The following is an 80,926-nucleotide window of genomic DNA, read 5'->3' on the forward strand; positions in this document are numbered from 1 at the left end:
CTCCCTCCCCCCCCCCCCCCCCCCCCCCCCCCCCCCCCCCCCCCCCCCCCCCCCCCCCCCCCCCCCCCCCCCCCCACCGCCGGACCGGGTCCCATGGCCGGAACTCCCTCGCGGCGCTCTACGATGCAAGACCGGAACGCCCAAGGAAGGACCTCCGCCATGGCCATCACTCCCGTGCGCGACCGCACCACGATCATGGTCCTGAACGGGCCGAACCTGAACCTCCTCGGGCGCCGTCAGCCCGAGATCTACGGCACGGACACCCTGGCCGACATCGAGAAGCTGGTCGCGGAGACCGCCGCGCCGCACGGTCTGTCCGCCGACTGCCGGCAGAGCAACCACGAGGGACAGCTGATCGACTGGGTGCAGGAGGCACGGGAGCGCCACGCGGCCGTCATCATCAACCCCGCCGGGTACTCGCACACCTCGGTCGCCCTGCGGGACGCCCTGGCCACCTGCGACGGGATGCCGATCGTCGAGGTGCACATCTCCAACATCCACCGGCGCGAGACCTTCCGGCACCACTCCTATGTCTCGGAGCTGGCCGACGGCGTGATCGCCGGATGCGGTATCCAGGGGTACGCCTTCGCGGTGGAGCGGGCGGCCGCGCTGCTCGCCACCGCCCGGGCCTCGTCCTGAGGAGCCGCCGGTCCGCCGGACCCTGATGCCCCGTCAGGCCCGATGACCGTCAGGCCCTGATGACCTGGACCCCGGCTTCGGCGTAGGGGGCGATCCGTGACTCGTCGGCGCCGGTGTCCGTGACCAGTACGTCGATCGCGTCGAGCGGGCAGATCCGGGCGAACGCCCGCCGGCCCAGTTTGGAGCTGTCCGCCACGACCGCCACCCGCGCCGCGCGGGCGGCCATCAGGTGGTTGATGCTGGCCTCCCCCTCGTGGTGGGCGGTGGCCCCCTGGACCGCGTCCAGGGCGTCCACGCCGAGGACCGCCAGATCGAGCGAGACCTCGGTGAGTACACCGGTGGCCAGCGGCCCCATGAGCTCGAACGACTGGGGACGGGCGACCCCGCCGGTGAGCACGATCTTGACCTGGGGGCGCACCGCGAGCTCACTGGCGATGTTCAGCGCGTTCGTCACGATCGTGACACCCGGGCCGCCGTCGGCCGCGGTCAGCTCACCGCGGGTGGCGATGGCACGGGCGGCTTCGGTGGTGGTGGTCCCCCCGTTGAGGCCGACGATCGAACCGGGTTCGACCAGCCGGGCGACGGCCGTGCCGATCCGCTGCTTCTCCGGTGCCCGCCGGGCGGTCTTGTAGCGCAGCGGAAGGTCGTAGGAGAGGTTGTGCGCGACCGCGCCGCCACGGGTGCGGGTGAGCATCTGCTGCTGGGCCAGCTCGTCCAGGTCCCGCCGGATGGTCGCGGCGGAGACCGACAGCTCGGCGGCCGCCTCGTCGACCTCGATCCTGCCGTCCCTGGCCAGCAGCTCCAGCAGGGCGTTCCAGCGCTCGGGCCGCTTCACGCCGTCTCCTTAAGCCCTGTCTCGTGTCCGTCGGCACGGACATCTCATCCGGAGTGTCCATACCGTCTGCGCGGAAATCCCGCGATCGTCGCAGCTCACCCTACCCCTCACCGCTCCACACTGGACTTCTCTGCAAGATCCTGCGCATTATCGGCTCATAAATTGCATCTCTGAGCACGCAGAGGAGCCCCATGAGCTACACCGAGGCCGAGATAGCCAGCCAGCCCGACTGCTGGCGGCGCGCGATCGCCCTGGCCCGGGATCCGGAGGGTCCGGTACGGGAGGCGCTGCCCCGGGCGGGTGAGCGGGTCGCCGTCGTCGGATGCGGCACCTCGTGGTTCATCGCCCAGTCGTACGCGGCACTGCGCGAAGCGTCCGGTCAGGGTGAGACGGACGCGTTCGCGGCGTCGGAGATGCCGGTGGGCCGCTCCTACGACCGGGTGGTCGCCCTGTCCCGGTCGGGCACCACGACCGAGGTGCTGGAGCTGCTGGGCGCGCTGCGCGGCACGGTGCCGACCACCGTGATCACCGCGGTGCCCGGCTCCCCGGCGGTCGCCGCCGCCGACGCCGCGGTCGTCCTGGACTTCGCGGACGAGGAGTCGGTGGTGCAGACGCGCTGGGCCACCAGCGAACTGGCCCTGCTCCGCGCCCATCTGGGCGACCCGCTGGACGCACTGGAGGCGGAGGGCAAGGCCGCGCTGGCCGAACCGCTGCCCGGGGAGCTGGTGACGGCCGGACAGTTCACCTTCCTGGGGCGGGGCTGGTCCTACGGGGTCGCGCTGGAGGCCGCGCTGAAGATGCGGGAGGCCGCCGGGGCGTGGACCGAGGCGTACCCGGTGAAGGAGTACCGCCATGGGCCGATCAGCGTCACCGGCCCGGGAAGCGTGGTGTGGTGGCTCGGTGAAGGGCCCTCGGGACTGGCGGACGAGGAGGTCACCGGCCCCGGTGGCCGGCTCGCCGGACACGGCCGCGATCCGCTGGCCGAACTGGTCGTGGTGCAGCGGCTCGCGGTGGCGATCGCGGCGGCGCGCGGACTGGACCCGGACCGCCCCCGCAATCTCACCCGGTCGGTGATCCTCCCGTGAGCGGGCGGGCGGACGGGGTACGGACGGGCGGGAAGCCCCGGAGCGACGGGCGAAGGGAGCCGGGCCATGCCGCTGGTGGCCACCGGTGAGATCGTCGGGCCGGCCGCGCGCGCCGGGCTCGGCGCGGGTGCGTTCAATGTGATCCAGCTCGAGCACGCCCAGGCCATCGTGGCCGGGGCGGAGGCGGCCGGTGCCCCGGTGATCCTCCAGATCAGCGAGAACGCGGTGCGCTACCACGGTGCCCTGGCCGCCATCGGCCGGGCGACCGTGGAGGTGGCCCGCGCGGCACGGGTGCCGGTCGCGGTCCACCTCGATCACGCCACCGGGCCCGACCTGGTGCGGGAGGCGGTCGAGCTCGGCTTCGGCTCGGTCATGTTCGACGCCTCGGCCCTGGACTACGACACCAATGTGACATCGACCGCCGCCGTGGTGGCCGGCTGCCATGCCCGCGGGGTGTGGGTCGAGGCCGAACTGGGCGAGGTGGGCGGCAAGGACGGGGTGCACGCACCCGGCGCCCGGACCGATCCGGCCCAGGCCGCCGCCTATGTGGCGGCCACCGGTGTGGACGCGCTCGCGGTCGCGGTCGGGACGTCGCACGCCATGGTGGTCAAGGAGGCGGTGGTCGATCTGGAACTGGTCGCGGCGCTGCGCGCGGCCGTGCCCGTTCCGCTGGTGCTGCACGGTTCCTCCGGGGTGCCCGAAGCGGATCTGACCCGGGTGGTGGAGGCGGGGCTGACGAAGGTCAACATCGCCACCCACCTGAATGTGGCCTACACCCGGGCCATTCGCGACCATCTCGCCGAGCACCCCGGGGCGGTGGATCCACGCCGCTATGTCGCCGCGGCGCGCGACGCGGTGGCACATGAGGTGGCGCGGCTGCTGAAGCTGGTGCGGGCCGCCGCCTGACGGTGGGCGGGGGCCGGGACCCGGGTCCCGGCCCCCATCCACGGTCACTCCATGCCGGTGCGTCCGGGGGTCCAGAAGGGCTTGGTGACCACCGAACGGCGGGGCCAGGTGAGGTCGTTCACCAGATGGCGCCGGACCGCCTGTACGGTGCGGGCCTCGCCCGCGACATAGGCCACCCCCGGCCGCGCGGGGAGGCCGAGGTTCCGGAGCGCCCCGATCAGGGTCCGGGAGGAGGCGGCCGGGCCGCCGTTCCGGTAGCGCCAGCACACCTCCCGGGACAACGGGAGCCGGTCGTCCGCGGTGTCCACCTCGACCAGGCCGTACACCGTCTCGGTGGGGTCCAGCGCGGCCATCATCGGCCCGAAGGCAGCCGTCGCGGTCTCCTCCCCCACGAACAGGTGGTACGGCGCCGGCCGGGTGACGAACCCGCCCTCGGGGCGGCCGAACAGCACCTGCTCACCGGGACGTACGGTACGGGCCCACCGGGCGCCCGGACCGTCGCCGCCGTGGTCGAGCATCCGCAGTTCCACGGCCCCGCCGTCGAGGTCCCACACCGAGTAGGTGCGGCGCGGGCCGCGCAGTCCGCCCAGATGGAGACGGATCTGCTGGCCGGGGACCCATGACAGCTCGCGGCAGGCGATCCTGACCCGCCGCATCCGCCCGGTGGCCACCCCCGCGTACTCGACGGTGCCCCGGACCAGGAAGCGTTCGAGCAGGTTCACCGCTTCTCCTCCCGGAACCAGAGGACCACCACGACGGCCAGGATCGCCACGACCGCGGCGACCACCCGGAATCCGACGGTCATGGCGTCCGTGAAGGCGGCGACGGCACGGGCGTGCTCGGCGGCGCCCAGTGACCGCGCCGCCGTCATCGCCTCGCCGGGCGAATCCGCGTGTCCGCCGAGGGAGTCGGGCAGCCGGTCGGTGAACCGGGCGGTCAGCACCGTGCCCATGACGGCCACGCCCAGCGCGCTGCCGACCTCCCGGGCCGCGCTGCCCAGACCGGAGCCGAGTCCGGCCCGGCTGTGCGGCAGCGCGCCGAGGATCGAGGCGGACAGCATCGGCATGGACAGCCCCATCCCGGTCGCCGTCACCAGGAACACCGCGGCGTACAGCGGATACGGGGTGTCGGCGTCGGCGAGGGAGAGCAGGGCGAGTCCGCCCGCGAGGGCGATGAGCCCCGCCGCGATGACCCGTCCCTCGCCGATCCGCTGGCCCAGCGGGATGCTGCGCCGTGAGACCACCAGCATGCCGATGGCCAGGGGGCCGATCGCGAGGCCGGTGAGGACGGGCGAGTAGCCCTTCACGTACTGGAGGAACTGCGCGTTGACGAAGAACAGCGCGAAGAGACCGAAGAAGGTGAGGGTCACCCCCAGCACACCCGCCCGCAGCCGGGGCACGGCGAACACCCTCGGGTCGATCAGCGGATGCGCGGCGCGCAGCGCGTACAGCACGAAACCGGTGAGGACGACCGCGGAAGCGGCGAAGGCACCGAGGACGGTGGCCGAGGTCCAGCCGCGTTCGGGTCCCTCGATGACGCCGAAGAGCAGGGCCACGAAGCCGAGGACGAGCAGGACGGTGCCCACGATGTCCGGGTCGGCGGGGTGGCGTTCACCGCGCGGTGCATAGCGGGCGGTGAGGACGAACAGCACCAGGGAGATCGGCGCCACGCACCAGAACAGCCCCTGCCAGGGCAGGTATTGCAGGATGAGGCCACCGCCGAGGTTGCCGACCATTCCGGCGGCGCCGGTGGCCGCGGTCCACACCGCGATGGTGTGCGGCCGCCGCTCGGGCGGGGCGGCCTGGAGGGCCAGCGAGAGGGTGGCGGGCATGATCAGCGCGGCCCCGGCGCCGGTGAGCGCACGGGCGGCGATGAGGACCGCGGGCCCGGGGGCCAGTGCGGAGGCCAGGGCGCCCACGGTGAACAGCGCGAGTCCGCTGAGCAGGGCGCCCTTGCGTCCGCAGCGGTCGCCGAGCGCCCCGGCCGGTATCAGCAGACAGGCGAAGACGATGACGTACGCGTCGACGATCCACAGCAGTTCGGTGGAACCGGGGTGCAGGGAGCCGTTGTTCAGCTGGGGGATGGCGAGGTTGATGGCGGCGACGAGCGCGATGGTCAGGATCACGCAGGACGACATCAGGGCCAGCACGCCGCCGGAGCGTGGCGCGGTGCGGCCCGGCGCCGGCGGCGCGGGACGTGCGGTGGTGACGGTCATGGAGAACCTCACGGAGCGCGGAAGACGTGGCCGCTCTCGGACGAGAGCGGGGATGGATACGGCGGCCGACCGTCGCTTGTAACGTAGGCGCCCCTGAGACATAACTTCAAATGCAACTTATGCAAGGAATAAGTGCACGTGACGCAATCAAAGCTGGACTTCAATCTGCTGGTCGCACTCGACGCCCTGCTGGAGGAGGAGAGTGTGAGCGGCGCGGCCCTGCGGCTCCATCTGTCGAGTCCGGCCATGAGCCGTACGCTCGCCCGGATCCGCACGGCGCTCGGCGATCCGGTGCTGGTGCGTTCGGGGCGGCGGATGGTGCCGACACCCCGGGCGCTGGCGCTCCGCGAGGAGGTGCGCGAGGTCGTGGAGCGGACGCGGGCGGTGTTCGCCCCCGCCGGGGAGCTCGAACTGGCCACGCTGGAGCGCACTTTCACGCTGCTGGCGGACGACGGGCTGCTGACGCTCATCGGGATGGGGCTGCTGGAGCGGGTCCGCCGGGAGGCGCCGGGCGTCAGTCTGCGGCTCGTCCCGGAGGGCCCCGGAGAGACCTCCGTGCTGCGGGAGGGCCGTGCCGATCTGGAGCTGGGGGTGTTTCACGATCCGCCGCCCGAGTCCCGGGTGGAGCGTCTGGTCACCGATGACAACGTGGGGGTGGTCCGCGGCGGCCATCCGCTGCTCTCCGGGCCCATCACCCCCGAGCGCTATGCCGCGGCCGACCATCTGTCGGCCTCCCGCCGGGGGCTGTTGCACGGCCCGATCGACGAGGCGCTCGGCGAACTGGGGCTGCGGCGGCGGGTGGTGGCCTCGGTGCCGACGTTCGCCTCGGCCCTGCTGGTGACAGCGGACAGCGATCTGGTGGCGCGGGCCGGGAGACTGCTGACCCGGCCGCATGTCGAGCGGCTGGGGCTGGCCACCTTCGAGATTCCGCTGGAGCTGCCGCGGCTGCCGATCGGACAGCGGTGGCATCCGCGGTACGACGCGGATCCCGCCCATATCTGGCTGCGCGGCTGCGTCCGGGAGATCGCGGGGGCGATCGGACCGGGGACCGGGGGCCGATGACTTTCCCGCCGCCCGAGGGTCCTTGCTGATGAGCACCACTGAACACCACAACAGGAGGTGGATGTTGGCCGGTCCCGAGAACACGCCGAAGCGCCGCGCGGGCGGCGGTGAGCCGCCGGAGGTGAGGCCGGTGCCGCGCCGGCGGCCCCCGGTCGTCCTGGTGCTGGACGCATCCGTGGGGCGGGCGGAGGTGCCGCGGCTGTGTGAGCGCCTCGGGGAGCTGGCGCACGGCGGCGGCCCCGGCCCGGTGACGGTGGACGTGGGCGCGGTGAGCCGCCCGGACCTGGCCGTGGTCGAGGCCCTGGCCCGGCTGCGGCTCACCGCCCGGCGGCTGGGCCGCGGGATGCGGCTGCGGAACGCCGGGGGTGAGCTGCGGGAGCTGCTCTCCTGGGCCGGTCTCGAGGAGACCCTGAGCGACGGGCCGAACGGACCCCACGGCGCGTCCGCGCCGGGCCCGGGGGACGGTCTACGGGTCGATCCGCTCGGGGAGGCCGAAGAGCGGGAACAGGGTCTGGGTGTCCAGGAAGGAGTTGAGCCCGGTGATCCGCCCGTCTGATATCTCCAGCACCTGGAGCGCCCACGGTTCATGCCCGCCGTCGGGGGCCGGACGGTACTGGCCGAACGCGGGTGTCCCGTTCGCCACCGTGGGGACCAGCCGCGAGCCCCGGCATCCGGCGCCGTGGCCCACCAGCCACTGGCGGATGTGCTCATGGCCGCGCAGCCACAGCTCGTAGGGCGGCATCGACAGGGTGGCGTCCTCGTGCAGCAGCGCGGTGAGGGAGTCCAGGTCGTACCGCTCGAAGGCGTCCACATAGCGGGCGAGCAGCGCGCGCTGCTCCTCGTCCAGGGGCTTCACCGGGTCACTGGCGGTGATCTCGGTCGCGGCGAGGGTGGCCCGTGCGCGCTGCAACGCGCTGTTGACCGAGGCCACGGTGGTGCCCAGCAGCTCGGCGACCTCACTGGCCTTCCAGGCCAGCACCTCGCGCAGGATCAGCACCGCGCGCTGCCGGGGCGCCAGATGCTGGAGGGCGGCGACGAACGCCAGGCGCACCGAGTCCCGCTGGGCCGCCACCTCGGCGGGGTCTCCCCCGTCGGCCAGCACCTGACCGTCCGGGACGGGGCCCACCCAGGTGGCCTCCGGCTGCGCTGCCAGCGTGGTCGGGTACGGGGTGGCGGCGGAGGTCAGGTCCATCGGGCGGGCACGGCGCTTGCTCCCGTTCAGCATGTCCAGACAGACATTGGTGGCGATGCGGTAGAGCCAGGAGCGCAGGGCGGAGCGGCCCTCGAAGCGGTCCAGACCCCGCCAGGCGCGGACCATCGTCTCCTGGACGGCGTCCTCCGCCTCGAAGGCCGAGCCCAGCATCCGGTAGCAGTAGCCGGTGAGCTGCACCCGGAACGGCTCGAGCTGGAGCTCGGCACCGGCCGCACTGTCCACCGCGGCGACATCACTCATGGAAGGCTCCCTGCCGCGCGGCGACGCACCGGACCGCCGCACCGTCGATCGTTCTCCGGTTCCAGTGAGTGCACCGTATAGGGCGGGTCTGACAATCCACCCCGACGTGCGGAAACACCGGACATCACGGGCGGGTCGCACGGTCGCGCACAGGGTCCTCGCACACCGTGGCGGCCCCTCAGGCCACCGGGCGGGCGGTCACTGCGGAGGAGTGCACCTGGTGACCACCGCTGGCGATCATCCGCACCTCGGCGCGGTCGCTGATCTCCGCCCGTACGATCCCGGTGTCATCCGCGTACACCGGATGCCCGCCCGGTCCGCTGGTCTCCGTGCGGTGCACCACGACCACGTCCTCACCCATGGTGTCCTGCGAGGTCAGGTCACCCAGATCGATGAAGACCAGTTCATATCTCTCCTGACGCCCCATGACGCCCTCCTCCCGCGCCAAGGTGGCCCCCTGGCTTACAAACCGGGACAATCCACCCTATCGGACGTATCCGCCCCCGCACGACCGCAGGGCGCCCACCTCGGCATTCACCCCCGACAGAAAGGTGATCATGAGCACCGACGCACGGGACGCACGGCTGGAGGGAACGGTCGTCGAGCGCGGCGACCCCGGGTACGAGCGCGTGTGGGCGCGCATGGTGTGGAACGGGGTCAAGCCCGCACGCTTCCCCGACATGATCGTGACGGCCGCCTCGGAACGGGATGTCCCCCGGGCCGTCCGGCTGGCCCGCTCCCGTTCGCTGGGCGTCAGTGTGCGGTCCGGCGGACACAGCTGGTGCGCCTCCCCGCTGCGCGAGGGAACCCTGCTGCTCGATCTGTCCCGGCTGCGCGGTATCACCGTCGATCCCGGCCGTCGCACCGCGGAGGTCCAGCCCGGGGTCACCGGGGGTGAACTCGCCGCGGAGCTGGACCGGTACGGACTGGTCTTCCCCTCCGGCCACTGTCCCTCCGTGGCCGTCGGCGGCTATCTGCTCAGCGGTGGGCTCGGCTGGAATCCAGGGGTGTTCGGGCCCGCCTGCGCCAGTGTGACGGGGATCGAGGCGGTGACGGCGGACGGGGAGGTGGTCCGCTGTGACGCCGGGGAGCACTCCGGGCTCTTCTGGGCGGCGCGCGGTGCCGGTCCCGGTTTCTTCGCCGTGGTGACCCGGTTCCGGCTGCGGCTGCGTCCGCTGCCGTCGGCGATCACGGCCACCGCGTACTCCTTCCCGCTGGCCGATGCCGAACCCGTGGCGCGCTGGATCGCCGGGGTGGCCGAGGGGCTGGACCCGGGCGTCGAGGCCGGGCTGACCCTGGCCACCGCCGGAACGGAGGTCTCGGGAGCCCGGCCGCGCCCCAAGGTGGTGTCGGTGACCGCCACCGCCTTCGCGGACTCACGGCAGGAAGCCCTGCGGTGGCTGGCCCCGCTGCGGGACTGCCCGTTCCCCGGACGCGCCCTGTCCCGGCGGGAGGAGGAGCCGACATCCCTGGCGTCGATGTACGCGGGCTGTGACACGGTGTGGCCCCGGGAGCACCGCTACGCGGTGGACACCCTGTGGTCCGACGAGGACCTGGGCACGCTGATGGCGCTGTGCGGCGAGGCGATGGCGATGGCCCCCTCCGAGAAGTCCCTCTTCCTGGTGCCGCTCGCCCCCGCCTCGCGGAACCCGGAACTCTGGCACGACATGGCGTTCTCCGTCCTGGGCCGCAACTACCTGGTGCCCTACGCCGTCTGGGAGGACCCCGACGAGGACGGCGCCCAACTGCGGTGGCTGCGGCGGACGATGGAGCTGCTGGAACCGCTGGGCACCGGCCACTACATCGCCGAGGCCGACCTCCCGGCCGGACTCTCGCGCGCCGAGCGGTCGTTCACACCGGACGACTGGCGGCGGCTGGAGGAGCTGCGGGCCCGCTACGACCCGGACGGGGTCTTCCCCGCGCCCCTCCCCCGCTGAGGGACGGCCGCCACCGGAAGCACGAGGGCGGTACGCCCCGGGACATCACTCCTCGTCGCCGTCGGCGGCGGGCTGCCGGAGCGCCAGTTCACTGACCAGTGGCGTCAGCGCCGACCCGAAGAGCGTGGCCGCCGCGATCGAACCCAGGGTGATGCCCCAGGCCAGCGGGCCCAGCGGGGTGCAGCCGAAGAAGTGGCTGACACCCGGGGTCTGGATGATGGCGGCGAGAACCGCGGCGGAGCCCAGACCCGCGATCAGCACATGCCGGTCCAGTCCGCCGGTGGCCAGGGTCTGCGCCAGCTGGGTGCCGACGAGCGCGGCCAGCGCCACCGTACGGGCCCGGCGGCCGCGTCCGGTGAGCCGGGCGCCGGTCCACGCCACCCCGGCACCGGCGGCGGTGATCAGCCCGCGCAGCAGCATCTCCTTGGTCAGCGCGGTGCCCAGGGAGCGGCTGGGCCCCTCCTTCAGCAGCCGTTCACCGGTGTGGCCGGTGGGTTCGCGGACCGCGATGGCCAGCGCCGGGGCGAGGTCGGTCAACAGGTTCACCAGCATGATCTGCCGGGCGCTGAGCGGGGTGCTGCCGGTGAGCGCGGAGGCCACCACGCTGAAGGTGACCTCGCCGAAGTTGCCGCCGATGAGGATGGCGAGCGCGGCCCGTACCGACGCCCACATGGCGCGGCCCTCCATCAGGGCCGACACGATGGTCTCCAGCCGGTCGTCGGTGACGACCAGGTCCGCGGCGGCGGTGGCGGCGGGGGTACCGCGCCGCCCCAGGGCGATGCCGACGTCCGCGAGCCGGATGGCGGGAGCGTCGTTGGCCCCGTCGCCGGTCATCGCCACCACCTTCCCCAGGCGCTGGTACGCCTGGACGATCCGGACCTTGTGGTGCGGGCTGCACCGGGCGATGACGTCCACCGTGGGCAGCAGCGCGTCGAGTTCGGTGTCGTCCATCTCGTCCAGCTCGGGTCCGGTGCACACGGTCGGTTCGGGGGTGTCGATGACGGTGGCGGCGATGGCGTCCGCCGTGGCCGGGTGGTCCCCGGTGAGCATCACCGTCTGCACACCGGCCTCGCGCAGCCGCGCGGTGGCGGGGGCGGCGCCGGTTCGGACCGGGTCGGCGAGCGCGATGAACCCGAGGAAGACCAGGTCCGAGACGGACGCGTCGGTGAGCTCCTCGCCCGCGCGGACGGGGCGTTCGGCCACCGCCAGCACCCGGCGTCCGGCACCGGCCAGTTCCTCGGCGACCGCGGTCAGTTCGCGCACGGCGGCCTCGTCCAGGTCGGTGGCGGTGGGCGAACCCGGGGTCTGCCGCCGGACACAGCGGCCGAGCACTCCTTCCGGCGCCCCCTTCACACTGAGCAGGGCGCCGCGCGAGGAGTTTCCCGCGGTCGCGTGGTACGCGCGGGAGGGCTCGAACGGCAGCGAGTCGGTACGCCGCCAGCGGGGCGCGCCCCGGCGTACGGCGACCCCGGCCCGGCGGGCCCCGGCCACGACCGCGCGGTCGGTCTGGTGCGCCATGGGCTCCGACTGCCGGGCGGGCGGGGTGGCGCGCAGGGCGGCGGCGAGCACGGCCTTGCGGGGGGAGTCGAGCCGGTCCGCGGGGAGCGGTCCGCCACCGTCGCTGACGGCGGCGAGCTGGAGGGTGCCCTCGGTGAGCGTGCCGGTCTTGTCGAAGCACAGGACCTCGGCACGGCCGAGCGCCTCGATGGTGCGGGGGTTGCGGACCAGTGCGCCGAGGTCCGCCAGACGGCGGGCGGCGGCCAGTTGGGCGGCGTTGACCAGGAACGGAAGCCCTTCGGGGACGGAGGCGACGGCAAGGTTGACCGCGGAGGCCAGGTTCTCGGTGAGCGGATGGCCGTGCAGCAGTCCGGCGCCGGAGACGGCGGCGGCGGAGCCGAGGGCGATGGGCAGACTGGCCCGGGTGAGCGAGGTCAGCCGGGCCTCGACACCGGTGACGGGGGCGGCCTGGCGGGCGGTGGCCAGACTCCGGCCGACCTCGGTGGAGGGACCGGTGGCCACCACGACGGCCTGGGCCCGCCCGGCGGAGACGGTGGTGCCCTCGTAGACCATCGAGGCGCGCTCGGTGAGGTGCGCGGCGACCACCGGCGCCGGATCCTTGGCCACCGGCAGGGATTCCCCGGTGAGCGAGGACTCGTCGACCTCCAGTCCGTCGGTCTCCAGCAGCCGGCAGTCGGCGGGCACCACGTCCTCCGGGCCCAGCGCGATGATGTCCCCGGGGACCAGGGCTCCGGCGGTGACCAGGCGCGCGGTACCGCCGCGCCGTACCCGCGCGCCCACCGCGGAGCGGGCGAACAGCTCCGCGAGCGCCTTTTCGGTCCTGACCCGCTGGAAGCCGCCGACGAGCGCCGAGGTGCCGGTGATGGCGGCCACGAGCGCGGCGTCGGTGCGCGACCCCACGGCGGCGGCGAGCGCGGCACCGGCGGCGAGAACCGGGGTCAGGGGGTTGGCCAGCTCCTCGACGAAGGCCGAGGGGAGGCTGGTGCCGGCCGGCTCGCCGGTGCGCGGGCCGCCCCCGGCACGTGCCGCGGCCTGCTCGGCGCTGAGCCCGTCGGTACCGGTGCACAGCCGTTCCAGCACCCGGGGGACGGGCATCAGGTGCCAGGGGGTGGTGGTCACCGGCGGCACCATGGGGCGGGCGAGCAGCTGCCGGGCGCGCCAGGCCCCCATGCAGAAGGCCACGGTTCCGGCGGCGGTGCCCGCGCCGGCGCCGCGGGCCGCCGCCTGGCGCCGCGGTGCCTTGAGGGCGGCGACGGCGCCGATACCGCTGCCGCTCGCCGAGAGCAGGGCGCTCTCCCGGTCGACCCGCGCGGCCACGCCCACGGCGTCCACGATGAGCCCGGCGGACTCCAGGTCCGCGCCGACCAGCAGATGCGCGCCCCATGCCGGGGGCTCGCCCTCGCGGTGCACCCCGACCCCGCAGTCGGCCGCCCCCAGTGCCCGGCGGTTGCCCGAGAGCAGCAGCACGATCGCGCCCTCGGCCTGGAGGGCGCGGACGGAGGCCACGAGGCGGCGGCCCGCCGGGGCCACCGCGTCCGCGAAGGTGAACGCCGTGGGACGCGGACGGTCGGTGGCCAGGACGATCCGCGCACCGGCCCGGCGGGCCGCGGCGGCCACCGCCTCGGCTCCCGGAACCGCCTGGGCGGCCAGTCCCGCCACGGCCTGGAGGCGGTGCCCCTCGGCCAGGCCGAGCACCCGCTCGCTGCCCCTGCGGCGGAGCGTTCCGGCGGCCTTGCTGCCGCTGCGGCCGGACAGCTCCAGCCGGTCCAGCGGGCCGAGCACCCAGCCGTCGTCCCGCCGCACCTCCAGGGGAGCGTCGGGGTCGAAGAGGTCGAAGAGCCGCTCACTGACACGTTCCGGATCCACACCGCCGAGCAGTTCCACGTCGACGGGTTCGTAGCGGTCCCCGCGGAGGGCGGCCTCGTCGAGGACGACCGTGTCGACCTGTCCCAGCCGCCGCAGGGAGCTGCGGTCCATGGCCAGCACACCGCGCAGCGCCAGGAACCGGCCGAGGCTGGTCGCGAACCCCTCCCGTCCGGCCCCCGGGGCCTTGGGTATCGACGAGAACGCGACGGCCAGCCCGCGGCGGGGCCCGGCGAAGGGCGTGCTGAGCGCCCCGGCCAGCGCTCCGGTGGCCATCGAACGCTCGGCGAAGACCTCCATCCGGTCCCGCGGGGCGGGACCCGGTCGTTCGACCACGATCGGCTCGGCCACCACGTCCTGGGGCCCGTGCACCAGCTGCGGCTCCATCGCCGCCCACGCCTCGCCCTCGGCCCCGGCCTCCCGCCACAGGGCCATGCGTTCCAGCAGGTCCAGCGCGAGCCCTCCGCCCCGGGTGGCCACGCCCTGGGTCAGCGCGCTGAGCACGGGCAGGGTGGCCTGGGTGGGCTCCCCCCGGGTGAGGGCCAGGGCAAGCCGCCGCAGCCGCGGATGGTTCTGGATCGCGGACACGGTGGCACCCACCTCGGTGGGCAGTTTCAGCCACGGTGCCAGACGCAGCACGGTGGCCACGCTCAGTCCCACCACATCGGCGGCCAGGACGGACAGGGACTGGGCGTCCCGGGGGCCGCCGGAAGGGTGGCGGGGTTCCGGCGCCCATTCGTCGAATTCCTCACCGGGGACGGTGGGCACCTGCGCTTCCGCCCGTTCGACCAGGGCCATCAGCTCCAGCTCGGACGGCGGCGGGGAGGCCACGGCCACCACGACCCGCTCGGAGGGGGCGTTCACCCGGGCCCACAGCACCCTCTGGTGCTCCTCCAGGGCCCGCTCCACCCGGCGTGCGACCTGCTCACCGCCGATGCCGTGCACTCCGTGCACCTCGATGTAGTAGCGCCCCGGGTACGACCAGACGCCGCGGTCCGTGGAGCGGACCAGCCGGCCGACGGCGGCGGCGGCCCGGGCTCCGGCGGACATCCCGTCCGTGATGGGCCCCAGCAGCGAGGACATGGGCAGGTGCAGCCCAGACAGCGGTGACATCGGCCAGACCTCCGCTCCCCGGGCAGCCTGCCCGGTTCATCCCGATTACCCTGAAAAGGGAAGAAGATTCCGACGCTCATCACGTGTGGACGTGAGACCAGTGACCACTCCCACCAGTTCCCGCCGGGGCGGTTCCCCGGCGACGGCGAAGTCCGCGGGCGGCGGCCGGGCCACGAAGACCGCATCGGCCGGATCGGCCGCGAAGGCCGCCGCGACACCCAGGAAGACGACGCCGAAGACGGCAACGGCACAGAAGACCACGGCGAAGGCGACACCGGCGAAGAAGTCGACGACGGCCGCGACGGCCAAGAAGACCGCGGCGACGGCCAAGAAGACCGCGGCGGGCTCGACGGCCAAGGTGACCAGGACCGCGGCGAAGGCGACCAGGACCACGGACCGTCCCGCCAAGGCGGCGCGGACGCAGGCCGGGACGGCCAGGAACACCAAGGCCGAGAAGACCGCGAAGCGCTCCCGGACGGCCAAGGCGGCGAAGGCCATGACCACCACGCGCAGCGACGGCCACCGTTCGGTGACCGTGACCATGCCCACGCTCGGCACCATGGGCCACGCCACGACCCGGGCGGCCGGCGGTGCCGCGCACGCGGCCATGATGCCCTTCCACGTCGCCCGGCGGATACTGCCCGCCAAGGGCGGACTGCCCCTGTACGCGGGGCTCGGAGCGCTCGGCGCCGTGGAGGTGCTCGAGTGGCCCGTGGCCGTCGGCATCGGCGTGGGCTACGCGGTGCTGCGCCGCGGCGGTGTGATGGCACCGCCGTCCACCGGCCGCGAGGCCACCACCTGAGGGCACCCGCCCCCTTCGTACTCCGGTCCGGCCGACGGTTCGGCCTGCCTCCATCTCGCGCTACCGGACGGTGCGTCAATGCACCAACCGGTAGCGCGTGTTCGGGCATAAACGGTCACGGCTGCGGGGGAATCGGTCAAGAGGATTGGCCCAGATCATTGGTATACACCGAGAAGTTCATCTAACACCCGTCACGCGAACTCCCCTAGGAAAGCGGTGAGTCCCTTGGCCCTCCCCCACACCGCCCGGGTCGTCCCCCGTCCCTCCGGCCCGGCCCTGCGCGCCATGCCACGGCACGCGACCGGCATGGCCACACTTGCGCCCGGTCTCCAAGTGCTGGCCGGGGACCACGACTTCTTCCGGCACTTCGGAGGCTCCTCGGCCGAACTGTGCGGCCGCCATCTCTTCGAGCTGCTGCACCCCAGCGCTCCAGCCGTGCTGCGGGAACACTTCTCGCGGCTCCACGACGGGAGGCGTACCCGGTTCACCGAGCGCGTGGTGGGATACCGCTCACGTGACCACGTGTTTTCCGGAGAGCTGACCGGTACCGCGATCCAGGGCCGGTCCCACCGGCTGTCGGCCATCGTCGTGCTGATCAAACCGGATGACACGCGGTTCCAGGGCACCCAGCCCGCCCAGCGCACCCTGTTGTCGCCCCTGGAGGCCCGGATACTCGAGGGCGTCGCCACCGGCGCCTCGACGCAGGAACTGGCCGGGAAGCTCTACTTGAGCCGGCAGGGCGTGGAGTACCACGTGGGATCGATGCTGCGGAAGCTCAAGGCGCCCAACCGGGCGGCGCTGGTCGCACGGGCCTACGCGGCGGGAATGCTGACGGTGGGTACCTGGCCCGCCACGGTGCGGCCGGACTTCGTCAAGTAACGGCCCGGCAGGCGGCCTTCCGGGCAGCGATTCGGGCATGATCCGGGCACCGTTCCGGTGGCCGACGGGCATTCCCCGTCGGCCATCCGCCGTTTCCCCCGCCGCCCGGTGGGCGTCCGGGCCCCTCGGTAGGCTGGCAGCGCTATGCACTCCTCCCCCTCCGAGCGGCGCACGGACCGGCGGCTGGCCCGGGCCCGGTCGGCGCGTCGTGTCCTCCCCGCTCTGCTGGCGGCCGGTGTGGCCCTCGGCGCGGCCGGTTGCGCGCCCCAGGCCGGACCGCGCGACGGCGGCGCGGCGCCCAAGCTGTCCGCGCCCACCAGCGCCTCCCCGCTGTGGCCGCGCTACACCCCGTCGTCCAGCCCCCAGCCGGGCAAGACCCCGCCCCCCTACGTCCGGTATCTGCCGCTCGAGAAGGTGCGGGTGCCCAAGGACGGGGTGACCGCGCTGTCGGCGCGGACGCTGCTGGAACGCGATCCCAACCTCCCGGCCATCGTGCCGATGTCGGTCAGACCCTGCCCTGGCCGGGGCTGTCCCATGCGCAAGGCCGTGCACCGCGATCTGACCGGGGACGGCCGGGACGAGATGGTGGTGGCGGTCGATCTGCCCAAGTTCGACCGGACGTTGCTGCAGGTCTACTGGGCGTCGGGACGGACGGTCCGCCCGATCCTGGTGTTCTGGGGTCCGCTGGGGCTGGGCGGTGACACCTACGGACACGATCTGCTGGTCACCGCGACCGGCGACGCGGGCCGCTACACCACCCGCTTCCACTGGAACGGCAAGGTGATGGCCGCCGTTTCACCCGGCGGTGCCACCAGCGGCCCGCCCGAGGGCCAGGCTCCCGGCGACCCCGGCGACCTCGGCGGACCGGACAGCGGGCTCGGCCCGGACGACGGCACCGGTACGGACACCGGCACGGATACGAGGACGATCCCATGACCTCCCCCTACCCCCCGCCCGGCCCGTCCCCGGTACCCGGGTCCATGGCCGCGCCCGGGGCCGCGTCCGAGGCGCGCATCCTGCTCGTCGAGGACGACGAGGTCATCCGCAACACGGTGCGGATGGCGCTGGAGCGGTACGGCTTCACCGTGCACACCGCGGGCGACGGCCTCACCGGTCTCGAGGTGTTCCGCGAGGCACGGCCCGATCTGCTGCTCCTGGACGTCATGCTGCCCGAACTGGACGGCATCGGACTGTGCCGCAGAGTCCGCGAGTTCAGCCTCGCCCCGATCCTGATGATGTCCGCGCGGGGCGATTCGCTGGACGTCGTCTCCGGTCTGGAGGCGGGCGCCGACGACTATGTGGTCAAACCGTGCGAGAGCGCGGTCCTGGTGGCCCGCATCCGTTCACTGCTGCGCCGTGCCTCGTTCGCGCCGGTCCTCCGCTCCGGAACACCGGCCCGGGCGGACGGCGCGGAGCCCGGGGGCGACCCGGACACCCTCGTCTTCGGCGATCTGACCATCGACACCCTCGGTATGGAGGTGCGCCGGGAGGGCGAGCCGCTCGCGCTGACCCCCACCGAGCTGCGGATGCTGCTGGAGTTCGCCGGTTCACCGGGGGTCGTCCTGGAGCGCCGCACCCTGCTCAGCCGGGTCTGGGACCACGCGTGGCAGGGCGACACCCGGGTGGTGGACCTCCATGTGCAGCGGCTGCGGGCGAAGATAGGCGCCGAGCGGATCGAAACCGTCCGTGGCTTCGGCTACAAGCTGCGGCGCTGACCATGGCTCTGCGATGGCGTATCACGGCGCTGGTGGCGGCGGCCACCTGTGCCGTCGCGGCGGCGGTCGGGGTACTGGTGCACCACGCCTCACGGGACCGGGAGCTGTCCCAGGCCCGTGACACCGCCCGGACCACCCTGGACCGGGCCGCGCTCATCTACGCCCGCACCGGCGGGGTCCAGGGTTCCGGCGCGGTGATGGACGCGCCGGGAGTGCCCGATGGTCTGCGGCGGCTGGTCCGGCGGGGTCACCAGGGCACCGAGTTCACCACGGGGGCCGACGGGCCCGCGATGTGGGCGGCCCGGCCCGCCCCGGACGGCCATGTGCTCTCCGTGCACGTCGATATGAACACCCCGATGCGGGACATCGGGGCGCTGGACACCAACATCATCCTGGCTGGTCTGGTGACCACCGCCGTGGTACTGCCGCTGGGGGTGGTGACCGCCGAGCGGATGAGCCGCCGGCTGCGGACCGCGGCGGCCACCGCGCGCCGGATCGCCGCCGGTGATCTGGACGCCCGGATCTCCGCCGGTCCGCGGCCCCATGACGAGATCGCCGAGATCTCCGGGGCCGTGGACTCGATGGCGGCCGCGCTCCAGGAACGGCTGCGCGGGGAGCAGCGGTTCACCGCCGATGTGGCACATGAGCTGCGCACCCCGCTGATGGGCCTGGTGACCGCCGCCGAACTGCTGCCGCCGGGCGAGGCCGCGGGATACGTACAGGACCGGGTGCGGGTGCTGAGCACGCTGGTCGAGGACCTGTTGGAGATCTCACGGCTGGACGCGGGGGCGGAGGAGCCCGATCTGTCGCCCTGTCCGCTGCGGCCCGTCCTGGCGGAGGTGATCGCCCGTACCGGGCTGGCCGCCCGGTTGCGCGCCCCGGACACCGGCACCGGCCCCGAGGACGGTACGCGGGTGTGCACCGACCCCCGCCGGCTGGAGCGCATCGTGGCCAACCTCGTGGTCAACGCGCATCGGCACGGCAAGGAGCCGGTGGAGGTGACGGTGTTTGCGGACGGCCGGACGGTGACCGTCCGGGATCACGGCTCCGGCTATCCGGACGATCTGCTGGAGAACGGGCCACAGCGGTTCCGCACCGGTGTCCGCGAACGCGGCCGCGGCCACGGTCTGGGGCTGACCATCGCGGCCGGCCAGGCCCGGGTGATCGGCGCGGCGCTGGAGTTCGGCAACGCGCCGGACGGCGGCGCGGTGGCCACGCTCCGGCTGCCCGAGGGCCCGGCGCGCGGGGCGATACACGGCTGATACACGATCGAGCGGCAGTCGAGGGACGGCCGATCCCGGGCCGAGACGCCGTGGTGCGGATCCGAAGATCTTCCCTCCGGAGGATGACGGCGGCCCGCCGCGCACCCCGTACGGCGGGATCGACGGAGGTGCTCGCCCATGACAGGTCCGCGGACGGCTCTACGCGCACGGCGCTCGCCGGAACAGGCGGAGGTGTGTGAGGGGACGCGGACGGACGACACCGGGCGCTCGAGACGGCGCAAGCGCAAGCACCCGGCGCGGCGGACCGGGATACGGCGCTTCTTCACCTGGCGGAAGGTACTGGCCTACGTCGCCGCTCTGCTGGTGCTGTCCATCGGCGCGTTCACCGTGCTCTACTACGCCATCGACATCCCCCGGGCCAATGCCCAGGCGAAGGCGCAGAGCAATGTCTACAAGTTCAGCGACGGCACGGTGCTGGCCCGCACCGGTGAGATCAACCGGGAGATGGTCCCCATCAGCCGGGTGCCCAAAGAGGTGCAGCGCGCCTTCGTCGCGGCCGAGAACAAGTCCTTCTACCAGGACTCGGGGGTCGATCCGATGGGTGTGCTGCGCGGCATGGTCAACACCGTGTCCGGGAAGGGCACCCAGGGCGGTTCGACCATCACCCAGCAGTACGTCAAGAACTACTACCTGAGCCAGGAGCAGACGGTCACCCGCAAGATCAAGGAGCTGGTGATCTCGCTCAAGGTCGACCAGCGCAACTCCAAGGACGACATCCTCGCCGGGTATCTCAACACCAGCTACTTCGGCCGGGTCGCCTACGGCATCCAGGCCGCGGCCCGCGCCTACTACGGCAAGGAGGTCGGCGGCCTCACGGTCGAGGAGGGCGCCTACCTGGCGGCCCTGGTGCAGGCCCCCAGTCAGTACGACTGGGCGGTGGCGAGCGCCAAGGGCAAGCGGATGGTCCGGCAGCGCTGGAACTACGTGCTGAACAACATGGTCGAGATGGGCTGGCTGGACCGGGCGGAGCGGCAGCGGATGCACTTCCCCGTACCGGTCGCGCCGAAGCCCGCCGCGGGCCTCGGCGGCCAGGCCGGATACCTGGTCGACGCGGCCCGCAACGAGCTGATCGCCTCGGGCGTCAGCGAGCAGGAACTCGCCGCCGGAGGCTGGACGATCACGCTCAGCGTCGACCGGGCCATGCAGCGGGCGCTGGAGCGGTCCATGGCACGGGCGCTGAAGCCGTCCGGTGCCGGGGGGAAGCCGGGTGCGGACACCGAGAACACCCAGGGCGGGGCGGTTTCGCTGGACTCGAGGAACGGCCGGGTCCTGGCGCTCTACGGCGGCCGTGACTACACCGAGCACTACCTCAACAACGCCACCCGCGGCGACTACCAGGCGGGTCCGGTGTTCGAGCCGGTCACCCTCGCCGCGGCGCTGGAGGAGAAACGGCGCGCCGCCACCGCACCCGGTGCCCCGGCCACGGTGCGCCGCACCGCCAAGGCCCTCGGTATGGACACCGAGGGCGAGGGGTTCCGGTCCCGGGAGTCGGTGCGGCTGGGGCTGATGGGCGCCAGTCCGCTGCGGATGGCCGGGGTCTACGCCTCGTTCGACCGGCACGGCAAGCGGGTCACCCCGTCGCTGGTGATGTCGGCCGAACGCGGTGACGAGAAGGTGGACCTGCCGGACGCGGTGGGCGGCCGGGCCGTCGACCGGACCACGGCCGACGCGATCACCAGCAGTCTGCTCGAGGACGACGGGGCGACCGCGGCACGCGCGCTCCGGCGGCCCGCCGCGGGCAAGGCCGGGGTCTCCGACGACAAGAAGGCGTCCTGGTTCATCGGCTACACCCCGGAGCTGGTCACCTCGATGGCCCTGTTCGGCGAGAACGCGAAGACGCGTAAGCCGGTCAGGCTCGCGGACACCGGCACCGGCCGGGTGTCCTCGCTGTGGCGTGCCTACTCCGAGGAGGTGCTGCGCTCCACCCCGGCCTCGGGGTTCGACACCGGCCCCGGCCCCGGCGCGGGGTCGGTGGAGGTGCCACCGACCCCGCTGCCGGGGCTCACGGGCCTACCTCGCCGCGAGGGCGGGGGCGGTGACGGCCAGGACGAGAAGCAGGGCCGCCCCGCCGCCCAGTAGACAGGCCACCAGCAGCCGGCGGCGCAGCGCGCGATAGGTCTCCTGGTACTCGCCCCGGAGCTCCTCGCAGCGCCGCGCCACCTGGCGCAGGTTCCGCTCGGTGGCGGTCAACTGTTCCTGGACGTAGAGGCGTTCGACCTCCGCCCGCTGGGCGGAGGTCAGCCAGTCCAGCCGCCCGGTGAAGCGACGGGCCCGCTCCCGGGCGATGTCCTGTTCCCGGTGGAGCAGCAGATAGCCCTCGATACGGTTGATACCGGCGGCGACGTCCCCGGCCCCGGTGGCTCCGGCCGCGTTCACGCCACGGTCTCCTTCCGCTCGGCGTCGGTGCGCAGATCGGGGTGGTGGAGGTCGAAGGCGGGCGATTCGGAACGGATCTTCGGCAGCTCCGTGAAGTTGTGGCGCGGCGGCGGGCAGGAGGTGGCCCACTCCAGGGAACGGCCGTAGCCCCACGGGTCGTCGGTCTCGACCTTCTCGCCGTACTTGGCGGTCTTCCAGATGTTGTAGAAGAACGGCAGGATCGACAGGCCCAGCACGAAGGAGAAGATGGTGGACAGCGTGTTGAGGGTGGTGAAGCCCTCCACCGCCAGGTAGTCGGGGACCCTGCGGAGCATCCCCTCGGTGCCCAGCCAGTGCTGGACGAGGAAGGTGCCGTGGAAGCCGAGGAAGAGCGTCCAGAAGGTGATCTTGCCGAGTCGCTCGTCCAGCATCTTGCCGGTGAACTTGGGCCACCAGAAGTGGAAGCCGGCGAACATCGCGAACACCACGGTGCCGAAGACCACGTAGTGGAAGTGGGCCACCACGAAGTACGAGTCCGAGACGTGGAAGTCCAGGGGGGCCGAGGCCAGGATGACACCGGTCAGCCCGCCGAAGACAAAGGTGATCAGGAAGCCGATCGCCCAGAGCATCGGGGTCTCGAAGCTCAGTGAGCCCTTCCACATGGTGCCGATCCAGTTGAAGAACTTGATTCCGGTCGGGACCGCGATCAGCAGGGTCATGAAGGAGAAGAACGGCAGGAGTACGCCGCCGGTCACATACATGTGGTGTGCCCAGACCGTCACCGACAGACCGGCGATCGAGATCGTCGCGGCGATCAGCGAGATGTAGCCGAACATCGGCTTGCGGGAGAAGACCGGAATGACCTCCGAGACGATCCCGAAGAAGGGCAGCGCGATGATGTACACCTCGGGATGGCCGAAGAACCAGAAGAGGTGCTGCCAGAGCAGCGCGCCACCGTTGGCCGCGTCGAAGATGTGCGCCCCGAACTTGCGGTCCACTTCCAGGGCGAACAGCGCGGCGGCCAGCACCGGGAAGGCCAGCAGTACCAGGACACCGGTGAGCAGGACGTTCCAGACGAAGATCGGCATCCGGAACATCGTCATGCCCGGAGCGCGCATGCAGATGATCGTGGTGATGAAGTTGACCGCACCGAGGATCGTGCCGAAGCCGGAGAGGGCCAGACCCATGATCCACATATCCGCGCCCACACCCGGCGACCGGACCGCGTCGGAGAGCGGCGCATAGGCGAACCAGCCGAAGTCGGCCGCGCCCTGCGGGGTGAGGAAACCGCCCACCGCGATCAGCGAGCCGAAGAGGTACAGCCAGTACGCGAACATGTTCAGCCGCGGGAACGCCACATCGGGCGCACCGATCTGCAGCGGCATGATCCAGTTGGCGAAGCCCGCGAACAGCGGGGTGGCGAACATCAGCAGCATGATCGTGCCATGCATGGTGAACGCCTGGTTGAACTGCTCGTTCGACATGATCTGCAGACCGGGGCGGGCCAGCTCGGCGCGCATGAAGAGCGCCATCACCCCGCCGATGCAGAAGAAGCTGAAGGCGGTGACGAGGTACAGGGTGCCGATCGTCTTGTGGTCGGTGGTGGTCAGCCACCGGACGACCGCGGACCCGGGCCGGGTGCGGCGCGCCGGGAGGGCCTCCGGCGCTGCCGCGACAACAGTGTTGTGACTCATGCCCGGTAGGTGTCCGGCACCGTTCGGATCGTCACGGAGGAGCCGCTGGAAATTTTCTTTTCCGAAGGTGTGATGATCGGGGCTATGCCGGACACCAACCGATCATGAGCACCGACGACGTCTTCGACGCCGCCTATCGCGAGCACTACTGGGCGGTCAGCCGCTTCGTCGCGCGCCGTCTGGACGAACAGACGGCGGATGTCGAGGAAGTGGTCGCCGAAGTCTTCGCGGTGGCCTGGAGACGTCGCGCCGAACTGCCCGACCCGCCCCTGCCCTGGCTGTACGGCGTGGCCCGGCACTGTCTGGCCAACACCGTGCGCGGCCGGGGCCGCTACCGCAGGCTGCTGGCCCGGCTGGGCCACCACGAGTTGACCCGGGACCAGCGCACGGTGCCCAGTCCCGACGCGGAACGGCCCGGCTCCTGGGTGCTGGAGGCGCTGGACCGGCTGGGCGAGACCGATCAGGAGGTGCTGCGGCTGACCGCCTGGGAGGAGCTCTCCGTCGACGAGGTGAGCACCGTGCTGGGCTGCGGCCGGTCGGCGGCGGCGATGCGGCTGCACCGGGCGCGGCGGCGGCTGCGGACGGAGATCGACCGGCTGCAGCGCAGGGATTCGGTCGCACTGGGGTGCGTGAGCGGGACGACGGGCAACACGGCGAGCGACAAGGACGGACGGCCATGACCGATGAACTGGAACTCCTGCGCGACGCCGATCCCGTGTCCGCCCGGACCGGACCCTGGCGGGACCGCCCGCTGGACGCCCGCGCCGAACTGCTCCTGCGGCGGCTGCACCTCCAGCGGCGGCGCCGGACCGTCCGCCGCAGGCTGCTCGCCGTCGAGGGCCTGGCGGCGGCCACCGTCCTCGCCCTCGCGCTGACCGTCTCCGGCGGTGGCTCCACCCCCGCGGTGGCCGTGCCACGCCCCCTGGTGGCGCACGCCTCCCGCGCCGACGTACCGCTGGCGGAGATCGCCCGGCGGGCGCGCGCGGCGGCCGAGGCCGCCCCGGGCAGGAGTGTGCGGGGCAGCCATGTGCAGACCTGGTCGATGGGGATGGAGTCGGGCAAGGGCGCGCGGCCCCCGGTGACCTCACCCGTGGAGTCGCTGACCACCTGGAACGCGGACGGCAGCGGCGACCTGCTCGAGGTGGCCACCGATCCGCGCTACCCGGGCCGTCCGGTCATCGACGGCGGTGACCCCCCGCGTACCGTCCACGACGGCAAGGTGGTGAACCGGGAGCACTATCCGAAGGGCACCCACGGAGCCAACCTGGAGTACTTCGAGGCCCCTCCGGCCGGAGTGGCCGCACTGCGCGAGTACCTCGCCGCGTGGCTGCCCGGCGCGGAGAGGGACCCGGTGTCCCTGCTCTCGGCCGTGGAGTCGTTCCAGACGGTGTGGACACCGGGGCCCCGCCAGATCGCGGACATCGCCACCCTGCTCTCGCGGACGGAGGGGATGCGCCCGGCGGGCCGGGTCACCGACCGGCTCGGACGGGAGGGACAGGGGTTCCGGATGTCCGGGAGCAATGGCAGCCGGTATCTGGTCATCCTGGACCCGGACGACGGACGGCTGCTGGACCTCGAACTGACCGCCACCCGGGCCGAACCCGACTTCCGGCTCAAGGCCGGTGCGGTGATGTCCTACACGGCCTGGCGGAGCTGACCAGCGCCGGGCAGCGCATCGCGCGCGGCCGGGGTCAGCCGCCGTCCGGCTGGCAGTGCGGGCACCAGGCGCTGGTACGGCCCGCGATCCGGCCGCGGCGCAGCGGACGGTCGCAGCGCGGGCAGTGCGGATCGGGGTCGTCGCGGTGGCCGGTGAGCCAGCCGGACCGGTCGGGCACCCGCCCCGCCCGTACGGAGGTGCGCAGCACCTGGCGCATCGCGGTGTGGAGCCTTCGGCGCTCGTCCGGGTCCAGTGTGCCCGCGCGGTGCCGGGGGTGGATCCGGGCCCGCCACAGGATCTCGTCACCGAGCAGATTGCCGAGCCCGGCGACCACGGACTGGTCGATCAGGGTGGCCTTGACGCTGCCGCGCCGGTCCGCCAGCCGGGCGTCGAGGCCGGCCCGGTCCAGGGTGAGGGCGTCGGGTCCCTGGGGACCGAGCACCCGGTCGACGGCGGCCTCGGTGGCGGCGAGCCAGAGGCCGCGCAGCTTGCGCTGGTCCTCGTAACCGAGCCGGTGGCCGTCGTCGAGGGTGAGGGCCACCCGCTCGAACCGTCCGGGCGGCGTGCCGCCGTCCGCGCAGACGAGGCGTCCGGTCATGCCGAAGTGGAGGAGCAGCGTCGGGCCGTCGGTGGGAGCGATCAGCCATTTGCCGTGCCGCCGGGGCGCGGTGAAGCGGCGGCCCTCCAGCTCGCGCCGCAGCCGCCCCGGGGTCACCCCGTGCAGCACACCCGGGTCGGCCACCTCGACACGTTCGACGCGGCGACCCCGGGCGCAGGAGGCCAGGGTGCGCCGGAACCCCTCGACATCGGGCAGCTCGGGCATGCCACCAGCCTACGTACGGCCCCGGCCGGGCGCATGTGCGCGCGGGGACCCCGGGTGCGGTCAGCGCAGTTCATCCAGCGCGGCGGCCCACCACGTGGCGTCGTCCCGCCATATCCGCCGGCGATCGTACTGGTCGGCCACCGCGCGCAGGGCGTCCTCGATCCCCATCGCCTCGCGCCCCGCGAGTTCCCGCGCGACGACGGCCATGGCCAGCAGCCCCTCCCAGCCCCCTCCCGACAGGTGGCCGATCCGGTCGGCGAGCGGTGCGGAGGACGCGCGGGCGGTCTCCACCACGGGCTCCAGCCAGCGTGCCCATCGTTCATAGCGGGTCTCACCGGGTGGTTCGGCTTCGGCGAGGAGGGAGCCGAGCGCCCGGGTCAGCCGCGCCACATACGTGTCCGGGGTGTCCGCCACCCATGGGTACTCGGTGGTGAAGTGCGGCCAGCCGTCCTCCACCCGCAGTGTGTCGGTCCACCAGGAACCGGCGGGCCGCAGCCCGTCCACACCGGTGCGGACGAAGGTGTCCCGCACCAGCCCGTACGAAGGCGGGGTGTGCTCGGCCAGCAGCACCGCGTCGTAGAGGTCCTTGCCCTGCGGATGGAAGTCGGTGACCAGCCACAGCAGTTTCCAGGCCAGGGACAGCTCCGGGGTGGCGGCCAGGAGGCGGCAGCCGGGGCCGTCACCGAGCGGGCGCAGTGCGGTGCGTACGGGCGGGGCCGGAAGCGGTTCGTTGAACACGAGGTCGAGCTGGACGGTGCCGCCCGCCGTCCCCGGCGCCGTCCACGGCAGCAGCATGCGGCGGCCGGGCACCCGCTCATAGGTCCAGATGTCCTCGGTCACCCGGCCCCCGGCGTCGATCCGCACCGCGCCACCGGCGCGGGCGGCGGTCGCCGCGTCATGGGCGATACCGTCGAAGAGGTCGGCCGTGCGGGGGCCGGTCAGCTCCCACTCCCGGGGGACGACGACGAAGTCCAGGTCACCCGGCTCTCGGGCGGCGCTCCCGAACCAGGTGGCCAGCAACACGCTGCCGCGCAGCATCAGATGGTCCGCCCAGGGGCCGTCGGCGATCGCGGCGAGCACGGTGTCCAGCACCGTACGCCGGGCACGGTGCCAGGCGCGCGCCGACTCCTCGTCGGCGAACCGCGGTTCGCCCGCCCGGAAGGCGCGGGCGAACTCCTTCAGTGCGGGGTCGAAGACGGCCGTGCTGTGCAGTCCCTCCGGCGCCGGCAGCAGGGTGCGCGGCAGCCGGTGGCGTCGGCGCTCACCGTCGTCCAGCGGGGTGTGGGGGATGTCGGGAGTGTCGCTCCGCCACATCGCGTCCCAGGAGGGTTCGTGTTCCGGCGGCGGTGTCATGGGGTGCGCTCCTCGGTGATCCAGCCGTCGTCCAGGGTGAGGTCGCTGTCGTGCAGGACGAACTCCCGCTCCACCTCCAGCGGTGGGAGCCCGGCGCGGTGCACCGCGCCGAGCAGGGCCGACAGCCGCCGCTCGGCGGTGGCGCGGCCGACGCCGTGGCAGCGCTGGGTGAGGAAGCGCTCCTGCCGTCCGTCGTCACGGAACCGGCGGGCGTTCCAGGAGACATGGGCGCCGTGCGGAACGGCGAGGCGGTCCAGCGGGGTCCGGTCCCACTCCGCCGGGAGCAGCAGTTTGATGTGGTGTTCGAAGTAGCGGCCGGGGCCGTGGGCCACGGCGGCGGTGTCGTCCTGGGGTACGCCCGCGGCCCACGGCGCGGCCTCGGTCTTGACGCGCACCGGGCGGAAGCCGTCGGCCGCCAGCTCGGCCGCCACCCGCTCCGCGGTGTCCCGCCAGCGCGTGGCCGGGCCGTCACCACGGAGGTTCAGCATGGGCTGGGAGGGCGTACGGCCACGGGCGAGCACGATGTGGGTGAATCCGAATCCGCGCGCGGCGGCCCAGGCCGCCAGCCGGTCGGTGGCGGACACCGGGCAGTCCACGGTGACATGGGTCTCGAGGGGGCCGCGCACCTCGGGAGGCGGGGGTGGCGCCCCCGGCCCGGGGCCGGGGGCGGTGGCAGCGGTGGCCATCAGGGGGCGGGCGCCTCGGAGAGCGCGGGTGCCGCGCCGCCGAACTCCTCGACCGCGCCCGCGACGATGGCCTCCAGACGGGAGTGGTGGGCACCACGCCAGTAGACCCGCTCACAGGCGGTGCAGCGGGCGAAGACGTCGTAGGTGCGCCGGGTGCCGTGCTCCAGCTGTTCCCGGACCGTCTCCTTGTCGGCGTCCTCCAGCGGTCCGTTGCACGCGGTGCAGCGGGTCCACGGCGCCAGGCGCGGGCCGAACCGGCCGAGCACATCGCGCAGTTGCTCCTCGGGGCGGTCGCTGTAGACGTACGCCCCGGCCCACAGTTCGCGTCGGCGCAGCAGGCCCCGGTCGCGGGAGAGCATCACCCGGCGCTGGGCCGCGGAGAGCGCGGCGAGCGCCGGGTCCCCGATGTCCTCGCTCTCGTAGGCGGCGTCCACGCCCAGCAGCCGCAGCCGCCGCGCGAGGGTGCCCAGGTGCACATCGAGCAGGAAGCGCAAGGGCGCGCCCGGTACCGCCTGGGGCCGGGCCACCGGGCGCACCTCGACGCTCTCCCCCGCGCGCGGCACATGCGAGACCGGGGTCTCCCGGCCGTCCACGAGCAGCGCGCCGACCTCGGTGAGCGGGACCCCGACCGACTCGACCACATGCCCCAGGGTGGAGGCTCCGTCGGTGACGAGGGCGATCGGTCCGCGGCGCCGTTCGGGAGTGGCGAAGAGCCGCAGTCCGGGGTCGATGCTGAGGTGGATCTCCGGTCCGTTCACACCGCCAGCATGCCAGGGTTCCGGGGCCGGACGCGATCACGTTTCCCGGCCGGTGCGGACCGGGTGGCGGACGGATCCCGGAGCTGGCGAGAATCCGTTGAAGCATGGCAATCAAGCCACTGCTCATGATCGCGGAGCGCGGCTAACGTCGGCGTCGGCGCCCCGTCCGGGGCCGTCCGTCCCTCACCCGCCCGATGTCCCCGCCCGCTGAAGGAAGCGCTGCCGCCGTGACGAAATTCCTGCTCACCATCCATGTGCTGGCCGCGATCATCGCGATCGGACCGGTGACCGTGGCGGCCAGTATGTTCCCCGCCGCCGCCCGCACCGCCCTGGCCGCGCCCGGCGACATCCGGGCCACCGCCGTCCTGCGCACCCTGCACCGGGTGTGCCGGGTCTACGCGGCCGTGGGGGTCGTGGTGCCGGTCTTCGGACTGGCCACCGCCGACAGCCTGGGTGTCCTGGGTGACACCTGGCTGATCGTGTCCATCGTGCTCACCGGGTTCGCCGCGACGGTGCTCGCCGGGCTGGTGCTGCCCCGCCAGGACGCGCTCCTGGCCGGGCTGGACACCACGGACGGGGAAGGGCCGGGGGACGGTGTGACGGACCGGCGGGCCACGGCCCGACTCGCGATGTACACCGGGATGTTCAATCTGCTGTGGGCCGTGGTCACCGTACTGATGATCGTCCGCCCCGGCTCCACCACCGGGGCGTGACAAGGAGACCGGCCACCGGTCCGGCGCGGGGCCAGGGATCACGCTCGCGCCGTCGCCCGCGACAGCGCGGGCAGCAGACGGCAGGCGTTGTCCCTGTTGATCCCGCGCCGCTGGTACGCGTCGAGCGCCGGGTCGTCGTCGAGGGCGGGGGCCGTCACCTCCGTGACGACCCGGGCCGGGGTCGGGGGCCAGTCGCTTCCGTAGAGGATCCGGGAGGGATCCACGGCGGTCAGCAGACTCGGCGTCGAGGAAGGGGACATGGGCCCCGCGGTGTCGTAGTAGAAGCGGTGCAGGTAGTCGCGCACCCGGGAGCCGTCGACCTTCGGGGTGAGCTGGTCGCCGAAGGTCTCCAGACGGCTCGCGAGGTACGGCAGGAAACCACCGCCGTGCGGCAGGATGAAGCTGAGGTTCGGGTAGCGGTCCAGCGTCCCGTTGACGATGAGGCTGATGGCGGCACGTGTGGTGTCCATCAGGAAGTCGCACAGGAACGGCGGCACCCCCGGCAGTCCGGCCTCGTCGCCGGGCACCTCCATGGGATGGGTGCTGATGACGGCGGAGCGCTCGTCGAGTTCCGCCAGCAGCGCGTCATGGGACGGATCACCGAGGAAGGTTCCGCGCACACTGGTGCGGGTGCTCACCCCGACCGCCCCGAGCTCGTCCATGCCGTACGCCACCGACCAGCGGGACAGCTCCATGTTGTCCAGGAAGACCGGTGCGAAGAAGGCGAAGCGCTCGGGGTGGGCGGCGGCGAGGTCGCCCGCGGACCGCAGCGCGACCCGGGCGCTCTCCTTGCGCAGCGCGGGTTCGCGCAGCCGTCCCAGCATGGCGACGGTGAGCACACTGGTGTGGATGCCCGCCCGGTCCATCAGGGTGAGCGCGCTGTCGAGATCCCACCGTGTCCACCAGGGCAGCTTGTCACGCCGGACCACGTCCTCGCGCTCGGCCCAGTCGAGCCATTCCGGTGCGGTGTAGTGGTGGTGGACATCCACCCGGGACCGCCGGGCGTCATCACCCGGCGCGGTGCCCGCGGGGCCGGCCGGGACGGTGTCGTCGGCGACCACGGTGCCGGACGTGTTGAGCGGTGTCATCGGACTCCTCGGTTCTGTGGCGGGGCGAACGGAAGCGGTACCGGGCGGGGGTCAGCGGCCCGAGCCGCGCCCGAGGACCTCCAGGAGCACGTCCGCCAGCTCCTGTTCCGCGTTCGGCGGCATGGTCCGCGTCCGCCAGGCCACGAAGCCGTCGGGCCGCACCAGCACCGCGCCCTCCTCGGCGGTGCCATGGGTCTCCGCCCAGTCCGCGCCGCCCCGGACCTGGAGGTCGGCGTCGGCGGAGGTGCCCACCAGGTAGGCGTCCAGCGGGACGTCGAGCTTCTCCGCCACCGTGCGGGCGACGGCCCGCCACTGCGCTCCGGCCTGTCCGCAGAGCAGGACGAAGGAACGCTCGTAGAGGTCGATGGTGGACACCTCGGCGCCGTCACGTGTGAGCCACATGTGGGGGGCGCGGGTGCCGGGGTCACCCCGCAGCTCGAAGGTGTCGGGCACGACGGGCGCGTCCGGGTCCCCGCCGTACACCGCGGTGGAGTGGTAGCGGTAGCACAGCGCGGTGGTGACCAGGTCGGTGCCGGTCTTCGCCGCCTGGGCGGGGTTGTAACCGGGGTGCTGTTCCAGGGCCGCCTGGAGCGTGGCCCGCTCACTGGTGGCCCGTGCCACCGGACGGCGTTCCACCTCGTAGGTGTCCAGCAGTCCGGGGGCCGCCCAGCCGCGCAGCACCCCCGCCACCTTCCAGGCCAGGTTGTGCGCGTCCTGGATCCCGGTGTTGGAGCCGAACGCGCCCGTGGGCGGCATCTCGTGCACGGCGTCGCCCATGAGGAAGACCCGTCCGGTGCGGTAGCCGTTGGCCACCCGGTCCGCCGCGTGCCAGGGCGCCCGACCGGTGATCTCCACATCCAGGTCGGGGACTCCGGCACCGGCCCGGATGTGCGCCACGCACCGGCTGTCCGTGAAGTCCTCGATGGTCTCGCCGCTCTCGGGTGTCCAGGGCATGTGGAACACCCACTGCTCCTTGTTGTCGACGGGCAGCAGCACTCCCTCACCGTCGGGGTTGGTGAGATAACACACCACGAACGGCTGGTCGCCCGCCGCGTCACGGAGCCCCTTGCTGCGGAAGGTGACGCTGATGTTGTGGAAGAGGTCCCCGCGTCCGGTGTGCCCGATACCGAGGCGCTCGCGCGCGGGGCTCCGGGGGCCGTCGGCGGCCAGCAGGTAGTCGGTGTGCACCGTGTACGTCTCGCCGGAGTCCCGGGAGCGCAGCACGGCGTGCACCGCGCGGTCGTCCTGGGTGAAGGAGACCAGCTCGGTGCCGAAGCGCACATCGCCGCCCAGTCGGCGGGCGTGCTCCAGGAGGACCGGCTCCAGGTCGTTCTGGCTGCACGCGCACCGGAAGGTCGAGCTCTTCTCGGCCTCCGGGGGTCTGCCGGTGATCCGCGGGTAGATCCATCGCCAGGTGCCGCCCGCGAGGACGTCCGCCTGGAGGATGCCGTCGTTCTTGGACAGGACCGCCGCCGCCCGCCGGATGTCGGGCTCCAGACCCGCGGTGCGGTACAGCTCCATCGTCCGCATGTTGTTCCCGCGGCCGCGGGGATGGGCCGAGGTGGCCGCGTGGCGCTCGACCAGCAGGTGCTCCACGCCGAGGCGGCCGAGAAAGACCGATGCGGACAGACCGACGAGCGATCCCCCCACGATCAGCACGGGCACGTGCTCGTTGTCGTGCTCTTTCATTCCCGGCGTCCTCCATCTGCGTCGACGGCATGGCGCCGCGGACGCGTTGTCCGCGGTGTCCCTGTGCACCATGCTGACCACGGCCCGTGGAGCCGCATCACCGGCGCGTCGTTTCGGTGCTTGCCGGGGGCGAACGAGTGAACGCGGTTTCGTTCCGGCTCCGGACGGGGAAGACGCGCGGCCGGTCAGCGCCGCCGGGGACGCTGGGGAGTCACGGTTCGGGGGCGCCACCGGTGCGTCGGCGGCGGCGCCAGGCGACCAGCCGCAGGTACTCCTCGTGCATCACCCGGCCCAGCAGCGCTCCGCCGAACACCACATAACCGACGCCCACCAGCCAGGACTGGACGACCAGAACGGTGCCGACGGGACCGTAGGAGACCGCGCTGGAGGCGATCAGCGGGGAGAAGACCAGTTGGGAGAAGACCCGCAGTCCGGCCAGTCCGACACCGGTCGCCAACGCGCCGGGCAGCAGCGCACCCCAGCTGATCCGCCCGCCCAGCAGCAGCCGTTGCGACCACCAGAAGAACAGCACGGTGCCCACCACCGCGATCAGCACCCGGCTGATACCCGGCCCCAGATGGGAGGAGAGCAGCAGATAGCCGATCAGCACCACGAGCCACACCAGATGGCGCCACACGTTGTGCCAGCGCCCGGCGGGCAGTTCCCACACCTTCTCGTAACCGGTCTGCACCGCCGCGCCGAAGCGCAGCCCGAAGATGGCCAGGGTGGCCAGACCGAACGCCGTGGTGGTCTCCAGCGCCCGTTTCGGCGGGGCGAACAGCTCCTTCACCTCGTCCCGCGAGGAGGTGGACACCCCCAGCCCCTCGGCGAGCCACTGGGCGAAGCCGTGGCGGTTCACCGGGTCGGCGGCGGCGACCACGATGAGCAGCGGCACCAGCGTGAGGAAGCCGAGCGCGGCGAAGCCCAACGCCCGGTGCAACAGCTCGAACTCACTGCCCCGCCGCCATCCCCGGCCGGCCGGGGAGCGGTGGAACACGTGGTGCAGCCGCTCGAACCGGGCCCGGTGCCCGCGCCCCGGAGGGCCGGAAGGATTCTCGGACATCGCCACTTCCCTAGCCGTGCCGAGGGCCCGGACCCGGGCGCGCGGAAACGCGCGCCACTCGGCGCGCGCCCCACGGGCCCCCCTCAGTACGGGTGTCGGTCGGCCTTGTCCGTCCATGCCTTGTACGCCTCGGCGCCGAGCTCGGGATGGATCTGCTCGATGAGGATCCTGCGCTGGTCCATGGGCTTCTGGAAGTCCTCGTACTGATAGGCGTCATCGAAACCGATCTTCGCCGTGGCGGCCAGGTCACAGCTGAAGTAGACGGCGTCGATCCGCGACCAGTAGATGGCGCTCATGCACATCGGGCATGGTGCGCCGCTGATGTAGATCGAGCAGCCCTGGAGCATCCGGGCGCGCTCCGGAACCGGGTCGGGCGACCCCTCGGGGCGCGGTACGAGTTCCAGCGTGCTCTCGTCGACGTGTTCCCCGTCGATAGTGGGCGCCTCGGGATTGAGCACCTGGATCGCTTTGCGGATGGTCTCCATCTCCGCGTGGGCTGTGGGATCGCCGGTCAGCAGTACGCGGTTCTGCCCCCGGGCGACGATGTCGCCGTTGCGGCTGATCACGGCACCGAACGGACCGCCCCAGCCGTTCTCCACGGATTCGGTGGCCAGTCGTACCGCTTCGACCAGGAACTCCTGCTTCGCCATGTCTCAGACCTCCGCTCGGCTCTGCGTGCCCGCGTCGGAACCCCCTGCGAAACGCTCGGTTTGTCGCATAAATTCCTTTTGATCTAGACTACTCGGCATGGATGCCCGTGCAACCCACGGCTCCGCCGGAGCCGGGGCAACGGTGGTGACCTCGCAGAAGGTCCGCCCGGGACGCGACGAGGACTACAAGCGCTGGCAGGAGAAGACCAACCGGACGGCGCGCGGTTTCGACGGCTTCGAGGGGACCGAGCTGTATCCGCCCGCGTCCGGCCAGGAGAACGAATGGGTGGTCGTCTTCCGGTTCTCCCGGATCGACCAGCTGACCACCTGGCTGCGGTCGGACGCCCGGCGGCAACTGCTGGACGAGGGACGCCCGCTGTTCGAGGCACCGCCCACCCAGGAGGTGCTCAGCGGCGGCACGCCCCCGGCCGAGCCCGAGGCCATCACGGCGGTCGTCTCGCACGAGATCCGCCCGGGGCGCGAACAGTCCTTCCTGCGGTGGCAGGAGAAGACGCTCAAGGCCCAGGAGAAGTACCCCGGCTTCATGGGCTCGGAGCTGTTCCGCCCGGTACCGGGGATCCAGGAGCACTGGGTCGTGGTCTTCCGCTTCGACACCCGTGAACACCTCGACGAGTGGCTCGGGTCGGACACCCGCAAGAAACTGCTGCACGAGGGCGAGAAGTACTTCACGCACTACGACGTACGGAAGATCAGCTCACCGTTCAGCGGCTGGTTCCGCTTCGGGGAGGGCGCCGACCAGGGCGTCCCCCCGAACTGGAAACAGGCCATGTCCGTGGTGCTGGCCCTGTACCCGACGGTGATGATCCTCGATCTGACGGCGGGGTACGGTCTGGACGAGGCCGGTGTGCCCGGCTACGCCGCCCTGTTCATCAGCAACGTCCTGAGCGTCTCCATCCTGACCTGGCTGCTGATGCCGCTGGTGAACCGGGCGCTGGCGTTCTGGCTGCTGCCCGGCCGGGCGCGCACCCTGCGGGTCCACGTGGCGGGCGCCGCGCTGGTCGCCCTGTGCTACGGGCTGCTCGTCCTCATCTTCGGCCTCACCAGCTGAGGAACCGCCCGGCTGCGGAACGTCAAGCGGTCAGCGCCACGGCCTCACCGGTGTCGGCGTCCAGGACGCTCACCCGTACCGCTGGTTCGCGCACCCCGTCCCGGCTGGCCGCCGCGTCGAGCGCGAAGAGCACCACCACCGGCCGGGCGCCACCACCACCCCCGTGCACCCCGGAGTACTGCAGGATGCGCCAGCCGCCGTCGTCCCAGTGGTCCAGCAGCGCGGAGCGCACCAGGGGCGCGGCGCTCTGCCAGGCCAGTGAACGTTCCAGCAGCTCTACGGTGGCCGCCACCGGGACCCGGGTGGCGGCGCGCGTTCCGTCGAGCGGATGCCCGGTCAGCCGCAGCCGCAGCCTGCGCCACGGCAGCCGCCAGCGGTCCGGCGCGAGGACCACCGCTGCGGCCAGCGCGGCCAGCACGGCGCCCGAGGTGGCGGCGGGATGGCGCGGCACCGCGATCCACCACGGGTGCCGGGCGAGGGAGACGGCCACCCCGCCCGCCAGGACCGCGGCGGCGCGGATGACCGCGCGGCCTCCGACCGGCCCGTCGTCCCCGGCCGTACAGCCGCAGGACGAACCGGGCGCCGAGTGCCGGGCGTAGCAGAGGTAGCCCAGGAATCCGGCGCCGAGCGCGGTGGCCGCGCCGCCCGTGGCCACCGACGGCGGCAGCGTCAGCAGTGCCGCGCACAGCAGGAGTTCGAGGGCGCCGAGGCCGCGCAGCGCGCGGGCCGCCCGGTCGCCACCGCCCAGCAGCCGGGCCAGGGCGGTGCGGGAGGCGAACCGCACACCGCCGCGGCCGATGAGCTTGCCCGCACCGGCCGTGCCCAGCACCACGGCGAGCAGGGGTGCGGCCAGATCCGCGGCCACCGTGACGGCGGGACTCACCGGTGGTGCCCCGCGCCCGGCCCGACCGAGACCCGCACCAGCTCCACCGAGTCGTCGGACGGCCGCCAGGCGCCGAGCACCTGGGCGTCCTGGCCGATGCGCAGCCGGGAGAGGTCCGCGGTGGGCGCGGCACCGGAGTAGGAGACGCTGGTGGTGTCCGCGAGCACATGTCCGACGATCTCGTGAGAGCCGTGGGCCAGGTGCAGCCGGGTCTTCTCGATCCCGCGGACGGTGGTGTGCAGATGGACGATGTTGACCCACACCGCGTCGGCCGCGAGGGTTCCGTCGGGCATCGGGACACCGCGCGCGTAGAGGCCGTCGCCGGTCGCGATGGCGTCCGCGGTGGTGGCGCGCACCTTCCAGACGCTGGTGGCGGCGGTGACCCGGACCCGGGCGTAGGTGCCCCACGATCCCGCGACCGCCAGCAGCCCGCCGTCGATCCCGGTGATCCGCCCCTCCACGAACGTGGCGTCGGCGACCGCGGGATCCAGGGAGCGCAGGGGCGCGGCGAAGGCCGCGTCGGCGTCCAGGGCACCCAGGGCGGTCGCCCCGATGACACCGCTGCCGACCACGGTGGCGCCGCGGAGGGCGGCGGCGGTGAGGAACCGCCGGCGGTCCAGGGGGTCGCCGGTCCGGTACGCGCTCATGTCCGCCCGCCTCATTCGAAGATGACCACCGGCAGGGTGCCGGTGCTCAGACTGCCGATCGCGGAGAAGGCGGCCGGGGTGAGGTCGATGACCCGGTTGGTGCGGCAGGTGCCGTCACAGCAACTGGACTCGGAACAGAAGCTCCGGGTGCGCGGACCGCAGTCGCTGACCGTGACGCACACACTCGCCCCGGAGCACTGGTGGCGCACCTTCATCACCGACCCGCACCCGCGCCGGGGCAGCTTCTCCCCGCACAGGTCCGGCCGGGTGATGTCCCAGCACGCCTGGGAGGCATTGGGCCAGGCGGCCTGGAGCTTGCTGGACTTGCAGGTGCCACACGCCCCGCCGCCCGCAGCGGCACACGGGCCCCAGGCGTTGCCACAACAGAACCAGGTGGCCTCGCCGTTCCAGAGACTGGTCGATCCGCACGCCATGCGGCCATCATGCGCGGGGCCGTGGGGCCCCGCCACGCGGACGCGTCCGAACCGGCGGTGGCCCACCTCGGCGGCCGGGTCGGGAGCCGGGCTCGGATCCGGATGCGGCGCCGTACGCAGAGCTGGATTCAGAGCCGTTCGAGGATGGTGACGTTGGCCTGGCCGCCGCCCTCGCACATGGTCTGGAGGCCGTACCGGCCGCCGGTGCGCTCGAGTTCGTGCAGCAGGGTGGTCATCAGCTTGGTGCCGGTGGCGCCGAGGGGGTGGCCCAGGGCGATGGCGCCACCGTTGACGTTGACCCGCTCCGGATCGGCGCCGGTCTCCTTCAGCCAGGCGAGCACCACGGGCGCGAACGCCTCGTTGATCTCCACCAGGTCGATGTCGGAGATGGCCAGACCGGTCTTGGCCAGGGCGTACGCGGTCGCGGGGATGGGCGCGGACAGCATCCGGACGGGGTCCTCACCGCGTACCGAGAGGTGGTGGATCCGGGCACGCGGGGTCAGCCCGTGGTCCCGCACCGCCCGTTCGGAGGCGATCAGCATCGCCGCGGCCCCGTCGGAGACCTGGGAGGACAGCGCGGCGGTGATCCGGCCGCCCTTCATGACCGGTTCGAGGGCGGCCATCCGCGCCAGTCCGGTGTCCCGGCGCGGCCCCTCGTCGGCGGTGACCTCCCCGTACGGCACCAGTTCGCGCGCGAAACGGCCCTCGTCCATGGCGCGGACCGCCCGCTGGTGCGAGCTCAGCGCGAATTCCTCCATCGCCTCACGGGTGATGCCCCATGTCTCGGCGATCAGCTCGGCGCCGTAGAACTGGTTGACCGGCCGGTCGCCGTACCGCTTCCGCCAGCCCTCGGAGCCCGCGAAGGGGCCCTCGGTCAGTCCGAGCGGGACAGCCGCCTGGCGGCTGGCGTAGGCGATCGGCACCATCGACATGTTCTGCACCCCGCCCGCGACCACCAGGTCCTGGGTGCCGGAGAGCACCGCCTGCGCCGCGAAGTGGATCGCCTGCTGGGAGGAGCCGCACTGCCGGTCCACCGTGACCCCCGGCACCTCCTCCGGCAGCCCGGCGGCCAGCCAGCAGGTGCGCGCGATGTCCCCGGCCTGCGGGCCGACGGTGTCCAGGCAGCCGAAGACGACGTCCTCGACGGCGGCCGGGTCGGCCCCCGAGCGTTCCATCAGCGCCCGCAGCACATGGGCGCCGAGGTCCGCCGGGTGGACGGACGCCAGTCCGCCGTTCCGCTTGCCGACGGGGGTGCGTACCGCTTCGACGATGTATGCCTCGGCCATGACCGCTGTCGCTCCTTCGGCTGATGGTCATTCCCGCGGGGTGATGCCGTCCAGGACCATCGACAGGTACTGGCGGGCGATCTCCTCGGGGCTGTGGTGTCCGCCCGGCCGGTACCACGACGCGGCGACCCACACGGTGTCGCGCAGGAAGCGGTACGCCAGCCGGATGTCGACGTCGGCGCGGAAGACCCCCTCGGCCACCCCGCGCTCCAGGGTGCCCAGCCAGGCCCGCTCGAACTTCCGCTGCGACTCGGTGAGATAGCCGAAGCGGGGCTGGGCGGCCAGATGGCGGGCCTCCTTCTGGTAGATCGCGACGGCGGCGTGATGCCGGTCGATCTCCCGGAAGGACTCGGTGACGAGGGCCTCGATGGTCTGCCTGGGACCGAGCCCGGCGCCGAGCACCGACTCGTACCCGGCCCACAGCTCGTCGAGGAAGGTGGAGAGGATCTCGTCGACCATCGACTCCTTGGAGTCGAAGTGGTAATACAGGCTGCCCGCGAGCATCCCAGCCTCGTCCGCGATCCTGCGGACGGTGGTGGCGTTGTACCCCTGGGCGGCGAACACCTCGGCCGCCGTGGTGAGCAGTTCGCGGCGTCGTTCGGGGGTGGGGCTCACGGTGGTCTTCTTCTCGCTGGTCCTGGTGCGGTTCTGGCTGGAGTTCGGCACGGGGTCATTGTCGCCTCATGCGTGCTGGCTGCTGACGGACACCGTCTCCCCGGTCATGTACGACGAATAGCCGCTGGCCAGGAAGACGATCACGTTGGCCACCTCCCAGGGCTCGGCGTACCGGCCGAACGCCTCGCGCTCGGTCAGTTCGGCGAGCAGCTCGGGGGTGGTCACCTTCACCAGGTGCGGATGCATGGCCAGACTCGGGGAGACCGCGTTCACCCGCACCCCGTATCCGGCGGCCTCGACGGCGGCACAGCGGGTGAGCGCCATGACACCCGCCTTGGCCGCCGCGTAGTGGGCCTGCCCGGCCTGGGCGCGCCAGCCGACGACCGACGCGTTGTTGATGACGACACCGCCGTGGCCGTCGGCCCGCATCCGGCGCAGTGCGGCGCGGGTGCAGCGGAAGGTGCCGGTCAGTGTGACGTCCAGGACGCGGTCCCACTGGGCGTCGGTCATCTCGGTCAGCAGGGCGGTGCCGCCGAGTCCGGCGTTGTTGACGACCGCGTCCAGCCGCCCGTGACGCTCCTCGGCGAGGTCGTGGAGCGCCGCCACCTGGTCCTCGTCGGTCACATCGCAGACCAGCCCGGCGACCCGGTCCGCGCCGAACTCGTCGGCGAGGACGGCGGCCGTCTCCCCGAGCCTGCGCTCATGGGCGTCGCCGATGACGATCCGCGCGCCCTCCTCGAGGAAGCGGCGGGCGGTCGCGCCGCCGATCCCGGAGCCCGCGGCGGCGGTGATGACGGCCGTGCGACCGGTGAGCAGGCCGTGGCCGGGGACATACGGCGCCTTGTTGTCCATCACCCTGCCACGGTAACCTACCAAACACTTGTTAGGGAACGTCGTGAGCGCGGCGGGCGCGAGGAGGACGGGACGGGTGGACCTCGAACTCAGCGAGCGGCAGCGGGCGTTCCGGGATGAGGCCCGCCGCTGGCTCGCGGCCCATGTCCCCGCCGTCCCGCCGCCGTCCCTGGAGACCGCCGAGGGCTTCGCCGCCCACCGCGCCTGGGAGCGGACGCTCGCCGGGGGCCGGTGGTCGGCGGTGACCTGGCCCGAGGAGTACGGCGGCCGGGGCGCGTCCCTGGTGGAGTGGCTGCTGTTCGAGGAGGAGTACTACGCGGCGGGCGCGCCGGGCCGGGTGAGCCAGAACGGGATCAGCCTGCTGGCCCCTACCCTCCTCGCCCGCGGCACCGCCGCGCAGCGGGCCCGGATCCTGCCGCCGATGGCGCGCGGTGAGGTGATCTGGGCACAGGCGTGGTCCGAGCCGGAGTCCGGTTCGGACCTGGCCTCGCTGCGCTCCACGGCCCGCCGGGCGGACGGCGGCTGGCTGCTGACGGGCCAGAAGACCTGGTCGTCCCGGGCGGCCTTCGCCGACCGCGCCTTCGGGCTCTTCCGCAGCCACCGCGAGGAGGGCGCACCCCCGCACCGCGGGCTGACGTACCTGATGTTCCCGCTCGACGCCCCGGGCGTGACCGTCCGTCCGATCGGGCGCCTCGACGGGAAACCGGCCTTCGCCGAGCTCTTCCTCGACGAGGTGTTCGTACCGGACGAGGACGTCATCGGCGAGCCGGGGCAGGGCTGGCGGGTGGCGATGAGCACGGCGGGCGACGAACGCGGACTGACGCTGCGCAGCCCGGGGCGCTTCACGGCCGCCGCTCGGCGGCTGGTGGCGCTGTGGCGGGAGCGGTCGGCGGAGTCCGGCGGGGACGGCGCGGGCATGGACGGCGCGCTGCGGGACCGGGTCGCCGACGCGGTGATCGGCGCCCGCGCGTACGAGCTGTTCGCGTACGCGAGCGCGACACGGCCGGGTCCGGGGGGCACGGGCGCCGCCACCGGGGCCGAGTCCAGCCTCAACAAGGTCTTCTGGTCCGAACTGGACATCGCCCTCCATGAAACGGCCCTGGACCTGCTCGGGCCGTTCGCGGAGCTGGCCGACGACGCGCCGGAGGCCGCGGGGGGCGGCGCCTGGACGGACGGCTACACCTTCGCCCTGGCGGGCCCGATCTACGCCGGCACCAACGAGATCCAGCGCGATCTGATCGCCGAGCGGCTGCTGGGCCTGCCGAGGGACCGGCGCTGACGGTGGTTTCCCCCGCACCGCCCCTTCCCGCACCCGGGGCCGGGGCACGTCCGGCGGGCGCATCGATCCGGCAACTGCCCCGCCCAGGAGGCGGACCGGACAGGTGGGAGAGAGGAACGCGATGGACTTCGTACTGGACCGGGCCCAGGGTGAGTTCGGGCGGACGCTGGACCGGATGCTCGGCGGGGCCGGTACCGCGCGGGCCGTCCGGGCCTGGGGGCGGGGGGACCACGGGCCGGGCCGGGCGTTGTGGGAGCGGCTCGGCGGGCTCGGGGTGACCGCGCTGGCCGTCCCGGAGGCGTACGACGGCGTCGGGCCGCTGCCGGTGGAACTGGCCGTGGCGTACGTCGAGTCGGGGCGGCACGCGGTGCCGGGACCGCTGGCCGAGACCGCCGCCGTGGCCGTCCTGCTGACCGCGCTGGCCGAGGGGGACCACCCCCGGGCCGCCGCTGCCGCCCGGCGCTGGCTGCCGCGGATCGCCTCCGGGCGGGCCCTGGTCACCCTGGCGGCGGCCGACGGCGGACCGTACGCGCTGGACGCGGACGCCGCCGACGCCGTGTTCACCGTGGCCGGCGAGGAGTTGTGGCTTGCCCCCGGGCACGGCCCGGTACAGCGCTCGTCCGACCCGGCCCGGCGGCTGGCCCGGCCACGGCCCGGTGGGGAGCTGCTGGCGCGCGGCCCCGCGGTGGCCTCGGCCGCCGAGCGGGCCGCGGACTGGGCGGCGTTCGCCACGGCCGCGCTCTGCCTGGGCACCGGACTGGCCCTGCTGGAGCGGACGGTGGCGTACGCGAAGGGACGACGGCAGTTCGGGCGGGCGGTGGGCTCGTTCCAGGCGGTCAAGCACCGGCTGGCGGACGTGCTCATCGGGCTGGAGTTCGCCCGGCCGCTGCTGTTCGGGGCGGCGGTGGCACTCGCCTCGGACGCGCCCGGCAGACGGGCGGAGGTCGCCGCCGCCAAGGTGGCGGCGGGTGAGGCGGGATACGCGGCGGCCCGCGCGGCGCTCCAACTGCACGGCGCGATCGGCTACACGGACGAGTTCGACCTCTCGCTGTGGATCCGCAGGGCCCGTGCGCTGCGGTCCGCGTGGGGCACGCCCTCGGTCTGCCGCGCCCGTGTGCTGGCGGACTGACGCCCACGCGGGACCACCACGCGGGACCAACCGCGCCGAAGAGTGTTCTCCGCACGCCTTCTTGATCCATGCTGGTGCGACCACCGGCGAGCGAACCCAGTGAACAGCGAGGGATGCCACAGATGCACCGGCCCCGGCCCACCCTGGAGAACGTGGCGCGGCACGCGGGTGTCTCGCGCGCGACCGTGTCCCGGGTCGTCAACGGCTCCACGACGGTCGCCGAGGACAGCCGGGAGGCGGTGCTGCGGGCCATCCGGGAGCTCGGCTACATCCCCAACCAGGCGGCGCGCAGCCTGGTCACCCAGCGCACGGACTCCTTCGCGCTGGTGCTGCCGGAGGAGCCGGGCCGGGTCTTCTCCGACGACCAGTTCTTCCCCGGAGTGGTGCGCGGGGTGAGCCAGGAGCTGGAGGCGGCCGACAAGCAGCTGGTGCTGATGATGGCCCGCTCCCCCGCCAGCCGGGACCGCATCGAACGGTTCGCGCTGGCGCGCCACGTCGACGGGGTCATGGTGGCGTCCATGCACGGGGCCGATCCGCTGCCCGCCGCCCTGGCCCGGATGGGGATCCCGGTGGTCTGCAACGAACGGGCGCTGGGCGCCGTGATGCTGCCGTACGTCGGGGTGGACAACGTGGCGGGCGCGGCGGGCGCCGTGCGCCATCTGGCCGCCTCCGGCCGTACCCGGATCGCCACCGTGGCGGGGCCGCAGGACATGGTGGCCGGGGTCGACCGCCTGGCGGGCTACCGCTCGGCGCTGCGGGAGGCGGGGCTGGATCCGTCGGTGGCGGTCGGCGACTTCACCCAGGAGTCGGGCGTGGTGGCGATCGGTGAGCTGCTGGAGCGGCAGCCGGGACTGGACGCGGTGTTCGTGGCGTCGGACCTGATGGCCATCGGGGTGCTGCGGGCCCTGCGGCAGGCGGGGCGGCGGGTACCGGACGACGTGGCCGTGGTGGGGTTCGACGACATCGAGCCCGCCCGCTACACCGACCCGCCGCTGACCACTGTCCGGCAGCCCATCGCCGAGATCGGCCGCCGACTGGCGGGGCAGCTGCTGCGGCTGGCGTCCGGGGAGAGCATCGAGCCCGTCCTCGTGCTGCCCACCGAGCTGGTGGTCCGCGACTCGGGGTGACCGTGGGGCCCCGAGTCGGCACGCTCCGCAGCGGCTGTCCGGACGGGCCCCGCGCGGGCGGCGCGGTCAGCCGCCGATGTGCTGGGTGAGCAGAGCGCGGAACTCCCGCTCGAACGCGTCGTAGCGGCGCCGCAGCCCCGCGCCCGGCCAGTCCTCGGGCAGCAGCCGGGCGGGCAGCACGGGGTCGGCCAGCAGATGGCGCAGCACGGCGGCCCCGACGGTGAAGCGGGCGGCGGGGTCCTCCGCGCGGTCCAGCGCCTCCGCCAGCAGCCGGGCCTGGCGGGCCCAGCCGTCCAGGTCCCACAGCCGCGCGGCGAGCGCGACCGGGTCGCCCTCCGGCGCGCCGGTGAACCAGCCGCACTGCTCAGCGGCGACGGCCGGGCGCGGGCGGACCAGATTGGCGGGGCGCAGCCAGGTGCCCTCGCGGAGCTCCGCCAGCCGCAGGGCGGCCATCGTCTGGCGCAGCGCGGCGCGCTCGGCCGCCGCGCGCCGGTCGGTGGTGACGACGGCGATCTCCCAGCCGCCGTCCCAGCGCCGGGTGCGGGGGGCGCGGCTGTCGTCCTGGCGCGCCTGGCGGGCCAGCAGCCGGTCGGTGAGCGCGTAGTCGCCGTCGCGCTGTTCCAGGTCACCGGCGGCGACCATCCGGGTGAGCGCGACCCGGACGGTGCCCTCGGCGGTGCCGAAGAGCGCGCCGACGCTGACCAGGACGCGTACGGGCAGCCGGGGCGGATGATGGCCGAGCAGGGTGCTGAGCACGATCGAGCGCGCGGTCAGCGGCCGCAGGGCGAGGGTTCCGGTGTCGTCCATAGCTGAGGGGCACTCTATAGCTGCCCGGCACACTATCCATTACAGTTCCTCTTCACGCATGATGGAAGTGTAAGACCGCCCGGGAGGGCACCGGTGGGACCGGTGCGCACCGGGAGGCCGGTGAGTCCGCCGCGACCGAGGAGTTGTTCCGCGATGAGTCCGACGCACGAAGTCCTCAACCAGCCCCCGCCGCTCGTCGGCTTCACCACGGCGGACGACCCCGCCCTGCTGGAGGCGCTGCGCCGGGACGGCGGCGCCTGGGGCGAGGCGGAGGTCCGGGAGGTGGGCGCGCGGGCCGGCTCCGCCGAGGTCCAGGACCGGGCGCGGATGGCCGAGGAGCACCCGCCGGTGCTGCACACCCACGACCGGTACGGACACCGTGTCGACGAGGTCGAGTACCACCCCGCCTACCACCAGCTGATGGCCGAGGCCGTGGCGGGCGGCCAGCACGCGGCGGCGTGGCGCGACAGCCGCTCCGGCGCCCACCTGGTGCGCGCGGCCAAGTTCTACGCCTTCGCGCAGGCCGAGGCCGGGCACGGCTGCCCGATCTCCATGACCTACGCCGCGGTTCCCGCCCTGCGGGCGGAGCCGGAGCTGGCCGCGGCGTACGAACCGCTGCTGGCCGCCCGGGAGTACGACTTCGGGCTGCGCGCGCCGCTCGGCAAGCGCGGTCTGATCGCGGGTATGTCGATGACGGAGAAGCAGGGCGGTTCGGACGTCCGCGCCAACACCACCCGGGCCGTCCCGGCCGGTGACGGCACCTATGTGCTCACCGGCCACAAGTGGTTCACCTCCGCTCCGATGAGCGATGTCTTCCTGACGCTGGCCCAGGCCGAGGAGGGGGTGACCTGCTTCCTGGTGCCGCGGGTCCTGCCGGACGGCACCCGTAACGCCCTGCGGCTGCAGCGGCTGAAGAACAAGCTGGGCAACCGCTCCAACGCCTCGTCGGAGATCGAGTACGAACAGGCCGTGGCCTGGCGGGTCGGCGAACCGGGCCGCGGGGTGCGCAGCATCGTCGAGATGGTGAACATGACCCGGCTGGACTGCGTCATCGGTTCGGCGGCGGGCATGCGCACCGGGCTCCGGCAGGCGCTGCACCACGCCGAGCACCGCCGGGCCTTCGGCGCCGAACTCATCGACCAGCCGCTGATGCGCCACGTCCTGGCGGACCTGGCGGTGGAGTCGGAGGCCGCCACCACTCTGGCCATGCGGCTCGCGGCGGCGCTGGACCGGGCGGAGGCCGGGGACGCGTCGGAGGCGGCGCTGCGCAGGCTCGGGCTGGCGGTCAGCAAGTACTGGGTGTGCAAACGCGGTTCGACCCACGCGGCCGAGGCCCTGGAGTGTCTGGGCGGCAACGGCTACGTGGAGGACTCGGGGATGCCGCGGCTGTACCGGGAGGCCCCGCTGCTGTCCATCTGGGAGGGTTCGGGCAACGTCGCGGCGCTCGACGTGCTGCGCGCGCTGGGCCGTGAGGAGGGCGCGCTCGACGCCTTCCTCGCCGAGGTCGGGACCGCGGCGGGGGCCGACGCCCGGCTGGACGCGGCCGTGGCACGGCTGCGGGCGCTGCTGCCGCAGCTCGGCGATCCGCAGCGGGCCCAGCTGCTGGCACGCCGGCTGGCCGAGCAGATGACCCTGGTGCTCCAGGGCAGTCTGCTGGTGCGCTACAGCCATCCGGCGGTCGCCGACGCGTTCTGCGCCTCACGGCTGGACGGGGACTGGGGGCACGCGTTCGGCACCCTGCCGCCGGGGACCGACACCGGGCCGATCCTGGAGCGGGCCCGACCCAAGGACCTGCGGTGACCTCCGACGGGGGCGGGGCGGCGGTCCGCACCGACCGGGCGGGCCCGGTGACCACCGTGGTGCTCGCCCGCCCCGGCGTCCGCAACGCGGTGGACGGGGCGACCGCGACCGCCCTCGCCGACGCCTTCCGCGCCTTCGACGCCGACCCCGGGGCACGGGTGGCCGTGCTGTGGGGCGAGGGCGGCACCTTCTGCTCCGGTGCCGACCTCAAGGCGGTCGGCACCGAGCGCGGCAACCGCGTCGCCGAGGACGGCGACGGGCCGATGGGCCCCACCCGGCTGCGGCTGTCCAAACCCGTGATCGCGGCGGTCAGCGGCCACGCGGTCGCGGGCGGCCTCGAACTGGCGCTGTGGTGCGATCTGCGGGTGGCCGAGGAGGACGCGGTCTTCGGGGTGTTCTGCCGCCGCTGGGGCGTACCGCTGATCGACGGCGGCACGGTCCGGCTGCCCCGGCTGATCGGCGCGAGCCGGGCGATGGACCTGGTGCTGACGGGGCGTCCGGTACCGGCCCGGGAGGCGTACGACATCGGGCTCGCCAACCGGCTGGTGCCCCCGGGCCAGGCCCGCGCCGCGGCGGAGCGGCTGGCCGCCGATCTCGCCCGCTTCCCGCAGACCTGTCTGCGCGGCGACCGTGCCGCGCTGCTCGAACAGGAGGGACTGCCGGAGGAGGAGGCGATGGCCTGGGAGCTCCGTCACGGCCGGGCCACCCTGGCCGAGGGGCTGGACGGCGCGGCCCGTTTCGCGGCGGGCGCGGGACGGCACGGCGGCTTCGACGACCTGTGAGCCGCGGGCTCTGCGGACCGGTGCGTCGGGGGCGGATCCGCCCCTGACGTCAACCCCGGCACGGTGAACTCCCCTGCACCGTAACCCGTTCGGGCGAAAACACGGGGCCGCACGGCTGACACCGGTGTGATGGGCCAAAGATCTTCCTCGTGAACCGATGGCATCGCGCATGGCGTTCAGGGGTCCTCGTCACGGCCCTTGTCTGCGCCTCGGCGGGGGCGACGGCCGCGGCCGGTGGAACGGGTGGTGGGGACGCGTCCGTCACGCCCGCTCCCGGGCGGACGGTCGACGTCCGGGTCCGGGCGGGAGTGACGGACGAGGGGGCGTACGCGGCCGCGCGGATCGAGGTCCGTCCCGGCTTCTGTGTGTGCGCGGTCGCGTCGGCCGGGACGGACGGCGCGTTCGCGCGCTACGGACACTGCCCCACGCCCACCCCTACGCCCTCACCCACCCCGACGCCCACGCCAACCCCCACGCCGACGCCCACCCCGTCCCCCACGGCCTCGCCGACGCCCACCCCGACGGCCACGCCCGCCCCGACGCCGACGCCGAGTCCCTCGCTGACCTCGAAGGCTCCGGCGCCCGCGGCCGGACGCTCCGCGCCGCGCCGGACCCCCGCGCCCCGGCCCACGCCGCCGCGGCCCTCCCCGGCCGCGCCCGGTGAGCCCGTGGCGCCGTCCTCCGAGCCGACGCCCGCCCCCACGCGGGCCGAGCCGGTCCAGGCGCCGGCGTATCGCCCGCCCCGCCGCGACGAGCCCCCCGAGGGAACCTCGTTGGTCACCTTCACCCTGCTGCTCACGGCGCCCGCGGTGCTCGCGGCCGCCGCTCTCCGCCCGCGTTCACGCTCCGCCTCACGCGGCGGACGGCGCGGCTGATCCGCCCTGCCGACCCGCTCCGGAGGTTGCCCATGCCCGAATGGCTGATTCTGACGTTTGTGATGGCCGGGGTCTGCTCGGCCGTCGTGCTCGCCGCGATCCTCAACTCCCGCCGCCTCGGTGGGGACGACGATCCCACCGAGACCCCCGATGTCCTCGACTACATGATCATGATGATCGGGGTGGTCTACGCGATCGTGCTCGGTCTGGCCATCGCCGGGGTCTGGGAGGCCCGGGGCGCCGCCCAGGACGGGGTGCGCACGGAGGCCCAGGCCCTGCACGAGGTGAGCCAGCGGGCGAGTGTCTACCCGCCGTCCGTACGCGACCGGATCCGCGGGGACATCGACGCGTACGTGGACCATGTGGTGTCCGAGGAGTGGCAGGTGATGATCGACAAGGGTGAACTCACCGAACGGGGCACGGTACTGCTGGACGCGGTGCGCCACGAGGTCACCCACGCCCGGCCCCGGACGGCGCTCCAGTCGCAGGCGTACCAGCCCATGGTGGACGAGGTGGCGGCCGCCGACGCGGCCCGGACCGCCCGGCAGCAGAGCGCGGGGCCGACCATGCCCCAGGTGGTCTGGATCGGACTGACGCTGGGGGCGGCCCTGGTGGTCGGGCTGATCTTCACCCTGCAGATCCGCCGCTCCCCACGGGAGTTGATGCTGTCGGTGATGTTCACCAGCCTGATCGTCTTTCTGCTCTTCCTGGTCTGGGACTTCGACGATCCCTTCGGACGCTCGGTCGGTGACGCGACCGCCCCGTTCACCGATCTGTTCCCCAGCGCAACGGGAGGCGCTTGAGCCCGTTCTGGAAGTTGGAGGTCAGCCGCACCGGCTCGCCGGCCAGGCGCAGTCCGGGCAGCCGGTCGAGGGCGGCGCGCAGCATGGCCCGCATCTGGACGCGGGCCAGTTGCGCGCCCATGCAGAAGTGCGGTCCGTGGCCGAAGCTGACGTGGTCGTTGGGTGAGCGGGTGGGGTCGAAGCGGTCGGGGTCGGCGAAGACCGTCTCGTCGCGATTGGCGGAGGCGTGGAAGACCACGACCTTCTCACCGCACCGGATCAGCTGTCCGCCCAGCTCCACATCACGGGTGGCGGTACGGCGGAAGTCGACGACCGGCGGCCAGAAGCGCAGCATCTCCTCCACCGCGGAGCCGGTGAGTCCGGGCCGTGTCAGCAGCAGCCGATGGCTCCCGGGGTGTTCGAGCAGGGTGAGCAGCCCGCCGGGGATGCCGTTGCGCAGTGTCTCGTTGCCCGCCACCGCGAAGAGGAAGAACATGGTCTCGAACTCCTCGCGGCTGAGCCCTGCCTCCCGCATCCGCGCCATCACACTGCCGGGCCGGGGCCGTTCGGCCAGCGCGTGGGCGTAGCCGAACATATCGGCCAGGGCCTCACGGGAGCGCGGGTTCACCGGCCGTCCGTCCGGGCGGACCGCCGGGGCGGGACGGAGGGCGAGGGCGGCGCGTCCGAAGGAGCTCAGCTCCCCCGGGTCGGCGGTGCTGGACCCCGCGTGGTCGGTGTCCTGGTAGCCGATGACGCGGTTGGACCAGTCGTACAGCAACCGCCGGTCGCTCTCGGGGACCCCCATCACCTGGGCCAGGGTCCACACCGGCAGATCGGCCGCGAGTTCGACGAAGTCGGCCTCGCCACGGTCGGCCACGGAGTCGATGAGCGCCGCCGCGTGTTCCCCGATGGCCCGCTCCAGTTCGCGTACGGCGCGCGGGGTGAGGGCGGCGGCGACGATCCGGCGGAGCCGCACATGTCCTGGCGGATCCTGGTTGAGCATCATCGTCCGGACGAAGTCGAGGTCGGCCGGGGTGTCGGGGTCGCGGATCTGGGTGGCGCCCAGCCAGGAGGAGAAGACCTCGGGGGTGCGCAGCACATGTTTGACGTCGGCGTGCCGGAACACCGCCCAGAAGCCCGGGCCCGCGGGCCACCCGCCGACCGCGGGCTCCTCGATCCGGCAGACGGGGCGGGTGGCGCGCAGTGCGCGGAAGAGCGCGTAGGGGACGCCGGTGGCATAGGTCTCGGGGAGGAACGCCTCGACAGGGTTCACAGCCGAGACCGTACGGCGCCACCCGCCGGGCGCGTCAAGACACCCTCAGGACGCCCCGGAGGAGGCCGTCATGGCACCGGCACCGGGAGCACCCGGCGCAGCGGGTCCTCGGGCAGCCTGCCGTGCGCCTTCCACTCGCGCGGGTAGCCCACCGACACCTCCTGGAAGGTCACCCCGTCCTCCACCGTGGTGCGGGGGATGTGGAGGTGGCCGTAGACCACGGTCTCGGCGCGGAACCGTACGTGCCAGTCGGCGGTCAGCTCGGTGCCGCACCACAGAGCGAAGTCGGGGTAGCGCAGCACCCGGGTGGGCAGCCGGGTCAGCGGCCAGTGGTTGATGAGCACGGTCCGCACGGTGGGGTCGCACGCGGCCAGCTTCGCCTCGGTCGCGGCGACGCGGGCGCGGCACCAGGCGTCGCGGGTGGGGTACGGGTCGGGGTGGAGGAAGTGCTCGTCGGTGCAGACCACTCCGGTGTCATGGGCGTGGGCCAGGGCGGCTTCCTTGGTGGTGATGCCGTCGAGGCGGAAGGTGTAGTCGTAGAGCAGGAACAGCGGGGCGATGGTCAGCGGCCCCCCGACGCCCTCCCAGAGCGGGTAGGGGTCCTCGGGCGTCACGATGCCCTTGGCCCGGCACATCTCCACCAGCGCCTCGTAGCGCGCGACGCCACGGGCCTCCAGCGGGTCCTTGGGGTGGGTCCACAGTTCATGGTTGCCCGGCACCCAGATGACCTTGGCGAAGCGCTCGCTCAGCAGTCCCAGCGTCTCCTCGACCTCGGAGAAGATCTCGCCGACGTCCCCGGCGACGATCAGCCAGTCGTCCTCGGAGCCCGGCCGCAGCCGCTCCACGATCGCCCGGTTCTCCGAGTAGGCCACGTGCAGGTCACTGATGGCGAGTAGTTCGCCCCGGTGCGTGCCGCCCATTGTTTCTCCTGTCGTACGGTGGCGGTCATGGTGCGATGCGGTCGTACCGGGCCCGGCCCGGCTGATCACCGGTCCGTCCCTGGCGCTAACGCCGTGTCAGCCACGGTTCGCCCCGCTCGCCGTCCTGGCTGACACGGCACTAGCCTCGCAGATGTGATGGACAAACTCCCGGCGTCTTTTGAACGTGGCACCGACGGCCCGAAGGTCATCCTGGTCGGAGTGGACGGCTCCGATTCCTCCTGGCGCGCCGCGGCGTACGCCGCCGGACTGGCCAGACGGCAGAACGCGCTGCTGGCCGTGGTCTATGTGCAGCCGGTGCTGCCCGCGGGCGCGGTGCTCGGCGCGGCGGTTGCCGACACCACCGGTGAGGTGGCCGGGGAACTGGTCCGGGAGATCCGGGAGGCGACCGAGCGGCTGCGCGGGGTGTTCGAGGTCCGCTGGGAGTTCCACACCTTCCGCGGCGACCCCTACGGCGGTCTGGTGCAGGCCGCGGACGAGCTCATCGCGGACGCGGTGGTGGTGGGCGCCTCCGAGCAGGCCGGGCACCGGATCGTCGGCTCGGTGGCGGTCCGGCTGGTGAAGGCGGGGCGCTGGCCGGTGACCGTGGTCCCGTGAGGCCGGGCCCCGGCCGTCCGGCTCGCGGACGGACGCGCCGTGAGGCACGGTGGGAGGAGCAATCGGACCGCCCCACGGACCGGGGAGACTGCCATGTCCCACACCTACCGGGTGACCGAGATCGTCGGCTCGTCCACCGAGAGCGTCGACGACGCGATCCGCAGCGGGATCAGCCGCGCCTCGCAGACGCTCCGCAACCTCGACTGGTTCGAGGTGGGCCAGGTCCGAGGGCATATCGAGAACGGCAGGATCGCCCACTACCAGGTGGGACTGAAGGTCGGCTTCCGGCTGGAGGCGGCCGACGGCGGCGCGGGCGATCCGCCGGGCTGACCACGGCCGGACCCGCGGGGCGGATCCGGCCGGTGAGCGGTGTGCCCGGGGAGCGGGTTCAGCCACGGGGCAGGACGGAGGACAGCACCGACGGCAGTGGGTACCAGTCGGCGGTCACGAAACTGGCGTGCCCGGAGGCGAGTTGGGCCACCCGCTGTTTCGCCTGCTCCTCGGTGGGGTGGGTGCCGTCGATGGCCGGGGGCACGCCCTGAGCGTCGGTCATGATCAGTAGGTAGTGCCGGTCGTCGTACCAGGCGGTGTCGATCCCGCCGCCCACGTAGGTGGCGGCGTCCCCGTCGAAGAAGACGAACCAGGGGCGGATGGCCGCGTCGGAGTAGCGGGTGCGCGGATCACCGGCGGTCGCCTTGATGACCGCGGGGAAGGCGGCGGCCTGCCGCAGGTTCCCGGCGGCGGCGAGGTCGCGGAGGTGGGTGGCGTACTCACGGTCGGTCCACAGATGGTCGAAGGGATTGCTCTGCTCGACCGTGCCCGGGATCAGCTCGAAGACGAACTTGCCCGCGAGCGCGGAGCGGGAGGGCCAGCCGTCGGCCCGGACCGCCTCGTCGAGGGTGGCATGGCCGCCCGTCACATCGGCGGGGCGCAGCAGGGCGTCACCCAGGGTGCCGCTCAGCAGGGCGTCCAGATCCGCGGGACCGCGGCCGCCCTTGCCGTTGAAGCCGTCCTTCAGCTCGGTCTTGATGACGACCGGGCGGTGTCCGGGGTGGGCGTCGTGCCAGGCCTTGAGGTCGGCCAGACATCCGGCCAGGCTCTGGTTGCGGGACTTGGCGCGCAGTTCGGCCGCGGACCCGGCGCCCGCGCAGTTGTTGTCGTTGCCGAACGGATTGCTGTGCGAGACCCTCCAGCCGGAGCCGAACGCATTGGTCCACACGTCGAGTTCCAGCAGTGCGGCGCCGGAGTCGAGCGCGTCGGCGAAGTACGGGTACTTGTCCTTCTCGTACGCGTTGTGCACGCCCACCGATGTGGTGGCGGAGTAGGGCCGGTCGTCCGTGGCCCCGGCCGGACGCGCGTCCGCCGGTGCCGTCAGACACAGTGCGGCGGCCGCCGCGACGACCGCCACCGTGCCCGTGCGCCGGGCCTTGTCGCCCGCTGTTCTGCCCAAGTGCCCCATGGTCCCCGCCCCTTGTCGACGTCCGGTACACAACTGGGCAGTAGCGTACGGGAGTCGCATCGCGGGGTACGAGAGGCGGGACGCGCGCACAGCGGACGGGCCCGGGGCGCTGATGCCCCGGGCCCGTCCGCTGTGCGTGGATCATATGGAGTTGTGCGGCCGGCTCTCAGGGGCCGGAGGGCCTGGTCAGGCGGCCCCGGCAAGGTCGCGGGCGGCCGCCACGATGGCGTCCGCGTCGATCCCGGCCTCGCGCAGCTGCTCCTCGGGGGTCGCCGAGACCGGCATGTCGCGCACCGCGAGCCGGACCAGCCGGGGCACGGGACGGCCGTCGGTGAAGGCGTCGAGCACCGCGTCGCCCAGTCCGCCCTCGGGGTGGTGGTCCTCCACCGTGATCAGCCGGCCGGTCGCCTCGGCGGCGGTGCGCAGCGCCCCCGCGTCCACCGGTTTGACCGAGTACAGGTCGATGACCCGTGCCGGGACGGACTCCTCGGCGAGCCGGTCGGCGGCCGCGAGGGCCTCGGGCACCGTGACCCCGGCCGCCACGATGGTGACGCGGTCGTCCTCGGTGGCGCGCAGCACCTTGCTGCCGCCGATCGGGAACTCCTCGGTGGACGGGTAGATGACCGGGGTCCCGCCGCGGGTGGTGCGCAGATAGCGGATGCCCGACAGCCGGGCCATGGCGGCGGTCAGCTGGGCGGTCTGGTTGGCGTCGCAGGGGTAGAGCACCGTGCTGCCGTGCACCGCCCGCAGGGCCGCCAGGTCCTCCAGGCCCATCTGGGAGGGGCCGTCCTCACCGATGGCCACACCCGCGTGGGAGCCGACGAGGTTGAGGTCGGCACGGCTGATGGCGGCCATGCGGATGAAGTCGTAGGCGCGGGTGAAGAAGGCCGCGAAGGTGGAGACGTAGGGGGTCCAGCCACGGGTCTGCATGCCCACGGCCGCGGCCACCAGCTGCTGTTCGGCGATGTAGAACTCGAAGTAGCGCTCGGGGTGCTCCTTCTGGAAGTACTCCAGGCGGGTCGAGTCACCCACCTCGCCGTCGAGCGCCACCACATCGCCGCGGGCGGTGCCCACGGCGGCCACGGCCTCCCCGAACGCGTCCCGGGTGGGGACGGTGTCACCGGGGTTGAACCGCGGCAGGCTCAGCGGGCCCTCGGAGGTCGGGCGGGTGGGGGTGACCGAGGGCGGGCCGAGCACCGGCACCGCCATGTTCCTGATGCCGCCGAGTTCGGCGATGGCCTCCTCGGGGTCCTTCAGCGGTTTGCCGTGCATGCCCTCGCGGTTCTCCACCGCGGCCACGCCACGGCCCTTCTGGGTGCGGGCGATGATGGCGGTGGGGCGGCCGACCGTGGACATCGCCTCGCCGTACGCGCGGTCGATCGCGGCGATGTCATGGCCGTCGATCTCGATGGTGTGCCAGTCGAAGGCGCGGATGCGGCGGGCGTAGGCGTCGAGGTCCCATTCGTGGCGCGTCGGGCCGCGCTGGCCGAGCCGGTTGACGTCGATGACGGCGGTGAGGTTGTCCAGGCGGTCGACCCCGGCCTGCTCGAACGCCTCCCACGCCGATCCCTCGGCCATCTCGCTATCACCGATGAGCACCCAGACCCGGCTGGCCACGTGGTCCAGCCGTTTGGCGCTGAGCGCCATGCCGACGCCGAAGGGCAGTCCCTGCCCCAGGGAGCCGGTGGCCACGTCCACCCACGGCAGCCGGGGTGTGGGGTGGCCCTCCAGCCTGCTGCCGTTCTTGCGGAAGGTGAGCAGTTCCTCGTCGCTCACCGCGCCCGCGGCCTTGTAGACCGAGTACAGCAGCGGGGAGGCATGGCCCTTGGAGAAGACCAGGTGGTCATTGCCGGGGTGTTCGGGTTTCTCGAAGTCGTAGCGCAGATGGTTCCCCATGAGGACGGCCATCAGGTCCGCGGCCGACATCGAGGACGTCGGATGGCCGGACCCGGCCGCCGCGGCGGCGCGCACCGAGTCCACGCGGAGCTGCTGCCCGAGCTCGCCGAGCTGTTCGTGTCGCATGGTTCTCCTTCCTTCGGTGCCGGGCGTCAGCGGCCGGGCGCCCGGGCCGTCCGGACGACCTCGGGGGACTCGGTGTCCAGCGGGACCGCCCAGGAGGGCACCACTCCGAGTTGCACCGCCTGGCGTGGCAGCACCGCGTCGAGCAGCCAGTCGGCGGCCACGCGGACGCGATTGCCGGGCATGGCCATCAGGTGGTAGCCGCGGGTGACCGCGTTGGCGAGCGGTCCGGACAGCGGGATGTGCAGCGGGTCGGCGGCCGCCTGCACCCCGCCGAGATCGACCGTGAACCCCAGGTCATGGTGTTTGTAGGGCTTGGGCGTGCCCTTGCCGAGGGAGGCCAGGATGTTGTGGGCCGCGGTCCTCCCCTGCCGCTGGGCGTGCTGCGCGGTCATCGCGGTGACCTCGCCGGGCCGGGTCAGATCGGGCACCGCGGCGGCGTCACCGCAGGCCAGCACCTCCGGATGGCCGGGTACGGCGAGATACCGGTCCACCTTCAGCCGACCGTGTTCGGTGGGCAGCCCGAGGTTCTCCACCAGGGGGTCCGGGCGCACTCCGACGCACCAGATCAGGGAGCGGGTGTCGATGAACTCGCCGTCGTCCAGCAGTACCCCCTCGGAGGTGGCCTCCTTGACGCTGGTGCCGGTGCGGACCTCGACCCCGCGTCGGCGGAGCACCCGGTCGGCGGTGCGGGACAGCCGTTCGTCCAGACCGGGCAGGATCCGCGGGGCGACGTCGACGAGCAACCAGCGGGGTGGCGCCGCATCGCGCAACGCGGTGTTCTTCCGGGCCAGCGCGTCGGTGAACAGCACTCCGTGGGCGGCCACCTCGGTGCCGGTGTAACCGGCGCCGACCACCACGAAGGTGCGGCGGGCGGCGCGCTCCCGGGGATCCTCGGTGTTGCCCGCCATCTCGATCTGACGGGTCACATGGTCGCGCAGGTACAGGGCCTCGGGCATACCGCGGAAGCCGTGGGCGTGCTCGGCGACGCCCGGGATCGGCAGCAGTTTGTTGACGCTGCCGACGGAGAGGACGAGCCGGTCGTAGCTCATCTCGCCGCGGTTGCCCTCCGGGTCCTCCCAGCCGACCCGGCGGCCCGCGAGGTCGAGCGAGTGGACCTCGCCGAGCACCAGCCGGACGTGCGGCAGGGTGCCGGTGAGGGAGACCGAGACCCGTCGGGGTTCCAGCACTCCCGCGGCCACCTCGGGCAGCAGCGGGAGGTACAGAAAATAGTCATTGGGGTTGATCAGGACGATCTCCGCCGCGTCGCGCAAGGTGCGGGAGAGCGTACGGGCGGCTTGGTAACCGGCGAATCCGGCACCGACGATCACGATACGCACTGGGCTCACAGAGGACTCCCGGACGTACGGAACCAGAGGGCTCCGAGTGCCCGGGCGGGCCGGGGCCAAACCCGGGTGGCGGGTGGCCCCGGGCACGGGGACAATGTCCGGCCGTCCGCCCCGGGGCGGACGCGGGCGTCAGCGGCGGTCGTGGACCGCCGTCCGGCCGTCCACGGGCTCGTCCCAGTCGATGCGGTAGCCGGTCAGCCAGTCGGTGTCGGGCGCCTGGCCCGCGCGGTCCAGGCGCCGGGGCAGGGTGGCGTCCCGCAGGGCGCGTTTGACCGGGCCCGGGGCGGTCCGGCGGGCCATACCGGCGCTGCTCCGGGCCACCTTCTCGACCCGTTCGCGCCGCAAGCCCTCGTAGGCGGCGAAAGCGGTCCGGGGGCGGCGCAGATCGCGCAGACACCGGGCCAGCACCACTCCGTCCTCGATGGCCAGGGAGGCGCCCTGTGCGGCGTTGGGGGCACAGGCGTGCGCCGCGTCCCCCACGATGACCATCCCGTCCGAGGACCAGGTGGGGGTGGAGACCAGGTCGTAGGCGCCGGTGGCGATGATGTCCTCGCCGGTGGCGCCGATGATCCCGGCGGCGGCGGTCTGGTCCTCGGCGAACAGCCCGGTGAGCCGTTCGCGCCACTGCGCGGGGGTGACGGCGGCCAGCTCCGCCTGGGACAGCTCGGGGGCCGGGGCGTTGGTGAACCACCAGATCTCGCCGTCCGGGGCGGTGGTACAGCCGAAGAACGCCTGCTTTCCGAAGATCATGGTGTAGGTGTCGGGATCCGGCGCCACGGGGACGTCGCGGGCGTAGCCGCAGACGGTCTGCTGTCCGGTGTAGCGCGGCCGGGGCGAGGCGGCGTCGATGGTCCTGCGGATCAGCGAGTGGATGCCGTCGGCGCCGATGAGCACGTCGGCCACGGCGCGTCCGCCGTCGGCGAAGGAGCCGACGACCGTGCCGTCGGGGCTGGTGTGGGCGGCGAGCAGCCGTTTGCCGTACTCGATGCGCACCCCGCGGCGTACCGCCTCCTCGCGCAGCGCGCGGACCAGGGTGGCGCGTTTGATGGTGCGGGACCCGATGCCGCCGTTCTGCGAACCGGACATCGGTTTGCGGCCGAGCCGTTTGCCGGTGTTGCTGATGAAGTCGACGTGGCCGGCCGCGAAGGACTGGTCCAGTACGGGTTGGTGGGCGTCGATCGTACGCAGCGCCTCCAGGCCGTTGGCCGCGACGACGAGGAACGCACCCGTGTCCATGGCGTTCTCGGGGTACGCCTCGTGGACGACCGCGTCGATCCCGGCCTTGTGCAGGGCCATCGCGGTCACCGTGCCGGCGATTCCGCCACCGATGATCAGGGCTGTGGTCATGGCCACCATATGGCGGGGTTGATCCGCCCGGGTCAAGAGGGTGTCGCCAACTGACCGTTGCTATGCACTATTTGAGCAGTCGTGACATACGACGGTCGGCAAGCGGTTTGCCGCCGGTCTGGCAGGTGGGGCAGTACTGGAGGGAGGAGTCCTTGAAGGACACCTCCCGGACCGTGTCGCCGCACACCGGGCACGGCCGGCCGGCGCGTCCGTGCACCCGCATCCCGCTGCGCTTCTCCGCCTTGAGGTCACCGGCGGCGAGCCCGCGGGAGCGCTCGACGGCCGAGCGCAGCGTGGTGTCCATCGCCTCGTACAGGGCGGAGATCTCCTCCTCGCCCAGGTCGGAGGCCAGCCGGTAGGGCGACATCCTGGCGGCGTGCAGAATCTCGTCCGAGTAGGCGTTGCCGATCCCGGCGATGACGCTCTGGTCGCGCAGCACGCCCTTGATCCGGTGGCGCACCCCGCGCAGCAGTCCGGCGAACGCCTCGGGGGTGAGCGAGCCGTCCAGCGGATCCGGGCCGAGCCGGGCGACCCCCGGCACGTCCCCGGGCGAGCGCACGCAGTAGACCGCGAGCCCCTTGCGGGACCCGGCCTCGGTGAGGTCGAAGCCGGAGCGCTCCGGACCGGCCAGCACCAGCCGCAGCGCCAGCGGCCCCTTGCCCGGTCGCGGCGGCGCCTCGGGCAGGCCGTCCTTCCAGCGCAGCCACCCCGCACGGGCGAGATGGACGACCAGATGGAGTCCCTCGGTGTCCAGGTCCAGGAACTTCCCGTGGCGCCGCGCGGCCGTCACGGTCCGGCCCTCGAGCGCGGTCAGCGGTGGGTCGTAGGTCTTGAGCACGCTCACCGCCACGGGGAGGACACGGCCGATCTCCCGGCCGACGGCACGCTCGGCCAGGATCCCGGCGAGGGCCTCCACCTCGGGCAGTTCCGGCATGCCCCCAGTGTGCCGCAGCGGCCCGGCGGACGCCGCTGAGGACCGCCACCCCCACCACCGTTCCGGGCTGCGCCGCCGGACTCCCTCCCCTACTGTCTCTGTTCTGTTCCTTTTATCGCTTTTCTCGCGTTCGTCCCGCACGGAGAGGTTCCCATGGTCGACACCGGACAGCAGGAGCGGTCCGCACGGAGTCACGGGTACGACGCGACGGCACACCCGGCGGTGGAGCGCTACGAGGCGTACCAGGGCGGCAGCCCCGAGGCCGAACGGGTGGTCTTCGACAAGCTGGCCCGGGAGCTGGTGCGGGTGCAGCACACCCACCGGGACAGCGCGGGCGCGGGACATCTGCTGCGCACCTTCCACGCCAAGGCGGCCCTGGGCGTGGAGAACGCGCGGCTGCGCTTCCACGACGATCTGCCGCCCGAACTGTGCGTGGGGTACGCCCGGCCCGGCGCCGAGTACCCGGCCGTGGTGCGGATGTCCAACGCCGGGGGCACCGAGCGGCACGACGCCTCGCCGGATCTGCGCGGGATCGTCGTCCGGGTCCAGGCCGGACCCGGGGAGACCCACGATCTGCTGGCCACCAGCTTCCCCGTCTCGCACGCCGCCGACGCCCGCGAGTTCGTGGCGTTCGCCAAGGCCATGGCGGGCGCGACCAGCACCGTCGAGCAGGCGTTCGGACTCTTCGTGCGGCTGCCGCTCTCCGTGGGCTGGGGCACCGCCGACCGGATGCGCCGCAACGTGTGGACCGCCACCCGGCACAGCGTCGGCTCACTGGCCCGGGAGACCTTCTGGAGCCGGGGCGCCATCCTGTGGGGCGGCGCGGGGCCGGTCCGCTACCAGCTGCGCCCGGCCCCCGGCGGCACACCCGCTCCTCCGCCCGACCGCGGCGACCCCGACTACCTCCACCATGAGCTGGCGCTCCGGCTGGCCACCGGGGACGTCGCCTTCGAACTGTGCGTACAGCGCTACCGGGACGAGGGCCGCACCCCGGTCGAGGACGGTTCGGTGGAGTGGCCGGAGAGCGATGCCCCCGTCGTACCGGTCGCCCTGCTGACCCTGCCGCGCCAGGACCTGGACTCCGCCGAGGCCCGCTCCGCGGCCCGCCGCGTCGAGCAGCTGGCGTTCAACCCGTGGCACACCACCGAGGAGTTCCGGCCGCTGGGCAACCTCAACCGGGCCCGCAAGGCCGCGTACGAGGCGGCCGCGGCGCACCGGCTCGGGCTGCGCTTCAGCACCCCGGAACCGCGCCACAACACCCTGCTGGGCATGCCACTGCGCGCGGCCTTCGGGCTGGTCGACCGCTATGTGCCCTGGCACCGGCTGCCGGTCCCGCCGGGGCTGCTCAACCTGGTGGCGCTCCGGCGGACCCTGCGCCGGTTCCACCTCATCGACCCCGAGGTCCCGGAGCGTCCCGCCGCGTCCTGGACCGGTGCCCGCGGGGCCGGTGGGACGCCGCGCGAGCGGCCCCCTAACCCTTCCGGAAGCGGTTGATCGACGGCAGATGGCGTTCGCGCAGTGCGTGGTCGCGTACGCCCAGCCCCTCCTCGGGCGCCAGGCACAGCACACCGACCTTGCCCGAGTGGCGGTTGCGGTGGACGTCCTGGGTCGCCAGACCGACCGCGTCCAGCGGATGGACCGTGGACAGCGTCGGATGGATCATCCCCTTCTCGATCAGGCGGTTGGCCGCCCATGCCTCGCGGTAGTTGGCGAAGTGGGTGCCGACGATGCGCTTGAGGCCCATCCACAGATAGCGGTTGTCGTACTCGTGGCGGTAGCCGGAGGTGGCGGCGCAGGTCACCACGGTGCCGCCGCGGCGCGCCACATACACACTGGCCCCGAAGGTGTCCCGGCCGGGGTGCTCGACCACGATGTCCGGGTCGTCACCGCCGGTCAGTTCGCGGATCCGGGCGCCGAACCGCTTCCACTCCCGGGGGTCCGGGGTGGCCGGGTCCTTCCAGAAGCGATAGCCCTCCTCGGCTCGGTCGATCACCAGTTCCGCCCCCATGGAACGGGCCAGTGCGGCCTTGTGCTCGCCCGAGACCACGCACACCGGTATCGCCCCGCCGTTGACGGCGAGCTGGGTGGCGTAGGAGCCGACACCACCGGCCGCGCCCCAGATGAGCGCCACATCGCCCTGTTTCATCTGGGCGCCGTTGCGGGAGACCAGCTGCCGGTAGGCGGTGGAGTTGACCAGCCCGGAGGAGGCGGCCTCCTCCCAGGTGAGGTGCTCCGGCTTCGGCATCAGCTGATTGGCCTTGACCAGGGAGAGTTCGGCCAGACCGCCGAAGTTGGTCTCGAACCCCCAGATGCGCTGTTCGGGGTCGAGCATGGTGTCGTCGTGACCGTCCGGCGACTGGAGTTCGATGGACAGGCAGTGGGCCACCACCCGGTCACCCGGCTTCCAGCGGCGCACACCGGGGCCGGTGCGCAGCACGATGCCGGACAGATCGGAGCCGAGGACGTGGTACGGCTGGTGGTGGCGGGCGGCCTGGGGGTCGTCGGACCGTGCGTAGCGCTCCAGGAAGCCGAAGGTGGGTATCGGTTCGAAGATGGAGCTCCAGACGGTGTTGTAGTTGATCGCGCTGGCCATCACCGCGATCACCGCCTCGCCCGGCCCGGGTTCGGGGGTCGGCACCTGATGGATGTGCAGGGACTTCTGGGGGTCCTTGTCCGAGGTGGCCATTCCCTGGAACATCTCGGATTCCTCCTGGAGGACCACCGCGCCCCGATAGGAGTCCGGAATCTCCACGGCGGAGAAATCCCCGCCCTCCGCGTCCTCGGCCAGCGCGGCGCTGATGATCTCCTGCATGACATGTCCTCCGATGTACCGCTCCGGGGTGCCCGATGCTTTGGGAGGCTAGAGCAGCGCACGTGTCCGAATAACCCCTAGACCGGGCACCCCTGAAAAAGGCCCCTAATTCGCGAGGACGCTGTGCAGACAGGCCATGAGGGTGCGGGCCTCCACATTGAGGTAATGGCTGTGGCGTATCAGCTCCAGCAGTTGGTGGAGTGACATCCAGCGGAAGTCCGGATCGTCGGGCGGGACGACGTCCATGGCGGACTCCACCACCAGATAGCGGTTGAAGGCGTGGTAGAAACGCCCGCCCTCCTCGGAGAGCACGGTGTCGAACCGCACCCGCTCCGCCGGGGCTCCCGTCACCTCGTCCAGGAAGCGCGGCGTGGCCGCTCCGGGCAGTTGTGTGTAGTTGCGCGGGGTGCACTGCACGGTGGGGGCCAGCTCCACCACGTCCGTGTAGCCGGGTTCGGCACGGGCCTGCACCAGGACGTGCGGTACCCCGCCCGGACGGGCCAGCAGGAAGGCGGCCACCCCCGGGCCGTGCGGCTCGATCATGGGCTGGGTCCAGCCGCCCACCTCGCGGCCGCCGGCCCGGACGTCCACGGCCATGACGCTGAAGTAGCGGCCGCTCTCATGGGAGATCCGCCCCTCGGTGCGGTGCCAGCGGTCCGTCTCGCGCAGCGGGATCCGCTCGGTCAGCACCTCGCGGTCACTGCGCAGTCCGGTGATCCAGCTGAGGATGTCGGCGGTGCGGTGGACGCTCCCCCGCTCCCCGCACCCACCACCCCCGGGCATCGCCGGCAGACCGGCCAGGACGCTGCGGGCGTCCATGTTCACCAGATCCTCCTCGGCCAGCAGCTGGTGCAGCTGGCCGAGGGTCAGCCAGTGGAACCCGTCCCGCACCTCGACGTCCTCGTCGGCGGCGACCTCGACGAGCATGTTGCGGTTGCGCTTGCGGAAGAACCAGGTGCCCTGTTCCGACTGGCGGACATCGGCGAGCACCCGGTGCCGGTCCGGGCGCCGGAAGTACTCCACGTAGGGCACCGCCCGGCCGCGGTGCACCCGGGTGTAGTTGCTGCGGGTGGCCTGGACGGTGGGCGAGAGCTGGAGCCCGCCGTGGTTGCCCGGCTCCATCTTCGCCTGCATCAGGAAGTGCGGTACCCCGCCGAAGTCCTTGACGAGGATGCCGAGGATGCCGATCTCGGGCTGGTGGAGGATCGGCTGGGTCCACCGCTCCACCGGGGCGCCGGGCATCCGTACCCGCAGCCCCTCGACGCTGAAGAACCGGCCGGTCTCATGGACCAGGTTGTGGGTGTCCGCCGCGAAGCTCCAGCCGCGCAGCTCCGCGAACGGGATGACCTCGACCCGGGAGGTGTCGGCCGCGGCGCGTTCGCGGAACCAGTGCCGCACGTCGGACAGCCGGCCGGCCGGGCCGTCCACGGCGGCCACGGACCGGACCAGCCGCTCCGCGAGCGCGGTCACCACGCCCATGCCTCCGGTCCCGGGCCGCCGTTGCCGATCGGCGGGAACAGCGTGTCGAGTTCGGTGAGCACCTCGTCGGGGAGGGTGAGTTCCAGGGCCCGGAAGGCCCCTTCGAGCTGGTCCAGGCTGCGCGGCCCGATGACCGGCGCGGTGATCCCGGGGCGCTGCATCACCCAGGCGAGCCCCACCTGCGCGGGGTCGGTGCCCAGCTCGGCGCAGAGCTTCTCGTAGCCGGTGACGGCCGCGCGGTGCCGCTCCAGCGCCTCGGCGGCGCGGCCCTGGGCGGTCTTCATGGCCGTGCCCTCGGCCAGTTTGCGCAGCGCCCCGCCGAGGAGGCCGCCGTGCAGCGGGGACCAGGCCAGCACCCCGACGCCGTAAGCCTGGGCGGCGGGGATCAGCTCCAGTTCGATATGGCGGGTGACCAGGTTGTAGACGCTCTGTTCGGAGACGATGCCGAGGAAGTGGCGCCGGGCGGCGGCCTCCTGGGCCTCGGCGATGTGCCAGCCCGCGAAGTTGGAGGAGCCGACGTAGCGCACCTTGCCCTGCCGGGTCAGCGTCTCCATCGCCTGCCACACCTCCTCCCAGGGCGCGTTGCGGTCGATGTGGTGCATCTGGAACAGGTCGATCCAGTCGGTGCGCAGCCTGCGCAGCGAGTCCTCGCACGAGGCGATGATGTGGCGGGCGGACAGCCCCGAGTCATTGGGCCGGTCGCTCATCGGGTTGAAGACCTTGGTGCCCAGCACGGTCTTCTCACGGCGTCCGCCGCCCCGTGCGAACCAGCTGCCGAGGAACTCCTCGGTGTAGCCCTTGTGCTTCTGCCAGCCGTACTGGTTGGCGGTGTCCACGAAGTTGACCCCGCGCTCCAGGGCGGTGTCCAGGATGGCGTAGCTCTCCTCGTCGCTCGCCCGGACCCCGAGGTTCAGGGTGCCCAGACAGACCCGGCTCACCTGGAGGGCCGTGCGGCCGAGATGGGTGTACTGCATCAGTGTCCTTCGGTACGGGCCGCCGCGGCGGCCGGGCGACGCGTGGCGGAGGCCGCCCACAGGTCGTGGAGGGATTCCTTCAGGGGCACCTTCGGGGTCCAGCCCAGCAGGGTGCGCGCGAGGGAGATGTCGGCCTGGGTCCAGTGGCCGCCCTTGCTGTGCACCGGGGCGTCCTCCTCGCGCACCAGGCGCGGGGGCACCCGCGAGGCGGAGATCAGCAGTCCGGCCAGTTCGCGCATCCCGGTGGCGGCGCCCTGTCCGATGTTGATGACACGGCCGGTGACCGGCGCCGCGGCGGCGAGCACCACGGCGTCGGCGACATCGCGTACGTCGATGAAGTCCCGCTGGTCGTCGACGAGGGTGAGGGTGAGCGGGGTGTCCTCACCGGCCTCACCCGTCTCCTGCAGCCGGGCGGCCAGCCGGCCGAGGAAGCTGCCGTACGGAGTGCCGGGGCCGCAGACGTTGGTCACCCGGAGCACACAGCCGTCCACCCGCCCGGCGTCCGCGGAGCCCAGCACGATCCGGCTGCCGACCAGTTTGGTGCGGGCATAGGGGGTGAGCGGGGCGGTCGGGTGGTCCTCGGTGATGGCCGTGCCGTCGGGGACCGGGCCGTACTCGTGGACGGAACCCAGGTGCACCAGCCGCGGCCGCCGGGGAAGCGTGGCGACGGCGCTCACCAGCTGGTCGACCAACGGGATGTGCGAGGCCGTCATCCGCGCCTCGTCGCCCTCCCAGCTGTCGCCGGCGGCGTTGACGACGAGGTCGGCGGAGCCCACCGCGGCGGCGATGCCGGCGATCGGCGCGGCCACCGCGTCGAGTGCCAGGAATCCGACTCCGGGAATCGCTTCAGCGGGCTTTCTCGCCATTGCCAGGACGTCATAATCCTGTCGGGCCAGAGCCCGGCAGATATGCCGCCCGATGAATCCGGTACCGCCGACGACGACGGCCCGCTGATTGCGCGAAAGGGCCATATCGCCAACCGTATGGGCGCCGCTCCGCGGACAACACCCCTACCCTGGTCCACCCCTATCCGGTACCCCTACCCCGGGGCCGCGGAATGGCTTTCCTGCTTTCCTAGCCCAACAGATGGCGTTTATGGGCCTCGCTCACGGCCGCCGCCCGGTCCTTCACCCCGAGTTTCTCGTAGACATGGAGCAGATGTGTCTTGACGGTCGCCTGGCTGATGAACAGCGCGGCGGCGGCCTGGCGGTTGGTGGCGCCGTCGGCGATGAGTTTCAGCACGTCGAGTTCACGGTCGCTCAACGGGCCCTGGGTGGGCTTGCGCACCTGGCCCAGCACCCGTCCGGTGACGGCCGGGGACAGGACGGACTGGCCCGCGGCGGCGGACCGCACGGCGCGGGTCAGCTCCTCGCGCGGGGTGTCCTTGAGGAGGTAGCCGGTGGCTCCGGCGGCCAGCGCGCCCATGACGTCGCTGTCGGTGTCATAGGTGGTCAGCACCAGGATGCGGGCCTCCGGATCCTGGCCGAGCAGCCGCTTGATGGCCTCCACCCCGCCCATCCGGGGCATCCGCAGATCCATCAGCACCACATCGGCCGGGGCCGCGCGGTACAGCTCGACGGCCTCGGCACCGTCCCCCGCCTCCCCGGTGACGGTGAAGTCCGGGTCGCGCTCCAGCACACCGCGCAGCCCGTCGCGGACCACGGGGTGGTCGTCGACGATGAGGATGCGGATGGGGTCGGGGACGGGGTCGGCCGGGGCACTGGGCACGCTGTGACGGTTTCCGCTCATTCACCGGCTTCCAGGGGGATGACGGGGACGGCCGCGCTGATGGCGGTGCCCTCGCCGCGGGCGCTTTCGATGTCCAACGTACCGGCGACCCGGCGCAGCCGGCGGCGCATCGCGACCAGACCGAGGCCCTGGCCGCCGGAGCGGCCCGCCTCGGCGGCGGCCGAGGCGGGGTCGAAGCCGACACCGTCGTCGAGGACGTCGAGGACCACGAGGTCGTCCATATAGGACAGGGTGATGCCCACCTTCGACGCCTCGGCGTGTTTGGCGATGTTGGTGAGCGCCTCCTGCGCCACCCGGTACAAGGTGGCCTCCAGCTCGGCGTGCAGGGCCGCGGCGGTGCCGGTGGTCTCGAATCCCACGCTCAGATCGCGCTCGCGGGACCAGCCCTCGGCCAGCGTCTCCAGGGCGTCGGGCAGGGTCCGGGACTCCAGCTGTTCGGGGCGCAGCGCCTGCACCGAACGGCGCGCCTCGGCCAGGGACTCCCTCGCCAGCTCCTTGGCCGCGACCACATGGCGCCGCCACCGCTCGCGGTCGGCTTCGGCGTCCTCGGCGGCCTCCAGCTGACGGATGATCCCGGCCAGCCCCTGGGCGAGGGTGTCGTGGATCTCCCCCGCCATCCGCTGCCGTTCGTCGTGCACCCCGGCCTCTCGCGCCTGGGTGATCAGCTGGGCATGCAGTCCGGCGTTCTCGGCGAGCGCGGACCGCAGTTCGGCCACGGTGCGTTTGCGCCGCTGATGCTGCTGGTTCAGCCGGCTCGACAGGAGGTTGATCCAGCCGATCACCACGGTCTGGAAGGCGATCGTGGCGAGATAGCCGACGATCGCGGTGGTGGAGGGCTCGGGGAAGCCGTGGGGGACGGTGTTGACGACGAACGAGGTGGCCGCCACGCAGACGAACGCCCACACCGTGGGCAGCAGCACCAGGGCCTGGAGGAAGCCGGTGGCGGCGAACAGCATGAACACCGGGTCGCGGGCCATCAGCACGGCGGCGACGGCGAGCAGCCCGGCGAAGTACCCGGCCGTGCGCACCGTGCCGTACGCCTGGCGGCTGCGCCGTCCGGTCGGGAGGGTGTAGGTGCCCAGGATCCAGGCGGCGGCCACCGCGACCAGACCGAGCGTGGTCAGCCGGTGCCGGTCCGGCTGCCCGCCGTGGAGCAGGCTCAGCCCGGTGGACAGCAGCAGGAGGAGGTAGGGCAGCCCCCCGAACAGGATGTCGGAGTGCCGCTCCCACCGTCCGCCGTCGTCCTTGGCCGCGCTCACCTCACTCCCAGCGGAAGAGCTTGGCCGCCGCCACGGTGGCGGCCACGGCGATCACGCCGAGGACGGACAGGTGCAGGTTCTGCGGCCACTGGCCCTCCCAGGAGTCGCGCAGCGCCTGGAGGGCGGCGCCGAGCGGGGTGTAGTCACCGATGGTGGCGACCGTCCCGGGCAGGTCCTCCTTGGGAAGGAACGCCCCGCCGAAGAACAGGCTCGGGAAGAGCAGGGAGAGACCCATCGCGGTGGCCGACTTGCTGCTGGGCGCCACGGCGGCCACCACCAGGCCGACGGAGAACAGCGCCCAGGTGCCGAGGGCGAAGCTGATCAGGAACGCGGGGATGTCACCCGGCAGATCGGTGTCGAACGCGGCGGTGCCGACGGCGATGACCAGCACCGCGGAGACGGCCGCGGTGACCAGGTTGATGACCAGTTGGGCCACCAGCAGGTTGCCGGGGTGTACGGGACTGGCGGCCATGCGCCGCAGGATGCCCTTCTCCCGGTAGGTGGCCAGGGTGGTCGGCAGCAGGTTCAGGGCGAGCATGGTCAGACACAGCGACATGGCCATCGCGGGGACGAAGGCGGCCATGGACGCCTTGGTGGTGGCGTCGTCGTCCGATTTGGTGGTGACGAAGTGAAAGATCGTCAGCAGCATGATGGGGAGCGCGATCACGAAGAACACCGCGGTGGGATCGCGCAGGAACAGCTTGCTCTCGACGAAGGTGAGCTTGGTGCGCCCGGACATGGGAACGGATCTCCTCGGGTTCAGTGGGCGGCGGGCTGGGCGCCGGTCAGGGCGACGAAGGCGTCATCGAGACTGGCCTGTTCCAGGCGCAGTTCGTTCGCCACGATCTGGTTGCGGGCCAGGACGGAGATGACCGCGTAGACCACGTTGCCCTTGCCGGTCACCGTCACCTGGGAGCGGGACCGGCTGACGCTGTCCACCTCGGGCAGTGCGGTCAGCAGGGCGTCGTCGAGCGGCACCGAGGGCTTGAACCGGATGATCTGCTGCTCATTGACCCGGGAGACCAGTCCGGAGGGGGTGTCGAGGGCGACCACCCGGCCGGATTCGATGATGGCGATCCGGTCGCAGAGCCGCTCGGCCTCCTCCATGAAGTGGGTGACCAGCAGGACGGTGACGTCCTGGGCGCGGACCTTCTCGATCAGCTTCCAGGTCTCGCGGCGGGCGTGCGGGTCCAGCGCCGTGGTCAGCTCGTCGAAGACGGCGATCCTGGGGTTGCCGACGAGGGCGAGGGCGATCGACAGCCGCTGCTGCTGACCGCCGGAGAGCGAGCCGTAGGCGGCGTCGGCCTTGGCCGACAGCCCCCAGTCCTTGATGAGCTGACGCCAGTCGGCGGGATCTCGGTAGAAGGTGCTGTACAGCTCCAGCGCCTCCCACACCTTCATCTTGGGCGGCAGTTCGCTCTGCTGGAGCTGGATCCCGATGGACTCGCGGAGCTCCGCCACGTCCTTCAGCGGGTCCAGGCCCATCACGGAGATCCGTCCGCCGTCCCGCTTGCGCATGCCCTCGACACACTCCACGGCGGTGGTCTTGCCCGCGCCGTTGGGGCCGAGGATGCCGAAGATCTCGCCCTCCTCGACGGAGAAGGACACGTCCTGTACGGCGACGTGGTTGCGGTATTCCTTGCGCAGGTTCTCTACCTCGATCAGCGGCATCGGCCCGCGTCCTCCTCGCTCGGTTCGCTCGACCCTTCCACCGTAGGAAGCGGGTGCCCACTGCGGATCGGCCCATCGGCTGCCCACCGGGCTGATCCTCCCTCCACCGACCGGCTGATGCGGGGCATCAACCGATCGGTGGATACGGAATCAGCCACCCCGGTTGTGTACCGCCCGGCAGGCAGCGTAGGACGGCAGCAGTCCGGCGCGTTCGGCCTCGGCCAGCGTGGGGGCGTTCCGGTCGCGCGCGGAGACCAGGTGCTCCATATCGTCGGGCCAGGGCAGGCCGAGCGCCGGGTCGAAGGGGTTGATCTCGTGCTCGGCGGCCGGGTCGTACTCCTCGGAGTTCAGATAGGCGGCCACCGTGGTGTCCTCGAGCGCGACGAACGCGTGGCCGAGCCCCTCCTCCAGGTAGACCGCCCGGCAGGACACCGGGTCCAGCCGCACGCTGTCCCAGCGGCCGAAGGTGGGTGACCCGGTGCGCAGGTCCACCACCACATCGAGCAGCGCACCCCCGGTGCAGGTGACCACCTTGGCCTGACCGGGCGGTACGTCCGCGTAGTGGATCCCGCGGACGGCGCCGCGCCGCGAGACGCTGTGGTGGTTCTGGCCCAGCCGCAGCGGGTGGCCGATGGCCGCGGTGAACGCGGAGCCCACGTAGTGCGCGACGAACGTGCCGCGGTCGTCGCGGTGGACATCCGGGGTGATCTCCCAGGCGCCGGGCACCGCCAGCTCACGGACCTTCACCGGCGGCGCTCCGCGGTGAGCCGCTCCAGCACCGGAACCAGGTCGTGCGGGGTAGGTTCGGCCAGGTTCTCCTCGCGCAGCCGTTCAGCGGCCTTGCTGAAGGAGTCCTCCGCCACCAGCCGGGTCACGCTCTCCCGCAGCCGCTCGGCGGTCAGTTCGGAGGCGTGCACGGCCAGCCCGGCCCCGGCCTCCTCCAGGCTGGTGGCCTTGTTCCACCAGTCGGCGTACCGGATGGTGGGGATGAACTGCGGTACGGCGTTGGCCAGTGCGGTGCCCCACGAGCCGAAGCCACCGTGGTGGATGAGGACCGAGGCGCCGGGCAGCAGGGCGTGCAGCGGTACGAAGTCCACCAGGCGGGTGTTGTCCGGGACGCTCTCCAGGGCCTCGACCTCCTCCGGCGGCACCGCGGCCACCACGTCGACGTCCATCTCCCCCAGGGTGCGGATCATGTCGGCGAGCGGCATGAAGGTGCCGCCCAGCGCGGCGCGGGCGGACACCCCCGAGGTGAGGACGACGCGGGGGCGGGCCGGGGGCTCGCTCACCCAGGAGGGGATCTCCGAGGGCCCGTTGTAGGGCAGATAGCGCACCGGCACGCGGTCGACGCTCAGCGGGAGCTGGAGGCTGCCCGGGATCTGGTCGATGGTCCACTGACCGACCACGTCCTCCTCGTCGAAGGTGTGGCCGTAGCGGGCGAGGATGCCACCGAGCCAGTCGGCGAGCGGGTCCTCACGGCGCTCCTCGGGCTGTTCCGCGAGCCGTTCGAGGAACACCTGGCGCATCGCGGAGTAGATGTCGATGCACCACAGCAGCCGCGCGTGGGCGGCGCCGGACACCTTGGCCGCCACCGGTCCCGCGTAGGTGACCGGGTCCCAGATGACCAGGTCCGGCTTCCAGTCCTGGGCGTACGCCACCAGTTCATGGACCATGCAGTCGTTGTAGGTCTGGTAGGCGAACATCACGCTGACCTTGAACTTCATCAGCACCTGTTCCCAGGAGTGCTGTGCCGGGTCCGGATCGGACCAGTCGGACAGCGGGTTCTCCAGGGAGTCCCGGTTCTGGGTCAGCATCTCGTGCAGATTGTGGTCCTTGCCGACGGAGACCGCGGGCAGGCCGGTGCTCTTGATCGCCTCGGTGAGGGCGGGGTTGCTGGCGACCCGCACCTCATGGCCCGCGGCCGCCAGGGACCAGGCGAGCGGCACCATGGTGTACAGGTGCGACTTCTCGGACACCGTCGCAAAAAGGATACGCATCGTCGGTTTTCTCTCTCAGTCGGTAAGTTGACCGCCGCGGGCGGTGTACGTCCGCAGGGTGTCCGCGATGACCCCGGCCACCGCCGCTTTCTGCTCCCCGAGGTAGAAGTGGCCACCGGGGAAGACCTCGAGCCGGAAGGAGCCGGAGGTGTGCTCCTGCCAGCTCGCCACCTCCTCCACCGCGACCCGGTTGTCGCTGTCGCCGATCAGCCCGACGATGTCGCAGGCCAGCCGGGGGCCGGGCCGGTACTCATAGGTCTCGGCCGCCTTGTAGTCGCTGCGGATGGACGGCAGGGCCAGTTGCAGCAGTTCGGCGTCGCCGAGGATCCGGGCGTCGGTGCCGCTGACGAGCTGGAGCTCGGAGATGATTCCGGCGTCGTCGAGCCGGTGGATGTCCCGGCTGCGGTGGCGTGAGGGAGCGGGACGGCCCGAGGCGAACAGCGCCACGGGCACCGTGTCCAGCTCCGCTTCCAGCAGCCGGGCCAGTTCGAACCCCACGCTCGCGCCCATGCTGTGGCCGAACAGGGCCAACGGCCGTTCGGCGGCGAGCGGTCGAAGCGCCGTGAAGACCTCGCGCGCCATCTCGTGGACGCTCTCGATATGCGGGTCGTGCCGCCGGTCCTGCCGCCCGGGGTACTGGACGGCCAGGGCCTCCACGCCCGGCGGCAGGAGCTCCGAGAGCGGGAACCAGAAGCTGGCGGCCCCTCCGGCATGCGGCAGGCAGACCAGGCTGACCTCGGCATCCGGACCGGGGTGGAACCGGCGGAACCACAGGCTCTCATCGGTAACGGGCAACGCCATGGTGGTCGGTGTTCCTTTCGCGAGGCGTAGCGGTGCGTACGGAGCGGGGCACGGCGGTGCGTACGGAGGTGGCGCGGGGAGGTCAGCGCGTGCCGCGCGGAAGGCGCTCCAGCCAGTCCTCGATGGCCTGGGCCGTGGGCGTGGAGTGGTCCTCCATCATGGTGAAGTGGTTGCCCCGCACATCGACGATGTCGTGCGGCAGCTCCCAGAAGGACCGCCAGTCGGGCAGCTCCTCCAGCTTCAGGGATCCGGTGGACAGCGGCTCCAGCGCGCGGACCAGCAGGGTGGGGGTGCGGATCGGCTCCGGCTCCCAGGTGCCGAAGAGGTTGAGGTACCAGCCCATCGCGGAGAGCCGGTCGTCGTCCATGGTGACGAACACGCCCTCGCGCTCGGTCATCCCGTCCATCAGGGACAGTCCGAACTGGTTGAGGATGCTGCTCTTGGGCACATAGGTGTCCACCAGGACCACGGCGTCGGGCTGGAGGCCCATCCGCTCCAGGTGTCCGGCCGCAGCCTGGGCGAACCAGCCGCCCGCCGAGGATCCGAGCAGCACGATCGGCGCCCCGTCGGCGGCTTCGGCCACCGCCTCGGCCTGGGCCGCCACCACCGCGTCCGCGGTCTCCGGCAGCGATTCGCCCCGGCCGAAGCCCGGCAGCGCGAGCGCCGACACATTGCGGCGGCCGCGCAGTGAGGCGGCGAACCGGGCGTACTGGTGGATGCCCGCCACCGCCAGGCAGGAGGAGAAGCAGAACATATGCGCCTCGGCCGGGCCCTTGCTGAGCCGCACCGTCGCCGGCAGCCGGTCCAGTTCGGCGGTGGAGCCGAACCGCGGCCTCAGTGCCGCGGTGGCGTGCAGCAGATCGAAGATCTCTTTCCATTTGCCCGTCTCGAACGCCTGGGTGTACAGCGCGGAGAGGGTGGTCGAGTCGCCGGACGCGGCGGCCGCGGACCGTGCCGGTGCCGCCCCGCCGTCCGCGGGTGCCGACTGCCGGGCGGCGTCCAGATCGGTGCGCAGCCGGACGGCCAGATCGGTCGGGGTCTCATGGTCGAAGACCAGCGTGGCGGGGAGCCGCAGCCCGGTGGCCGCGTTGAGCCGGTTGCGCAGTTCCACCGCGGTGAGGGAGTCGAATCCGGAGTCCACGAACTCATGGCCGGGGCCGACCGCGGAGGGGTCCGGATGGCCGAGCACGGTGGCCACCTGGGCACACACCAACTCCACCAGGAGCGTGTGCTGTTCGTCCTCGGCCAGTCCGGCCAGCCGGTCCGTCAGCGCCGCCCCGCCGCCGGACGTGCCACCGCGGGTGGCCGCGCCCGCCCGCCGGGCGGGTGTCCGGACCAGTCCGCGCAGCAGCAGCGGCACCGATCCCGATCCGGCGCCCGCGCGCAGCGCGGCGAGGTCGATACGCATCGGCACCAGCAGCGGGGTGTCCAGGGCCAGGGCGGTGTCGAGCAGTTCCATGCCCTGTGCGGAGGAGAGCGGGGCCACACCCGAGCGGGTGGTCTGCGCGGTGTCCACGGTCCCGGTCATCGTGCTGGTCTGCGCCCACAGTCCCCAGGCCAGGGAGTGGGCGGGCAGCCCCTTCGCCCTGCGGTGCTGGGCGAAGGCGTCCAGGAAACCGTTGGCGGCCGCGTAGTTGCCCTGCCCCGCGCCGCCGAGCACACCGGCCGCCGAGGAGAAGAGGACGAACGCCGCCAGGTCCAGGCCGGAGGTGGCCTCGTGCAGGTGGAGCACGGCGTCCACCTTGGGCCTCAGCACCCGGTCCACCCGCTCCGGGGTGAGCGAGGAGACCACACCGTCGTCCAGCACCCCGGCGGTGTGGAACACCCCGGTCAGCGGATGGTCGGCGGGTACCCGGGCCAGCAGCTCCGCCAGGGCGTCCCGGTCGGTGGTGTCGCAGGCGGCGACCGTCACCGTGGCGCCCAGCGCGGTCAGTTCCTCGCGGAGTGCGCCGGCCCCCTCGGCGGCGGGCCCGCGGCGGCTGGTCAGCAGCAGATGGCGGACACCATGGCCGGTCACCAGATGGCGGGCGAGCAGACCGCCGAGGGTCCCGGTGGCGCCGGTGATCAGGACCGTGCCCTCGGGGTCCAGTTCCCGGGCCGCGCCGGCGCCGCCCCGCTCACGGGCGAGGCGCGGGGTGTGCGGCTGTCCGCCGCGCAGCGCGAGCTGCGGTTCCCCGGAGGCCAGTACGGCGGGGAGGGCACGTACGGAGTCCTCGTGCTCGTCGAGGTCGACCAGGGTGAACCGGTCGGGGTTCTCCGACTGCGCGGAGCGCACCAGTCCCCAGACGGCGGCGTGCGCCAGATCCGGCACATCGGCACCGGGCTCGACCGCCACCGCGCCCCGGGTGACGAACACCAGCCGGGAGTCGGCGAACCGCTCGTCGGCCAGCCACCGCTGCGCCAGGTCCAGCGCGCCGTGTACGGAGGTCCGCACCGCACCGGCCGGTTCCGCGGTCTCCTGGGCACAGGAGATCAGCACGGCGGCGGGTGCGGCGGTACCTGCGTCGACCGCCGAGCCCAGCGACTCCAGGTCCGCATACGACTCCAGGTGGACCCCGGCCGCGAAGAGGTCCTCGGTCACCTTGAGCCCGTCGTCGCCGATGAGCGCGGCGCGGCTGAGCGGCGTGGCGGGCGCGTCGGTGGCGAGGGCGGGCCAGTCGAGCCGGAACAGCGCCTCGCTGGCGGCCGCGCGGGCACCGCTGAGCTGGTCGCCGGTCATCTTCCGCAGCAGCAGGCCGTCGACGGTGGCCACCGGGCGGCCCTCGGGGTCCGCCACCGTGAGCGCCACGGTGTCCGCTCCGGCCGGGGAGATCCGCACCCGGACCTCATCGGCCCCGGTGGCGTGCAGCGACACCCCGGTCCAGGAGAACGGCAGCCGGCCCTGCGCGGTGTCCGGGTCCTCACCGTCGAACAGCGTGCCGAGGGCGATGCCGTGCAACGAGGCGTCGAGCAGGGCGGGATGGAGACCGAACCCGGCGGCCGACTGCCGCTGCTCGTGGCCGAGCCGCACCTCGGCGAACACCTCGTCACCGCGCAGCCAGGCGGCGCGCAGCCCCTGGAAGGCGGGGCCGTAGCCGAAGCCGTTGGCGGCGAACCGCTCGTACATATCGCTGACGTCGAGTTCAGTGGCGTCCGCCGGGGGCCATGCCGTGAGCTCCTCCGGTGCCGCCGGTGCACCCGTGGTGACGGTGCCGGTGGCGTGCGGGGTCCACGGTTCGCCGAACCCGGCGCCGTCCGGGCGGGAGTGAACGTTCAGCGGACGCCGCCCGTCGTCGTCCGGTTCGCCCACGGTGACCCGGAGGGCGAGCGCGCCCCGCGCGGGCAGGATCAGCGGCGCCTGGAGGGTGAGTTCCTCGACGTGGTCGCAGCCGACCTGGTCACCGGCCTGGACGGCCAGTTCGAGGAAGGCGGTGCCGGGGAAGAGGACCGTACCGGAGACGGCGTGATCGGCCAGCCACGGCTGGGCGGCCAGCGACAGCCTCCCCGTGAGCACCAGGGCGTCGGAGCCGGCGAGTTCCACGGCGGCGCCCAGCAGGGGGTGGCTGGTGTCGCCCAGCCCCGCGGCGGCCATGTCGCCCGCGGCGGCGGGCGCGTCCAGCCAGTAGCGCTGCCGCTGGAAGGCGTAGGTGGGCAGATCGACACGGTGCGCGCCACGGCCTTCGAAGACCCGCTCCCAGTCGACGTGGCCGCCGTGGGCGTGCAGCAGTCCGGCTCCGGAGAGCGCCGCCCCGGCCTCGGGGCGGTCCTTGCGCAGCAGCGGGACGAACGCGGCGGCCCCGGCATCGGACACGCACTCCTGGGCCATGGTGGTCAGCACCCCGCCGGGGCCGATCTCCACGTAGCGGGTCACGCCCTGGGCCTCCAGGGACCGGATGCCGTCCTCGAACCGCACCGGCTGCCGCACATGGCGCACCCAGTACTCGGGGGTGCACAGCTCCTCGCCCGCCGGTTTCCCGGTCACGTTGGAGATCACCGCGATCCGGGGCGGTGCATAGGTGATCGACGCGGCCACCTCGCCGAACGCGGCGAGCACGGGGTCCATCAGCGGGGAGTGGGAGGCGACGGAGATCCGCAGCCGCTTGCTCCTGGCGCCGACGGCGGCGGCGACCTCCAGGACGGCCGCCTCCTCCCCGGAGATCACGGTGGCGGCGGGACCGTTGACCGCGCCCAGGGCCACCCGGCCCTCGTAGCCCTCCAGATGGGGCAGCACCGCGGCCTCGTCGGTCTGGAGGGAGACCATCGCGCCACCGGCGGGCAGCGCGTCCATCAGCCGGCCGCGGGCCGCGACCAGCGCACAGGCGTCGTCGAGTGAGAACACACCCGCCACATGGGCCGCGGCCAGTTCGCCGACCGAGTGGCCGACCAGGACGTCCGGGGTGATGCCCCAGGACTCGGCGAGCCGGTACAGGGCCACCTCGACGGCGAACAGTCCGGTCTGGGTGTACACCGTCCGGTCCAGCGCCGCGGTGTCCTCACCGAACACCACATCGCGCACGGACCGGTCGACGTGTCCCGTCAGATGGCGGTCGAGCGCGGCGCAGACGGTGTCGAAGGCGGTGGCGAACACTGGGAAGGCGGTGTGCAGTTCACGCCCCATACCGAGCCGCTGTGCGCCCTGTCCGGTGAACAGGAACGCCGTCGCGCCCGCACCGGCCACCGTCCCCGGGTCCACACCGTCGGCCAGCCGCTCCAGCCCTCGCAGCAGCTCCTCGCGGCTGTCGCCGGTGACGACGGCGCGGTGGGGGAAGGCGGAGCGGGTGACGGCCAGCGAATAGCCGATGTCCACCGGGGACGCCCCGGGAGAGCGCTCCAGATACGCGCACAGCCGTCCGGCCTGTTGGCGCAGCGCCTCCTCGGACCGCCCGGACACCGGCCACGGGACGGTGTCGCAGACGACGGCGGCGGGCCGCTCCGCCGTCTCCTCCGCCGGAGCGGTGTCCTGCGCCGTGGTGTCCTGCGATGTCATATCCCCGGGGGTGGTGTCCGGGTCGGCGGACTCCTCCGGGGGCGCCTGCTCGAGGATCACATGGGCGTTGGTGCCGCTGAACCCGAAGGCGGACACCGCGGCGCGGCGCGGCCGTCCGTCCTCCGTCCGGGGCCACTCCCGGGCCTCGGACAGCAGCTCCACCGCACCCGAGGACCAGTCCACGTTGGGTGTGGGCTCGTCCGCGTGCAGGGTCCTGGGCAGCACACCGTGGCGCAGTGCCATCACCGTCTTGATGACCCCGCCCACCCCGGCCGCGGCCTGGGTGTGCCCGATGTTGGACTTCAGCGAGCCCAGCCACAGCGGACGGCCCTCGGGCCGCTCCCTGCCGTAGGTGGCCAGCAGCGCGCCCGCCTCGATCGGGTCGCCCAGCGCGGTGCCGGTGCCATGGGCCTCCACCGCGTCCACGTCGGCGGCGGTGAGCCCGGCGTCGGTGAGCGCCTGACGGATGACCCGCTGCTGGGAGGGGCCGTTGGGCGCGGTGAGCCCGCTGCTCGCACCGTCCTGGTTGACGGCGCTGCCGCGCAGGACCGCGAGCACCGGATGGCCGTTGCGCCGCGCGTCCGACAGCCGCTCCACCAGCAGCATGCCCACGCCCTCGCCCCAGCCGGTGCCGTCGGCGTCCGCCGAGAACGCCTTGCAGCGGCCGTCGGACGCGAGGCCGCGCTGACGGCTGAAGTCCACGAACGCCACCGGGGTGGACATCACCATCGACCCGCCGACCAGGGCGAGTCCGCACTCCTCCTTGCGCAGCGCCCGTGCCGCCAGGTGCACGGCCACCAGCGAGGAGGAACAGGCCGTGTCGATGGTGACGGCCGGTCCCTCCAGACCGAAGGTGTAGGCGATGCGCCCGGAGGCGATGCTGCCCGAACCGCCGCTGCCGACATAGCCCTCGACATCGTCGGCCACCTGCCGGAGCCGGGTGCCGTAGTCCTGGTACATCACCCCGGCGAACACCCCGGTGCGGGTGGCCCGCAGGGTGGCGGGGTCGATCCCGGCGCGTTCCACGGCCTCCCACGCGGTCTCCAGCAGCAGCCGCTGCTGGGGGTCCATGGCCAGCGCCTCGCGCGGCGAGATGCCGAAGAACGCGGGGTCGAACCGGTCGGCGCCGTCGAGGAAGCCGCCTTCACGGGCGTAGCTGGTACCCGGCCGGTCCGGGTCCGGGTCGTAGAGCGCGTCCAGGTCCCAGCCGCGGTCGGCGGGGAAGGCGGACACCGCGTCCCGGCCGTCCGCCACCAGGTCCCACAGCTCCTCGGGCGACGCCACCCCACCGGGGTAGCGGCACGCCATCCCGATGATGGCGATCGGCTCCCGCTCCCGGTCCTCGAGCTCCTGAACCCGCCGGCGCGTACGGTGCAGATCCGTGGTCACGCGCTTGAGGTAGTCGCGGAGCTTTGCCTCGCTCACCGTGTACCGCCCATCTCGTTGAATTCCGTTCGTGTGAGCACCATGAGCACCATCAGGACAGGCCGAGTTCGTTCTCGATGAAGTCGAAGATCTCATCGTCCGAGGCGGCGTCGATGCGGGTGGAGACCACGTCGTCCGCGCTCTCCGCGTGCTGAGCTTCCTCCTGGATCCGGCCCAGCCGGTCCAGCAGGTCCTGCAACCGGGAGGAGAGGGCCGCACGCGTCCCGTCGTCCGCCGCGATCCGGGCCAGACCCCTCTCCAGGGTGTCGAGTTCGGGGAAGGCGGCGCCGGTGGCGGTGAACGCCTCCGGCGCGATCTCGGCCTCCAGGAACTCGGCGATCGCCTTCGAGGTCGGGTAGTCGAAGAGCAGGGTCACCGGCAGCCGCCGTCCGGTGGCCTTGCCCAGCTGGTTGCGGAGTTCGACGGCGGTGAGCGAGTCGAAGCCCAGGTCCAGCAGACCGCGCTCCGCCTCGACAGCGGTCGCGCCGTCGTAGCCGAGCACACCGGCCACGGTCGTACGGACCAGGTCCAGCAGGAAACGGGCGCGCTCGGCCTCCGGCAGACCGGACAGGTGGCGCTTGAGCCCCTCCGGCCCGTCGGGCCCGGCCCCGGCCCCGGTGGCCGCGGCGGCCCGCCGGACCGGCGGCCGCGCGGGAGTCCGCACCAGCCCGCGCAACAGCGCCGGTACCGCACCGGAACGCGCCGTGAGCGCGCCGGTGTCCAGCCGCATCGGCAGCACGACCGCGCTGTCCACGGCCCGCGCGGCGTCGAAGAGCCGCGCCCCCTCCGCCGAGGAGAACGGCACGATGCCGCCACGTGCCAGCCGTGTCAGATCGGCGTCGGCCAGTTTGCCGGTCATCTCGCTGCGCTGCTCCCACAGCCCCCACGCATGCGACTGGACGGGGTGGCCCTGGGCCCGGCAGTGCTGGGCGAAGGCGTCCAGGAAGGCGTTGGCCGCCGCGTAGTTGCCCTGTCCCATCCCGCCGAAGGTGCCCGCGATGGAGGAGAACAGCACCAGCGCCGAGAGGTTCAGCTCACGCGTCAGCTCGTACAGGTGCACGGCGGCGTCGACCTTCGGCCGCAGCACCCGGTCCACCCGGTCGGGGGTGAGCGAGGAGACCACACCGTCGTCCAGCACCCCGGCCGTGTGCACGACCGCCGTCAGCGGACGCCCGTCCGGGATGGTGGCCAGCAGCTCCGCCAGCGCGGCGCGGTCGGACACATCGCATGCGGCGAGAGTGACCTTCTCCGCACCCAACCCGTGCAGTTCGGCGACGAGTTCTGCCGCACCGTCCGCCTCCGGCCCACGACGTCCGGCGAGCAGCAGATGGCGGACACCGCCTTCGGCGACCAGATGACGGGCGATGACCCCGCCGATGGTGCCGGTGGCGCCGGTGATGAGCACCGTTCCCCGCGGATCCCACGCGGGCGCCGTGGCGTCGGTGTCCGTCGCCGTGGCGAGGGCCGCGTCCGCCGTGGGGGCCAGCCGGGCCACGCTGACGGCACCCTCGCGGATCGCCGACTGCGGCTCGTCCAGGGCCAGGGCGGCGGTCAGGGCGGAGACGGAGCGCTCGTCCTCATCGAGGTCCACCAGGACGAACCGGTCGGGGTTCTCCGACTGCGCGGAGCGCACCAGACCCCAGACTGCGGCGTGCGCCAGATCCGGCACATCGGCACCGGGCTCGACCGCCACCGCGCCACGGGTGACGAACACCAGCCGGGAATCGGCGAACCGCTCCTCGGTCAGCCACGCCCGCACCAGTTCCAGCGCCCGGTGGCACGCCGCCCGTACCGAGTCGGCCACTCCCCCGGGCTCCGGCACACACGGCACCAGCACGGTGGCGGGCATCCCGGCGGCCTCGGCGGGCAGCGCCGACAGGTCCCGGTAGCCGCGCAGATCGAGCCCGACCAGCTTGAAGTCGTCGTCACCGAGCAGCGCCCAGTTCTCCGTGACGTGCGGTGCGCGTTCCGCGGGCGGCTCGGCCGCCGGCGCCCAGTCCAGCCGGTAGAGCGCCTCACCGAGTCCGCCGGGGCCCGTGTCACCGAGCCGTTCGGGACGCTTGCGCAGGACCAGGGAGTCGACGGTGGCCACCGGGCGGCCGATGGCGTCGGCCACGGTCAGCGCGACCGTGTCGGTGCCGTTCGGCGTCAGCCTCACCCGCACCTCGCCCGCTCCGGCGGCGTGCAGCGACACCCCGGTCCAGGAGAACGGCAGCCGGCCTTCGCCCGCCTTCAGCATCGGACCGAGCGCGATGGTGTGCAGCGCGGCGTCCAGCAGTGCGGGGTGCAGTCCGTACGCGGTCGCGTCGGACTGTCGCTCCTGGGGGAGACGCACCTCGGCGAACACCTCGTCCCCGCGCAGCCAGGCCGACCGCAGCCCCTGGAACGACGGGCCGTAGCCGAAGCCGTTCTCCGCGAACCGGTCGTACAGGTCCGTGACGTCGATCGGTTCGGCACCCTGGGGCGGCCATACGCCACCGAGGTCGTACGAGCCCTCGGGCGCACCGGTGGTCAGCGCCCCGCTGGCGTGCTGGGTCCACGGCAGTTCCGCGCCGGTGTCCCCGCCCGTACCCGCGTCCTGCGGACGGGAGTAGACGGTCAGCGCGCGGGTACCGCTCTCGTCCGGCGGATCCACCACCAGCTGGAGGGTGACGGCGCCCCGTTCGGGGAGGACCAGCGGCGCCTGGAGGGTGAGTTCCTCGACCTGGTCGCAGCCGACCTGGTCACCGGCCTGGACGGCCAGTTCGAGGAAGGCGGTACCGGGGAAGAGGACCGAACCGGAGACCGCGTGGTCGGCCAGCCACGGCTGGCTGCGCACGGACAGGCTCGAGGTCAGCACCAGGCCGTCGGAACCGGCCAGTTCCACGGCCGCGCCCAGCAGGGGGTGCTCCGCCGCGCCCAGCCCGGCCGCGGTCATGTCACCCATGGTGGCGGGCGCGTCCAGCCAGTAGCGCTGGCGTTGGAAGGCGTAGGTGGGCAGATCGACCCGGCGGGCGCCACGGCCTTCGAATACCCGCTCCCAGTCCACCACCCCACCATGGGCGTGCAACTGACCGATGGCGGTGTGCAGAGCCTCCACCTCGCCCCGGTCCTTGCGCAGCAGCGGGATGAACGCGGCGTCGGTGTCATCGTCGTCGGTGACACATTCCTGGCTCATGGCGGTGAGCACTCCGGCCGGGCCCAGTTCGACGAAGCGCCGCACACCGTGGGCACGGAGGGTACCGATACCGTCGGCGAAGCGGACCGCCTGCCGCACATGACGCACCCAGTACCCGGGCGAGCACACCTCACCGTCCGCCACCGCGCCCGTCACGTTCGACACGATCGGAACAGCGGGCGCGGTGAAGGTGACACCCTGCGCCACCTCGGTGAACTCGGCCAGCATCGGCTCCATCAACGGCGAATGGAAAGCATGGGACACCCGCAGCCGCCTGCTCTTGCACCCCACCGCCTCCGCGATCTCCAGCACAGTGGCCTCATCACCCGAGATCACCGTGGCCGCAGGACCATTCACCGCGGCGATACTCACCCGGTCCTCGAAACCCGCCAGATACGAAAGCACCTCAGCCTCAGGAGCCTGGAGAGAGACCATCGCGCCACCCTCCGGCAACGCCTGCATCAACCGGCCCCGAGCCGCCACCAACGCACACGCATCCTCCAGCGAGAACACACCCGC

General features: G+C 72.8%; 70 protein-coding genes. 26 read left to right on the forward strand and 44 right to left on the reverse strand.

The genetic code is table 11. The features are described from left to right. Window positions 1-159: 159 nt before the first annotated feature. Entirely contained in the window at window positions 160-639 is a 480-nt protein-coding gene (gene aroQ / locus AC07FT_RS32780; RefSeq protein ID WP_432013143.1) for a type II 3-dehydroquinate dehydratase, read from the forward strand. A 49-nt stretch (window positions 640-688) separates the two neighbouring features. Here aroQ and AC07FT_RS32785 read toward each other — a convergent pair whose 3' ends face one another. Next, window positions 689-1,474, reverse strand: a complete 786-nt coding sequence (locus AC07FT_RS32785; RefSeq protein WP_479179699.1) for a DeoR/GlpR family DNA-binding transcription regulator — start codon at window positions 1,472-1,474, stop codon at window positions 689-691. 191 nt (window positions 1,475-1,665) lie between these two features. Between AC07FT_RS32785 and AC07FT_RS32790 the strand changes: the two genes are divergently transcribed. Next, window positions 1,666-2,559 (forward strand): SIS domain-containing protein, encoded by an 894-nt coding sequence (locus AC07FT_RS32790; protein ID WP_479179701.1) that lies wholly within the window; start codon window positions 1,666-1,668, stop codon window positions 2,557-2,559. A gap of 66 nt (window positions 2,560-2,625) precedes the next feature. Further along, on the forward strand, window positions 2,626-3,465 hold the full coding sequence (locus AC07FT_RS32795) for a class II fructose-bisphosphate aldolase (RefSeq protein WP_435243048.1): 840 nt from the start codon (window positions 2,626-2,628) through the stop codon (window positions 3,463-3,465). Window positions 3,466-3,509: 44 nt separating this feature from the next. Here AC07FT_RS32795 and AC07FT_RS32800 read toward each other — a convergent pair whose 3' ends face one another. Both AC07FT_RS32800 and AC07FT_RS32805 read right to left on the reverse strand, forming a co-directional pair. Next, complete coding sequence (locus tag AC07FT_RS32800) at window positions 3,510-4,187, reverse strand: siderophore-interacting protein (protein ID WP_479179702.1); 678 nt, start codon at window positions 4,185-4,187, stop codon at window positions 3,510-3,512. Continuing rightward, window positions 4,184-5,680: an MFS transporter gene (locus AC07FT_RS32805; protein ID WP_479179703.1), complete on the reverse strand. Its 1,497-nt coding sequence runs from the start codon at window positions 5,678-5,680 to the stop codon at window positions 4,184-4,186. The genes AC07FT_RS32800 and AC07FT_RS32805 overlap by 4 nt, the downstream gene beginning before the upstream one ends. Before the next feature lie 132 nt (window positions 5,681-5,812). Between AC07FT_RS32805 and AC07FT_RS32810 the strand changes: the two genes are divergently transcribed. Both AC07FT_RS32810 and AC07FT_RS32815 read left to right on the forward strand, forming a co-directional pair. Continuing rightward, window positions 5,813-6,742, forward strand: coding sequence for a LysR family transcriptional regulator (locus AC07FT_RS32810; RefSeq protein WP_479179705.1), 930 nt, complete (start codon window positions 5,813-5,815; stop codon window positions 6,740-6,742). A 61-nt stretch (window positions 6,743-6,803) separates the two neighbouring features. Beyond that, window positions 6,804-7,298, forward strand: coding sequence for an STAS domain-containing protein (locus tag AC07FT_RS32815; protein WP_479179706.1), 495 nt, complete (start codon window positions 6,804-6,806; stop codon window positions 7,296-7,298). Here the strand turns inward: AC07FT_RS32815 and AC07FT_RS32820 are convergent. Both AC07FT_RS32820 and AC07FT_RS32825 read right to left on the reverse strand, forming a co-directional pair. Further along, complete coding sequence (locus AC07FT_RS32820) at window positions 7,209-8,195, reverse strand: sigma-70 family RNA polymerase sigma factor (protein WP_432585354.1); 987 nt, start codon at window positions 8,193-8,195, stop codon at window positions 7,209-7,211. The genes AC07FT_RS32815 and AC07FT_RS32820 overlap by 90 nt on opposite strands. A 178-nt stretch (window positions 8,196-8,373) precedes the next feature. Next, window positions 8,374-8,622 (reverse strand): DUF6296 family protein, encoded by a 249-nt coding sequence (locus AC07FT_RS32825; protein WP_479179707.1) that lies wholly within the window; start codon window positions 8,620-8,622, stop codon window positions 8,374-8,376. A 130-nt stretch (window positions 8,623-8,752) separates the two neighbouring features. On the opposite strand from AC07FT_RS32825, the gene AC07FT_RS32830 reads away from it, so the two are divergent. Then, a complete protein-coding gene (locus AC07FT_RS32830) occupies window positions 8,753-10,132 on the forward strand; it encodes an FAD-binding oxidoreductase (RefSeq protein WP_479179709.1) in 1,380 nt (459 codons plus the stop codon). Window positions 10,133-10,177: 45 nt separating this feature from the next. Here AC07FT_RS32830 and AC07FT_RS32835 read toward each other — a convergent pair whose 3' ends face one another. Beyond that, on the reverse strand, window positions 10,178-14,626 hold the full coding sequence (locus AC07FT_RS32835) for a cation-translocating P-type ATPase (protein WP_479179710.1): 4,449 nt from the start codon (window positions 14,624-14,626) through the stop codon (window positions 10,178-10,180). Between the two features lie 45 nt (window positions 14,627-14,671). Continuing rightward, the gene (locus AC07FT_RS32840; protein WP_479179712.1) at window positions 14,672-15,175 is read right to left on the reverse strand and encodes a hypothetical protein; all 504 of its coding nucleotides are present in this window, start codon (window positions 15,173-15,175) and stop codon (window positions 14,672-14,674) included. On the opposite strand from AC07FT_RS32840, the gene AC07FT_RS32845 reads away from it, so the two are divergent. The 6 genes from AC07FT_RS32845 (at window position 15,162) to AC07FT_RS32870 (ending at window position 21,384) form a co-directional block, all read left to right on the forward strand. Then, window positions 15,162-15,428: a hypothetical protein gene (locus AC07FT_RS32845; protein WP_479179714.1), complete on the forward strand. Its 267-nt coding sequence runs from the start codon at window positions 15,162-15,164 to the stop codon at window positions 15,426-15,428. The genes AC07FT_RS32840 and AC07FT_RS32845 overlap by 14 nt on opposite strands. Window positions 15,429-15,734: 306 nt before the next feature. After that, complete coding sequence (locus AC07FT_RS32850; RefSeq protein WP_479179715.1) at window positions 15,735-16,307, forward strand: helix-turn-helix transcriptional regulator; 573 nt, start codon at window positions 15,735-15,737, stop codon at window positions 16,305-16,307. A gap of 144 nt (window positions 16,308-16,451) precedes the next feature. After that, window positions 16,452-17,243 carry a hypothetical protein gene (locus AC07FT_RS32855; RefSeq protein ID WP_479179717.1) on the forward strand — a complete coding sequence of 264 codons (792 nt, stop codon included), beginning with the start codon at window positions 16,452-16,454 and terminating at the stop codon, window positions 17,241-17,243. Window positions 17,244-17,287: 44 nt separating this feature from the next. Beyond that, window positions 17,288-18,022: a two-component system response regulator CseB gene (gene cseB, locus AC07FT_RS32860; RefSeq protein WP_471199592.1), complete on the forward strand. Its 735-nt coding sequence runs from the start codon at window positions 17,288-17,290 to the stop codon at window positions 18,020-18,022. 2 nt (window positions 18,023-18,024) lie between these two features. Then, on the forward strand, window positions 18,025-19,284 hold the full coding sequence (locus tag AC07FT_RS32865) for a sensor histidine kinase (protein WP_479179718.1): 1,260 nt from the start codon (window positions 18,025-18,027) through the stop codon (window positions 19,282-19,284). Between the two features lie 138 nt (window positions 19,285-19,422). Then, window positions 19,423-21,384 carry a transglycosylase domain-containing protein gene (locus AC07FT_RS32870; RefSeq protein ID WP_479179720.1) on the forward strand — a complete coding sequence of 654 codons (1,962 nt, stop codon included), beginning with the start codon at window positions 19,423-19,425 and terminating at the stop codon, window positions 21,382-21,384. On the opposite strand, the gene AC07FT_RS32875 is transcribed toward AC07FT_RS32870, so the two are convergent. Both AC07FT_RS32875 and ctaD read right to left on the reverse strand, forming a co-directional pair. Then, window positions 21,316-21,681, reverse strand: a complete 366-nt coding sequence (locus AC07FT_RS32875; protein WP_479179721.1) for a hypothetical protein — start codon at window positions 21,679-21,681, stop codon at window positions 21,316-21,318. The genes AC07FT_RS32870 and AC07FT_RS32875 overlap by 69 nt on opposite strands. Beyond that, window positions 21,678-23,354 carry an aa3-type cytochrome oxidase subunit I gene (ctaD, locus tag AC07FT_RS32880; RefSeq protein WP_479179722.1) on the reverse strand — a complete coding sequence of 559 codons (1,677 nt, stop codon included), beginning with the start codon at window positions 23,352-23,354 and terminating at the stop codon, window positions 21,678-21,680. Before ctaD ends, AC07FT_RS32875 begins: the two co-directional genes overlap by 4 nt. 104 nt (window positions 23,355-23,458) lie before the next feature. Between ctaD and AC07FT_RS32885 the strand changes: the two genes are divergently transcribed. Together AC07FT_RS32885 and AC07FT_RS32890 are read left to right on the forward strand one after the other, a co-directional pair. Further along, window positions 23,459-24,034, forward strand: a complete 576-nt coding sequence (locus AC07FT_RS32885; RefSeq protein WP_479179724.1) for an RNA polymerase sigma factor — start codon at window positions 23,459-23,461, stop codon at window positions 24,032-24,034. Next, window positions 24,031-25,011 carry a CU044_5270 family protein gene (locus AC07FT_RS32890; protein ID WP_479179725.1) on the forward strand — a complete coding sequence of 327 codons (981 nt, stop codon included), beginning with the start codon at window positions 24,031-24,033 and terminating at the stop codon, window positions 25,009-25,011. The genes AC07FT_RS32885 and AC07FT_RS32890 overlap by 4 nt, the downstream gene beginning before the upstream one ends. Window positions 25,012-25,045: 34 nt before the next feature. Here the strand turns inward: AC07FT_RS32890 and AC07FT_RS32895 are convergent, their stop codons facing one another. The 4 genes from AC07FT_RS32895 to AC07FT_RS32910 are packed head-to-tail and all read right to left on the reverse strand — an operon-like array spanning window position 25,046 to window position 28,631. Then, window positions 25,046-25,834: an Fpg/Nei family DNA glycosylase gene (locus AC07FT_RS32895; protein WP_479179726.1), complete on the reverse strand. Its 789-nt coding sequence runs from the start codon at window positions 25,832-25,834 to the stop codon at window positions 25,046-25,048. A 60-nt stretch (window positions 25,835-25,894) separates the two neighbouring features. Further along, the gene (locus AC07FT_RS32900; protein WP_479179728.1) at window positions 25,895-27,187 is read right to left on the reverse strand and encodes a nucleotidyl transferase AbiEii/AbiGii toxin family protein; all 1,293 of its coding nucleotides are present in this window, start codon (window positions 27,185-27,187) and stop codon (window positions 25,895-25,897) included. Then, window positions 27,184-27,873, reverse strand: a complete 690-nt coding sequence (locus tag AC07FT_RS32905) for a hypothetical protein (RefSeq protein ID WP_479179729.1) — start codon at window positions 27,871-27,873, stop codon at window positions 27,184-27,186. The genes AC07FT_RS32900 and AC07FT_RS32905 overlap by 4 nt, the downstream gene beginning before the upstream one ends. Continuing rightward, a complete protein-coding gene (locus AC07FT_RS32910; protein ID WP_479179730.1) occupies window positions 27,873-28,631 on the reverse strand; it encodes a Mut7-C RNAse domain-containing protein in 759 nt (252 codons plus the stop codon). The genes AC07FT_RS32905 and AC07FT_RS32910 overlap by 1 nt, the downstream gene beginning before the upstream one ends. A gap of 227 nt (window positions 28,632-28,858) precedes the next feature. On the opposite strand from AC07FT_RS32910, the gene AC07FT_RS32915 reads away from it, so the two are divergent. Beyond that, window positions 28,859-29,344: a DUF2269 family protein gene (locus AC07FT_RS32915; RefSeq protein ID WP_479179731.1), complete on the forward strand. Its 486-nt coding sequence runs from the start codon at window positions 28,859-28,861 to the stop codon at window positions 29,342-29,344. 38 nt (window positions 29,345-29,382) lie between these two features. On the opposite strand, the gene AC07FT_RS32920 is transcribed toward AC07FT_RS32915, so the two are convergent. The 4 genes from AC07FT_RS32920 to AC07FT_RS32935 form a co-directional block, all read right to left on the reverse strand. After that, window positions 29,383-30,432, reverse strand: a complete 1,050-nt coding sequence (locus AC07FT_RS32920; RefSeq protein ID WP_479179732.1) for an amidohydrolase family protein — start codon at window positions 30,430-30,432, stop codon at window positions 29,383-29,385. 51 nt (window positions 30,433-30,483) lie between these two features. After that, window positions 30,484-32,121 (reverse strand): FAD-dependent oxidoreductase, encoded by a 1,638-nt coding sequence (locus tag AC07FT_RS32925; protein ID WP_479179733.1) that lies wholly within the window; start codon window positions 32,119-32,121, stop codon window positions 30,484-30,486. Between the two features lie 211 nt (window positions 32,122-32,332). Next, window positions 32,333-33,184: a ribonuclease BN gene (locus tag AC07FT_RS32930; protein ID WP_479179735.1), complete on the reverse strand. Its 852-nt coding sequence runs from the start codon at window positions 33,182-33,184 to the stop codon at window positions 32,333-32,335. 83 nt (window positions 33,185-33,267) lie between these two features. Continuing rightward, window positions 33,268-33,834 (reverse strand): nucleoside deaminase, encoded by a 567-nt coding sequence (locus AC07FT_RS32935; RefSeq protein WP_471199459.1) that lies wholly within the window; start codon window positions 33,832-33,834, stop codon window positions 33,268-33,270. A 97-nt stretch (window positions 33,835-33,931) separates the two neighbouring features. Here AC07FT_RS32935 and AC07FT_RS32940 point away from each other — a divergent pair, with 97 nt between their 5' ends. Then, window positions 33,932-34,903, forward strand: a complete 972-nt coding sequence (locus AC07FT_RS32940; RefSeq protein ID WP_479179736.1) for an antibiotic biosynthesis monooxygenase — start codon at window positions 33,932-33,934, stop codon at window positions 34,901-34,903. Between the two features lie 22 nt (window positions 34,904-34,925). Here the strand turns inward: AC07FT_RS32940 and AC07FT_RS32945 are convergent, their stop codons facing one another. The 6 genes from AC07FT_RS32945 to AC07FT_RS32970 form a co-directional block, all read right to left on the reverse strand. Beyond that, window positions 34,926-35,786: a MauE/DoxX family redox-associated membrane protein gene (locus AC07FT_RS32945; RefSeq protein WP_479179738.1), complete on the reverse strand. Its 861-nt coding sequence runs from the start codon at window positions 35,784-35,786 to the stop codon at window positions 34,926-34,928. Continuing rightward, the gene (locus AC07FT_RS32950) at window positions 35,783-36,433 is read right to left on the reverse strand and encodes a cell wall protein (protein WP_254747830.1); all 651 of its coding nucleotides are present in this window, start codon (window positions 36,431-36,433) and stop codon (window positions 35,783-35,785) included. Before AC07FT_RS32950 ends, AC07FT_RS32945 begins: the two co-directional genes overlap by 4 nt. Window positions 36,434-36,444: 11 nt before the next feature. Next, window positions 36,445-36,867, reverse strand: coding sequence for a septal ring lytic transglycosylase RlpA family protein (locus AC07FT_RS32955; protein WP_254747832.1), 423 nt, complete (start codon window positions 36,865-36,867; stop codon window positions 36,445-36,447). Window positions 36,868-36,995: 128 nt separating this feature from the next. Beyond that, entirely contained in the window at window positions 36,996-38,153 is a 1,158-nt protein-coding gene (locus tag AC07FT_RS32960; protein ID WP_479179739.1) for an acetyl-CoA C-acetyltransferase, read from the reverse strand. Between the two features lie 27 nt (window positions 38,154-38,180). Then, complete coding sequence (locus tag AC07FT_RS32965; protein ID WP_479179773.1) at window positions 38,181-38,768, reverse strand: TetR/AcrR family transcriptional regulator; 588 nt, start codon at window positions 38,766-38,768, stop codon at window positions 38,181-38,183. Between the two features lie 66 nt (window positions 38,769-38,834). Next, entirely contained in the window at window positions 38,835-39,620 is a 786-nt protein-coding gene (locus AC07FT_RS32970) for an SDR family oxidoreductase (RefSeq protein WP_479179774.1), read from the reverse strand. Between the two features lie 76 nt (window positions 39,621-39,696). On the opposite strand from AC07FT_RS32970, the gene AC07FT_RS32975 reads away from it, so the two are divergent. The 3 genes from AC07FT_RS32975 to AC07FT_RS32985 all read left to right on the forward strand — a co-directional run bounded on the left by AC07FT_RS32975 (window position 39,697) and on the right by AC07FT_RS32985 (window position 43,155). Continuing rightward, window positions 39,697-40,899, forward strand: a complete 1,203-nt coding sequence (locus AC07FT_RS32975; RefSeq protein WP_479179740.1) for an acyl-CoA dehydrogenase family protein — start codon at window positions 39,697-39,699, stop codon at window positions 40,897-40,899. Between the two features lie 121 nt (window positions 40,900-41,020). Further along, window positions 41,021-42,028 carry an acyl-CoA dehydrogenase family protein gene (locus tag AC07FT_RS32980; RefSeq protein ID WP_479179742.1) on the forward strand — a complete coding sequence of 336 codons (1,008 nt, stop codon included), beginning with the start codon at window positions 41,021-41,023 and terminating at the stop codon, window positions 42,026-42,028. Window positions 42,029-42,150: 122 nt separating this feature from the next. Continuing rightward, window positions 42,151-43,155 carry a LacI family DNA-binding transcriptional regulator gene (locus AC07FT_RS32985; RefSeq protein WP_479179743.1) on the forward strand — a complete coding sequence of 335 codons (1,005 nt, stop codon included), beginning with the start codon at window positions 42,151-42,153 and terminating at the stop codon, window positions 43,153-43,155. A 66-nt stretch (window positions 43,156-43,221) separates the two neighbouring features. On the opposite strand, the gene AC07FT_RS32990 is transcribed toward AC07FT_RS32985, so the two are convergent. Continuing rightward, a complete protein-coding gene (locus AC07FT_RS32990; protein ID WP_479179744.1) occupies window positions 43,222-43,962 on the reverse strand; it encodes a PaaX family transcriptional regulator C-terminal domain-containing protein in 741 nt (246 codons plus the stop codon). Between the two features lie 153 nt (window positions 43,963-44,115). On the opposite strand from AC07FT_RS32990, the gene AC07FT_RS32995 reads away from it, so the two are divergent. The 4 genes from AC07FT_RS32995 to AC07FT_RS33010 all read left to right on the forward strand — a co-directional run bounded on the left by AC07FT_RS32995 (window position 44,116) and on the right by AC07FT_RS33010 (window position 48,222). Then, the gene (locus AC07FT_RS32995; RefSeq protein ID WP_479179745.1) at window positions 44,116-45,762 is read left to right on the forward strand and encodes an acyl-CoA dehydrogenase family protein; all 1,647 of its coding nucleotides are present in this window, start codon (window positions 44,116-44,118) and stop codon (window positions 45,760-45,762) included. Beyond that, complete coding sequence (locus AC07FT_RS33000; RefSeq protein ID WP_479179746.1) at window positions 45,759-46,544, forward strand: crotonase/enoyl-CoA hydratase family protein; 786 nt, start codon at window positions 45,759-45,761, stop codon at window positions 46,542-46,544. The genes AC07FT_RS32995 and AC07FT_RS33000 overlap by 4 nt, the downstream gene beginning before the upstream one ends. Window positions 46,545-46,911: 367 nt before the next feature. Continuing rightward, window positions 46,912-47,208, forward strand: a complete 297-nt coding sequence (locus tag AC07FT_RS33005; protein ID WP_479179748.1) for a hypothetical protein — start codon at window positions 46,912-46,914, stop codon at window positions 47,206-47,208. Between the two features lie 243 nt (window positions 47,209-47,451). Continuing rightward, window positions 47,452-48,222 carry a bestrophin-like domain gene (locus AC07FT_RS33010; protein ID WP_479179749.1) on the forward strand — a complete coding sequence of 257 codons (771 nt, stop codon included), beginning with the start codon at window positions 47,452-47,454 and terminating at the stop codon, window positions 48,220-48,222. Here AC07FT_RS33010 and AC07FT_RS33015 read toward each other — a convergent pair. Both AC07FT_RS33015 and AC07FT_RS33020 read right to left on the reverse strand, forming a co-directional pair. Next, a complete protein-coding gene (locus tag AC07FT_RS33015) occupies window positions 48,185-49,474 on the reverse strand; it encodes a cytochrome P450 (protein ID WP_479179750.1) in 1,290 nt (429 codons plus the stop codon). The two genes, AC07FT_RS33010 and AC07FT_RS33015, sit on opposite strands and share 38 nt — an antisense overlap. Window positions 49,475-49,542: 68 nt before the next feature. Continuing rightward, window positions 49,543-50,394, reverse strand: coding sequence for a metallophosphoesterase family protein (locus AC07FT_RS33020; protein ID WP_471199500.1), 852 nt, complete (start codon window positions 50,392-50,394; stop codon window positions 49,543-49,545). Between the two features lie 156 nt (window positions 50,395-50,550). Between AC07FT_RS33020 and AC07FT_RS33025 the strand changes: the two genes are divergently transcribed. Then, window positions 50,551-51,009, forward strand: a complete 459-nt coding sequence (locus tag AC07FT_RS33025) for a universal stress protein (protein ID WP_479179775.1) — start codon at window positions 50,551-50,553, stop codon at window positions 51,007-51,009. Window positions 51,010-51,102: 93 nt separating this feature from the next. Beyond that, complete coding sequence (locus tag AC07FT_RS33030) at window positions 51,103-51,339, forward strand: dodecin (protein WP_471199506.1); 237 nt, start codon at window positions 51,103-51,105, stop codon at window positions 51,337-51,339. A 58-nt stretch (window positions 51,340-51,397) separates the two neighbouring features. Here the strand turns inward: AC07FT_RS33030 and AC07FT_RS33035 are convergent, their stop codons facing one another. The 5 genes from AC07FT_RS33035 to AC07FT_RS33055 all read right to left on the reverse strand — a co-directional run bounded on the left by AC07FT_RS33035 (window position 51,398) and on the right by AC07FT_RS33055 (window position 58,117). Further along, the gene (locus AC07FT_RS33035; RefSeq protein ID WP_479179751.1) at window positions 51,398-52,468 is read right to left on the reverse strand and encodes a phosphatidylinositol-specific phospholipase C domain-containing protein; all 1,071 of its coding nucleotides are present in this window, start codon (window positions 52,466-52,468) and stop codon (window positions 51,398-51,400) included. 186 nt (window positions 52,469-52,654) lie between these two features. Beyond that, window positions 52,655-54,490 carry a transketolase gene (locus AC07FT_RS33040; protein WP_479179752.1) on the reverse strand — a complete coding sequence of 612 codons (1,836 nt, stop codon included), beginning with the start codon at window positions 54,488-54,490 and terminating at the stop codon, window positions 52,655-52,657. A gap of 26 nt (window positions 54,491-54,516) precedes the next feature. Further along, window positions 54,517-55,836, reverse strand: coding sequence for an NAD(P)/FAD-dependent oxidoreductase (locus tag AC07FT_RS33045; protein ID WP_479179753.1), 1,320 nt, complete (start codon window positions 55,834-55,836; stop codon window positions 54,517-54,519). Between the two features lie 129 nt (window positions 55,837-55,965). Then, complete coding sequence (locus AC07FT_RS33050; RefSeq protein WP_471199517.1) at window positions 55,966-57,183, reverse strand: FAD-dependent monooxygenase; 1,218 nt, start codon at window positions 57,181-57,183, stop codon at window positions 55,966-55,968. 67 nt (window positions 57,184-57,250) lie between these two features. After that, window positions 57,251-58,117 (reverse strand): Fpg/Nei family DNA glycosylase, encoded by an 867-nt coding sequence (locus AC07FT_RS33055; RefSeq protein ID WP_479179755.1) that lies wholly within the window; start codon window positions 58,115-58,117, stop codon window positions 57,251-57,253. Between the two features lie 153 nt (window positions 58,118-58,270). Between AC07FT_RS33055 and AC07FT_RS33060 the strand changes: the two genes are divergently transcribed. Beyond that, entirely contained in the window at window positions 58,271-59,611 is a 1,341-nt protein-coding gene (locus AC07FT_RS33060; RefSeq protein ID WP_479179757.1) for a catalase family protein, read from the forward strand. Here the strand turns inward: AC07FT_RS33060 and ccrA are convergent. The 13 genes from ccrA to AC07FT_RS33125 all read right to left on the reverse strand — a co-directional run. Continuing rightward, entirely contained in the window at window positions 59,589-60,929 is a 1,341-nt protein-coding gene (gene ccrA, locus AC07FT_RS33065; protein WP_479179758.1) for a crotonyl-CoA carboxylase/reductase, read from the reverse strand. The two genes, AC07FT_RS33060 and ccrA, sit on opposite strands and share 23 nt — an antisense overlap. Before the next feature lie 105 nt (window positions 60,930-61,034). Next, window positions 61,035-62,408, reverse strand: coding sequence for an NDP-hexose 2,3-dehydratase family protein (locus AC07FT_RS33070; protein ID WP_479179759.1), 1,374 nt, complete (start codon window positions 62,406-62,408; stop codon window positions 61,035-61,037). Next, the gene (locus tag AC07FT_RS33075; RefSeq protein ID WP_479179760.1) at window positions 62,396-63,382 is read right to left on the reverse strand and encodes an aldo/keto reductase; all 987 of its coding nucleotides are present in this window, start codon (window positions 63,380-63,382) and stop codon (window positions 62,396-62,398) included. The genes AC07FT_RS33070 and AC07FT_RS33075 overlap by 13 nt, the downstream gene beginning before the upstream one ends. After that, window positions 63,382-64,353: an NAD-dependent epimerase/dehydratase family protein gene (locus tag AC07FT_RS33080; protein ID WP_479179761.1), complete on the reverse strand. Its 972-nt coding sequence runs from the start codon at window positions 64,351-64,353 to the stop codon at window positions 63,382-63,384. The genes AC07FT_RS33075 and AC07FT_RS33080 overlap by 1 nt, the downstream gene beginning before the upstream one ends. A gap of 103 nt (window positions 64,354-64,456) precedes the next feature. Beyond that, the gene (locus AC07FT_RS33085; RefSeq protein WP_479179763.1) at window positions 64,457-65,131 is read right to left on the reverse strand and encodes a response regulator; all 675 of its coding nucleotides are present in this window, start codon (window positions 65,129-65,131) and stop codon (window positions 64,457-64,459) included. Further along, entirely contained in the window at window positions 65,128-66,390 is a 1,263-nt protein-coding gene (locus AC07FT_RS33090; RefSeq protein WP_479179765.1) for a sensor histidine kinase, read from the reverse strand. The genes AC07FT_RS33085 and AC07FT_RS33090 overlap by 4 nt, the downstream gene beginning before the upstream one ends. A 1-nt stretch (window position 66,391) precedes the next feature. Then, window positions 66,392-67,129, reverse strand: coding sequence for an ABC transporter permease (locus AC07FT_RS33095; protein WP_432013088.1), 738 nt, complete (start codon window positions 67,127-67,129; stop codon window positions 66,392-66,394). Window positions 67,130-67,149: 20 nt separating this feature from the next. Beyond that, window positions 67,150-68,061 carry an ABC transporter ATP-binding protein gene (locus AC07FT_RS33100; RefSeq protein WP_471199544.1) on the reverse strand — a complete coding sequence of 304 codons (912 nt, stop codon included), beginning with the start codon at window positions 68,059-68,061 and terminating at the stop codon, window positions 67,150-67,152. 150 nt (window positions 68,062-68,211) lie between these two features. Next, window positions 68,212-68,808: a dTDP-4-dehydrorhamnose 3,5-epimerase family protein gene (locus tag AC07FT_RS33105; protein ID WP_479179766.1), complete on the reverse strand. Its 597-nt coding sequence runs from the start codon at window positions 68,806-68,808 to the stop codon at window positions 68,212-68,214. Next, a complete protein-coding gene (locus tag AC07FT_RS33110) occupies window positions 68,805-70,037 on the reverse strand; it encodes an activator-dependent family glycosyltransferase (RefSeq protein WP_479179768.1) in 1,233 nt (410 codons plus the stop codon). Before AC07FT_RS33110 ends, AC07FT_RS33105 begins: the two co-directional genes overlap by 4 nt. Window positions 70,038-70,073: 36 nt before the next feature. Further along, complete coding sequence (locus AC07FT_RS33115) at window positions 70,074-70,859, reverse strand: thioesterase II family protein (protein WP_479179769.1); 786 nt, start codon at window positions 70,857-70,859, stop codon at window positions 70,074-70,076. 82 nt (window positions 70,860-70,941) lie between these two features. Then, window positions 70,942-77,250 carry a type I polyketide synthase gene (locus AC07FT_RS33120; RefSeq protein WP_479179770.1) on the reverse strand — a complete coding sequence of 2,103 codons (6,309 nt, stop codon included), beginning with the start codon at window positions 77,248-77,250 and terminating at the stop codon, window positions 70,942-70,944. A 52-nt stretch (window positions 77,251-77,302) separates the two neighbouring features. Further along, the coding region (locus tag AC07FT_RS33125; RefSeq protein ID WP_479179772.1) for a type I polyketide synthase at window positions 77,303-80,926 on the reverse strand (3,624 nt) is incomplete at its 5' end.

The sequence above is a fragment of the Streptomyces sp. NPDC045899 genome (assembly GCF_056431485.1).

Coding starts and splice junctions, on each gene's coding strand:
- aroQ (WP_432013143.1), top strand. CDS start 160: ATGGCCATCACTCCCGTGCGCGACCGCACCACGATCATGGTCCTGAAC.
- AC07FT_RS32790 (WP_479179701.1), top strand. CDS start 1,666: ATGAGCTACACCGAGGCCGAGATAGCCAGCCAGCCCGACTGCTGGCGG.
- AC07FT_RS32795 (WP_435243048.1), top strand. CDS start 2,626: ATGCCGCTGGTGGCCACCGGTGAGATCGTCGGGCCGGCCGCGCGCGCC.
- AC07FT_RS32805 (WP_479179703.1), bottom strand. CDS start 5,680: ATGACCGTCACCACCGCACGTCCCGCGCCGCCGGCGCCGGGCCGCACC.
- AC07FT_RS32815 (WP_479179706.1), top strand. CDS start 6,804: ATGTTGGCCGGTCCCGAGAACACGCCGAAGCGCCGCGCGGGCGGCGGT.
- AC07FT_RS32820 (WP_432585354.1), bottom strand. CDS start 8,195: ATGAGTGATGTCGCCGCGGTGGACAGTGCGGCCGGTGCCGAGCTCCAG.
- AC07FT_RS32825 (WP_479179707.1), bottom strand. CDS start 8,622: ATGGGGCGTCAGGAGAGATATGAACTGGTCTTCATCGATCTGGGTGAC.
- AC07FT_RS32830 (WP_479179709.1), top strand. CDS start 8,753: ATGAGCACCGACGCACGGGACGCACGGCTGGAGGGAACGGTCGTCGAG.
- AC07FT_RS32835 (WP_479179710.1), bottom strand. CDS start 14,626: ATGTCACCGCTGTCTGGGCTGCACCTGCCCATGTCCTCGCTGCTGGGG.
- AC07FT_RS32850 (WP_479179715.1), top strand. CDS start 15,735: ATGGCCACACTTGCGCCCGGTCTCCAAGTGCTGGCCGGGGACCACGAC.
- AC07FT_RS32855 (WP_479179717.1), top strand. CDS start 16,452: ATGCACTCCTCCCCCTCCGAGCGGCGCACGGACCGGCGGCTGGCCCGG.
- cseB (WP_471199592.1), top strand. CDS start 17,288: ATGGCCGCGCCCGGGGCCGCGTCCGAGGCGCGCATCCTGCTCGTCGAG.
- AC07FT_RS32865 (WP_479179718.1), top strand. CDS start 18,025: ATGGCTCTGCGATGGCGTATCACGGCGCTGGTGGCGGCGGCCACCTGT.
- AC07FT_RS32870 (WP_479179720.1), top strand. CDS start 19,423: ATGACAGGTCCGCGGACGGCTCTACGCGCACGGCGCTCGCCGGAACAG.
- ctaD (WP_479179722.1), bottom strand. CDS start 23,354: ATGAGTCACAACACTGTTGTCGCGGCAGCGCCGGAGGCCCTCCCGGCG.
- AC07FT_RS32885 (WP_479179724.1), top strand. CDS start 23,459: ATGAGCACCGACGACGTCTTCGACGCCGCCTATCGCGAGCACTACTGG.
- AC07FT_RS32890 (WP_479179725.1), top strand. CDS start 24,031: ATGACCGATGAACTGGAACTCCTGCGCGACGCCGATCCCGTGTCCGCC.
- AC07FT_RS32895 (WP_479179726.1), bottom strand. CDS start 25,834: ATGCCCGAGCTGCCCGATGTCGAGGGGTTCCGGCGCACCCTGGCCTCC.
- AC07FT_RS32900 (WP_479179728.1), bottom strand. CDS start 27,187: ATGACACCGCCGCCGGAACACGAACCCTCCTGGGACGCGATGTGGCGG.
- AC07FT_RS32905 (WP_479179729.1), bottom strand. CDS start 27,873: ATGGCCACCGCTGCCACCGCCCCCGGCCCCGGGCCGGGGGCGCCACCC.
- AC07FT_RS32920 (WP_479179732.1), bottom strand. CDS start 30,432: ATGACACCGCTCAACACGTCCGGCACCGTGGTCGCCGACGACACCGTC.
- AC07FT_RS32925 (WP_479179733.1), bottom strand. CDS start 32,121: ATGAAAGAGCACGACAACGAGCACGTGCCCGTGCTGATCGTGGGGGGA.
- AC07FT_RS32930 (WP_479179735.1), bottom strand. CDS start 33,184: ATGTCCGAGAATCCTTCCGGCCCTCCGGGGCGCGGGCACCGGGCCCGG.
- AC07FT_RS32935 (WP_471199459.1), bottom strand. CDS start 33,834: ATGGCGAAGCAGGAGTTCCTGGTCGAAGCGGTACGACTGGCCACCGAA.
- AC07FT_RS32940 (WP_479179736.1), top strand. CDS start 33,932: ATGGATGCCCGTGCAACCCACGGCTCCGCCGGAGCCGGGGCAACGGTG.
- AC07FT_RS32950 (WP_254747830.1), bottom strand. CDS start 36,433: ATGAGCGCGTACCGGACCGGCGACCCCCTGGACCGCCGGCGGTTCCTC.
- AC07FT_RS32955 (WP_254747832.1), bottom strand. CDS start 36,867: ATGGCGTGCGGATCGACCAGTCTCTGGAACGGCGAGGCCACCTGGTTC.
- AC07FT_RS32960 (WP_479179739.1), bottom strand. CDS start 38,153: ATGGCCGAGGCATACATCGTCGAAGCGGTACGCACCCCCGTCGGCAAG.
- AC07FT_RS32970 (WP_479179774.1), bottom strand. CDS start 39,620: ATGGACAACAAGGCGCCGTATGTCCCCGGCCACGGCCTGCTCACCGGT.
- AC07FT_RS32980 (WP_479179742.1), top strand. CDS start 41,021: ATGGACTTCGTACTGGACCGGGCCCAGGGTGAGTTCGGGCGGACGCTG.
- AC07FT_RS32985 (WP_479179743.1), top strand. CDS start 42,151: ATGCACCGGCCCCGGCCCACCCTGGAGAACGTGGCGCGGCACGCGGGT.
- AC07FT_RS32990 (WP_479179744.1), bottom strand. CDS start 43,962: ATGGACGACACCGGAACCCTCGCCCTGCGGCCGCTGACCGCGCGCTCG.
- AC07FT_RS32995 (WP_479179745.1), top strand. CDS start 44,116: ATGAGTCCGACGCACGAAGTCCTCAACCAGCCCCCGCCGCTCGTCGGC.
- AC07FT_RS33010 (WP_479179749.1), top strand. CDS start 47,452: ATGCCCGAATGGCTGATTCTGACGTTTGTGATGGCCGGGGTCTGCTCG.
- AC07FT_RS33020 (WP_471199500.1), bottom strand. CDS start 50,394: ATGGGCGGCACGCACCGGGGCGAACTACTCGCCATCAGTGACCTGCAC.
- AC07FT_RS33025 (WP_479179775.1), top strand. CDS start 50,551: ATGGACAAACTCCCGGCGTCTTTTGAACGTGGCACCGACGGCCCGAAG.
- AC07FT_RS33030 (WP_471199506.1), top strand. CDS start 51,103: ATGTCCCACACCTACCGGGTGACCGAGATCGTCGGCTCGTCCACCGAG.
- AC07FT_RS33035 (WP_479179751.1), bottom strand. CDS start 52,468: ATGGGGCACTTGGGCAGAACAGCGGGCGACAAGGCCCGGCGCACGGGC.
- AC07FT_RS33040 (WP_479179752.1), bottom strand. CDS start 54,490: ATGCGACACGAACAGCTCGGCGAGCTCGGGCAGCAGCTCCGCGTGGAC.
- AC07FT_RS33050 (WP_471199517.1), bottom strand. CDS start 57,183: ATGACCACAGCCCTGATCATCGGTGGCGGAATCGCCGGCACGGTGACC.
- AC07FT_RS33055 (WP_479179755.1), bottom strand. CDS start 58,117: ATGCCGGAACTGCCCGAGGTGGAGGCCCTCGCCGGGATCCTGGCCGAG.
- AC07FT_RS33060 (WP_479179757.1), top strand. CDS start 58,271: ATGGTCGACACCGGACAGCAGGAGCGGTCCGCACGGAGTCACGGGTAC.
- ccrA (WP_479179758.1), bottom strand. CDS start 60,929: ATGCAGGAGATCATCAGCGCCGCGCTGGCCGAGGACGCGGAGGGCGGG.
- AC07FT_RS33070 (WP_479179759.1), bottom strand. CDS start 62,408: ATGGGCGTGGTGACCGCGCTCGCGGAGCGGCTGGTCCGGTCCGTGGCC.
- AC07FT_RS33075 (WP_479179760.1), bottom strand. CDS start 63,382: ATGCAGTACACCCATCTCGGCCGCACGGCCCTCCAGGTGAGCCGGGTC.
- AC07FT_RS33080 (WP_479179761.1), bottom strand. CDS start 64,353: ATGGCCCTTTCGCGCAATCAGCGGGCCGTCGTCGTCGGCGGTACCGGA.
- AC07FT_RS33085 (WP_479179763.1), bottom strand. CDS start 65,131: ATGAGCGGAAACCGTCACAGCGTGCCCAGTGCCCCGGCCGACCCCGTC.
- AC07FT_RS33095 (WP_432013088.1), bottom strand. CDS start 67,129: ATGTCCGGGCGCACCAAGCTCACCTTCGTCGAGAGCAAGCTGTTCCTG.
- AC07FT_RS33100 (WP_471199544.1), bottom strand. CDS start 68,061: ATGCCGCTGATCGAGGTAGAGAACCTGCGCAAGGAATACCGCAACCAC.
- AC07FT_RS33115 (WP_479179769.1), bottom strand. CDS start 70,859: ATGGCGTTGCCCGTTACCGATGAGAGCCTGTGGTTCCGCCGGTTCCAC.